The organism is Klebsiella sp. HMSC25G12, from assembly GCF_001807705.1.
In the GTDB taxonomy this organism is placed as follows: domain Bacteria; phylum Pseudomonadota; class Gammaproteobacteria; order Enterobacterales; family Enterobacteriaceae; genus Klebsiella; species Klebsiella variicola.
The window spans coordinates 1-115,343 of the sequence record NZ_KV789891.1; the positions used below are offsets into that span (position 1 = coordinate 1).

A 115,343-nucleotide genomic window follows, 5' to 3' on the forward strand; every position below is an offset into this window, starting at 1 on the left:
CCCGTTTTTCAGGATTTTTCTCTTCAACCGAAACGGCTGTTTGTGTGAAGTGATTCACATCCGCCGTGTCGATGGAGGCGCATTATAGGGAGCTCTCCGGGAATGACAAGCGGAAAAATACAATTTTATTTCAACCGCTCATCTTTTAAACGCAACGCTTATTTTTGCTGCTTTTTAATCGCCGCAGGCAGCTCTGTCAGGCTATTTAGCACCCAGTCAGCCGCTTTTTCCGCTTCTTCAGTCAGGGGCTTACCGGTACGTACCAGCACTTTAGTACCGACATCTGCCGCCGCAGCAGCCTGCATATCTTCCAGTTTGTCCCCTACCATATAGGAAGAAGCCATATCGATATGCAGATAATCGCGGGCGGAGATCAGCATCCCCGGATGCGGTTTACGACAATCACAAGTCTGACGGTACTCCTCCACCGCACCCTGCGGGTGATGCGGGCAATAGTAGATACCGTCCAGGTCGACGCCACGATCGGCCAGAGACCAGTCCATCCATTCGGTCAGCGTTTCAAACTGGGCTTCGGTAAATTTACCGCGTGCAATACCGGACTGGTTAGTGACCAGCACCAGCGCATAGCCCATCTCTTTTAGTTCGCGCATCGCGTCAATGACGCCATCGATAAATTCAAAATTGTCGATTTCGTGGACGTAGCCATGATCGACATTAATAGTGCCGTCACGGTCGAGAAAAATTGCGGGTACTGACTTTGCCACCGGTTTGCTCCTGAAAAAGGCTAGTGCCGTTAGTATCGCATGTTTCAGCATGCAAGAAAGTGCTCATTATAAAGAGTCAGATTGATTTAGACGTCTGGATGCCTTAACATCCATTTCATTGCCAGGCATCGCCTGGATACGGCAGAAGAAAATGCCACGGCAAACGGCTAAACGATAATAAATAACTGATGATTAAACTTTCCAATATCACCAAAGTGTTCCAGCAGGGGAATCGCAGCATTCAGGCGCTGAATAACGTCAGCCTGCATGTCCCTGCCGGACAAATTTATGGCGTCATCGGTGCCTCCGGCGCCGGTAAAAGTACGCTGATTCGCTGCGTCAACCTGCTGGAGCGCCCGACCGAGGGCAGCGTACAGGTTGACGGTCAGGAATTGACTGCACTGTCGGAAAAAGAGCTAACCCGTGCGCGCCGTCAGATTGGCATGATTTTCCAGCATTTTAACCTGCTGGCCTCCCGGACCGTTTTCGGCAACGTCGCGTTGCCCCTGGAACTGGATAACACCCCGCAGGCAGAAATCAAACGCCGTGTGACGGAGCTGCTGGATCTCGTCGGCCTGGGTGATAAGCACGACAGCTACCCGGCTAATCTCTCCGGTGGCCAGAAACAGCGCGTCGCTATTGCCCGCGCGCTGGCCAGCAACCCGAAGGTATTGCTGTGCGATGAAGCCACCAGCGCCCTCGACCCGGCCACCACCCGTTCCATTCTCGAACTGCTGAAAGACATTAACCGGCGTCTGGGACTGACCATTCTGCTGATCACCCACGAAATGGATGTGGTGAAACGCATCTGCGACTGCGTGGCGGTCATTAGCAACGGTCAACTGATAGAGCAGGATACGGTGAGCGAAGTCTTCTCCCATCCGAAGACGCCGCTGGCCCAGCAGTTTATTCAGTCCACGCTGCACCTCGATATTCCGGATGACTACCAGGCGCGCCTGAAATCTACTGCCACAGCGGATAGCGTGCCGATGCTGCGTATGGAATTTACCGGCCACTCCGTCGATGCGCCGCTGCTCTCTGAAACCGCGCGTCGCTTCAATGTGAATAACAACATTATCAGCGCGCAGATGGATTATGCCGGCGGGGTGAAGTTCGGCATCATGCTCACCGAAATGCACGGTACACAGGAAGACACTCAGGCGGCCATCGCCTGGCTGCAGGAACATCATGTAAAAGTAGAGGTATTGGGTTATGTCTGAGGCAATGATGTGGCTGCTGTTGCGCGGCGTATGGGAAACGCTGGCAATGACCTTTGTCTCCGGCTTCTTCGGTTTTGTCCTTGGTCTGCCGGTGGGCGTGCTGCTGTATGTGACCCGGCCGGGGCAAATCGTCGCCAATGCCAAACTGTACCGTACTCTGTCGGCGCTGGTGAACATTTTCCGTTCCATTCCGTTCATTATCCTGCTGGTCTGGATGATCCCGTTTACCCGCGTAATCGTCGGCACCTCGATCGGCCTGCAGGCGGCAATCGTTCCGCTGACGGTGGGCGCCGCGCCGTTTATCGCCCGCATGGTGGAGAACGCCCTGCTGGAGATCCCGACCGGGCTCATCGAAGCTTCCCGCGCGATGGGCGCCACACCGCTGCAGATCGTCCGCAAGGTTCTGCTGCCTGAAGCGCTGCCGGGGCTGGTCAACGCCGCCACCATCACGCTTATTACCCTGGTAGGCTACTCCGCCATGGGCGGCGCGGTGGGCGCCGGTGGTCTGGGGCAGATTGGTTATCAGTACGGTTATATCGGCTACAACGCAACGGTGATGAATACCGTACTGGTGTTACTGGTTATTCTGGTTTATTTAATTCAATTCTCTGGCGATCGTATCGTCCGGGCTGTGACTCATAAATAACGTTATTGGCAGACAACACTCATTCTTACAGGAAGGAAATAACATGGCCTTTAATTTCAAAACCTTTGCGGCAGTTGGCGCGTTAATCGGTTCTCTGGCGCTGGTGGGTTGCGGTCAGGATGAAAAAGATCCGAATCATATTAAAGTCGGCGTTATCGTCGGGGCGGAACAGCAGGTCGCTGAAGTTGCGCAGAAAGTGGCAAAAGAGAAGTATGGTCTCGATGTTGAGCTGGTGACCTTCAACGATTACGTGCTGCCAAACGAAGCGCTAAGCAAAGGCGATATCGACGTGAACGCCTTCCAGCATAAACCGTATCTCGACCAGCAGATTAAAGACCGTGGCTATAAGCTGGTCTCCGTTGGCAACACCTTCGTCTATCCGATCGCGGGTTACTCGAAGAAAATCAAATCGCTGGACGAACTGCAGCCGGGCTCGCAGATCGCCGTCCCGAACGATCCGACTAACCTCGGCCGTTCCCTGCTGCTGCTGCAGCAGGTGGGTCTGATCAAACTGAAAGACGGCGTGGGCCTGCTGCCGACCTCGCTGGATATCGTCGAAAACCCGAAAAACCTGAAAATTGTTGAACTGGAAGCGCCACAGCTGCCGCGTTCGCTGGACGACGCACAGATTGCGCTGGCCGTCATCAACACCACTTACGCCAGCCAGATTGGCCTGACCCCGGCGAAAGACGGTATCTTTGTTGAAGGCAAAGAGTCTCCTTACGTGAACCTGATTGTGGCGCGTGAAGACAATAAAGATGCTGAGAATGTGAAGAAATTCGTTCAGGCTTACCAGAGCGATGAAGTTTACGAAGCGGCGAACAAGATCTTTAACGGCGGCGCAGTGAAAGGCTGGTAATCTTTTCTCACCGTAATATCATTCAGGACGGGCTTCACGCCCGTCTTGTCATTTATGCAAGCACCTGATTCAATAACGCCCTGTTTTTTATTCATTGAGGAAATACTATGCGTGCTTTACCGGTCTGTTTGTTAGCACTCATGTTAAGCGGTTGTTCCATGCTAAGCAGATCCCCCGTTGAACCTGTTCAAAGCACTGCAACCCCCCCGGTTAAATCTGAGCCGAGCAAACCACGCGCAACCCGTCCGGCGCCGGTACGTATTTATACCGATGCGTCAGAGCTGGTGGGAAAACCGTTCCGCGATCTGGGTGAAGTGACTGGTGAGTCATGCCAGGCCTCAAATCAGGATTCTCCGCCGAACATCCCAACCGCCCGCAAGCGTCTGCAGGTGAATGCGGCACGCATGAAAGCCAATGCCGTCCTGCTTCACCGCTGCGAAGTGACCAGCGGCACGCCAGGCTGCTACCGTCAGGCGGTTTGTCTGGGCTCGGCGCTTAACGTTTCGGCACAATGAGTGCATTCCAGTTCGCGCAGATAGGCGTTATCCGCTCGCCGTATAAAGAGAAATTTGCCGTTCCTCGCCAGCCTGGTCTGGTGAAACACGGCGGCGGAGAACTGCATCTGGTTGCGCCCTACAACCAGGCCGACGCCGTGCGAGGCCTGGAAAACTTCAGCCATCTGTGGATCCTGTTTGTGTTTCATCAGACCATGGAAGGCGGTTGGCGTCCGACGGTGCGCCCTCCCCGACTGGGAGGCAATGCGCGGATGGGCGTCTTCGCCACCCGTTCGACGTTTCGCCCCAACCCCATCGGCATGTCGCTGGTTGAGCTGAAAGGCATTCGCTGTCAGAAGGATCAGGTGATCCTGGAACTCGGTAGCCTCGATCTCGTCGACGGGACGCCGGTGGTTGATATCAAACCGTATCTTCCTTTCGCCGAAGCCCTGCCGGATGCCAGCGCCAGCTATGCGCAACAGGCGCCGCTGGCGGGTATGAACGTCAGTTTTACACCGGAAACAGAAGCGCAGTTACTGACCCTGGAAAAACGCTACCCGCATATCAAAGCGTTTATCCGCGAAGTATTGGCGCAGGATCCGCGCCCGGCCTACCGTAAAGAGGAAGAAGCAGGAAAAAATTATGCCGTCTGGTTGCTGGATTTCAACGTCCGCTGGCGGGTGGTTGCCTCTGGTTTTGAAGTCTTTGCCCTCGAAGCGCGCTAATTTTATTTTTCCTCTCTTTTGGCATCTTTGCCACACTGGTAAACTAAACCACTTTTTTTGTTTCAGGCTGGGCAACCAGCCTGTTCCGCTCGTTTAACTGGAACCGTTACAACATGCGTACTAGCCAATATCTGCTCTCCACTCTGAAGGAGACACCTGCCGACGCCGAGGTAATCAGCCACCAGCTGATGCTGCGCGCCGGGATGATCCGCAAGCTGGCCTCCGGGTTATACACCTGGCTGCCGACCGGCGTGCGCGTCCTGAAAAAAGTCGAAAACATCGTGCGTGAAGAAATGAATAATGCCGGTGCGATCGAGGTGTTAATGCCGGTCGTTCAGCCCTCTGAACTGTGGCAGGAGAGCGGTCGCTGGGAGCAGTATGGCCCGGAACTGCTGCGCATTGCCGATCGTGGCGATCGCCCGTTCGTCCTCGGTCCAACCCACGAAGAGGTCATTACCGATCTGATCCGCAACGAGCTGAACTCCTATAAGCAGTTGCCGCTGAACTTCTATCAGATCCAGACCAAATTCCGCGACGAAGTGCGCCCGCGTTTCGGCGTGATGCGCTCCCGTGAATTCCTGATGAAAGATGCTTACTCTTTCCATACCTCTCAGGAATCGCTGCAGGAAACCTACGACGCGATGTATACCGCTTACAGCAAAATCTTCAGTCGTATGGGGCTGGATTTCCGTGCGGTACAGGCTGACACCGGTTCTATCGGCGGCAGCGCCTCTCATGAATTCCAGGTGCTGGCGCAGAGCGGCGAAGACGATGTGATCTTCTCCGACAGCTCCGACTACGCGGCAAACATCGAGTTTGCGGAAGCCGTTGCGCCAAAAGAGCCGCGCGCAGCCGCCACCCAAGAGATGACCCTGGTTGATACGCCGAACGCCAAAACCATCGCCGAGCTGGTTGAGCAGTTCGATCTGCCGATCGAAAAAACCGTGAAGACCCTGCTGGTGAAAGCGGTTGAAGGTAGCGCCTCCCCGCTGATTGCCCTGCTGGTGCGCGGCGATCACGAGCTGAACGAAGTGAAAGCGGAAAAACTGCCGCAGGTCGCCAGCCCGCTGACCTTCGCCACCGAAGAAGAGATCCGCGCTCTGGTGAAAGCGGGTCCGGGCTCCCTGGGTCCGGTGAACCTGCCGATCCCGGTGGTTATCGACCGTACCGTCGCGGTGATGAGCGATTTCGCCGCTGGCGCTAACATCGATGGCAAACACTACTTCGGCATCAACTGGGATCGTGACGTTGCCACGCCCGAAGTCGCCGATATTCGTAACGTCGTTGCCGGCGATCCGAGCCCGGACGGCAAAGGTACTCTGCTTATCAAGCGCGGTATCGAAGTGGGTCATATCTTCCAGCTGGGTACAAAGTACTCTCAGGCGATGAATGCCGCAGTTCAGGGCGAAGATGGCCGTAACCAGATCCTAACCATGGGCTGCTACGGTATCGGGGTGACCCGCGTGGTGGCCGCCGCCATTGAGCAAAACTTTGACGATCGCGGGATTATCTGGCCAGACGCCATCGCGCCGTTCCAGGTGGCAATTCTGCCGATGAATATGCACAAGTCCTATCGCGTGCAGGAGCTGGCGGAGAAGCTGTACGCCGAGCTGCGTGCGCACGGCATCGATGTGCTGATGGACGACCGTAAAGAGCGTCCGGGCGTGATGTTCGCCGATATGGAGCTGATCGGTATTCCGCACACCATCGTGCTGGGCGATCGGAACCTCGATAACGATGATATCGAATACAAGTATCGTCGCAATGGTGAGAAGCAGCTGATTAAAACCGGTGATATCGTGGAATATCTGGTTAAAGCGATAAAAGGCTAAGCAACCACCTCAGGGCCCTGAACGGATGTCAGGGCCTTTTTTTTTACAAGGAAAGTACCCATGACTGCACCTATCCTCAGCAGCGGATTGCTTACTTCCGCCCTGCTGCTGCTTACCGCCTGCACCATAGACGTCGGCCGCAGCGCCGCTTCCGCATCCGCTACCGAGGGCCGCTCCCCGCCATGGGCTGTCACTCTCCAGCGTCAAAGCTCGATTGCCGGCAGCGGGCTCCACGAAATTGACGAAAGCGATCTCCGTTCCGGCGACCTGCTCTTCTCGTCCAGCCTGGGTATCACTTCGCTTGGGATCCGCGCCTTCAGCGCCTCTTCCGTTAGCCACGTCGCACTGTATCTTGGCGAGGGTCAGATCGCGGAAGCCACCGGCGCTGGCGTACAGGTGATTTCTGTTCAGCAGGCGCTGGCGCATAGCGATAAACTCTTTGCCCTCAGGGTGCCCGACCTGACGCCGGACCAGGCAACGGCGATGAAAAATTTTGCCTGGCAGGTCAAAGACAGCGGGTATAACTATCGCGGCATTATTCAGTTTATCCCTTATATGGTCACCAAACCGCTCTGCTCGCTCAACCCTTTCTCGCGTAACTTTCGTCAGCAGTGCGTGAGCGGCCTGGCCAAAGCGCAACTGGGCGATGCGGCAAGCGCCGACAAGAAAGCATGGTTTTGCTCGGAGTTTGTCAGCGAGGCCTTCGTCAGAGCCGGGCATCCGCTGACCCTGGCGCAGGCGGCGTGGATAAGTCCTTCCGATCTGCTGCACATGCGGGAAGGAGACGTCGCCACGTTTAAACCCGAAACGCAGCTACAGTATGTCGGGCATCTGAAACTGGGCGTTTATCTTCAGGCCGGGAAGCTGGTGGGGCTGAATAAACCGAAGGACGATGCGGAGTAAAGAAAAGATTTGCGCTTTTCCGCCAGCCAGACCCACGCTCACTCTGTATATGACAGGGCGAAGAGCAGGAGCAAGTAGGGGTACTGTGTGGGATCATCCCCTGCCCATTTCCCGGGCAGGGGCCTGACAATCAATGGCTACAGTCTTTACCGGGAATAAATTTGCCGGCCTGGTCCGTCATCAGCGTCTTCATCATTTCGCCGGTGTCCGGGTTCGCCTCGAGGGTAAAGTGCCCCTCCACCACCAGCAGCACCGGTCGTGAATCATTGCCGCGGGCAGCGGCATAATCCCGCTCAAGCTGGGCATTGTTCGCCACCGCGACGCGTTTACCGGTCGCGCAATCGGTAAAGGTTGCCGCATCGGCCATATAGAAATACATGCCGCGCATCGCCATCGGGGTGGTCGGCAGGCTGGCCTTCACCGGCTCCAGGGTATAATTGAGGGGAGACTGAACGGGGCTCCCGTTGCGGTCAAGCATCTCCAGCTTGTCGCCCTTCGCGCGAAAATATGATTTCTCGCCTTTGCTGTCGGTCAGCACCAGTTTATCCGCTGTGCGAGCCCAGGTGCCATAAGAGGCAAAAGATGACGGTTCACGACGAGCGCCCTGGTAGTGCTCGTTCATCACCCAGGTACCGTCTTTTTCCAGGAACAGCGAGGTGTCGATACCTTCACAATCCGCGCATGGCAGCACCCCACGCCAGCTTTGCTGCATCGGTTTGAGCTCTTCCATCGCCGCTGGCTGTACGGTGTCAGTCTCGGCGCGATGGTTACAACCAAACAGCGCGAACAGCGAGCAGGCCGCTATCACGGAGAATACGATTTTCTTCACTTTGCTTTCCTTATCATCCATTTCACCCGTTCGCCGACGTCTTCACTGGCGAACTTTCCCACGCAGCGCCTTGACTGAGGACTTCTGTGCCTTGGAAGCAAGGCGTCGCTCTTTGGATGCCCGAGTCGGTCGCGTCTCCCGGCGACTTTTTTGCACTGCGGTTAATTCTTTTATGAGGGCCACCAGCCGGGCAATCGCCGCTTCACGGTTCATCTCCTGGCTGCGGTATTCCTGAGCCTTAATGATAACCACACCGTCAGCAGAAATTAAGTGGTGCCTGGCGGCGAGCAGGCGCTCTTTGTAAAACTCCGGCAGGCTTGAAGCTTTAATATCAAAGCGCAGATGGATTGCCGTCGACGCTTTGTTCACATGCTGGCCCCCGGCCCCCTGGGCACGAATACCTTCCAGCGTAACCTCGTTATCGGCAAGGGTCACGCTGCGGCTAATGGTAATCATGCCGGTGCTTGCCAGGCCGTCAAATGAATTTCCAGATTATTCCGAGCATCGGATAACCAGATACTACCGTCCTGCAGAGTGGCCTGCAGTGTCATGGTACGGTCGGCAAAGGCGCTAAGCTGCGCCAGTTGCGCGTCATCAAGATACCAGATGGTCAACTTCGGGTACGCCGCAAGCTTGTTCTGATTCTGCTGCCACCAGATTTCAGCGGCCCGGCTATTATAGGCAAACAGCGCCACCGCCTGCGCCCGTGAGCAGGCTTTCTTAATCCGCCGCTCATCCGGCAGACCCAGTTCGATCCACAGATCGACCCCGAGATGATCGTTAAGCAGCCACAGCTCCGGCTCGTCGTCCGATGACAGGCCGCGGGTAAACTGCAGCCGTTCATCGGCATATTTGATCCACGCCAGCAGGCGCAGCATCATGCGCTCCTGGGTTTCCGAGGGGTGCTGCGCCAGCGTCAGGTTAGCATCCAGAAACTGGTTGCGATCCAGATCGGCTACATTTACCGCAGCTTTATATATTGTCGCTTTCAGCGCCATGAATAAACTCCTGAAAAGAATGGCGGACATTGTAGCGAAACTGGCGGCAAAAGGCTGTCGTCAATCGCAGCAACCTGTTTCATCCTGCTGAAATTGCTTAAATGACTATGATATAGTTCCCTTGCTAAACAGAGTTTATCTTCGTAGGCTTAAACTTGCATCCCACGGTTGAGTCAGAACGCTGACAGGAGGGCATGTGGACCACTATTGTGAGTTAATACGCAAGCGGTATGCGGAAATAGCCAGCGGAGACTTAGGGTATATCCCGGATGCGCTGGGTTGCGTGTTGAAAGTATTGAATGAGATTGCGGCGGATGAGGCCCTTTCGGAGTCAGTCAGGGAAAAGGCCGCTTATGCGGCAGCAAACTTACTGGTGAGCGATTATGTCAATGAATGATACTTATCAACCCATTAACTGCGATGATTACGACAACCTGGAACTGGCTTGCCAGCATCACCTGGTGCTGACGCTGGCGCTGAAGGATGGCGAACAGCTGCAGGCAAAGGCCAGCGATCTAATCTCGCGTAAAAATATCGAGTATCTGGTGGTCGAACTCGCCGGCAACGTCCGCGAGCTGCGCCTGGATAAAATCGCCAGCTTCAGTCACCCGGAAATCGGCACCGTGGTGGTGAGCGAATCCTGAATCAAAACGGGCTTAACCGCCCGTTTTCCTCCATGACAGCCTGACCCCTTCCCCGTCCTTCACTTCACCTTCGGTGGTCACAAACAGATCGTCCGCTGCAGCGATCGGCGTTTCGCCGTAAAACAGCAGCGGCGTAGTGTCTCGTCGCCAGGGAGGAACGCCCAGCTCCTGCCAGATCTTCTTCAGCTTACGTCCGCCGTGGCGTCCGACGATATGCAGGTGGCCGCTGGCGCGAAAGCGGACAGTGACCGGCTCATCCGCAGACGGCGGGCGCAGCCTGCCGCCGGGCTGCAGCATCAGCTCGCCGAGACCGTCTGCCAGCCGCAGCGGCTGGCGCCAGTCGGGCCAGTGCTGGACACTTTCCGTCTGGCCCGGAAGATACTTCACCCAGTACAAACGCTGTTGAAAACGGCGGACGGTAAAATCCCCGAGCCGCAGACAAGGGCTGGCATCTTCCCGCGCCAGCGCCACCTCATGCCAGAGGCGCTCTGGCACCTCCCGGGCTGGCATCGGCGCCTGCTGCCCGGCGAGCCAGCGACGCAGCAGCGCCGCGCGACGGGGTGGGCTCATCGACGTCAGCGGCGTGATAGCCAGCGAGCCATCTTCGGCCACCAGCGACGCCAGCTCCGCCGCCAGCATTTCGTCCAGCAGTTGTTCCTGCTCGGCGCACAGGCTGGCGCTGCGGGCAACGGCCTCGCTAAAATGCGGCCAGCGCTCGCGCAGGACCGGGATCACCCGCAGGCGCAGAAAGTTGCGGTCATAGGTATCGTCCTGATTACTCTCATCTTCAATCCACGACAGCTGATGGGCGAGCGCCCACTGGCGTAGCGATTCGCGGGTTTCATTGAGGAGAGGACGCAGTAGTCGACTGTCGGCAAAGGCAGAGGATGGCGCCATCGCCGACAGACCAGTAGGACCGCTGCCGCGTTTTAACGCCAGCAGCAGCGTTTCGCACTGGTCATCCTGGTGCTGGGCGGTCACTAACACCTCGCCGGCATTGAGCGTATCCTGAAAGGCCTGATAGCGCGCCGCGCGGGCATGGGCCTCCACGCCGAGACCACCCCTGGCTAACGTCACATGATGCACCACCAGCGGCACCTGCCACTGCTGGCAAATCTGCCGACAATGCGCCACCCAGTCGTCTGCATGGGCGCTCAGGCCGTGGTGAACATGCACCGCCCGCAGCGTCAGCGAGGGATCCTGTTCCCGCAGCAGCACCAGCTGGTGCAGGAGAACCGTCGAATCCAGACCGCCGCTGAAGGCCACCAGCAGCTGGCGGTGGGGATGAAGCGTATGCGCAATATCAGCCGTCATATCCACGAACATACCGAGAAGTGATGGCCCGGCACGTTACCGGGCCAGAGTCGCGCTGGCAAGGTTTACTGCTGATATATTTCCAGCGGCAGGTCGTCCGGATCGCTAAAGAAGGTAAAGCGTTTGCCGGTAAAGGGATCGACGCGAATCGCTTCGCACTCGACGCCATGCGCCGTCAGATGCGCTACCGCGGCGTCGATATCATCCACGCTAAACGCCAGATGACGCAGCCCGCAGGCTTCGGGGCGACTGGGTCGGGCCGGGGGAAACGGGAACGAGAACAGCTCAATCACGTACTCGCCATTGAGCGCCAGATCGCCCTTCCAGGAGTCGCGCTCGGCGCGATAGAACTCACTTTGCAGCGTAAACCCCAGAATATCGCAATAGAACGCTTTACTGCGGGCGTAGTCAGTCGCAATGATGGCAATATGGTGAACCCGTTTCAAACCCAGCATGGTCAAACTCCTTCTGTTAAGCCAGCCACGTTACTCGTGCGCGCCGTTAACGCGCAAGCCTTTCGTCATTTTTTAAGACTCGTACCCGATACACGCCGTCCTCATCGCGCTTCGCCCCGTGAATATCAGTCTCAAAGCCCGGATAATGACGGCCGATGGAGCAGAGCATCAGCAGGAAATCGAGCACTGCCCGGCTCTCCTCCGTGATCATCTCTCCCGGCATCAGCAGCGGTACGCCCGGCGGATAAGGGAGGATCATGTTGGCCGAAATCCGGCCGACCAGGTTCTCCAGTTCAATGGTTTCCACCTCACCCTTAATCTGGCGCTGCCAGGCGTGATGCGGCGTCATTTTCATTTCCGGCAGGACGTCAAAGGCGCTGAGCATCAGCTGCGGCAACTGGTGCTGACGGATCAAGCGGTGGATCCCCTGCGCCAGATCCTGGATCCGCATGTTGCGGTAGAAGTCGGGATCTTCCGCGTACAGATCCGGCAACATATTTTTCACCCGCAGATTGAGATCGTAGGCGCGTTTGAACTCGGTCAGGCCGCGCAGCAGCCCCATCGCCCGGGTTTTATCAATACCGATGCTGAACAGGAACAGCAGGTTATAGGGGCCCGTTTTTTCCACCACCACGCCCCGCTCGTCGAGGAACTTCGCCACCAGCGCCGCCGGGATCCCCTCTTCATCCATATTCCCCTGCTCGTCCATGCCCGGCGTCAGAATGGTGACCTTCACCGGATCGAGATACATATGATCCGCATCGGCATCTTTGAAACCGTGCCAGTCTTCGCCAGGCGCCACCGGCCAGCACTCGGCTTTATCCACCGCTTCCGGCTGCCAGATATCAAAGAACCAGCCGTCCGACTCCTCGCGCAGTCGCTGCACCTCTTTGCGGAAATCCAGCGCCCGCTCAATGGAGCGCTGGATCAGGCGCTTACCGGAGTTACCGCGCAGCATCGCCGCCGCGGTCTCAATCGACGCGACGATGGGATAGCTCGGCGACGTCGAGGTATGCATCATAAAGGCTTCATTAAAGGTCTCTTCATCATAGTTGCCCTTAATGTGGATCAGCGAGGCCTGCGACAGCGCGGCCAGCATCTTATGCGTGGACTGCGTCTCGAAGATGACTTTTCCGGGGATCCGCTCACCGCTCATGCCGCTTTTCCCCTGATATATCGGATGGAAATGGGTATAGGGCACCCAGGCGGAATCGAAATGGATCGACGGGACGTCGAGCGTCTCCTTAAGCCAGGTGGTGTTATAGAGCAGACCATCGTAGGTGGAGTTGGTGATCACCGCATGCACGGGCCACTGCGCCCCGCCCGTGTCGCGCACTTTCTGCTGAATGCTGTCGCGGGTAAATTCGCGTCGGGGGATACCGCCGAGGATCCCCAACGCGTTGCGGGTCGGCTTCAGCCACAAGGGAACCACATCGCTCATCATCAGCAGGTGGGCCAGTGATTTGTGACAGTTACGGTCAATCAGCAGCGTGCTGCCGGCGGGCGCCGAGTACATACCGACAATTTTGTTGGACGTCGAGGTGCCATTGGTCACCATGTAGCTCTGTTCAGCGCCAAAGGCGCGGGCAATATACTCCTCCGCCTCCAGATGCGGGCCGGTATGATCCAGCAGGGAGCCCAGCTCGGTGACCGAAATCGAGACATCCGCCTTCAGCGTATTTCCGCCAAAGAAATCATAGAACAGGCAGCCCACCGGGCTTTTCTGATAGGCGCTACCGCCCATATGGCCCGGTGTACAAAAGGTATACTTCCCCTCCTGCACATAGTTAAACAGCGCGCGGGTAAACGGCGGGGTGATATTGTCCAGGTACTCGCGGGTATACTGCCCAATGCGGGTGGCGATCTCTTCGGAGAGTCCCAGCGCATATTCGAAGAACCACAGCGTCATACGCAGATCCTGACTGCTGACGTCCATCGTCGAGTGGGCATTAATAAAGGCGTACAGGGGCAGATATTCATTGAGCTGATTGATATCGCTGCACAGATCGACGCTGTATTCATCCCAGTCGAAGATCACCCCGCAGATGCGCGGGTTGTGCTCAATAAACTGCAGCAGGTCGGCGCTGTTTTGCGGCCAGATGGTCTGGAAGCCCTGGCGCTGCAGCGCCGCTTCCAGTTCTTTGATCGGCTCGTCTTTGTGGTAGACGCCGTGAGGCCCCATGATGGCGATGATATTCACGCTTTCCTCCTGGTATTCACCTAAGTCAAGCATCATAGCAATCCCCTGGGCGCATCGCACACAAAAAAAGGGCCGGAAAATCCGGCCTTTAGTGTTTTTCGCCAGCGGAAAACTTAGGCGTAACCGTAGCTCATCAGACGCTGATAGCGGCGGTTCAGCAGCTCTTCTTCGCTGAGCAGATCGAGATCGGCCAGGTCTGCCAGCAGCTGCGCTTTCAGGCTCGCTGCCATTGCTTCCGGGTTGCGGTGCGCGCCGCCCAACGGTTCCTGAACGATAGAATCAATCAGCTTCAGCTCTTTCAGACGCGGTGCGACGATACCCATCGCTTCCGCGGCCAGCGGTGCTTTATCCGCGCTTTTCCACAGAATGGACGCGCAGCCTTCCGGCGAAATCACCGAATAGGTGCTGTACTGCAGCATATTGACCTTGTCGCCCACGCCAATCGCCAGCGCGCCGCCGGAGCCGCCTTCGCCGATCACGGTGCAGATAACCGGCACGCTCAGACGCGACATCTCACGCAGGTTGCGGGCAATCGCTTCCGACTGGCCACGCTCTTCCGCGCCGACGCCCGGGTAGGCGCCAGGGGTGTCGATGAAGGTGATGATCGGCATTTTAAACCGCTCGGCCATTTCCATCAGGCGCAGCGCTTTGCGGTAGCCTTCCGGGGCCGGCATACCAAAGTTGCGACGGATCTTCTCTTTGGTTTCGCGACCTTTCTGGTGGCCGATGATCATCACCGGACGACCATCAAGACGCGCGATACCGCCGACAATCGCTTTATCGTCAGCGTAGGCGCGGTCACCGGCCAGTTCGTCAAATTCGTCGAACGCCAGGCGGACATAATCCAGGGTATAAGGACGGCGCGGGTGGCGCGCCAGTTGCGCAACCTGCCATGCACCGAGATCGGCGAAGATTTTGCGTGTCAGCTCTACGCTTTTCTCGCGCAGACGATGCACTTCTTCGTCGATGTTAATATCCAGTTTCTCATCCTGACGGCTTACCGCAGTCAGGGAATCGATTTTCGCTTCCAGCTCTGCAATCGGCTGTTCAAAATCTAGGAAATTCAGACTCATAGTATTCCTGTATTAGTCAAACTCCAGTTCCACCTGCTCCGAGCCGATAAGGCCACGCAGATCGTTAAGTAAACGATCGCTCGGAGAGACGCGCCATGTTGCGCCGAAACGCAACCGCGCGCGTGCATCCGCCCTCTGATAGTAGAGGTGCACTGGAATGGTTCCCGAACGGTGGGGTTCCAGAGACTGACGGAGTCGGTTTAAAAGCTGGTCATCAATTTGCCTGTCCGTCAGCGAGATAGCAAGCCCGCGAGCATATTTTTCCCGGGCTTCGTCAATGTCCATGACTTCGCGGGCGGTCATTTTAAGCCCCCCGCTAAAGTCATCAAAGCTGACCTGTCCGCTGACGATAAGTATGCGGTCTTTTTCCAGCAACTGCTGATATTTATCCAGCGCGTCGGTGAACAACATCACCTCCAGACGCCCGGAACGGTCATCCAGGGTACAGATGCCGATACGATTGCCGCGCTTGGTGACCATTACCCGCGCCGCAATCACCAGCCCCGCCGCCGTGGTCACTTTACCACGATCGGTCGGATGCATGTCTTTGAGCCGCACGCCGCCGACGTAGCGCTCAATCTCTTTCAGGTACTGGTTAATCGGGTGCCCGGTCAGGTATAGCCCCAGGGTTTCCCTTTCACCATCCAGCACCACCTGCTCAGGCCATGGCTGGCAGCTGGCGTAGGACTGTTCTATTTGTTCAGGCTCTTCCGCCAGTACGCCGAACATATCGGCCTGGCCAATAGCCTCCGCTTTCGCGTGCTGGTCGGCGGCTTTCAACGCATCGCCCAGCGAGTTCATCAGCGCCGCGCGATGCGGACCGAGACGATCGAACGCCCCGGACATAATCAGTTTTTCCAGCACCCGGCGGTTGAGCTTTTTAATATCGGTCCGCGCGCAGAGGTCGAACAGCTCGCGGAAATAACCGCCATTGTTGCGCGCCTCAATGATCGCTTCGATCGGCCCTTCGCCAACGCCTTTGATGGCGCCGATGCCGTAGACAATCTCGCCGTCGTCGTTAACGTGGAAATGGTACAGGCCGGAGTTAATATCCGGGGGCAAAATTTTCAGCCCCATGCGCCAGCACTCGTCCACCAGGCCAACGACCTTCTCGGTGTTGTCCATATCGGCGGTCATTACCGCCGCCATAAACTCAGCCGGATAGTGCGCCTTAAGCCACAGCGTCTGGTAGGAGACCAGCGCGTAGGCGGCGGAGTGCGACTTGTTAAATCCGTAACCGGCGAATTTCTCCACCAGGTCGAAGATTTTCATCGCCAGTTCGCCGTCAACGCCGTTTTTCTTCGCCCCATCTTCAAAGATAGAACGCTGCTTGGCCATCTCCTCCGGTTTTTTCTTACCCATCGCACGGCGCAGCATATCCGCGCCGCCGAGGGTATAACCGGAGAGCACCTGGGCAATCTGCATGACCTGTTCCTGATACAGGATAATGCCGTAGGTCGGCTCCAGCACCGGTTTCAGGCTCTCATGCTGCCACTGCACGTCCGGGTAGGAAATCTCTTCGCGGCCGTGCTTACGGTCGATAAAGTTATCTACCATCCCCGACTGCAGCGGACCCGGGCGGAACAGGGCCACCAGCGCGATCATATCTTCGAAGCAGTCAGGCTGCAGACGCTTAATCAGATCTTTCATGCCGCGCGATTCAAGCTGGAAGACCGCGGTGGTTTCCGAGCGCTGCAGCATGTCGAAGCTTTTCTTGTCATCCAACGGGATAGCGGCGATATCCAACGGCCCTTCGCCGTTTTTCGCCCGCCGCTTGTTGATCATCTCCAGCGCCCAGTTAATGATAGTGAGCGTACGCAGACCGAGGAAGTCGAATTTTACCAGCCCGGCGTATTCCACGTCGTTTTTGTCAAACTGGGTAACCGGATGCAGCCCCTGCTCATCGCAATACAGCGGCGCAAAGTCGGTAATTTTAGTGGGAGCGATAACCACCCCACCGGCGTGTTTACCGGCGTTTCGCGTCACCCCTTCCAGCTTACGCGCCATGTCGATCAGCGCTTTAACTTCTTCGTCCGCCTCATAGATTTCCGGCAGCTGCGGTTCGGCTTCAAACGCTTTCGCCAGCGTCATACCCGGATCGGGCGGCACCAGCTTGGAGATACGGTCGACAAAGCCGTACGGGTGACCCAGCACGCGGCCCACATCGCGGATGACCGCTTTCGCCGCCATGGTACCGAAGGTGATGATCTGCGATACCGCATCGCGGCCATACATGTCCGCCACGTGCTCAATAACCTGGTCGCGTTTCTCCATGCAGAAATCGACGTCGAAGTCGGGCATCGAGACACGTTCCGGGTTAAGGAAACGTTCGAACAGCAGGTCGAATTCCAGCGGATCAAGATCGGTGATCTTCAGCGCGTAGGCCACCAGCGAGCCGGCGCCGGAACCGCGGCCCGGGCCAACCGGCACGCCGTTATCCTTCGACCACTGGATAAACTCCATGACGATCAGGAAGTAGCCCGGGAACCCCATCTGGTTGATAACCTGCAGTTCAATATCCAGACGCTGGTCATACTCCGGGCGCTTTTCAGCACGGACGGCAGGATCCGGGAAGAGAAATTCCAGCCGCTCTTCCAGACCCTCTTTCGATTTCATGACCAGGAAATCCTCCGTGGTCATATCGCCGGTCGGGAACTGCGGCAGGAAATATTCGCCAAGCCGCACGGTGACGTTGCAGCGTTTGGCGATCTCGACGCTGTTCTCCAGCGCTTCCGGGATATCGGCGAACAGCTCGCACATCTCCTCCTCACTGCGCATATATTGCTGCGGCGAGTAGTTGCGCGGCCGTTTCGGGTCGTCGAGCGTAAAGCCATCGTGGATCGCGACGCGGATTTCATGGGCGTCGAAATCGCTGGTGTCGAGGAAGCGGACATCGTTGGTCGCCACCACCGGCAGGCCGCGTGCTTCCGCCAGCGCCACGGCGGCGTGGAGATAGGCCTCTTCATCCTGACGACCGGTGCGGATCAGCTCAAGAAAATAACGGTCCGGGAAATGCTCTTCATAGAACGCGACGCACTGTTCCACTAACGGCATATTGCCGCGGATCAGGCTAACGCCGACGTCGCCTTTACGGCCGCCGGAAAGCAGAATCAGCCCTTCCTGGTGTTCCACCAGCCAGTCGCGGTCAATCCACGGCCCCAGCGCGCCGTAGCCGCGCTGATAGGCGCGGGAAATGAGCAGCGTCAGGTTCTGGTAACCGGTGTTGTTCGCCGCCAGCACGGTCAGCTCGGTAAACTCATCGCCGAGCAGGTCGCACTGCACGTGAAAATCGGCGCCGACAATCGGCTTAATACCCGCGCCGTGTCCCGTCCCGTAGAACTTCACCAGCCCGCACAGGTTGGTGAAATCGGTGATCGCCAGCGCCGGCATGCCAAGCGAGGCCGCCTTCTTGACCAGTGGCCCGGTCTTTGCCAGCCCATCGATCATGGAATAGTCGCTGTGCACCCGCAGGTGTACGAAACGTGGTTCAGCCATCTTTAGATCCCGGTGACTTAGTTGGACGCCAGGCCCAGGGCACGCTTCACCGGACCAAAACTGCGCCGGTGATGCTCTGTTGCGCCGTGTTCCTGCAGCTTCTGCAGGTGAACAGCGGTGGGATAGCCTTTATGCTGGGCAAATCCGTAGTGGGGAAATGCGAGGTCCAGCGTGGCCATTTCGGCGTCACGAGTGACTTTTGCCAGAATAGACGCTGCGCTGATTTCTGCCACCCGGCTGTCGCCTTTCACCACCGCCAGAGAGGGCATCGGCAGCGACGGACAGCGGTTGCCATCGATCAGGACAAACTCAGGAACAATGCTCAGGCCGGCGACGGCGCGCTGCATCGCCAGCATAGTGGCATGCAGAATATTCAGCTCGTCGATTTCGTGCGGCTCGGCACGCCCCAGGCTCCAGCACAGCGCTTTCTCTTTAATCTCATCGCACAGCGCCAGGCGACGCTTTTCGCTGAGTTTTTTGGAATCATTCAAACCCACAATCGGCTTCGCCGGATCGAGGATCACCGCCGCGGTCACGACCGCGCCAACCAGCGGCCCGCGGCCAACTTCATCAACGCCGGCAACCAGATGGGTATGCGGATAGACGAACTCCATCATTGTTTTGCTAACTCCAGTACGGCGTCCGCGGCCTGCTCATCGGCGTTGCAGCGGATCTGCTGATGCAGCGCGCGGAACGTCTCATGCATCTCGTGGCTGGTTTTGCCATCGGCCAGCAGCGGCTGCAGGGCGGCGGCCAGCGCCTGCGGCTCGCACTCATCCTGCAGTAGCTCTTTGACCAGCTCGCGACCGGCCAGCAGATTCGGCAAGGAGACGTAGTCGGTTTTCACCAGACGCTTTGCCAGCCAGAAGGTGAACGGCTTCATGCGGTAGCCAACCACCATCGGGCACTTCGCCAGCATGCACTCCAGCGCCGCCGTCCCGGAGGCCAGCAGCGCGGCGTCGCTGGCGATCATCGCATCGCGCGCCTGACCGTCCAGCATATGCACGATCATATCCGGCGCCGTCTCAGCTTTGATTCGCTCAAACTGCTCCCGCCGTTTGGCATTGACCAGCGGCACCACCACCTGCAAATCGGGATAGGTGCCGCGTAACAACTGCGCGGTTTTCAGAAAGTCCGCGCTGAGCATTTCGACTTCCGCGCCGCGGCTGCCGGGCAGCAACGCCAGACAGCGCACATTGTGCGGGATCCCTAACCGGTCGCGCGCAGCGCCTTTGTCAGGATCCAGCGGCATCGCATCCGCCATGGTATGGCCGATAAAGCGGCAAGGGACGTTAAATTTGTCATAAAACGCTTTTTCGAAAGGCAGAAAAGCCAGCACCAGGTCGGTCGCTCTGCCGATTTTGAAAACGCGTTTTTGTCGCCAGGCCCAGACCGACGGGCTGACGTAGTGAATCGTTTTGATGCCCTGCTTTTTCAGATTCCCTTCGAGGGTAATATTGAAGTCAGGGGCGTCGATGCCGACGAAGACATCGGGGCGCAGCTCGCCAAAGCGGCGGGTAAGATCGGCGCGAATATGCAGGAGACGGCGTAAGCGACCGAGCACCTCAACAATGCCCATCACCGCCAGCTCTTCCATTTCGTACCAGGCTTCGCACCCTTCCGCCTGCATCAGCGGCCCCGCCACGCCGACAAAGCGCGCGTCAGGGATGCGCGCTTTGAGAGCCCGGATGAGGCCTGCACCAAGAATATCGCCGGAGGTTTCTCCGGCGACCAGGGCAATCGTCAGGGGACGCGGTTCAGCCATTAACGAATCAAGCCGCGAGTGGAACGGGCAAAGAAATCAACAAACGGCTGAACTTCAGGATGCTGAGTCGCCAGTTCGGCGATTTCCGGTTTGGCTTCGTCCAGCGTTTTGCCGCTGCGGTACAGCAGTTTATACGCGTTACGAATCGCGGTAATCGCCTCACGGCTAAAGCCGCGGCGTTTCAGCCCTTCGATGTTGACGCCAAACGGCGTCGCGTGGTTACCCTGGGCAATCACGAACGGCGGAACGTCCTGCGCCACGCCGGAGCATCCGCCTACCATGACGTGTGCGCCGATGATGCAGAACTGGTGTACTGCGGTCATGCCGCCGATGATGACGAAATCATCCAGAGATACGTGACCGGCCAAGGTTGCGTTATTGGCCAGAATGCAGCGATCGCCAAGCGTACAATCGTGCGCCACATGGGCGTTGATCATCAGCAGGTTATCGTTGCCCACCTTTGTTAATCCACCGCCCTGTACTGTGCCGCGATGAATGGTGACGCTTTCGCGGATGCGGTTGCGATCGCCAATTTCCACCCGGGTCGGTTCGCCAGCATATTTCAGATCCTGGTTAACTTCGCCGATGGAAGCGAACTGATAGATCTCATTGTCACGGCCGATTTTGGTATGGCCGTTAACGACGACATGAGACTTCAGTATGGTGCCTTCACCAATTTCGACGTTAGCGCCAACAATACAAAACGGACCAATGTGAACGTTAGCACCAATGACGGCGCCTTCTTCTACAATGGCGGTAGGATGAACAAAAGCGGTTTTATCAATCACGTATCAGGCCTCCCGGCTACGCGCACACATCATCGTCGCTTCGCAAACCACTTTACCGTCAACCAGCGCGACGCCTTTGAAACGGGTCAGGCCGCGGCGGGTTTTCTCGAAAGTGACTTCCATAATCATCTGATCGCCTGGTACTACCGGACGTTTGAAGCGCGCTTCGTCGATGCCTGCGAAATAATACAGCTCGCCTGGCTCCAGTTTTCCGACGCTTTTAAATGCCAGAATCCCGGTGGCCTGCGCCATCGCTTCCAGAATCAGCACGCCAGGCAAAATCGGCTTACCAGGGAAGTGCCCCTGGAAAAACGGCTCGTTTACAGAAACATTTTTTACTGCGCGCAGAAAACGACCTTCTTCAAAATCCAGCACGCGGTCTACCAGCAGGAACGGGTAACGGTGAGGCAGAAGTTCCAGAATCTCTTCAATGTGCAGAGTATGAGTGTCAGTAGTCAAAATACTCTTCCTGTCTAAATGTACTAAAAGGCAATAATAACACGGCCTGCGGCAATCTTTTAGCGAATGCAACAGGCCGGAAATGTCATGTGACCAAATGATGAATTAGTCTTGTTGATTAACCTTGCGCTCAATCGCTTTCAGGCGCTTGCTCATCTCGTCAATATTCATCACCAGCGCCGCAGTTTTACGCCACGCCTTGTTCGGCTGCAGCGGAATACCGGAGGAGTATACGCCAGGTTCAGAGATAGGACGCATCACCATCCCCATCCCCGTGACGGTGACTTTATCGCAGATTTCCATATGGCCGTTAATCACGCTGGCGCCGCCAATCATGCAGTAGCGGCCAATTTTCAGGCTGCCCGCCATGATAACGCCGCCGGCAACCGCGGTATTGTCGCCAATTACCACGTTATGCGCAATCTGACACTGATTATCAATGATAACGCCGTTACCGATAAGGGTATCGTCCAGCGCGCCGCGATCGATGGTGGTGCAGGCGCCAATCTCCACGCGATCGCCAATAATGACGCGACCCAGTTGCGGGATCTTGACCCAGTTACCGCGATCGTTAGCATAACCGAAGCCATCCGCGCCGATCACCGTGCTGGACTGGATCAGGCAATTCTCGCCGATCTCAATCTCATGGTAAATGGTCACATTGGCCCACAAACGCGAGCCGGCACCGATTTTCGTATTTTTCCCAACGAAGCAGCCTGCGCCGATCGCCACGTTATCGCCCAGTACAACACCGGATTCGATAACCGCGTTAGCGCCGATCGCCACGTTGTTACCCAGCTTCGCCGACGGATCGATGACCGCGCTCGGCGCGATATCCTGTGCCGGCTGCGGCGTGGTATCAAGAATTTGAGCCATGCGCGCGTAGGTCAGGTAGGGATTACGCACTACCAGCGCGGCGCTATGGGCAAAAGGCAAATCATCCTGCGTCATGACAACGGCAGAAGCCTGACAAGCGGCCAGGTGTTCACGGTACTTAGGGTTGACCATGAAAGTGATTTGGCCCGTTTTCGCGCTCTGCATGGACGCAACGCCGGTGATGACGATATCGCCATCACCGTGTAATTCTGCATCCAACTGCTGCGCGAGATCAGCCAGTCGAATTGAAGGCATTACTTATTTAACCTGTTTCAGCACATCAGCGGTGATGTCTTTTACATCGCTGCTGTTGTATGCAACGGCATTTGCGTCAACCACCAGATCGATGCTCTGATCTTTCGCTACGCTCTGTACAGCAGTCTGGATGCGGGTAACCAGTTTGCCACGCTCTTCGTTGGAACGACGTGCGCGATCCTGTTCAAACGCCTGCGCTTTCTGGGAGAAGGTCTGGCGCTGAGCCATCACGTCTTTTTCCAGTTTGGTACGATCGGCGCCCGGCTTCATGGACTGCAGACGCTGCATTTTAGACTGCAGGTCGCCTTCCATACGCTGCAGTTCGCTAGCGCGGCCTTTGAACTCGTTTTCCAGCGTGTTGGAAACGCCAGTTTTCTGGGCAACCTGTTGGAACAGGCTGTTCATGTTCACCAGGGCAATTTTATCTGCCGCCTGAGCGGAAGTTACCATTGCCAAACCCAGACCTGCAGCTAATAACCACTTTTTCACAATAAACTCCTTACCATCCCATGAGTACCCAGGGGTACCGTTATTTGCGTGGCGAGGCGATAACCGCGTTATCGCCTACAGTCAGCGCTATACTGCACTTGCATTCCGTTGCCGCCAACAATTACCAGGTTTTACCAATGTTAAACTGGAACTGTTCGGCTTTGTCTCCATCGTACTTTTTGAACGGTTGGGCGTAGGAGAAGACCAACGGCCCCAACGGCGACATCCACTGCACGGCAATACCCGCAGACATACGGATGTTGCTCGGATCACTGTAATCCGGGTAACCGCCATAGGCGTTCGAATCCCAGTGAGTATCCCATACGGTACCCATATCCCAGAAGACGGAAGTACGGACCGAGTTCGCATATTTGTCACTAATAAACGGCGTCGGGGTAATCAGCTCCAGGCTGGCCACCGCCATCGCGTTACCGCCCACCGCATCATCGGATTTACACGGCGCGGATTCGGTGCTCTTACAGTCATTGGTATAACCGCTATCGCCATCATGACGGCTGCTCGACGGGAAGTACACCGCCTTCGGACCAATGGTGTTCGACTGGAAGCCACGCACGGTGCTGGAACCACCGGCATAGAAGTTCTCATAGAACGGCATCTCTTTGCCGCCGATACCATCGCCATAGCCAAAGCGGGTACGACCCAGCACTACCCACTGGTGATCGTTGTCGATCGGCACATAGGTGGCGGTATCCAGCGTCGCTTTGTAGTATTCGTTGTCTGAGCCCGGAATGGTCACCTTACCGTTCAGGTTGACGCGCGAACCTTCCGTTGGGAAGAAGCCGCGGTCAAGCTTGTTATAGGTCCAACCGTAGTTGAAGGTGAAGTCATTCGCACTGAACGAGTTCCGGTCGTTGGTGTTGTCCGGATACTGGCCCATCGAGTTCAGGTAACGCCACATCGCCACCTGCGGCTGCATATTGGACAGGGAGTTATGAACATAACCGACCCCGGCGCGCAGCGTGTTGTATTCGTTGACCGGGAAGCCCAGCGTGACGTCTGTACCATAGCTTTTGTTGGTATAGTCAGACAGATCCGCATCGTTCGCATCAAAGTCATTATAGAAGATACGGCCGCCGAGGCTCACACCGTCAACGGTGAAGTACGGGTTGGTCACCGACAGTTCGGTATAGGTCTGGTAATCGTTTTTGGTGCCGTTGATCCCGACCGCATAACCGGTACCTAACCAGTTATCTTGCTGGACGCCCGCCTGGAAGCTGACGCCGCTTTCGGTACCGTAGCCGATACCGAAGTTGAAGCTACCGGTGTTACGCTCTTTCACCTTGTAGACAACGTCGACCTGGTCCGGGCTGCCCGGCACGCGTTGGGTATCGGTATCCACCGTTTCGAAGAAGCCTAAACGGTTGAGGCGGTCTTTACCCTGATCGACGAGATCGCTCCCCAGCCATGCGCCTTCCATCTGGCGCATTTCGCGGCGCAGGACGGCATCTTTGGAGGTGTCGTTGCCTTCGAAGCGAATTTTACGCACATAATAGCGGTTACCCGCATCGACGTTGACGTGCAGTTTGACGGTCTTATCGCTGTCGTTGATTTCCGGCTGCGACTGAACGCGCGGGTAAGCGTAACCATAACGACCCAACAGTTTCTTGATGTCGTTTTCCATCTTGGTTACTTTCGCGCCGTTGTACAGTTCGCCCGGCTCGACTTTGGTCAGCGCTTCGATTTCGGCCGAATGGCCCGCGAGATCGCCCGTTACCTGCACCCCGGAAAGCTTGTACTGATCGCCTTCGGTGATGTTGACGGTAATGTAGATCCCTTTCTTGTCCGGCGTCAGGCTAACCTGAGTAGAATCGATGTTGAAACGGGCATAACCGCGATCCAGATAGTAGCTGCGCAGGGTTTCAAGGTCGCCCGCCAGCTTCTGCTTCTGGTATTTACGGTCGCCGACCACGTTCCACCACGGTACCTCATCGCGCAGCTGGAAGTGGGAGATCAGTTCATCGGTCGAAAACGCATGGTTGCCGACGATATTGATCTGCTGAATTTTTGCGGAGACGCCTTCCTGGAAGACCAGCTTCAGATCGACACGGTTACGCGGCAGCGGCGTCACAACCGCTTTGACGCTGGCGCTGTATTTACCAACGCTGTAGTAGAAATCCTCCAGACCCTTCTCGATATCCGCGATGGTCGTGCGGTCAAGCGACTCGCCCACCCGAACGCCAGAGGCCTCAAGGTTCTGCTTGAGCATGTCATCTTTCACCGACTTATTGCCGGAGAAGGTGATGCTGGCGATCGTCGGACGCTCTTTCACCTGCACCAGCAGGGTATCACCATCGCGCAGGACGCGGACGTCCTCAAAGTTGCCAGTGGCAAACAGCGCGCGAATAGTGTTACTGATATCATCGTCGGTCACCGTATCGCCAGGACGCACTGGCATACTGAGGAGGGCCGCACCAACAGCGACACGCTGCAAGCCTTCGAAATGAATGTCCTTCACCACGAACCCTTCAGCACCGTATACAGTCGCGCTGCTAAACAGCAGCGACGCTATGAGCAACTTTTTCATCGCCATCGTTATTATGCGTTCTTCCTAACAAACTCTCTTATAACCGAGAGAAATCATTGAAAAGTGCAAGCCCCATTAACAGCACCAGCAGTATTGAGCCAATGCGATAACTAAAGTCTTGAACTCGCTCGGATACCGGCCCGCCCTTCAGCTTTTCGATCGCTAAAAACAGCAGATGTCCCCCATCCAGTACGGGCAGTGGGAACAGGTTGATGATTCCGAGGTTCACGCTAATCAGCGCAAGGAACATCAGATAATAAATCAACCCAAACTCCGCTGACATTCCAGCCCCCTGAGCGATAGAGATCGGCCCACTGAGGTTGTTCAGTTTGACATCACCGGTTATCAATTTACCCAGCATCCTGACCGTCAGTGACATCAGCTGCCAGGTTTTATCCGTGGCTTCAGCGATGGCGGCAAACGGTCCGTACTGACGTACTGTCTTGTATTCCTCAGGTAGCGGGATGACCTTTGGCACCACCCCTGCGAACCCTTCTGCCTTACCTTTTACCGTTTTCGCATCCGGCGTCAGGGTTAACGGCAGCGCACTCCCCTGCCGTTCAATCTCCAGCGCCAGCGCTTTGCCCGGATTATCTCGCACCAGATTAACAAACGTCATCCACTGCGTTAACGGTTGACCATCGACTTTAACGATCCGGTCGCCCGCTTGCAAACCCGCTTTCTGAGCTGCCGAGCCCGTCTGGACCTCCGCCAGCACCGTATCAATCTGCGCGCTGCGCGGCTGGATCCCCAGCGAGGTCACGGGATCTTGCTTGTCTGGCTCAAACGCCCAGTGCCGCAGATCGACGATTTTATCCTGGCGCTGATTGGTCCCGAAAGGGGCGACGGTAAGTATTGTTTGCGGGTTGCCGATTTTGGCGACCAGCTGCATACGCACCGCATCCCAATCAGGCGTTTCGATACCATCTATCGCTTTAAGTTCCGTTCCTTTTGCAATTTGTGCTTGCGCGGCAACCGAATTGGGCGTTATTTCACCCACCACCGGTCGCACGCCAGGAACGCCGATAATAAAGACCAGCCAGTAAGCAAAGATAGCGAAAATGAAGTTAGCGATGGGGCCGGCGGCAATCACCGCCGCACGCTGGCCGACGGTTTTATTGTTGAAGGCGTAGTGGCGCATCTCCGGCGCCACCGCCTCGACGCGCTCGTCCAGCATCTTGACGTAGCCGCCCAGCGGGATCAGGGCAATCACGAACTCCGTGCCCTGCTTATCCATCCGCCGCCACAGCGCTTTGCCAAAGCCGATAGAAAAACGCTCAACCCGGATGCCGCAGCGGCGCGCCACCCAAAAATGGCCAAACTCATGCACCGTAATCAGTACGCCAAGCGCAATGATAAAAGCTGCCAGATTCCAGAGCACGCTCAGCATATAACCTTCCGTCAAATCGTCCTGAAGACCAACAGTAGCAGACAGGCGAAGACCGGTACCGCCGCCGTCAGGCTGTCGATACGATCGAGAATACCGCCGTGTCCGGGAATCAAGTGCCCGCTATCCTTAATGCCGGCCTCGCGCTTAAACATACTTTCCGTCAGATCGCCCAGCACGGAAGCCAGGGCCGCCACCACGGAACAGACCAGCAGCACCGTCGGCGTGACGTCAAGATGCGCCCACACCCCGTAAGCCCAGGAGATCACGGCCGCCGTCAGCAAACCGCCAAAAAAACCCTGCCAGGTTTTTCCCGGTGAAACCTTCGGCGCCAGCTTATGCTTGCCGAACATTTTGCCAAACATGTAGGCGCCAGAGTCGGCTCCCCAGACCAGGATCATGACGTACAGCAGCCACACCGCACCGCTGTAGTGATTATCGGTATAGTGCCAGGCGCGCAGCGCCAGCATGCCCCAGAAAAACGGAACAATGGTCAATATGCCGAAGATAAGGCGCAGCACTTTGGAATGGCGCCAGAATGCCGCCGACGCCGGGTACGATAACACCAGCAACAGCGCGACGATCCACCAGGCGAATGAGGCCCATAGTGAACCTTCCACCATCGGTTGATGAACGTCATAATGGTATTCAGGCAGCAGAAAAAGCATGGCAGCCAGCAGAAGGCCGCACAGCACCGCCAGCCAGACCCGCTGCGACGTTGAGGTGAAACCGCTCAGTTGCCCCCACTCCCACGCGGCGAGCATGCAGACCACGAGGGTCACGATAGCAAATCCCATCGGCGGCAATAAGAACAGCGCCGCAATGACGACGGGAATTAAGACGAAAGCAGATATCAGGCGATACTTCAGCAAAAGTGACCCCCATCAGGCATGACTGCCACCCGGCTCAGTGCCGCCGAAACGACGCTCTCGATTAACAAAGGCATGGAGTGCACCTTCAAAGTCCTGTTCAGCAAAATCGGGCCAAAGAACATCCGTAAAGTAAAGTTCGGCATAGGCAATTTGCCAAATCAAAAAGTTACTTATTCGGTGCTCTCCCCCGGTCCTAATAACTAAATCAACGGGAGCCAGTTCATGCATGCAGACCTGCTGACTCAGCATTTCTTCCGTGATCTCTTCAGGCAGCAGCGTCCCGTCCTGTACTTGTTTCGCCAGCAGACGAACGCCCTGGGTAATATCCCAGCGACCGCCGTAATTTGCCGCAATGTTCAGCGTTAAGCCGGTATTGTTTGCGGTCAACGCTTCCGCTTTGCGGATGCGTTCCTGCAGGCGCGCATTGAAGCGCGTGGTGTCGCCAATGACCCGCAAACGCACATTGTGTCGGTGCAGACTTTTGACTTCGCTATCCAGCGCCCAGACGAACAGTTCCATCAGCGCGCTGACTTCCTGGGCTGGACGGTTCCAGTTTTCGCTGCTGAACGCGTATAACGTTAACGCCTCAATTCCATTATTCGCCGCGAAGGAGACCGCGCGACGCACGGATTTCGCACCGGCCTTGTGCCCGAAAGCGCGAATTTTACCTTGCCGTTTCGCCCAACGGCCGTTGCCATCCATAATAATGGCGACATGACGGCAGCCATGAGTTGGCGATATTTCGCTGACAGTTTGATTAGCAGACAACATCACGCGTTTTAAGTCCATAATAAGGATTAACTAGCCACCAAACAGAGGCCACCGGGCCGCGCTGGATACGCATTTTTATCCGATGCCGGGGCTGCAGCCAATCGCAGAGAACAACCAAAAGCTTTACGCAAAAAAGCCGTGTTTTGCCACGGCCACCGTAATCTTTAACAACAAAATGCAACGATCGGGTGGCGCAGACTATATCACCGAAGCCTTTCGCCCACAAATACCACCGCGTTACGCCTGCGCGCCCAAACGATTAAGCTGCTGGTGAGCTACCGCACGAGCGTCAGCGTCGATAACCAGAACATCATCAATGCTTTGCGGCTCCTGCAGGTTCATCTTATCCAGCACCGCCAGATTCACCGCCGCAATATCGGTAAAGCGGATATCGCCATGCAGAAACGCGGCAACCGACTCTTCATTGGCCGCATTCAGCGCCGTGGTGGCCGCCTGGCCGACGTCAAACGCGTCCATCGCCAGCTTCAGGCAGGGATAGCGGGCGTAGTCCGGCGCGGAGAAGCTCAGGTTGCTCAGCTGGCAGAAGTCCAGTGGTTTGACCCCGGAGCTCAGGCGCTGTGGCCAGCCCATGGTATGGGCAATCGGCGTGCGCATATCCGGCTCCCCAAGCTGGGCCAGCACGCTGCCGTCCTGATAGCGAACCATCGAGTGGATCACCGACTGCGGGTGGATCAGCACTTCCATCTGCTGCGCCGAAGCATTGAACAGCCAGCGCGCTTCAATATATTCCAGACCTTTGTTCATCATCGTGGCTGAATCGACGGAGATCTTACGTCCCATCGACCAGTTGGGATGGCGGCAGGCCTGATCCGGGGTCATCGCCGATAGTTCAGCCACGTCCGTCTCGCGGAAAGGCCCCCCGGAGCCGGTTAACAGAATGGACGAGACGCCATTCCGGGTGAGGTCAGCGTATCCCAGATGCTGTTGAATTGTCTCCGGCATACTCTGAAAAATCGCGTTATGTTCGCTATCGACCGGCAGCAATCGCGCCCCCGACCGCTGAACGGCCTCCATGAACAAGCGACCGCAGGTCACCAGCGATTCTTTATTCGCCAACAACACGGTTTTCCCGGCGCGGATCGCCGCAAGCGTCGGTACCAGCCCCGCCGCGCCGACGATTGCCGCCATCACCTGATCGACCTCATCCAGCGCCGCGACCTCAGCCGCCGCCTGCTGGCCGCTCAGCACCTCGGTACGGCAGCCATGCTCATACAGACGGATGCGCAACCGCTCAGCGCTTTGCGCATCATCCATCACGGCGTAACGCGGAGTAAATTCCAGGCATTGTTCAACCATGCGGTCAACGTTTTTCCCCGCGACCAGCGCGGCGACGGAAAAGCAACCAGGGTTATGGCGTACCACGTCCAGCGTGCTACAGCCAATGGAGCCGGTCGAACCGAGAACGGTTAATTGCTTCATGAGACGTCCAGAAGAAAGGAAACAGAATAAAAAGCAAAACGCCGCCAGCAAGCCCCTACGCAACAACTATCGGGGATAAGGCGGCGGCATCAGGCCTTCAACTTAGCGCTAAAGGCTACAAGGCCAGCCGGCTCAACGCAATCCCGAGAATTGAGCGTACAGTCTTCTGTACGGCGTTTCAGATTTTACTCAGGCCAGGAAGTATCGGCCCGAGCAACAGCAGAGCATCAGAACTGCATCAGTTCCGCTTCTTTATCTGCCAGCGCCGCGTCAACTTTCTTGATGGCGGCGTCAGTCATTTTCTGCACGTCGTCCTGAGAACGGCGATCGTCATCTTCGCTGATCTCTTTCTCTTTCAGCAGCGCTTTAACTTTGTCGTTCGCGTCACGGCGAACGTTACGCACGGCGACACGCGCCTGCTCAGCTTCGCCACGGACGATCTTGGTCAGATCTTTACGACGCTCTTCGGTCAGCGGCGGCAGCGGAACACGAATATCGCTGCCGGCGGAGCTTGGGTTCAGACCGAGGTCAGACGCCATGATCGCTTTTTCAACGGCCGCAGACATAGAACGGTCAAAGACGTTGATTTTCAGGGTACGGGAGTCTTCGACGGTGACGCTGGCCAGCTGGCGCAGCGGAGTCGGCGTACCGTAATATTCAACAACAATCCCGTCCAGCAGGCTCGGAGAAGCACGACCCGTGCGAATTTTGCTGATTTGGTTTTTGAATGCTTCGACGCATTTTTCCATGCGGATTTCAGCATCTTTTCTGATATCGCTAATCACGTTACGAATCCTTGAAAGCTTGTCTCAGTCAGACCAGACGGGACACCCGTCGGAAAATGAGCTAAGTATAGTCAGATTTAATGAAAATCACCGGGCAATATCCCCGCGAAAGTAAAGCGGAATATTACCCGGATTTGGCGCTGACGGGAATTATTCCGTGATCAATGTGCCTTCTTTTTCGCCCATGACCACGCGACGCAGGGCGCCGGGTTTGTTCATGTTGAAGACGCGAATCGGCAATTTGTGGTCACGCGCCAGGGTGAAGGCCGCCAGATCCATCACTTTCAGCTCTTTATCCAGCACTTCGCTGTAGGTCAGCTGATCGTACATGGTGGCAGAAGGATCTTTTGCCGGATCCGCGGTAAACACACCGTCAACCTTGGTCGCTTTCAGCACCACGTCGGCTTCAATTTCAATACCACGCAGGCAGGCTGCGGAATCGGTGGTAAAGAACGGGTTGCCGGTGCCTGCGGAGAGGATCACCACGCGGTTGTTGCGCAGCAGGCTGATCGCCTCTGCCCAGCTGTAGTTGTCGCACACGCCGTTCAGCGGGATGGCGGACATCAGACGAGCGTTCACATAGGCGCGGTGGAGCGCATCACGCATTGCCAGGCCGTTCATGACCGTTGCCAGCATGCCCATGTGGTCGCCCACAACGCGGTTCATACCCGCTTTCGCCAGACCAGCACCACGGAACAGGTTACCACCACCAATTACTACGCCAACCTGAATACCCAGCTCGACCAGCTCTTTGATCTCCTGAGCCATGCGGTCAAGTATGCTTGCATCAATACCGAAGCCTTCTGAGCCCTGCAGCGCTTCGCCACTTAATTTCAGCAGAATACGTTTGTAGACGGGTTTTGCATTGGTAGCCATGTTTCTTTCCTGAGACTGTCAACGAATGAGATATGAGAATTCTGGCGACATTGTATGTCGCATTTCAGCGCGGTCACTATACGCAGTTGGCTGAATTTACAAAATGGGCGCAAAAAGAAGCCGCCCTCAGGCGGCTCCTTGTAAAAATTAAGACTGCTTGGACATCGCAGCAACTTCTGCTGCAAAGTCAGTCTCAACTTTCTCGATGCCTTCGCCCACTTCAAAGCGGATGAAGCCAGTCACGTCAGCGTTGTGCTCTTTCAGCAGTTGGCCAACAGATTTGCTCGGCTCCATAACGAAAGGCTGACCCGTCAGAGAAACTTCGCCGGTGAATTTCTTCATGCGGCCTTCAACCATTTTCTCTGCGATTTCTTTCGGCTTACCGGACTGCATCGCGATGTCCAGCTGTACCTGGTACTCTTTTTCTACGACTTCAGCAGACACGTCTTCCGGCTTAACGAATTCCGGCTTGCTTGCTGCAACGTGCATTGCCAGCTGCTTAACCAGCTCTTCGTCAGCGCCTTTAGCGGCAACCAGAACACCGATGCGCGCACCGTGCTGGTAGCTACCCAGAACGTCGCCTTCCAGAACAGCGATACGACGGATGTTGATGTTCTCACCGATTTTAGCAACCAGCGCAACGCGTTCTTCTTCGAACTGCGCTTTCAGAACTTCAACGTCGGAGATTTTACCCGCAACAGCAGCGTCCAGTACTTTGTCAGCAAATGCCTGGAAACCACCATCTTTAGCAACGAAGTCAGTCTGGCAGTTAACTTCCAGAATGTAACCGTAGTTGCCTTCGATTTTGGTTTTGATCACGCCGTCAGCAGCCACGTTGCCTGCTTTCTTCGCCGCTTTGATCGCGCCGGATTTACGCATGTTTTCGATTGCCAGCTCGATGTCGCCATTCGCTTCAGTCAGCGCTTTTTTGCAATCCATCATGCCTGCGCCAGTACGTTCGCGCAGTTCTTTTACCAGGGAAGCGGTAATTTCAGCCATTCTAAAATCCTCGGGAGATGTGGATACTGCCCGGCCAACGGCCAAACAGCGTAAATTGAAAAAAGGGGCCTGTAATGGGCCCCTATTCATACACGGTACTAATAAGGGCTTAAACCTTATTATTCAGCTTCTACGAAGCTTTCTTCCGCCTGAGAAGCCAGGTCCTGAGAGCGACCTTCACGAACGGTAGCAGCAACAGCGCCCAGGTACAGGCTTACTGCGCGGATTGCATCGTCGTTACCCGGGATAACGAAGTCTACGCCGTCCGGATCAGAGTTGGTATCAACGATAGCAAATACCGGGATACCCAGGTTGTTTGCTTCTTTGATAGCGATGTGCTCGTGGTCAGCGTCGATAACGAACAGTGCGTCCGGCAGGCCGCCCATGTCTTTGATACCGCCCAGGCTGTTTTCCAGCTTGTCCAGCTCACGAGTGCGCATCAGCGCTTCTTTCTTGGTCAGCTTGTCGAAAGTACCGTCCTGGGACTGAGTTTCCAGGTCTTTCAGACGTTTGATGGACTGACGAACGGTTTTCCAGTTAGTCAGCATACCGCCCAGCCAGCGATGGTTCACGAAGAACTGGTCGCAGCTGTTAGCAGCTTCTTTTACCGCTTCGCTTGCAGCGCGCTTAGTACCCACGAACAGGATCTTGCCTTTACGGGCAGAGATTTTGTTCAGCTCAGCCAGAGCTTCGTTGAACATCGGTACCGTTTTCTCAAGGTTGATGATGTGAACTTTGTTACGCGCGCCGAAGATGAAAGGCTTCATTTTCGGGTTCCAGTAACGGGTCTGGTGACCAAAGTGAACACCAGCCTTGAGCATGTCGCGCATGGAAACAGTTGCCATGTTTAAAACCTCTATAGATTAAATTGGGGTTATGCCTCCACGTATCCCATATTACCGACCCCAAAGGGCACCCCGGAATATGTGTCGATACGTGTGTGTTATTTACACAATATGAGTATGTCGCTTACGCCCATCCTTGTGTATCTGAGATGGAACGGAAGTCCGGCGCGCTTTATACCACAAAATCCGCCCAGACACCAACTCTTGTTGACGCCACGTGCTGTTAATGATTCTCAATTTGGCACCAGCCTGCCCGGACTGTTACCATTGGCAGGACTTACTCTATTATTGTCGAAAATATCGACACTGCTGGACATACTCCATGGCTATCTCTATCAAGACATCTGAAGACATTGAAAAAATGCGCGTTGCCGGCCGCCTGGCCGCTGAAGTGCTGGAAATGATCGAACCCTGGGTTAAACCTGGCGTCAGCACCGGCGAACTGGACCGCATCTGTAACGACTATATCGTTAACGAGCAGAAGGCCATTTCCGCCTGCCTCGGCTATCACGGCTATCCGAAGTCCGTCTGCATTTCGGTCAACGAAGTGGTTTGCCACGGTATCCCTGACGACGGCAAACTGCTGAAAGATGGCGATATCGTTAACATCGACGTGACGGTCATTAAAGATGATTTCCATGGCGACACCTCCAAAATGTTTATCGTCGGTAAACCGACGATTCTCGGTGAGCGCCTGTGCCGCATCACTCAGGAAAGCCTGTATCTGGCGCTGAAAATGGTGAAGCCGGGGATCAACCTGCGCGCGATCGGCGCGGCGATCCAGAAATACGTTGAAGCCGAAGGTTTTTCCGTGGTGCGCGAATACTGTGGCCACGGTATCGGCCGCGGCTTCCATGAAGAGCCGCAGGTGCTGCACTACGACTCACCGGAGACCAACGTTGTGCTCAAACCCGGCATGACCTTCACCATCGAGCCGATGGTCAACGCGGGTAAAAAAGAGATCCGCAGCATGAAAGACGGCTGGACGGTGAAAACTAAAGACCGGAGCTTGTCTGCGCAGTACGAGCATACTATTGTGGTGACAGACAACGGCTGCGAAATTCTGACGCTACGCAAGGATGACACCATCCCGGCGATAATCTCGCACGATGAATGATGAAAAGCCGGCGCCCGCCGGCTTTTTTATTAGATAGTTTTTTCTTATGGTGACGCGATGAGCAACTCATTACCTGACACAGCCTCCCCTCTTCTGCCCGTCCCGCCGGAACATCCGGTGAGCTGGCCGCAGGGCGATCTGAACTGTGCTGCAATTAAGGCGCACATCGATACCTTCCAGCACTGGCTGGGCGAGGCGTTTGACTCCGGCATCGCCGCGGAGCAGCTCATTGCGGCGCGCACCGAATTTATCGACCAGCTGCTGCAGCGGTTGTGGATCGCCTACGGTTTTGAATCCGTCTGCGATCTGGCGCTGGTGGCCGTCGGCGGCTATGGCCGCGGCGAGCTGCACCCGCTCTCTGACGTCGACCTGCTGATCCTCAGCCGCAAAAAACTGCCTGACGACCAGGCGCAAAAGGTCGGCGAACTGCTGACGCTACTGTGGGACGTCAAGCTGGAGGTGGGCCACAGCGTGCGCACCCTCGAAGAGTGTCTGCTCGAAGGACTTTCGGATCTCACCGTCGCCACTAACTTGATTGAATCGCGCCTGCTGATCGGCGACGTCGCGCTGTTCCTTGAACTGCAAAAACATATTTTTAGCGACGGCTTCTGGCCATCGGAAAAGTTCTTCGCCGCCAAGGTGGAAGAGCAGAACGTCCGTCATCAACGCTATCACGGCACCAGCTATAACCTGGAGCCGGACGTGAAAAGCAGCCCCGGCGGCCTGCGGGATATCCATACGCTACAGTGGGTGGCTCGCCGTCATTTTGGCGCCACCTCGATGGATGAGATGGTCGGCTTCGGCTTTCTGACCGAAGCCGAGCGCAATGAGCTCAACGAGTGTCTGCATCAGCTGTGGCGCATCCGTTTCGCGCTGCATCTCGAGCTCACTCGCTATGACAACCGTCTGCTTTTCGACCGCCAGCTCAGCGTCGCCCGCCGGCTTGGCTATGAAGGCGACGGCAACCAGCCGATTGAGCATATGATGAAGGACTTCTTCCGCGTCACCCGCCGGGTGAGCGAGCTGAACCAGATGCTGCTTCAGCTGTTTGAAGAGGCTATTCTCGCCCTGACCGAGGATGAAAAACCGCGCCCGATAGACGATGACTTCCAGCTGCGCGGCACCCTTATCGATCTGCGTGACGACACGCTGTTTATTCGCGAACCGCAGGCCATTCTGCGCATGTTTTATATGATGGTACGCAACAGCACCATCACCGGCATCTACTCCACGACGTTGCGCCATCTGCGCCATGCCCGGCGCCATCTGACCCAGCCGCTGTGCTATATCCCGGAGGCGCGCACGCTCTTTCTCAGCATGCTGCGCCATCAGGGGGCGGTCAGCCGCGGACTGCTGCCGATGCATCGCCATAGCGTGCTGTGGGCCTATATGCCGCAGTGGTCACATATCGTCGGCCAGATGCAGTTCGATCTGTTTCACGCCTACACCGTCGATGAACACACCATCCGCGTGATGCTGAAGCTGGAGAGCTTTGCCAAAGAAGAAACCCGCAGCCGCCACCCGCTGTGCGTGGAGCTATGGCCGCGCTTAACGCACCCGGAGCTGATTTTAATCGCCGCCCTGTTCCACGACATTGCGAAAGGGCGTGGCGGCGACCACTCGATCCTCGGCGCGCAGGATGTGCTGAAGTTTGCCGAGCTGCACGGACTGAACTCTCGCGAAACGCAGTTGGTCGCCTGGCTGGTGCGTCACCATCTGCTGATGTCGGTCACCGCCCAGCGGCGCGACATTCAGGATCCGGAGGTGATTAAGCAGTTCGCCGAGGAAGTGCAAACGGAAAATCGCCTGCGCTATCTGGTGTGCCTGACCGTCGCCGACATCTGCGCCACCAACGAAACGCTGTGGAACAGCTGGAAGCAGAGCCTGCTGCGCGAACTCTATTTCGCCACCGAGAAACAGCTGCGTCGGGGCATGCAAAGCACCCCGGATATGCGCGAACGGGTGCGTCATCATCAGCTGCAGGCGCTGGCCCTGCTGCGGATGGACAATATTAATGAAGAGGCGCTGCATCAGATCTGGAACCGCTGCCGCGCCAACTATTTCGTGCGGCATACGCCGACGCAGCTCGCCTGGCACGCCCGCAACCTGCTGCGTCACGATCTGAATAAGCCGATGATTCTGCTGAGTTCGCAGGCCACCCGCGGCGGTACGGAGATTTTTATCTGGAGCCCGGATCGCCCTTATCTGTTTGCCGCGGTGTGCGGCGAACTGGACCGCCGCAACCTCAGCGTCCACGACGCGCAGATCTTCACCACCCGCGACGGCATGGCGATGGATACCTTTATTGTCCTCGAACCCGACGGCAGCCCGCTTTCAGCTGACCGCCACGACGCGATTCGCCACGGTCTTGAACAGACGATAACTCAGCGCAGTTGGGAACCCCCGGCCCCGCGTCGTCAGGCGGCAAAACTGCGTCACTTCTCTGTGCCGACAGAGGTGAATTTCCTGCCGACCCATACCGATCGAAAATCGTTTCTCGAGCTGATTGCGCTCGATCAGCCAGGGCTGCTCGCCCGCGTCGGCCAGGTGTTCGCCGACCTCGGTATTTCGCTTCACGGGGCGCGAATTACGACAATTGGTGAGCGAGTAGAAGATTTATTTATAATCGCCACCGCCGACCGGCGTGGCCTTAATAATGAGCTACAACAAGAAGTGCAACAACGGTTGACAGAGGCCCTCAATCCAAACGATAAAGGGTGACGTATTTTTTTTAGTGAATGGAAAGAAACAATGCAGCAGTTACAGAACGTTATTGAGTCCGCCTTCGAGCGTCGCGCCGACATCACGCCGGCCAATGTGGATACCGTGACCCGCGAAGCGGTAAACCAGGTTATCGCCCTTCTGGATTCCGGCGCGCTGCGCGTCGCTGAGAAGATCGATGGTCAGTGGGTGACGCATCAATGGCTGAAGAAAGCGGTACTGCTCTCTTTCCGTATTAACGATAACCAGGTTATCGATGGTGCGGAAAGCCGCTACTTCGATAAAGTACCGATGAAATTCGCTGACTATGACGAAGCGCGTTTCCAGAAAGAAGGTTTCCGCGTGGTGCCGCCGGCAGCGGTACGTCAGGGCGCATTCATCGCCCGCAACACCGTGCTGATGCCGTCCTACGTTAACATCGGCGCCTACGTTGACGAAGGCACCATGGTTGATACCTGGGCTACCGTCGGCTCCTGCGCGCAGATCGGTAAAAACGTTCACCTGTCCGGCGGCGTCGGCATCGGTGGCGTACTGGAGCCGCTGCAGGCGAACCCGACCATCATCGAAGACAACTGCTTCATCGGCGCGCGCTCTGAAGTGGTTGAAGGGGTGATTGTCGAAGAAGGCTCCGTCATCTCCATGGGCGTTTACCTGGGTCAGAGCACCAAAATCTACGATCGCGAAACCGGTGAAGTCTTCTACGGCCGCGTACCGGCTGGCTCGGTAGTCGTGTCAGGCAACCTGCCGTCGAAGGATGGTAAATACAGCCTGTACTGCGCGGTGATCGTTAAGAAAGTCGATGCCAAAACCCGCGGCAAAGTCGGCATTAACGAACTGCTGCGCACCATCGACTAAAGCAAATAAAAAGCGGGAGATATCCCGCTTTTTTTATATTTGATGCTGGCGAAAATGGATTTTTTCGTTAATTATTCAATGGTTATGATGCTATCAAAGGTACCGTTATGTACGATAATCTGAAAAGTCTTGGCATTACCAACCCTGATGAGATCGATCGCTATAGCCTGCGGCAGGAAGCTAACAACGACATCCTGAAAATCTATTTTCAGAAAGACAAAGGCGAATTCTTCGCCAAGAGCGTGAAGTTTAAATACCCGCGTCAGCGCAAAACCGTTGTCGCCGACGGCGTCGGCCAGGGCTACAAAGAAGTCCAGGAGATCAGCCCCAATCTGCGCTACGTCATCGACGAACTGGATCAGATCTGCCAGCGCGATCGCACTGAAATCGATCTCAAGCGTAAAATCCTCGACGATTTACGCCATCTGGAAAGCGTGGTCACCAATAAGATCAGCGAAATCGAAGCCGATCTGGAAAAACTTACCCGTAAGTGACAGCGTTCCCGGCGGCGCACCGCCTGACCGGGCAACCAATATAATCTGCCGCTTACGCCATGCATCCTCCAGGCCGGGTAAGGCGAACCGCCTCCCGGCATTTTTATCTCGACGCCCTATCGTTGCTCATCCAGCTGCAGGGCTATATAGAGCAGCAGCCGATCGTCAAAGCTGCCGAGATCCAGACCGGTCAGCTCCGAGATACGGTTCAACCGATACTCCAGGGTATTGCGATGAATAAACAGCGCCTTTGATGTCGCCAGCGGCTGCACGTTATGGCGAAACCACGCCTGCAGCGTACGCCGCAGCAAACCGTTGTTATCCATAGCCTTCAGACGCGCCAGCGGACGGGCCAGTTCATTGGCCTGCCAGCCGCCGCGCAGGCTGTCTAGCAGCACCGGCAGCATCAGATCCTGATAGAAATAGCTGCGGCTCTCCGGCATTCGTTGCTTACCCACCATCATGGTCGTCCGTGCGGTACGGTAAGAGCGGGCGATACTCCCGGGGCCGGTGAAGAAGTTGCCCAGCGCCACGCGAAAGCGGAGCTGACCATTCTCTTTCATCCTGGCGATAAGCTGCTCGACGCGGCGGACGTGATCGTCGGCGTCCCAGCGGCCAAAGCTGTTCAGCGCTGGTTTCAGCACCACCATTTCCGTGAGTGACACAATGGCCACCAGATTATTGCGATCAGGGGTGGTCAGCGCGTTCTGCAACTGCTGCAGTTCCGCCATCGCGCTATCCACGCCGAGCTGGCCGCTGTCCACCTCAATCATCGCCACCACCCGCGGCTGATTGAGATCGATACCTAACCGCTGAGCCCATTCGTTCAGCGCCGGGGTATGCTCTTCCGCCTGAATCAGGTTCATCACCAGCTCTTCGCGCAGGCGGCTGTCCTGCGCAAGGAGATGCATCAGCCGCGACTGCTCCAGCATCATCTCTGCCGTCATGCACACCAGCTCGCCATATTTCCGCAGCGACTCCGGCTCGCCGGTCAGGCCGATCACCCCGACGATTTCACCTTCGAGGCGTAGCGGCAGGTTGATCCCCTGACGCACGCCGTGCAGATGGCGAGCGACCGCATCGTCGATATCCACCACCCGCCCCTGAGAAAGCACCAGCAGCGCGCCTTCGTGCAATTCACCAATTCTTTCCCGATCGCCGCTGCCGATAATCCGCCCGCGGGCATCCATCACGTTGATGTTGGTATCGATGATGCGCATCGTGCGCGCCACAATATCCTGCGCCATTTTGGTATCAAGATGCCAGCCAGCCATGTAATCCTCCCCTATGCAGGGCACCAGCATAAAAGAGTCTCCGTCCTGCTGCATTGTGCATATGCCCGAAGGCGGGGCGAGATATGTGGAGTTGTGGAAGTGGTCACAGAACGAAAAAAAGCCCCTGCCCTCGGCGAGGGAAGGGGCTGTGGCGCTTGCGCTGACGATTACTGCAACAGCAGGTAGATAGAGGCGTCGCCGCGCTGAATGTTCAGCGCCAGCACGGACGGTTTGGCGTCGAAGATTTTCCGCAGATCGGCGATGTTTTTCACCGGCTGCTGATTCGCCCCGACAATGATATCGCCTTTCTTGAGGCCAATCTGCGCCGCCGGGGTGCCGGCTTTCACATTGTTGACCACCACGCCCTTATCCTGACCCTTGTTACTCATTTCCGCCCCTTCAATCCCGTTGAAGATGGTGCTGGAATCCACCTGGGTCTGGTTGCTCTGCTGCAGTTCGACGGTAACGGTGACCGGTTTGCCGTCGCGGAGCAGGCCAAGCTCAACTTTGCTGCCGATAGGCATGGTGCCGACCTGAGCACGTAGCGCGGCGAAGCTGCTGATCGCCTTGCCATTGAGGGTGGTGATCACGTCGCCGGCTTTAATGCCCGCTTTGGCGGCTGCCGAACCTGGCATCACCTGGCTGACAAAGGCGCCGCGCTGGGCGTCGACTTTCATCGCTTTCGCCAGTTCAGAGTTCAGTTCGGTGCCCATGATGCCCAGCTCACCGCGTTTCACCTGGCCATATTTCACCATCTGCTCGGTCAGGTTTTTCACCATGTTGCTCGGGATAGCAAAACCGATACCGATGTTGCCGCCGTCCGGCGCCAGGATGGCGGTGTTAATGCCGATCAGCTCACCGTTGAGGTTCACCAGCGCGCCGCCGGAGTTCCCGCGGTTAATCGCCGCATCGGTCTGGATAAAGTTTTCGTAGTTTTCCACGTTCAGGCCGCTACGGCCCAGCGCGGAGACAATCCCGGAGGTCACGGTTTCGCCCAGACCAAACGGGTTACCGATAGCCACGGTGTAGTCGCCGACGCGCAGCGCATCAGAATCAGCCAGCTTAATCGCCGTCAGGTTTTTCGGATCCTGAATCTGAATCAGCGCGATATCGGAGCGCGGATCTTTGCCCACGACTTTGGCATCAAACTTACGGCCATCGCTCAGTTGAACCTTAATCGTGGTGGCGTTGTCCACAACGTGGTTGTTGGTCACCACATACCCTTTGGCCGCATCAATGATGACGCCGGAGCCCAGCGCCATAAATTTCTGCTGCTGGCCGCCGTCAGGCTGACCGCCCTGTCCACCGCCCTGGCAAAACGGTGAACTCTGGAAAGGCGAACCATCCTGGCAGAACGGCGAGTTATCGCCAAAGAACTGCTGGAAGTTACGCGGCATCCGTGGGGTATTAACAGTGGTGCTACCTTCAACGTTAATGCTCACCACCGATGGCATCACCTTCTCCAGCATCGGGGCCAGGCTTGGCATCTGCTGTGCATTAGTGGCCGAAGATGCCGTTTCTGCCGCGCTCGCAGAGAGCGGGGACAACGCCAGACCTAAACTCAGAGCCAGTGCACTCATTGCTAACGTGGTTTTTTTCATCAGTTTCAATCTCAATATCAGATAACGAAAGTTGCTGTGTACGTGACTATCAGAGTCATTTTATAGCGCTAAGTTCCGGAATTAAGTTTCTGGAAAAAGTAAAAATTTATTGTCCATCTTTACAAAACTCCAGCCTATTCCACCGCCATCAGTCGCCGATATTCATCCCACGCATACAAATCCGTCATTCCGCTGATATAATCCTGGATCAGACGGCAGCGATAATAGTATTCCATCAGCGCAAATTCGGGCGCCGTGCGCACCAGCTTATTTACTGCTTCAACATAGGCCAGCCGGTGACGGGTTGAAAGTTTCTGATACAGCCGGGAGGCAATGGGTAACCGCCGTACCCGCTCCTGCGCCACTAATTCGCTGAAATCCTCCAGAGATAATTTCAGCAGCGGCTGATAGATATCCAGCAGGCCGCTAATCACCCGGTAGCCCTGCAATTCCAGCTGCTCGACATCCGGATGGCTAAAGACCTGTTTCATCGCTACATTTTTATAGAGTTCCAGCAGCTGGCTGCAATCGCTATCGTCCTCAAGCAGCGCATGATTAAAGTCGCCAGTGAAGATGGCCGGCAGGTTATCAATAAATCGGCGCGCCGCGTAGGGCACCAGCTTATTCAGCGTGTTTACCCGCAAATACATAAAAAACTGATCTTCCGCGCTCTGTCGCAGGTAATTAGCTCGCGATTTTTCCCAGGCATTTTCCACTACCTGAGAGAATAACGATCCTTTTTCATGGTTGCCCCAGGCGTCGTAAAGATGCTGATAAAGCTGCTCGGCGCTGAAAATACGTTTTTCAACCGCGTCCTCGAGATCCGCGACGCAATATGAGATGTCATCCGCGGCCTCCATAATCCAGGTTAATGGGAATCGATTGTAAGGTGCCAGATCCAGTTCTTTACGCAGGCGCGCGACATACTCTTCTTCGGCTAAATAATAGCCAGGCTTCTTCATTAAATAACTGTGACTGGCTGGCGTCGCCTCGAACCACCACGCCGGTCGGGTATATTTCAGGATACAGCCCACCTGCGCCCAGGTCAGATTCATCCGCATCAGCGTGTGGACCAGACGAATCCCCTGCGCGTTGCCCTCAAAGCTGCAGAGTTCCTGGCGCACTTTACGCCGCAGCGCATTCAGCGCCGTTTCCCCTTCGTGCAGGCGTAACGCCTGCACCTCGCAGCGATCGTCGGTCAACGGCTGGCCGAGCGCATCGCCGGGGGCCAGGCGCTGGCGAAACCAGTCGTTAATCGCCGCCTCGCCAAAGTGGCCAAACGGCGGGTTGCCAATGTCGTGCATCAGGCAGGCCATTTCAACCACGCTCTCGAATGGCCCGGTCAGCTCTTCCAGGCCATACTCTTCCAGTAGCTTCTGCTCTTTCAGCCTGCTCAGCACTTCTTTGGCGATATAGCGCCCCACCTGCTGCACCTCCAGCGAGTGGGTCAGGCGAGTACGGACCGCCGCGTTGCGCTCCAGCGGGAAGACCTGGGTTTTTTGCTGTAGGCGGCGGATGGCCGGCGAGTTGACGATCCGCCCGCGATCGCTTTCGAAGATCCGCAGGATGTCGCGCTCCGTCTCCACCCGCGGCGGCGAACGGAAGCGTCGACGCCAGTTTATCTTGTTGCGAAAATCAATCTTTGCCATAGCCTCTCCCGCGCGAGCAATACGCTTCCCCTTAAGCGCATGATAGACTATGCAACTAAACCTGACACATCGCGAGTAAATCTATGAAAATTGGCATTATTGGCGCTATGGAAGAGGAAGTTACCCTCCTGCGCGACAAAATCGAAAACCGCCAGACTATCACTATTGGCGGGAGCGAAATCTATACCGGCCAACTTCACGGCGTTGACGTCGCTCTGCTGAAGTCTGGTATCGGGAAAGTGGCGGCGGCGACGGGCGCGACCCTGCTGCTGGAGCGCTGCCAGCCTGACGTGATCATTAATACCGGTTCTGCCGGCGGCCTCGCGCCGACGCTGAAGGTCGGCGATATCGTCGTCTCCGATGAAGCGCGCTACCACGATGCCGACGTCACCGCCTTCGGTTATGAGTATGGCCAACTGCCTGGCTGCCCGGCGGGCTTTAAAGCGGACGATAAGCTGGTGGCCGCCGCCGAAGACTGCATTAAAGCGTTAGATCTCAATGCCGTTCGCGGCCTGATCGTCAGCGGCGATGCCTTCATTAACGGCTCCGTCGCACTGGCGAAGATCCGCCATAATTTCCCGCAGGCAATCGCCGTGGAAATGGAAGCGACCGCCATCGCTCACGTCTGCCATAACTTCAAGGTTCCCTTCGTGGTGGTTCGCGCCATCTCCGACGTGGCCGACCAGCAGTCCCACCTCAGCTTTGAGGAGTTCCTTGCGGTCGCCGCCAGACAGTCCACCCTGATGGTGGAGAATCTGGTACAGAACCTGGCACGTGGCTAAGTCGCTATCCTTCGCGCTTGCCGCGCTGCTGTTACTTGCCCCGGCGTGGCTACTGGCCGCGCCGCGGGTGGTCACCCTCTCCCCCGCCAATACCGAACTGGCCTTTGCCGCCGGGATCACGCCGGTCGGCGTCAGCAGCTATTCCGATTATCCGCCGCAGGCCAAAACCATAGAACAGGTTGCCAGCTGGCAGGGGATGAACCTGGAGCGCATCGTGGCGCTAAAGCCAGAAGTGGTGCTGGCCTGGCGCGGGGGCAATGCCGAACGCCAGGTTAACCAGCTGCAGTCGCTGGGTATTCATGTCCTCTGGGTGCAGACCTCGACGATAGAAGAGATCATCGCCACCCTGCGTCAGCTGGCGCAGTGGAGCCCGCAGCCGGAAAAAGCGCAGCAGGCGGCGCAGGCGATGCAGCAGGAATACGATACGCTGAAAGCGCGCTATGCCAATGCGCCGAAGAAACGCGTCTTCCTGCAGTTCGGATCCGCGCCGCTATTCACCAGTGGTCCCGGTTCGATTCAGGATCAGGTGCTGGGGCTGTGCGGCGGCGAGAATATCTTTGCCACCAGCCGTGTTCCCTGGCCGCAGGTGAGCCGCGAACAGGTGCTGGCCCGCCAGCCGCAGGCGATCGTGGTGACCGGCGACGCCAGCCGCATTGCCGAAGCGCAGCGCTTTTGGCAACATCAGCTCACCATTTCGTTGATTGCGTTACACAGCGACTGGTTTGAACGCGCAAGCCCACGTATTATCCTCGCCGCCAAACAACTTTGTGCGGCGCTTGACCAGGTAAAATAATCATCCGGCACACCGGATGTTCAGTGGGAATCAACGATGCTTGTCTATTGGCTGGATATTATTGGCACGGCTGTCTTCGCGATCTCCGGCGTTCTGCTGGCGGGAAAATTACGCATGGACCCATTCGGCGTGCTGGTGTTAGGCGTGGTGACGGCGGTGGGCGGCGGAACCATCCGCGACATGGCGCTGGCGAATGGCCCGGTATTCTGGGTCAAAGATCCCACCGATCTGGTGGTGGCGATGGTCACCAGCATGCTGACCATCCTGCTGGTCCGCCAGCCGCGTCGGCTGCCGAAATGGATACTGCCCGTTCTTGATGCCGTCGGTCTGGCGGTGTTTGTCGGCATCGGCGTCAATAAAGCCTTTCTCGCCGGCAGTGGTCCGCTGGTGGCGGTCTGCATGGGGGTGGTCACCGGCGTCGGCGGCGGGATTATCCGTGACGTGCTGGCGCGCGAAATTCCCATGATTCTGCGCACCGAGATCTACGCCACCGCCTGTATTGTCGGCGGCATTGTCCACGCTACAGCGCACGACACCTTTCATCTCCCGCTGGAGAATTCGGCGATGATGGGCATGGTGGTGACACTGGTGATCCGTCTGGCGGCGATCCGCTGGCACCTGAAGCTGCCGACGTTTGCCCTGGACGATAACGGGCGGTAGTAAAAGCAAAACGGTAACCTTAAGGTTACCGTTTTTCGCGTTGGCTCCCTCTCGCTGGAGGAGAAGGCGCCCGGTCGCACTCGCTTTAAACGCTGAATGAGGAACCGCAGCCGCAGGTGCTTTTCGCGTTCGGGTTGGTCACGATGAAACGCGAACCTTCCAGACCCTCGGTATAGTCGACGGCGCCGCCGACCAGATACTGCAGGCTCATTGGGTCAACCACCAGGCCGACGCCCTGTTTCTCGATGGTCATATCGCCTTCGTTCACCTGATCGTCAAAGGTGAAGCCATACTGGAAACCGCTGCAACCGCCGCCGGTGATATACACGCGCAGTTTCAGGTTCGGATTATCTTCATCCGCAATCAGGTGTTTTACTTTGTTGGCTGCGGCTTCGGTAAACTCCAGCGGCAACGCTACGTCATCACTCATTTTTTGCTCCCATTGATACTTCTGGCCGGTTAAAGAATAACCGGACCTTTTGAGCCATTATCTAATACCCTGGTAAATCGTTCAAGTATTCTCCCGCGGTGCCTGCTGCGCTTTTGCCGCCTGCTCGGCCTCCTGCTTCGCCAGAGTACGTTGCAGAATGGTCGAATACAAAGGCTTACCGCCGAGGAATTGCGCCAGTAGTGTTGCGCCAAGGCAGGTAATAATCATTGGCAAAATGAGCTGATAGTTATCCGTCATCTCCAGCACCAGCACAATCCCGGTGAGCGGCGCGCGCACCGAGGCGGCCAGCAGCGCCCCCATCCCGGCGATGGCGAAGGTGCCGGCATCGAGATGGTAGGCCGGAAACAGCGGAATAGCCGCCATGCCGAACGCCGTGCCCAGCAAGGTGCCCAGCGCCAGCATCGGCGCGAAGATCCCCCCCGGCGCGCCGGAAGAGAAGCAGATCAGCGTGGTCACCACGCGGGCAATAAAGATAAACAGCAGCAAACCGACAGAGAAATTACCGGCGGCGGCGATGGGGATCAGGTTAAAGCCACCGCCCACCGCGGAGGGCTGCATCAGCCCCAGCAGGCCGCAGATCCCGCCGATGACCCCGCCCATCAATACCCATTTTTTGATATTGCCACCGTGGATGCGCTGGAAGATATCCTGGGTGCGCAGCACCAGGAAGTTAAACAGCGGACCAAAGCAACCAAAGAGCATGCCCAGCACCAGATACAGCCACAGGGTATTCACCGGGGCGTTGCTCAGCTTGCCTACCTCAATGATCGCCGCTTCGCCATTGAAAATACGAAACACAATGCTCGACATGATCACGCCGGTAAATACCGCTTTAATGGAGATCAGGTTGTAGCGAAACTGCGGGCGCATCTCTTCGATGATAAACAGAATACCGGCCAGCGGCGCATTAAAGGCCGCCGAGAGCCCCGACGCCGCACCGGTCGCCAGCAGCGTGTGCCGCGCCTCCGGACTGCGCATGCGGAAGATATCCAGCACCATGCGTCCAATGTTGCCGCCAAGCTGCACCATCGGCCCTTCGCGTCCCAGCACCATTCCGGCGCCCAGGGTCCCCATGCCGCCGATGAATTTCACCGGCAGCACGCGCCACCAGCGCACCGGCCGCAGCTCCTCCAGCGCCCCTTCGATTTCCGGGATCCCGGAGCCGCCCGCCTCCGGCGCAAAGCGGCGCACGAGGAAATAACCGACCATTGCCAGCAGCGCCGACAAGATAAACGCCAGCGGCCAGACCAGATACCAATGATCGGCCACCTGCGCCAGCGCGCCGATCCGCTGGTTCTGCACCCAGTTCACGCTCTTTTCAAACGCCACGCCCACCAGACCGGCCAGCGTGCCAACCACCGCCGCCATCAACAGGACCGCCAGCGGCGTTTTATCGCGCTGAATCAAACGGCGCACCGCATCGCCGCGACGCACCCGCACGAACTGATGTGCTTCAAAAGAGGGAGTTTCTGCTTTCATGCCATTATCAATTATTGGTAATACAAATGAAGAGAGAGGCATTTTAGCCGTCCCGGCGCGCTGCGTCGTCAAAAAAATGCCCTTGCGGCACATTGTTTCAATTGGGCAAAACTTTCATAACCATCCTGGAATAACTTAGAATAGCCGATAAAACATTTTTCACGAACCAGGACCCTGGCCATGAGCAAATCTGAAAATCTATACCATGCTGCGCGCGAACTGATCCCCGGCGGCGTTAACTCGCCGGTGCGCGCCTTCACCGGCGTCGGCGGCACGCCGCTGTTTATCGAACGCGCGGATGGCGCCTATCTTTATGACGTGGACGGGAAGGCCTATATCGATTATGTCGGCTCCTGGGGTCCGATGGTGCTGGGCCACAACCACCCGGCTATCCGCAATGCGGTGATCGAAGCGGCGTCCCGCGGCCTGAGCTTTGGCGCGCCGACCGAAATGGAAGTGAAAATGGCGGCGCTGGTGACCGAGCTGGTCCCGACCATGGATATGGTGCGGATGGTAAACTCCGGCACCGAAGCGACCATGAGCGCGATTCGCCTGGCCCGCGGCTTCACCGGCCGCGATAAGATCATTAAGTTCGAAGGCTGCTATCACGGCCATGCCGACTGTCTGCTGGTGAAAGCCGGTTCCGGCGCGCTGACCCTCGGCCAGCCAAATTCGCCGGGCGTGCCTGCCGATTTCGCCAAACATACCCTGACCTGCACCTATAACGACCTCGCCTCGGTACGCGCGGCGTTCGAGCAATATCCACAGGATATCGCCTGCATCATCGTCGAGCCGGTCGCCGGGAATATGAACTGCATTCCGCCGCAGCCGGAGTTCCTGCCGGGCCTGCGCGCGTTGTGCGACGAATTTGGCGCCCTGCTGATCATCGACGAAGTGATGACCGGCTTCCGCGTGGCGCTGGCGGGCGCCCAGGCTTATTACGGCGTGGAGCCGGATCTGACCTGTCTCGGGAAAATCATCGGCGGCGGGATGCCGGTGGGCGCCTTCGGCGGCCGCCGCGAAGTGATGGACGCGCTGGCGCCGACCGGCCCGGTGTACCAGGCTGGTACGCTCTCCGGTAACCCGATCGCCATGGCCGCTGGATTCGCCTGCTTAAGCGAAGTGGCGCAGCCGGGCGTGCATGAAACCCTGACCGAGCTGACCAACCAGCTGGCGGATGGCCTGCTGAACGCGGCGCGCGAAACCGGGATCCCGCTGGTGGTCAATAACGTCGGCGGCATGTTCGGCATCTTCTTTACCGATGCCGAAACCGTCACCTGCTATCAGGACGTGGTGAAGTGCGATGTCGAACGCTTCAAGCGCTTCTTCCACCTGATGCTGGAGGAAGGTGTGTACCTGGCGCCGTCGGCGTTTGAAGCCGGCTTTATGTCCGTCGCTCACAGCGAAGAGGACATTAACAACACCATCGACGCCGCCCGTCGGGTGTTTGCCAAACTGTAAGGTACTTGAACGCCTGGTGGCGCAGGGATTTTCCCGGAGGCGGCGCATTGCGCCTTATCCGGGCTACCAAATTGCACAGCGCTGTAGCCCCGGTAAGCGATAGCGCCACCGGGGAGTTTCCCGGAGGCGGCGCGCTGCGCCTTGTCCGGGCTACCAAATTGCACAGCGCTGTAGCCCCGGTAAGCGCTAGCGCCACCGGGGATATTGAGGCCATCCAGGATCGTTAGCGGCTCTGCTTTCTCAGCAAATAGATAAAGTACGGCGCGCCGATAAAGGTCGACAACAGCCCCGCCGGGATCTGGTAGGGGAACATGATCATCCGCCCGCACCAGTCGGCGAACACCAGCAGCATCCCGCCCGTCAGCCCGGAAATCACCATATGCGGCATCGTCCGGCGGAATCCCAGCATCCTCGCAATATGCGGCGCCATCAGGCCAACGAAACTTAACGGCCCAATGGTGAGCGTCGCCGTCGCCGTCAGGCTCGCCGCCAGCAGCAGCAACCCGATACGCGATGGCGTCAGCGCCATCCCCACCGCCCGCGCCGCCTCGCCGCCCAGCGGCAAAATGGTCAGCCAGCGGCGGCAGAGCGGCGCCAGCGCCAGCAGCGCCAGCATCACCACGCCACTACGCAGCACCATCTCCGGCGTCGCGCTATAGGTCGAACCGGACATCCACGTCAGGATCTGCGCCATGCGCGGATCGCCGCTGGCCTGCAGCATCATCAACAGCATGGTGAAGGCGGTACTCAGCGCCATCCCCGCCAGCAGCATCCGGTGCGGCGAGAAACCGCCGCGCCCGGCGGCGATCAGAATAACCAGCAGCGTTGCCGCCGCGCCAAGGCTGCCGGCAGGCAGCAGCCAGACAAAGGCGTTGCCCGGCACGAAGAACAGCATCAATACCACACCGAACGCCGCGCCAGAGCTGATGCCCAGTACTTCCGGGCTGGCCATCGGGTTGCCGGTCAGGCGTTGAATGATGCAGCCCGCGACCGCCAGCATCACCCCGGCGAACAGCGCCGAGAGCACACGTGGCCAGCGCCAGGGCATCAGTTGCGCCAGCAGATCGCCGCTGGCCCACTGCCAGCCATGGGCATCGCGACCAAAGGTCAGCGCGGCGGTTATCGCCAACAGCAGCAGCGCTAAGCCGCCCAGCGCGAACCACGGCACGTGGCGGCGCTCGATCAACGCTTTATCGCCGCCGTTCATCACCGGGGCGCTGATGCTGCGCAGCCGCGGCAGCAGCCACAGCAATAAAGGCGCGCCAATCAGCGCAGTGACTGACCCGGTCGAGACTTCCCGCCAGACCCGGCTGAGCCAGAGAATAATTTGATCGGAAAGCCACAGGATCAACGCGCCAATTAGCGCCGCCAGCAGCAATCGCGGCAGCAGGCGGCGGGCGCCGAGCATTTTCGCCAGCAGCGGCGCGAACAGACCGATAAAGCCGATAATGCCGACCGCGTTAACCAGCAGCGCGCTGATGGCAATCGCCAGCGTCAGCACGCCAAGCCGCGCCAGAGACAGCGCCAGCCCAAGGTTGCGCGCCACGCCATCATCGAGTCCCATCAGGGTTAACGGGCGTAGCAATAACAGCGTCAACAACGCGCCGCCGAGCAGCTGCGGCCACAGGCGTTGCACCACGCTCCAGTCGGTCTGCGTCAGGGTGCCGGTACTCCACAGGAACATGCTTTGCAGCTGATCGTGATGGAAAATCACCATCAGCTGATTGACCGCGCCGCAATAGAGACTCACTACCAGGCCGGCCAGGATCAGCGTCACCGGCGACAGACGTTTGCCCCACGAGACGCCAAACACCAGCGCCCCCACCAGACAAGCCCCAGCCAGCGCCGCAAACTGCGAGGCCAGCACGCCAGGGATGGCCCATAGCGTCGTCACCGTCATTCCCAGCTGTGCGCCGGTGGCGACGCCGAGCGTGGTTGGCTCCGCCAGCGGGTTACGCAGCACCTGCTGGAACAGCACGCCGACCAGCCCCAGCCCGGCGCCGACCAGCAGCGATATCGCCAGCCTCGGCAGCAGGCTGTAATGGAACAGCATCTGGGCGATATTATCGATATCCGGCTGCCACAGCGCCTGACGCCATTGCGCGTAAGGTAAAGCGACATTGAGGTTGACGATGCTCAGCGCGAAAGCGGCAACCAGCAGCCCGGTCAGCAGGAAAATGGCTAACGGCGAGAGACGCGCGTTCATACCGCCGCCCTCCCCTGCGCATCGGCCAGCACGCGGGCGAAATGCATCGCCGACAGCGTCGCGCCATAGAACCATACCGCCGGAAGGCGCTGGAAACGCCCGGCGCGCACGAAAGGCATCGCCTGCCACAGCGGGGTCGCCATCAGCTGGGCCATCTCCCGATCGTTGCCATGATCGAAACAGATCACATCGGCCTCTTTAAATTCCGCCAGCCGATCGATGCCTACGGTGATACTGCCCCAGAATGCCGCTTCGCCGCGCCAGGCGTTTTGAATGCCAAAGCGGTCAAGCACCTCCTGGAACAGGCAGTTCTCACCAAATACCAGCACGTGGCGGGCATCGAGCAGCGAAATCATCAGCAGTGGGCGATCGCCACGCCGGGCAAATCGCGGACGCAGGTTCTCCATCAGCGCGTCGAACTCCGCCAGATGGCGCTTCGCCTGCTGTTGTTTACCCAGCAGGTCGGCCATTTCCAGTAGCGAACGCTGGGCCATCGCCAGCGGCCGTTTGCCGTCGCTGAAGGTGAAACCACGGCCAGGCGCGATACGCGCCAGCTTTTCTGGCGACGGGCCATAGCCTGCCGACCAGACGATAAACGACGGTTTCATCTGCGTCAGCAGCTCAAGATTGGGTTCGGTGCGCAGGCCGACATCGATTACCGACGCGGGCAGCGCGGGTTCGTTCACCCACAGGCGATAGTTGGGAATGTCGGCCACGCCGTAGGGCGTGACGCCAAGCGCCAGCAGCAGTTCGGCCGGCAGCCACTCCAGCGCGACGACGCGCTGCGGGTCAATGTTCGCCGCCTGCGCGCCGCGCATCTGCCACAGCAGCGGCGAGAGCGCCATCGCGGTCAGCAGGCGGCGTCGGGTTATCAGAGTTGGGTTCATCATCAATAGACAAAACTTACCGGCGCCGCGCCCGCCGGGTGCGGCAGGATCCCCATCGGGATGCCGTAGATTTGTTCCAGCGTGTCGCTGCGCATCAGTTCTGCTGGCGTCCCCTGGGCGATCATTTCCCCACCGCGCAGCGCGACCAGATAATCGCAGTAGCGGGCAGCCATATTGATATCATGCAGGACTGCGATCACCGTCAGGCCACGCTGCTGGCTGAGACGATGCACCAGCGCGAGCACATCGACCTGATGGGCGATATCCAGCGCCGAGGTCGGTTCATCAAGCAGCAGACAGCGGCTATCCTGCGCCACCAGCATGGCGATCCACGCCCGCTGACGCTCGCCGCCGGAGAGACTGTCCACCAGCCGCTGCGCCAAAGGCTTCAGCCCCACCAGCGCGATCGCCTCTTCCACCTTTTCGCGATCCGCCACGCCGAAGCGCCCCAGCGCGCCATGCCACGGGTAGCGACCTATCGCCACCAGCTCGCGAACTGTCATCCCTTCCGCCGCCGGCAGCTGCTGCGGCAGATAGGCCACTTTGCGGGCAAACGCCTTGCTACTCCAGCTCTCCAGCGGCTGGCCGTCCAGCAGCACCTCGCCCGCGGAAGGCGGCTGATGGCGGCCGAGCATTTTCAGTAATGTGGATTTGCCGGAACCGTTATGGCCTATCAGGCCAGTCACTTTTCCTGCCGGGAAGGTTAACGAAAGGGGGTAAAGCAGCGTGCGACCCGGTACGCGAAAGGTCACGCCATTTAACGCAAAGGTGGTCTCAGAGTGAGGAGTCTGTTCCTGCATAGCAACAACCTGATGTTGGGCGCGGCGAACCGCGCCCGTGAGTAGTTAGAAGCGGAAGGTTGCGGTCGCGACAACCTGACGTCCCGCACCCCAGTAGCAGGCGTATTCGCTATAGCAGCTGGAGACATATTCGCGGTCAAACAGGTTGTTGACGTTGACGCCGACCGAAGAGCCCGGCAGGCCAAAGCGCGCCAGATCGTATTTGACCGTCGCATCCATCAGCGCATAACCGGCCACATTGAAGGCATCATTTTTGTTACCGGTGCTGGTGTCAGTTTTGTAATAGCTGACCGTAGAACCGATATAGCGCGCCCCGGCGCCGACCGTCAGACCGCTGAGCGCGGTTTCGTGGAAGGTGTAATCCGCCCACAGCGACGCCATGTTACGCGGCACTTCCGCCGGACGCTTGCCGTTGAACACCGTATCGTGAGTGTATTCCGCATCGGTATAGCTGTAGGCCGCGGTGACGTTGATATTGGCGTTCACCGCCGCTTTCGCCTCCAGCTCAAGGCCGCGGGAGCGGATCTCGCCGGTCTGGATGCTGAACGCCTGGTTAGCCGGATCCGCCGTCAGGTTCTTATCTTTGGTCAGCTGATAGACCGCGGCGGTGACCACCACTGGCATATCTTTCGGCACATATTTCACGCCAGCTTCATACTGCTTGCCACGCGACGGATCGAACGGCTGGCCGTTAAGCCCGGAGCCCGATACCGGCTCGAAGGATTCGCTGTAGCTGAAGTACGGAGAGATGCCGTTATCAAACAGGTAATTGATACCGCCGCGCCAGGTGAACTGCTGGTCGTGATTCTCCGCCAGGCTGTTGCTGGAGCGAGTTAACGTTGAGGTGGTGGCGTAATCGTAACGGCCGCCCAGGGTCATGACCCACTTATCCCACTCCATCTGATCCTGCGCGTACAGGCCCGTCTGCTCCATTCGGTTGAGGACCGCGTACGGGAAAGTGACCTGAATATTCGGGTTGCCGTATTGCGGGTTGCTCATGCTGATAGGATCCGCCGTCCCGTAGTCGGCATCCACATCGTTGCGCATTCGTGAGTAATCCACGCCGGTCAGCAGCGTATGGCTGACCGCGCCGGTGGCGAAAGCAGACTGCAGCTGGGTATCGACGGTAAAGGTGTTCAGGTGCTCATCAGAACGCACATAGGCGCGATTCATGTAGCCCGGGGCGACATAGCCATTCCCGTACACCGAGCGATACAAGGTATCGACTTCGGCATAGCGCAGGTTCTGCCGCACGGTAAAGGTGTCATCAAACTGATGGGAGAAGCTATAACCCACCATCTTCTGGCGGCGCGAGATCTTATTATCCGCCTCGCCTTCGTTGAAATCGGTCGGCAGCTTGTGCGCCTTCCCGTTGGCATCGTAATACGGCACCACGGTGCCTTCGCGCGGCAGCCAGCCGTAGTAGCCCGCATCCGGGTCATTCTGGAAGTTGCTCAGGAAGGTGAAGTCGGTTTTATCGTCCGGGCGCCAGCTAAAGGACGGCGCCACCGCATAGCGTGTAGACTTCGCCATCTGCTGCTGGGTATCCTGGCTGCGGCCCAGGCCGGTCAGGCGATAGGACCAGACGCCGGCATCATCAATGGCGTCGCTGAAGTCAAACCCGGTCTGCCACAGGTTGTCGGTGCCCATCTTGAACTGCACTTCTTTCAGCGGCTCAGTGGTCGGGCGTTTGCTGACCATGCTGACGATACCGCCAGGGTTGCTGTTGCCGTACAGCACCGAGGTTGGCCCGCGCATCACTTCCACGCGCTCGAGGAAATACGGGTCCATGGAGACTTCAGAGTAGTTATTTCCCTGCAGCTTCATGCCGTCCAGATACTGGTTGGTATTGACGGTCGTCGAGGTAGTGAAACCGCGGATGGTGACCACATCATAGGTGGTCGAGCTACCGCGGGTGGAGAAGACGCTCGGCGTATAGGAGAGCGCCTCTTTTACCGTGGTCGGCTGGCGCATCTCCATCTCCTGGCGCGTGACCACCGAGACAGACTGCGGCGTTTTTTCGATCGGGGTATCGGTTTTCGTCGCCGTGGCAGAGCGTTTTGCCGCGATGGTCGGCGCCGGTCCCCAGGCGCTTTCCTGGGCGGCAGGTGCCGCAACGACGGTGATAGTCTCTTCTTGTTTCGGTTGTTCCGCAGCCTGTGCATAGACAGACATGCCGCTAACCGCCGTGGCTACTACGACTGCGATTTTACGCAGCGAGTGATTTGGCTGAGCAGTTTTTGGACGCGCCATGGGTATATCTCTGATGAAAGTGAATGATAACGTAAACGATAATTATTATTATGACGGGCGATATAATAGGCGAAACGCCGAAGGCAAGGCAAGCGATATGCCAGCCTGGCGAGACCGAAGGCCGAATTAATAACCAGATAGTTATTATGGAGTTAAAGAGGCGTTAACTTTTTTACAGGTATAAAAAAACCCCTTAATACTTTCGTATTAAGGGGTCGGGTTGTGCGGCCAAAATCAGTTACTGCCGAACATATCCTTGATCCAGCCCGCGACGCCGTCGCTCTTCTCCTGCTGCTTCGGCTGTTGCTGCTGTTGCTGTTGCTGTTGCTGTTGCTGCTGCGGCTGCTGTTGCCCGGACTGATTAAACGGGTTGTTCGCTTCCTGCTGCTGCAACTGCTGCTGCTGCATCATCTCTCCCTGGCGGCACAGCGCATCCGGCTGCGTCGTCCAGACCGGCAGCGAACGGACGCCACCGCTGCAGACGAGGTTGCCGTTGCTGTCCACGCCCATGTCGACCACGTCTTCCGGCGCCGTCAACGCCAGCGGCGTCGGCGTCTGGTTCGCCAGATAGCGCTGGTAAATCGACATCGCGCCGCTGGCGCCGTACAGTTTGGTCGGCTGGTTGTTGTCGCGGCCCACCCAGGTGATGGTCACCTGGCTACCGTCGATGCCGGCGAACCAGGTATCGACGTTATTGTTGGTGGTCCCGGTTTTCCCCGCCAGATGCAGGCCCGGATACTTCGCGCCCAGCTGACGCCCCGTGCCGCGCTGCACCACCTGCTGCATGGTCCACAGCGTCATGTAGGCCGCCTGGGCAGGCACGGCGCGTTCCGCCTGCGGGTAGCTCTGGTAAAGCACCGTGCCATCTTCCGCAATCACTGACCGCAGGGCGGACAGCGGCGCACGGTTGCCGCCGCTGGCAATCGTCTGGAAGGCCTGCGCCACTTCAATCGGCGTCAGGTTCAGCGCACCCAGCAGCATCGCCGGCACCGCGTTGAGCTGATTCTTCGGCGCCCCCAGTTTAGTCCAGGTATCGACGACCGCCGGCAAGCCCAGCGCCATCCCGAGGTTAACCGTCGGGACGTTCATCGAGCGGGTCAAGGCATCCACCAGCATCACCTGGCCGCTGAAGCGACGATCGTCGTTCTGCGGGGACCACGTCTGGCCGTTGGACAGGCGAATGGTCACCGGCGCATCGGCGATCCAGGTGTTCAGGCGATACTGGTTCGGCTGGCTCAGCGCGGTCAGATAGGTCGCCGGCTTGGCCAGAGAACCAATCGACCGGCGGGCCTGCATCGCGCGGTTGTAGCCGGCGAACTGCGGCTCCGCGCCGCCGACCATCGCCCGCACTTCACCGGTAAAGCGGTCCACCACCACCATGGCGGTTTCCAGATCTGCCAGCTTGCGCTGTTTCTTCAGTACCGGGATCCCTTCAGTAGCCGCTTTTTCCGCCGCATCCTGCGCCACCGAGTCGAAGGTGGTGAAGATCTTCACGCCGGAGAGATCTTTCACTTTATCGCCCAGCTTCGCCTGCAGCTCCTGACGAACCATCTGCATAAAGGCCGGCTGCGGTGAAATCACCCCGCCGCGCGGCTGCACGCCCAGCGGACGCGCGCTCAGCATATCGTACAGCTCCTGGTCGATAACCTGCTGCTGCTGCAGCAGACGCAGCACCAGATTGCGTCGCTCAAGGGCCAGTTTCGGGTTGCGCCACGGGTTATACACCGACGCCCCTTTCACCATCCCCACCAGTAGCGCCTGCTGATCGAGGCTCAGCTCTTCCACCGGACGGCCAAAGTAGTACAGGCTGGCCAGCGGGAAGCCGCGAATTTCATTATCGCCGCTCTGGCCGAGGTACACCTCGTTCATATACAGCTCAAGGATGCGATCCTTGCTGTAACGGGCATCGACGATCAGCGCCATATACGCTTCGTTGGCTTTACGCCAGTAGGAGCGCTCGCTGGAGAGGAACAGGTTTTTCACCAGCTGCTGGGTCAGGGTACTCGCCCCCTGCACCGTACGACCTGCCGTCAGGTTCGCCAGCACCGCGCGGCCGATGGAATACAGGCTGATACCATCGTGCTCGTAGAAGTGGCGGTCTTCGGTCGCCAGCAGCGTATCCACCAGCAGATCCGGGAAGCCACTGCGCTTCACGAACAGGCGCTGCTCACCGTTCGGCGACTGCAGCATGGTAATAAGACGCGGATCGAGACGGAAGAAACCGAACTGGCGGTTATTATCCATATTCTCGATGGTCTCCAGATGGTCGCCATCGAAGGTCAGACGCGCGCGCACCTGCCCTTCTTTACTGTCCGGGAAATCGAACGGACGACGGATCATCTCGATGCTGTTGGCCTGCACGGTGTATTCGCCCGGGCGCGTCATCGCGCTGACCTGACGATACTGGGTGGCGTTCAGCAGACGCACCATCTCGTTTTTGCTGATCTGCATGTCCGGCTCAAGGTTCACCATCCGGCCATAAACCGCGGCCGGCAGCTCCCAGACTTTACCGTCAATGCGGCTGCGGATTTTCTGATCGAGGTAGACGCCATAGGCGGCAATCAGCACCGCGAAGACAATCCCCAGCTTGACCAGCAGCCACAGCCAGCGGCGCTTACGACGAGGTTTGCCACCGTTGCCTTTTCCTTTTCTCGGCACCGGTTTCTCATCCTCATAATCATCGTCATCATACTCATCGTCGTAGTCCTCTTCCCGGACCCGGCGACGGGTAACTTTTTGTTTTGTCGGACGTGAGGGTCTCCCCTTACGTCCGATAGGCTCGCGGTCATCTCCCGCCATGCTTTTTCTCCGCAACGTTCAGGCGCAAGGGCCTGATTCTCAATACTTCCCCTGCACAGAGGAAGAAGAAATCTCTCAAATTAACGTCCAGGCTGCTTATCCTTCGGACGACAACCTGCTGGCAGGCAGGACATGCCGCCAGCCTTTCATGAGGTTGGTTTGCTTCGTTTTACATGATATTAACAATAAAAATTCACCATAAAATCATTATGTTAAACGCATCATCAGCAGAAATGGTCAGAACATAGCACGTAATGTTCAGGGCATACAGGATAGCACTAAAATGCGACATTCTTAACCAGCATTTTACCTCCTGCGCACGTAACAAGATGGGAAAGAGTATGTTTTTTAATAACATAAAAAATGACGCTCGCCCTGATGCCAAATGCGGCGGCATCGCCTCACACCGAAAATATATTTCCCGGACGACAACATTTATTATTGAGAGAAGTAAAGGGAATTAATCGAGTTTCTTCCAATAAAAATGAGAGCCTGTTAACATTTATGCAGAATAATATTTTATGATGACACCAGGAAAATCTTTGTTAAACTAGCGGCCAGTGATTCATTATTTTGATTACTTTACTATGCGCATTCCGCTTATATTTTCGCTTTGCGTGGTCGCCGTGCTCTCTGGCTGCCAACAGAAACCCGCCTCAACGCTCAGCCCGGCCATCAGCAGCCAGGCGCAGCTGGAGCAGCTCTCGTCGGTAGCAGCCGGGACGCGCTATCTCAAGAATAAATGTAATCGTAGCGATCTGCCCGCCGATGAAACGATATATCGGGCAGCGGTGAATGTCGGCAAAGCGCGCGGGTGGGGAAATATTGACGTGGCGACGTTAAGCCAAAATAGCGACCGGCTTTATCAACAACTTTTGCAGGACAGCACTCCGGAAGCCACACAGTGTAGTCAATTTAATCGCCAGCTCGCTCCCTTTATTGCCAGCTTGCGCAGCGACTAAACAAAATATTCTCAACGCGCATTTTATTGCGCGTAGCCCTTATTCCCCTTTCGGCTCCTCGTCAATTTTCCCGCCTGGCCAGTCATCCAGCGCCGCCAGGGTAAATGTTGTGCCGTTGAAGCTAAAGATCGTCACATCCTGCTGGATCTGCTCCACCACCAGATTGGGCAGCGGGGAATCACCCTCCGACCACGCTTTGCCGTTTAACACAATGCTGCGCTTTTCCGGTAGCGAGGCATAGACATGGGCGCTATAGCGCAGGGGCGGCAGCGTATCGCTGTCCATTACCGGCGCCGCAGGCGCGCTGGGTTTTACCGCCGACGGCGGGTTTTTTGGCGCGGTCTCCCCGGCGGCGGTTAACGGCAAAAGCGCCGCATGAGCCACCGGCAGAGGCAGCGTTTGCGGCGGTGACGGATGGCGCCACTGCTCGCCGCCAAACCAGCCGAGCGCGATAAATAATCCGGCGTACAGCGGGATAATCCAGCCGGGGATCTGCACCATCCGGCCGCGGCTTACCGGCGCGTCTGCCTGCGCGGTGGACGGCTGAGGCGCCGTCAGCGGCGAGATGCCTCTTTCACTATCATCACGAACAATCACAACCGTCTCCTGTTCCCTCACGGTGCAGAGAAGGCGCCCTTACGGGCGCCCCAGACTGCTGACAAAGTGCATTCTTCAGAGATTGCCCGGCGGCGCTACGCTAGTGCGGGCCGACAGACAACTGCATAACTGTTTGATATTGCCGTCTTTCGTAGGCCGGGTAAGGCGAAAGCCGCCACCCGGCAGAAAGGCGAGCACAATAACGAAACAGGTTTGTCATCAGCCAGAGGCGCCCTTACGGGCGCCCCACGTTATGTTATTTACTGCTCACCGGCAGGCCAGCGCCCTGCGATTCCCCCTGTGGCAGCTCGAGGACCGCTACCGACCAGGCCGGCAGCGTGACCGAGCCGTCAGCGGCAACCTGCACGCCGCTCGCCAGCGAACGGTCGCCTGCCGCCTGCTGGATGGCGCTCAGCTGCAGCGATGTGCCGGCGAAGTCCTGCAGCGTCCGGCTTTCCGGTGCGGCGTTGATCGCCACCACGATGCCGTCGACACGGCTGTCCAGACTGGCGCCAGCCTGCATCCCATCATCGATGGTCATCACCAGCAGACCCGTCTGCTGATCGGCGCCGGTATTGCGGAAGTCCACGCGCTTCATCACCGTCGCGCCGTCACCGAGGGTAAACAGCGGAGAGGATTTACGCAGCGCGGTCAGCTCCTGATAAAACGCGGTCATCTGCTTGAGCTCCGTTTCACCCGGGGTCGCCACCGCGTCTTTTACCCGGGCGATGATGTCATAGTTGCTGCCATCATCGCTGCTGCGCGGCATACCGACGTTGTAGTTGTTGTCCTGCAGGGAGTAATCCACGCGGTTAAACCAGTCACCGGAATCATACGAATCGCGGGTAAAGGATTTAGAGCGCAGCAGCTCCGAGCCCTGCTGGTCAAAGGCGATCCCCTGGCCGAGCATCACCGTCGCCAGCGACACCGCCTGCATCCGGACGCGGGTATCGAGATCCGCCTCCTGAGCAGCTTTATAGCTGATCATGTCCCACAGCGTTTGGTTGTCGTGTTTTGACACATAATTCACGACTTCCGTCGGGTCAGCCGCATAGCCGCCAGGCGCGCCGTTATAGTCAATCTCGCTGCCTTTCTTCACCGCGCCGTCTTTGTCGATCAGCACGAAGTCCGCGAGGTTACCGGCCATGCCCAGACGGGTCAGATCGGCGAGGTGGCGCGCCTGATCGTCGGTCATGCTGGTCAGCTCATTCGGCAGAACGCCGGCGCCGCTGCCCACCCCCTGATTCTGGCGCAATGCATCGCCGGAATCGAACGGCCCGCCGCCGCGCACGGCGTCACGCAGACGATCGGAGAACGTGCCGATCCCGGTGCCTTTCAGATTGATTTGCGAGGCAATTTCAAAGCGATCGCTCTGGTTGGAATCCCAGCCTTCACCAAAGAAATAAATGTCCGGGTTCAGCGCTTTAATGCGCTCCCAGGCCGAGAGGATCTGCGCTTTCGGATGATAGCCCATCAGGTCGAAGCGGAAGCCATCGATCTTATAATCGGTGGTCCATACCGCCAGTGAATCGGCGATAAGCTTGGCGAACATCCGGTGCTCTGGCGCCGAGTCGGAGCAACAGGTGGCCGATTCCACGCTGCCGGTGGTTTCATTCAGGCGCTGATAGTACCAGGGGACGATCTTATCCAGCACCGAGGTGCGGTCGGTCGGGCCGGCGGCGTTGGTGTGGTTGTACACCACGTCCATAATGACGTTCATTCCCAGATCCTGCTTGATCGCCTGAATCATGGTGCGGAACTCTTTAATGCGCGCCGTGCCTTCCGGATCGGTGGCGTAGGATCCTTCCGGCACCGTGTAGTGGAACGGATCGTAGCCCCAGTTATAGGAGTCGGTCTGCGCCACCAGCGTATTCAACGCCTGCACCTGCGGGTTATCCTTGCTGTCGTTCTGCTTCAGTTGGGTCAGCACCTCTTCGACCGTCGAACCGCTGTCGCAATAGCCCGCGAACTCGCTGCTCTTCACCGCGCTGTTGATCTCGCACAGGCGACTGAACGGCTGCTGAATATCGGCGACTTTGTCGCTGAACTCATTGACCGTCGCCAGATCGAAGACCGGCAGCAGCTCAATATGGGTCACTCCCGAGGCCGACAGCTGTTTCAGATGCTGGACCATATTGCTCTCCTGGGCGGTGAGCGCCAGATACTTACCGCGCAGTTCGGCGGGAACGGTTTGATCCCAGGCAGAGAGATCGCGAATATGCGACTCGTGGATCGTCATTTTCGCCAGGTCGGCTTTGGTTTTCTGCGCGTGCGGCATCGTCAGCCCGTCCCAGCCTTCCGGCTTCAGCGCGCTGTCGTTGAGATCGACCACCTGGCTGTACTCCGAGTTGGTCGACAAACTATGGGCGTAGGGATCGGTCACTTCGTACTGCTCGACTTTACGCGACTGCGGGAGGTAGACGGTCATCGCGTAGCGGTAGAACGCGCCCTTCAGGTCGCTCCCGCCCTGCCAGGACCAGGCGCCGGAGGCGCTGTCGCGGGTCATCGGATGGCTGGCCACCACCTTCTTGTCGGCGCTGTAGACCACCAGCTCAACCTGCTGCGCCGTGGGCGCCCAGACGCGGAAGGTCACGCCGCTATCAGTTAGCTGGGCGCCATAGCTCAGCGCCTCGGCGGCAGCGGCATAGGTATCGTCCAGCACGCCGGCGGTCTGCACCTGGGTGGCGGAGCTCAGGATCCCGTCGCTTTCGGCGGATATCGCCACCGTCTCGCCCTGCAGCAATTCATCGACGTTGACATCATCCGGCAGCTTAAAGGCAGGATAGCTGGCGAGATGCGGGAAGCGCATACTCACCTGCTGGCTGACAGTAGTGGGGGTCAGCTTGACATATTTATCGGTAAATTCGCCGTTACTGTCGGCGGCCACCTTACTGCTGTGGCTGTAATAGAGGCGCACAATGGGTTTATTTTCGCCGCCCGGCCACAGCAGGGTGGTTTTATCGACCCAGTGCGCATCGGCCAGCGCCACGCCAAAGGCGGCGCGGAAGGCGTCGGCGCGGGAGTCATAGACCGCGCTGTTGCCAGCGATGACCGATACCGTGCGATCGGTGAAATCACCAAAAGAGACGCGCAGGTCGCTGTCGATAAGCTTATTGGTGCCATCGCGGACGATAACGTTGATACATCCGCTCTCTTTAGTCAGCGGGATCACCCAGTAAGGGCCATATTTGTCGCTGCCGGTCGGCGTAGTGCTGACATCATTCCAGTCCGCCACCGGCGCGCTCAGCGCATCACAGGTTTCGTTATTCCATAGATAGAGGTTTTTAGTCGCATAGTCGGCCGGCGTGCTGCTGGTGATGCCGGCGATATCGACAAGGTGAATGACAGCCTGGTTGGCGGAAGCCTGCGCCGCTTCGCCAGGGACGGCAACGTCCGGTAAGCGGACGACCACATCCTGCGGGTCGGGCGTACCGGGCGTGCCTGGGTTGCCAGGATTGCCTGGTGAACCCGGTGAGCCAGAGGGTGAAGAGGAAGAGCTGTTATCACAGCCACTCAATAATACTAACGATCCAAGAAATAGGGCATGACAGGTATATCTGAGCATTCGATAGTCCCTAATATGCTTATTAAATTATAAAAGGTAAGAAAGGATGAATATCTTTACAGCGCGCTAATTAGATATTTTTGCTTTCCGGGGCGCAATCATCCCCCACAAATGAGAGGGGGGCGTAGGAAGCCGGGGGAGTAAATCAATAAAGGGAATGACGACCCGAAACCGCAAACTGATTATGATTCGCCACGCTTATCGCCACTCTCCGGCAATAAATAATTCAAAAGCCAATAATCACCTACCTGTTTCGGTAGGGTATTACGCCAACGTGCAGAAAAATAAATTAGCAAAGGAATTAAAATGCCAGTTTCTGTGATGGGGTTAACAAATATAAATAAAGGGATAATTAAATTATTACCACAAATTGTGACGCTCATCATATTAATAACCGCTATCCCCCAGCTGGCGAAATTAACCTGGCGCGTGGTATTCCCTGTGAGTCCTGAGGATATTTCCGCCCTGCCATTAACCGCTTCTCCAATGGCGGAGTCGGAATTAAAAACCGAACGGCCTGTATTTACCCTGTTTGGTCTGGCGGCAAAAAACAACCCCGCGCCAACGGATGCAACCCACCTCAATCAGGTGCCGGTTTCCAGCCTGAAACTACGCCTTACGGGTCTGCTCGCCAGCAGTAACCCGGCACGATCCATCGCCATTATAGAAAAAGGAAATCAGCAGGTTAGCCTTAGTTCCGGCGATACTATCCCGGGGTACGATGCGCGGATCGTCGCCATTCTTCCCGACCGGATCATCGTTAACTATCAGGGACGCAAAGAGGCCATTTTGTTATTTAACGATACCCGCGCGCCGTCGTCATCGCCCGCTACAGCGGCCACTCCGCCTCTTGTGAAGCAACTCCGCGAACAGCCGCAAAATATCCTCACTTATTTATCTATTTCGCCGGTGCTCAGTGGCGACAAACTGCAGGGCTATCGCCTTAATCCAGGCAAAGACGCCTCGCTATTTCGTCAATCCGGCCTGCAGGAAAATGATTTAGCCATTGCCCTAAATGGCATTGATTTACGCGATCAGGCGCAAGCACAGCAGGCGCTGCAACACCTGAATGAACAGACCGAAATAACGCTGACCGTTGAGCGAGAAGGTCAACGACACGATATCGCTTTCGCGCTGGGGGATGAATAATTGCCAACCATAAAACGACTGCGGAAAATGCTGACTGTGCTGCTGATATTAACGCCGCTGCTATTTCGTCCGGCCATCGCAGAAGAATTTTCCGCCAGCTTTAAAGGCACCGATATCCAGGAATTTATCAATACCGTCAGCAAAAACCTGAATAAAACGGTGATTATCGATCCCAGCGTGCGCGGCACCATTACCGTACGCAGTTACGATATGCTCAATGAAGAGCAATATTATCAATTCTTCCTTAGCGTGCTGGATGTGTATGGCTTCGCCGTGATCAATATGAATAACGGCGTACTGAAGGTGGTGCGGGCTAAAGATGCGAAAACCTCGGCCGTCCCGGTCGCCAGCGAGGCAGCACCGGGCGAAGGCGATGAAGTGGTCACCCGGGTGGTGCCCCTGACCAACGTCGCCGCCCGCGATCTCGCCCCGCTGCTTCGCCAGCTGAACGATAACGCCGGCGCCGGCAGCGTGGTCCATTATGAGCCCTCCAACGTATTGCTGATGACCGGCCGCGCAGCGGTCATCAAACGCCTGCTGACCATTGTCGAGCGCGTCGACAACGCCGGGGATCGCAGCGTGGTGACCGTTCCCCTCTCCTGGGCCTCCGCCGCGGAGGTGGTCAAACTGGTTACCGAGCTCAATAAAGACAGCAGTAAGTCGGCGCTGCCGGGCTCGATGGTGGCGAACGTGGTGGCCGATGAGCGCACCAACGCGGTACTGGTCAGCGGCGAGCCGAACTCGCGCCAGCGCATTATCGCCATGATCAAACAGCTCGACCGCCAGCAGGCGGTGCAGGGCAACACCAAAGTGATCTACCTGAAGTACGCCAAAGCCGCCGATCTGGTGGAGGTCCTCACCGGGATCAGCAGCTCACTGCAGAACGATAAGCAAAGCGCCAAACCGGTGGCCGCGATCGACAAAAATATCATTATCAAAGCCCACGGCCAGACCAACGCCCTGATCGTCACCGCGGCGCCGGACGTGATGAACGATCTTGAGCGAGTAATCGCCCAGCTCGATATCCGCCGCCCGCAGGTGCTGGTGGAGGCGATTATCGCCGAAGTGCAGGATGCCGACGGCCTCAACCTCGGTATCCAGTGGGCCAATAAAAATGCCGGCATGACCCAGTTCACCAACAGCGGGCTGCCGATCTCCACGGTTATCGCTGGCGCCAACCAATACAACAAAGACGGTACCGTCAGCAGCTCGCTGGCCAGCGCTCTGGGCTCGTTTAACGGTATCGCCGCCGGCTTCTATCAGGGGAACTGGGCGATGCTGCTCACCGCCCTCTCCAGCAGTACCAAGAACGATATTCTGGCCACCCCCAGCATCGTCACCCTCGACAACATGCAAGCCACCTTTAACGTCGGCCAGGAAGTTCCGGTATTAACCGGCTCGCAAACCACTTCCGGCGACAACATCTTTAATACCGTCGAGCGCAAAACCGTCGGCATTAAGCTGAAGGTGAAACCGCAGATTAACGAAGGCGATGCCGTGCTGCTGGAGATTGAGCAGGAGGTATCGAGCGTCGCCGACTCGGCCTCCAGCACCAGTAGCGATCTCGGCGCGACCTTCAATACCAGGACGGTGAATAACGCCGTGCTGGTCGGCAGCGGTGAAACGGTGGTGGTTGGCGGGCTGCTGGATAAAAGCGTCACCGATACCGCCGACAAAGTGCCGCTGCTCGGCGACATCCCGGTGATCGGCGCCCTGTTCCGCTCCGAGAGCAAGAAAGTGTCGAAACGCAACCTGATGCTGTTTATCCGTCCGACCATCATTCGCGATCGTGATGAGTACCGTCAGGCCTCTTCCGGCCAGTACACCGCATTCGACAATGCGCAAACCAAACAGCGGGGCAAAGACAGCAGCGAAGCGACACTCAGTAATGACCTGCTGCACATCTATCCAAAGCAGGAGACCCAGGCCTTCCGCCAGGTCAGCGCCGCCATTGACGCCTTTAACCTCGGAGGCCGCCCATGACGCCAGCCGCCGAACGCCGTCCGCTGCTGCCCTTTGCCTGGGCCCGCGCGCATCATCTTGTGCTGCTCAGCGACGGCGAACGCTGCGAAGCGCTGTGCCGCTCCGATACCGCCGCCCGGGCGCTGCTGGAAGCGCGTCGCCTGGCGGACGGACCGATGAGCGTCAGCCGTCTGGCGCCGGACGCGTTCGAGAAAGTGCTGGTGCTCAGCTATCAGCGCGACTCGGCGGAAGCGCACCGCATGATGGCCGATATCGGCAATGAGCTCGACCTCTATACCCTCGCCGAAGAGCTACCGGACAGCGACGATCTGCTCGACAGCGAGGACGACGCGCCGATCATCCGCCTGATCAACGCCATGCTCACCGAGGCCATCAAAGAGAAAGCCTCGGATATTCATATCGAAACCTATGAGCGCCATCTGCAGATCCGCTTTCGCGTCGACGGCGTGCTGCGCGAAATTCTGCGCCCGCAGCGGCGGCTGGCCGCGCTGTTAATTTCGCGTATCAAGGTGATGGCCAGCCTGGATATTGCTGAAAAACGGATCCCTCAGGATGGGCGGATGGCGCTGCGCATCGGCGGGCGGGCGATCGACGTGCGCGTCTCCACCCTGCCCTCCAGCCACGGCGAACGCGTCGTCCTGCGCCTGCTGGACAAAAACAGCGTCAACCTGGATCTGCTGACGCTGGGCATGCCCCCCGCTCTGCTCGATCGGGTCGACGCGCTGATCGCCCGGCCACACGGCATTATTCTGGTCACCGGGCCGACCGGGTCGGGGAAAAGCACTACCCTGTATGCCGCCCTCAGCCGCCTCGACGCCCACGAACGCAATATCATGACCATTGAAGATCCGGTGGAGTATGAGCTGGAGGGCATCGGCCAGACTCAGGTCAACGCCAAAGTCGATATGACTTTCGCCCGCGGCCTGCGCGCCATACTGCGCCAGGATCCGGATGTGGTACTGGTGGGGGAAATCCGCGATGGCGAAACCGCCCAGATCGCCGTCCAGGCCTCGCTGACCGGACACCTGGTGCTGTCGACCCTGCACACCAACAGCGCGCTGGGCGCCATTTCCCGTCTGCAGGATATGGGCGTGGAGCCTTTTTTACTCTCCACGTCGCTGCTGGCGGTGATGTCGCAGCGGCTGGTGCGCCAACTGTGCCCGCACTGTCGTCAGCCCACGCAGGCGGATGCCGACACCGCCCGGCAGATGGCGGTCCCGGTCGGCGCGCGGCTGTGGCAGCCCAAAGGCTGTCCGGAGTGTAATTTCATCGGCTATCGCGGGCGCACCGGTATTCATGAACTGCTGCTGGTTGACGACCGCGTCCGCGCCGCCATCCACCGCGGCGAGAATGAGATCACCCTGATCCAGCAGCTGGGGCCAGCCTGGCAAACCCTGCGCCATGCCGGACGCGACAAAGCGCTGGCGGGGATCACCAGCTGGGAAGAGGTGATGCGGGTCACCGAACAGCAAACGACGGAAAGCGTCTGAGATGGCCCTGTTTCGCTATCAGGCACTGGACCCGCAGGGCAAAACCCGCCGCGGCGTTCAGCAGGCCGACTCCGCCCGCCACGCCCGCCAGCTGCTGCGGGACAACGGCTGGCTGGCGCTGGAAGTGACCGCCGCCGACCCGGCGCGCCGGCTGTGGCGCGGCGGATCCCTCACCCGGCGCACCAGCGCCGGTGATTTAGCCCTGCTCACCCGCCAGCTGGCCACCCTGGTTGCCGCCGGGATCCCGCTGGAAAAAGCGCTCGATGCCGTCGCCCAGCAGTGCGAAAAGGCGCCGCTAAGAACGTTAATGGCCGGGGTGCGCAGCAAAGTACTCGAAGGCCATTCGCTGGCGGAGGCGATGCGCGGCTATCCCGCCTGCTTCGATGGACTGTTCTGCGCCATGGTGGCGGCTGGCGAAACCTCCGGCCATCTCGACGGCGTGCTGAACCGGCTGGCGGACTATACCGAGCAGCGCCAGCAGCTTCGCGCCCGCCTGCAGCAGGCAATGATCTATCCCATCGTGCTAACGCTGGTCGCCATCAGCGTGATCGCCATTCTGCTCTCCACTGTGGTCCCAAAAGTCGTTGAGCAGTTTGTTCATCTGAAACAGGCCCTGCCGTTCTCCACCCGGCTGCTGATGAGCCTGAGCGATATCGTGCGCAGCGCGGGGCCCTGGCTGGTGCTGCTGTCGCTACTGGCGCTGCTGACGCTGCGTTATCTGCTGCGCCAGCCCGGCCGGCGGCTCGCCTGGGACCGGATGCTGCTGCGCCTGCCGGTCATCGGCCGCGTGGCGCGCAGCGTGAACAGCGCACGCTACGCCCGCACCTTAAGCATTCTCAATGCCAGCGCGGTGCCGCTGCTGCTGTCGATGCGCATCAGCGCCGGCGTCCTCAGCAACGCCTGGGCGCGCAGCCAGCTGGCGGCGGCCAGCGAATCGGTACGCGAAGGCGTCAGTCTGCATCGGGCGCTGGAATCCACCGCCCTGTTCCCGCCGATGATGCGCTACATGATCGCCAGCGGCGAGCAGAGCGGCGAGTTGACCGCGATGCTGGAGCGCGCGGCGGAGAACCAGGACCGGGAGCTGAGCGCGCAGATCCAGATGGCCCTCAGTCTGTTTGAACCCCTGCTGGTGGTCACCATGGCCGGCATGGTGCTGTTTATCGTGCTGGCTATCCTGCAGCCGATCCTGCAACTGAACACCCTTATGAGTATGTAACTGTATTAATGGAGAAAACTATGCAACGGCAACGCGGTTTCACGTTACTGGAAATTATGGTGGTGATCGTCATTCTCGGTATTCTCGCCAGCCTGGTGGTGCCTAACCTGATGGGCAACAAGGAGAAAGCGGACCGCCAGAAAGTCGTCAGCGATCTGGTGGCGCTCGAGGGGGCGCTGGATATGTATAAACTGGACAACAGCCGCTACCCCAACACCGAGCAGGGACTGCAGGCGCTGGTGACCGCCCCGGCCGCCGAGCCGCACGCCCGCAACTACCCGGAAGGCGGCTATATCCGCCGCCTGCCGCAGGACCCGTGGGGAAATGAGTATCAGCTGTTAAGCCCGGGTCAGCATGGCGCCATCGACGTCTTCAGCGTCGGCCCGGACGGGATGCCCGACACCAATGACGACATCGGCAACTGGACCCTCGGGAAGAAATAGTGTCTCAGCGCGGTTTCACGCTCCTTGAGATGATGCTGGTCCTGCTGCTGATTGGCGTCAGCGCCAGCATGGTGCTGCTGGCGTTTCCCTCCGCCCGCACCCAGGAGGCTACGCAGATCCTGGCGCGCTTTCAGGCGCAGCTGGATTTTGTCCGCGAGCGCGGGCAGCAAACCGGTCAGCTCTTCGGGATCGTCATCCACCCTGACCGCTGGCAGTTTATGCGCCTGCAGCCTGCCGACGAAGACGCTCCGGCGGCGGCTGATGACCGCTGGGGCAACGCGCAGTGGCTGCCGCTGCAGGCCGGACGCGTCACCACGGCGGAAACCCTCCCCCGGACCAGGCTGACGCTGCGCTTTCCCGACGGCCAGGCGTGGACGCCAGGCGAGCAGCCCGACGTGCTGATCTTCCCAGGCGGCGAAGTCACACCGTTTCAGCTGCGGATTGACGCCGCGACGGGCATCACCATCGACGCCCAGGGTGACAGCCAGCCGCTGGCGGCGCGGGAGCAGCCATGAAACGCCAGGCCGGGATGACGCTTATCGAAGTGATGGTCGCGCTGGTGATTTTCGCCCTCGCCGGTCTGGCGGTGATGCAGTCCACCCTGCAGCAGACGCGCCAGCTTGGGCGTATGGAAGAGAAAATCCTCGCCAGCTGGCTGGCAGATAATCAGCTGGTGCAGCTGCGGCTGGAGAAACGCTGGCCCGCCCTCAGCTGGTCCGAAACCACCGTGGAAGCCGCCGGAACGCGCTGGTTTGTCCGCTGGCAAGGGGTGGAAACCGCGCTGCCGCAGCTGCGGGCGCTGGACGTGGAGGTCCGGCGGCAAAAAAGCGATCCCGCGCCGCTGGCGACCCTGCGCACCTGGGTGACGCCGCCATGATAACGAAAATGCGCGGTTTCACCCTGATTGAAACGCTGCTGGCGCTGGCTATCCTCGCCGTCCTTAGCGCCGCCGCCGTGATGGTACTGCAGAACGTCATCCGCGCCGATGGCCTGACCCGCGAGAAGAGCCAGCAGATCGCCGCCCTCCAGCGCGCCTTTCGCCAGATCGCCGACGATGTCACGCACATCATTCCCCGTCGCGCCAGAAACAGCGACACGCTTTTCTTCGCCGGACGTTTCCAGTTGCAGAGCGACGACTGGGGGCTGGCCTTCAGCCGCAGCGGCTGGCCGAACCCGCTGGGGATCCTCCCGCGTTCGGAGATCCAGAACGTCAGCTACCGTCTGCGCCAGCAACAGCTTGAGCGACTGAGCTTCGATCTGCAGGATCCGCTGACCGGCAGCCAGCCGACGGTTCGGGTGGTATTGCGCGAGGTGACGGCGTTTCGCCTGCGCTTCTACGCCGACGGACGCTGGCAGGAGACCTGGGATCGCTCGCAGACGCTGCCGCAGGGGCTGGAGATCACCCTGACGCTGGCGAACAGCGGGGAGATCACCCGCCTGTTTTTACTCACCCCGGGAGGCAGCCAGTGAAAAATCGGCAACGCGGCGTCGCGCTCCTGATGGTGCTGTTCATCCTCGCCCTGATGATGATCCTCGCCAGCGCCATGACCGAACGCACCGCGGTCATGTATCAGCATACCGCCGTGACCCTCGATAATCTGCAGGCCAGATGGTACGCCCTGGCGGCGGAAAACATGGCCGCCGCGCTGCTGCAACGCGACGCGCTGGACTCGCCCAGTCAAACGAACCTGGCGCAAAGCTGGGCGCAGGAGGGGCGCCGCTTTACCCTCGACGATGGTGAAATCCGCGCCACGATCCGCGACGGGCGCGCCTGCTTTAACCTCAATGCCATCAACCATCGCGCGGATGAAACCAGCGGCGGAACGCCCTACCCGACCGACGTCTTCGTCCGGCTGTTGGCGCTGCTCGGCGAATCGCCGCTGCGCGCCAGCCAGATCGCCGCCGCCCTTGGCGACTGGACGGACAGCGACGGCCAGCCGCGGCTGAACGGAGCAGAGGATGAGGTCTACATGGCGCAAACCCCGGGCTATCTCGCCGCCAACCAGCCGATGCAGGATGTCAGCGAGCTGCGCCTGCTGGCGGGTATGGACGCCGCCCTCTATCAGCGCTTGCTCCCCTTCGTCTGCGTCCAGCCGGATGACGCGCTGCAGGTCAATGTCAACACCCTGCGGCCCTCCCAGGCCGCTCTGCTGGTGGCCCTCTTTCCCGGCGAGCTGACGCTGCAGGAGGCGCAACAACTGCTGCACAACCGCCCGCGAACCGGATGGAGCAGCGTCGCTGCGTTTCTCGCGCAGCCGACGCTGCAGAAAACCGATACCACGCTTGCCCGCCCCTGGCTGACGGTGCACAGCACGCGCTTTATCGCCGCCTTTAGCGTGGTGACCGGCAATCTTCGCTTTCAGCTGCACAGCGTCCTGCAACAGGAGGGGCGCACGTTTACCGTCGTCCAGCGGCGATATGGACTTTCTATGGTGGTCGATGAATAAGTTTAACGCTTCTCCCCAGGCCATGCTGATCGTGCGCTTCGCCCCCGGGCTGGCGCCGCTGCACTGGCAACTCTTCGCCCCCGGCGAGCCACACCACGAGGCCAGCGGCCGGTGGCCGGCTGAGGACGCCAGCCCTTTCCCGGCGCTGGCGGCGCACTACCCCGCCTGGGTGCTGATCCCGGCCAGCGACTGCGCGTTTCACTCGCTCACCCTGCCGGCGGGCTTGCGTAAACCGCCGCTGCAGGTCGCCCCATTCCTGCTGGAAGAGCAGCTGGCCGACGATGTCGAAGCCACCCATTTTGCCTTGCTCCACCGCCAGCAGGCGCAGTGCGAGATCGTCGCCGTACAGCGGCAAAAAATGCGCGACTGGCTGGCCCGCTGCGAGTCGCTCTCCCTTCGGCCCCTGGCGTTGACGCCCGACGTGCTGGCCCTGCCCTGGCATCCGCCAGCGTGGAGCGCGGTGCAGGTGGACGAGCAGTGGCTGATCCGCCACCAGCCGTGGGGCGGCATGGCGGCGGAAAACGTCTGGCTGACGGAGCTGCTGCAGAGCGAGGCGGAAGAACCAGTCATCGACAGCTATTCACCGCCGCCCGCGGCGCCGGGCGTCTGGCGGGCGCAACCTGCGCAGACATTGCTGACCCTTGCCGCACGCTATCCGGCAACGCAGAAGCTCAGTCTGCTGCAGGGGGAGTTTGCCGTCCGTCGGCGGCGGCCTGCACAGGCGACCTGGCGTTCGGCGCAATATGCCGCACTGGCTCTGGCGTTACTGGTGGGGACAAACAGCGTGCTGGACCATCTCGATCTGGCGCGTCAGGCCGAGGCGGCGCAGCAGGCCAGCCGGGCTTTCTATCACCGCTGGTTTCCGACGGAGAAAAAGGTGATTAATCCGCGACTGCAGATGCAGCAACACCTGCAAACCCTCGCCCGTCAGGCGCAGCATGCCCCCCTCGTCGATCGCCTCAGCGCGCTGCAAAACATCCTCAGCGACACGCCGGGGATCCGCCTGCGGACGCTGAGCTGGGATGCCGCGGGCAACCGTCTGCAGCTGGATATCGCCGCGGTCTCTTCCCGGGCGCTGGAGCAGTTCACCCAGCGGGCGCAGCCGCGGTTTCGCGTCCGGCCAGGTGACATGACCACGAAACCGGATGGCATTGAGGGACAACTGACGCTGGAGGAAAACAATGGCTAATCTGCTTATCTGGTGGCGGCAGCGCACGCCGTCCGAGCAACGCCTGCTGCTCGGACTCGCGGGGCTGCTGGTGGTATGCGCCCTCTGGTACGGATTGTGGCAGCCCTGGCGAGCCCGTGAGGCGCAGTGGCGACAAACCCTGATGAAAGAGCAGGCCAGCCTGCGCTGGATGACGCAGCAGAGCCCGCGCCTGCAGCAGCTCAGCCAGCAGCCCACGCCGACGGCAAAAGAGGCGCTCACCGCCCTGGTGATGCGCGAGGCGGCGAGCCACGGGCTGGCCGTCGCCCGCCTGCAGCCGCAGGGAAAACGTCTGCAGGTCACCCTCCAGCCCTGCACCTTCCAGGCGCTGATGGCGTGGCTCGACGCCCCGGCGATGCGTGGCGTCAACGCGGTCTCCCTGTCCGTGACCGGGCAGCCGTCGCGGCCCGGCTGGGTTATGGTCAACCATCTGCTGCTGGAGCGCGACGATGAAAGCTAAAGGGATCGCGGGCGGACTGCTGCTGGTCCTCTATCTGTTGTGGCTCACCGCTACCGCCCCGGCGCGCCTGCTGGTCCCGATGCTGCCGCCCGGCGTACAGGTGGGCAGCCTCAGCGGCAGCGTCTGGCGCGGCGCGGCGCAACCGGTCTACTGGCATGGCGAACGGCTTGAACGACTGGCGTGGTCGCTGACCCTGGCTGGCTGGCAGGTCTCTCTCAGCGATCCCCGCGGTATGGAGGGTCAGGCCGGGCTGTGGGGCCTGCGCGATCTGCGCCTGCAGGAGGGGCGGCTCACAGCCCCCGCCAGCCTGCTCAGCCGCTGGCTGATGTCGACCATGCCCGTCAGCGCCGAGGGAGAGGTCACTTTCAGCCTGGCCGAAGCGCACTTCAGCGAGGGGCGCTGCCGACAAATCACCGCCGGAGGCGCGCAGTGGCGTCAGGCCCGACTGCACTCCCCGGTCGGCAGCCTGGAGCTGGCCCAGGTTAATGGCACCTTCCGCTGTACGGCGGACGGCGCCGTGGCGCTGACCCTCCGCCAGGATTCTCATCAGCTGAGCCTCAGCGGCCAGGGGACCCTGTCGCCCGATGGCCGCTATCTGTTTCGCGGTACGCTACAGCCCCGGCAGGGAATGCCGCCGCTGTTGGCGCTGCTGGTGACGCGCCCCGCCTCTAAAAACGAGCCGGGTCGCACACCGTGGCAGATTCAGGGAAAATGGTTACCCCAGGAGCAAAAATGACGACATTAACGGCATTATCGCTGCACTTTCCCCTTGTCTGGTATGGCTTCCTGCTGCTGTTCGGCCTGGCGCTGGGCAGCTTTTACAACGTGGTGATCTATCGTCTGCCGCGCATGTTGACCCAGACCGCGGACGACGAGCGGATAACACTCAGCACCCCGGGCTCCTCCTGCCCGCAGTGCCGCCAGCCGATCGCCTGGCGGGACAATATCCCGCTGCTCAGTTTCCTCTGGCTGAGCCGTCGCGCCCGCTGCTGTCAGGCGCCCATCGCGTGGAGCTATCCGCTGACCGAGCTGGCCACCGGCCTGCTGTTTATCCTCGCCGGGGCGCTGCTCGCGCCGGGCCTGCCGCTGGCGGGCGGCCTGCTGCTGCTCTCGTTCCTGCTGATGCTGGCGCGGATTGACGCCCGGACCCAGCTGTTGCCCGACCGTCTGACGCTGCCCCTGCTGTGGGCCGGGCTGCTGTTCAATCTTAACGAGGTGTACATTGCCCTGCCGGACGCGGTCGCCGGGGCGATGGCCGGTTATCTGGCGCTGTGGTCGGTCTACTGGCTGTTCCGCCTGCTGACCGGGAAAGAGGCGCTGGGCTATGGCGATTTTAAGCTGCTGGCGGCGCTGGGCGCCTGGTGCGGCTGGCAGGTTCTGCCGCAGGTGCTGTTGCTCGCCTCGGCCTGCGGGCTGGTGTGGACCCTGCTGCAGCGCCTGTGGACCCGGCAGTCGCTGCAGCAGCCGCTGGCCTTCGGCCCCTGGCTGGCGCTGGCCGGAGGGGGCATTTTTCTCTGGCAGCAGATGGTCTAGCGGTTACTGCCCGCCTGGCCGGGCAGGATACCGCCCGGCCAGACGGCTACGAATATTTTTTGCTGCGCCGGGTCGGGGCGGTGTTGGCCGGATCGTCCGGCCAGACGTGTTTCGGGTAGCGTCCCTTCATCTCTTTTTGCACCTCGCGGTAGCTTCCCTGCCAGAAGGCGCTCAGATCGCGGGTGATCTGCAGCGGACGCTGGGCGGGCGACAGCAGCTCCAGCACCAGCGGCACCCGCCCCTCGGCGATAACCGGCGTCGTGGCCTCGCCGAACATCTCCTGCATACGTACCGCCAGCGCTGGCGGGTTCTCCGCATGGTAACGGATCGCCAGACGGCTGCCGGTCGGCACGGTATAGTGCGTCGGCAGCTCGCGATCCAGCTTCTGGCGCAGCGGCCACGGCAGCCAGTCCTGTAGCGCCTGACGCAGATCCAGTGCCTTCAGCGCCCGCAGCGAGTGAACGCCGTTCATCTGCGGCAGCAGCCATGCCTCCAGCGAGGCCAACAGCGAAGCGTCATCCACCGCGGGCCACGCCTCTTCCGGCAACCACTGCGCCGCACACTGCAGCCGCAGTCGCAGCTGCTCAGCCTCTGGCGTCCAGTTGAGCACACCGAGGCCTTTCTCACGAATACCGTTGAGCATCGCCTGATGCAGCTCCGCCTCAGAGGGCTTCGCCAGCGGCTGGGTCTTGATCACCAACTGGCCTATCACCGTCCGCCGCCAGGCTTTCAGCGTCCCCTGCGCTTCATCCCACTCCACCGTGTCGGAACGCTGCGCCAGCTCGGGACGGGCGGCGATCAGCTCGCCGATATCCACTGGCAGAGCCAACAGCATGCGGGCATCCGGCGAGGCGCTGCCCTGCAGCAGCAGCGGAGCGATCAGCCACTCATGGCGGCCCAGCGCGTCGTCGGCGTCCAGCATCGCGCCCATGCCGTTCGCCAGCTGGTAGCGCCCCTCCTGACCGCGGCGTCGGGCGATGCGATCGGCGAAGGCCGACGCCAGCAACCCCGCCATTCCTTCGGCATCGGGCTGGCCGCCGCGGCGGGCCAGACGCTTCATCAGCTGCTGCGCCCGCTGCTGCCAGTTGGTCTGCTGACGGGAAAAGACGGCGCCCAAATCCACCAGCCCGCCGCGCGGAGGCTCCTCAAGGATCGCCGCCAGCCTGGCCGCCGTCGCCGCCTCGTCATCGGTCTGCGCGGCGGCCAGCATCGCCGCCAGCCGGGGCTCGTTGCCGAGGGTCGCCATTTTGCGGCCAAACGCCGACAGCCGCTCGCCGTCCAGCGCCGAGAGCGCCGCCAGCAGGCGGCGCGCGGCGGCCAGGTTCACCGCGGGCGGCTGATCCAGCCAGGCCAGCGCGGCCGGATCGTGGCAGCCCCACTGCAGCAGCTCCAGCAGTAGCGCCGACAGATCGCTGTGCAGGATCTCCGGTTCGCTCTGCGCCGCCGCCCGTTCCGCCTGTTCTTTGCCGAGCAAATGCAGGCAGATCCCCGGAGAGAGACGACCGGCGCGTCCGGCACGCTGCGTCATCGATGCCTGGCTGATGCGCTGCGTCACCAGCCGGGTCAGGCCGGTGCGCGGGTCAAAGCGGGCGACCCGCTCCTGGGCGCTGTCGACCACCAGGCGGATCCCCTCGATGGTCAGACTGGTCTCGGCGATATTGGTGGCCAGCACCACTTTGCGCTTCCCGGCCGGCGCCGGGAGGATCGCTTTGCGCTGCTCGCTTAGGGGCAGCGCGCCGTACAGCGGGCAGAGGATGACATTCTCCGCCACGCGCTCCGTCAGCTGTTCCTGAACGCGCTGGATCTCACCGACGCCGGGCAGAAACAGCAGCATCGATCCCTGCTCGTGTCGCAACAGCTCCGCTGCCGCCACCGCCACCGCCTCATCAAAGCGCTGGTGCGTGGGAAGCGGGTTGAAACGGCGCTCCACCGGATAAGCGCGTCCCTCCGAGACCACCACTGGCGCCTCAGGCAGCAGACGCTGCAGGCGATCGTTATCGAGGGTCGCCGACATGATCAGCAGCTTGAGATCGTCACGCAATCCCTGCTGGACGTCGAGCAGCAAGGCCAGCGCCAGATCCGCCTGCAGGCTACGCTCGTGAAACTCATCGAGGATCACCAGCCCCACGCCCGCCAGCTCCGGATCGCGCTGGATCATGCGCGTCAGGATCCCCTCCGTAACCACCTCCAGGCGGGTCTGCGGCCCGACGCAGGTTTCGGCGCGCATGCGGTAACCCACGGTCTCCCCCGGCTTTTCGCCAAGCAGTTCAGCCAGCCGCTGCGCGACATTACGCGCCGCCAGGCGCCTCGGCTCCAGCAGGATAATGCGTCCCGCGATGTTGCCCTCGGCGAGGATCTGCAGCGGCAGCCAGGTCGATTTCCCGGCGCCGGTCGGCGCGTTGAGCAAAACCTGCGGCGCGTGCTGCAGGGCGGATAACAGTTCTGGGAGGACGGCGGCAACCGGCAATGAGGACACAAAAGGCTCCGGGGGTTAACATTCAGGGGCTCGCATTGTAGCATCCCCCTAATTCATTACCGAGTCTCTATCATGTCTGAGCCGAAAAGGCTGTTTTTTGCGCTTGAACTGCCGTCTGCCGTCCAGAAACAGATCGTCCAGTGGCGGGCAAGCCACTTCCCCGAGGATGCCGGCAGGCCCGTCGCGGCGGATAACCTCCATCTGACGCTGGCGTTTCTCGGCGAGGTGAGCGCGGAAAAACAGCGGGCGCTGGCCGCCCTCGCTGGCCGGCTGCGCCAGCCGGGCTTTACCCTGACACTGGACGATGCCGGACAGTGGCTGCGCTCGCGGGTGGTCTGGCTCGGGACCCGTCAGCCGCCGCGCGGCCTGCTGCAGCTCGCCAGTATGCTGCGCGCTCAGGCGGCGCGCAGCGGCTGCTATCAGAGCCCGCAGCCGTTTCATCCGCATATTACCCTGTGGCGCGATGCCCGCCAGGCGGTGCCGATCCCGGCTCCCGGCTTTCACTGGTCGTTTCCGGTGAACGAGTTCGTGCTTTATGAGTCCAGCTTCGGCCGGGGGCGCACGCGCTACACGGCGCTGGAACGTTATCCGTTTCATAAGGAAAGTTGATGCAGTTTGATCCGCCGTTACAGCCCGCTATTTTGCTTAAACGTTACAAACGATTTCTTGCTGACGTGATTACCCCCGATGGCCGTGAGCTGACGCTTCACTGCCCCAATACCGGCGCAATGACCGGTTGCGCCGCCCCGGGCGACACCGTCTGGTATTCCACTTCTGACAATGCGAAGCGCAAATATGCCCACACCTGGGAATTAACTGAAACGCAGCAGGGCGCGGTTATTTGCGTCAATACGCTGCGCGCGAATTCGCTGGCAAAAGAGGCGATTTCCGCCGGAATAATCCCTGAGCTTTCCGGCTATAACCAGCTGAAAAGCGAAGTGAAATATGGCGAAGAGAATAGCCGTATCGATATTATGTTACAGGCAGATGACCGACAAAACTGCTATATTGAAGTGAAATCGGTTACGTTGGCGGAGAAAGAATACGGTTATTTTCCCGATGCGGTGACCACGCGCGGTCAGAAGCACCTGCGGGAGCTGATGGCCGTCGCGGCAAATGGCGACCGTGCGGTGATTTTATTTGCCGTTTTGCATTCGGCAATTGACCGTTTCTCTCCCGCGCATCATATTGATGCCAGATACGCACAGCTGTTAACAGAAGCCCGCGACAAGGGGGTGGAAATTCTCGCCTGGAAGGCGGAACTTTCTACGACGAAGATGACTCTGAATAAGCCGATTGCCGTGGTGTTAAACCCCGGGAAATAAGTGGCTAAATAGTGTTCGGGTCGCAAGCGCGAATACGCTTTTCTTCACAGGGTTGTCAAGTGTAACGTTTAGATAATTGCTATCCGGAAAAGCATCTGCTATTTATAGCGGCCTGATTTTCCCCCACATGGGGATCGATAGTGCGTGTTAAGGAGAAGCAACATGCAAGAAGGGCAAAACCGTAAAACATCGTCCCTGAGTATTCTCGCCATCGCTGGGGTGGAGCCGTACCAAGAGAAACCGGGCGAAGAGTATATGAACGAAGCCCAGCTGGCGCACTTCAAGCGTATTCTTGAAGCATGGCGTAATCAACTCAGGGATGAAGTGGATCGCACCGTAACGCACATGCAGGATGAAGCTGCCAACTTCCCGGATCCGGTAGACCGTGCCGCCCAGGAAGAAGAGTTCAGCCTGGAACTGCGTAACCGCGACCGCGAACGTAAACTGATCAAAAAGATCGAGAAAACGCTGAAAAAAGTTGAAGATGAAGACTTCGGCTACTGCGAATCCTGCGGCGTGGAGATCGGCATTCGCCGTCTGGAAGCGCGTCCGACTGCGGATCTGTGCATTGACTGCAAAACCCTGGCGGAAATTCGCGAAAAACAGATGGCGGGCTAATCCCCTGCTGCCTCACTCTCTGGCGGGAGTCTCTCCCGCCTGGTTCTGTTGTCCGTAACATGACTGACTCACGCTATATTGGGCGCTTTGCTCCCTCCCCCTCCGGTGAACTCCACTTCGGCTCTTTGATTGCCGCGCTCGGCAGCTACCTGCAAGCCCGCGCGAACCAGGGTATCTGGCGCGTTCGTATTGAAGATATCGACCCGCCGCGCGAAGTCCCCGGGGCCGCCGACACCATTCTGCGCCAGCTTGACCACTACGGTCTGCACTGGGACGGCGACGTGCTCTGGCAGTCGCAACGACATGAAGCTTACCGCGAGGCGCTGGCCTGGCTGGGTGAACAAGGGCTGAGCTATTACTGCACCTGCACCCGCGCGCGGATCCATGCCGTAGGCGGGATCTACGATGGTCACTGCCGCGACCTCGGGCTGGGGGCGGAAAACGCCGCGCTGCGCCTGCGCCAGACCCGTCCGGTGCTGCAGTTCACCGATCGCCTGCGCGGCACGCTGGTCGCCAACGAGCCGCTGGCGCGCGAGGATTTTATTATCCACCGTCGCGACGGCCTGTTTGCCTACAATCTGGCGGTGGTGGTTGATGACCACTTTCAGGGGATCACCGAGATCGTCCGCGGCGCTGACCTGATTGAGCCGACGGTCCGGCAGATTTCACTGTATCAGCATTTTGGCTGGCAGGCGCCGGACTACCTCCATCTGCCGCTGGCCCTCAATGCTGACGGGAATAAACTCTCTAAACAAAACCACGCACCGGCGCTGCCGGAAGGCGATCCGCGCCCCGAAATTGTCCGGGCGCTCCGGTTTCTTAATCAGGACATCGCCCAGGACTGGCAAGCCCTGAGCATGGACGATTTACTCAGTCAGGCCGTCGCCAACTGGCAGCCCGCAAAAATCGAGCATTCTCAAATGGCTCCCGCTGAGCTATGATTAGCCGCTATTTTTATACTGTACAGTTGATCTGAAGTCCGTCTGACACTACGAGGTGCACCATTTTTACCCGAGTCGCTAATTTTTGCCGTAAGGTGCTAAGCCGTGAGGAGCGCGAGGCAGAAGCCGCCGTCGAACCCATGCCTATGACGGTGATCCCGCGTGAGCAGCATGCTATTTCCCGCAAAGATATCAGTGAAAACGCCCTCAAGGTCATGTACCGCCTCAACAAGGCAGGCTACGAATCCTGGCTGGTCGGCGGCGGTGTCCGCGACCTGCTGCTTGGCAAAAAGCCGAAAGATTTTGACGTCACCACCAACGCCACACCGGATCAGGTGCGCAAGCTGTTCCGCAACTGCCGTCTGGTCGGGCGACGTTTCCGCCTGGCGCACGTCATGTTCGGGCCGGAAATCATTGAAGTGGCCACCTTCCGCGGCCACCACGAAGGGCACACCACCGATCGCGTGACCTCCCAGCAGGGCCAGAATGGCATGCTGCTGCGGGATAACATCTTCGGCTCGATCGAAGAGGATGCCCAGCGTCGCGACTTCACCATCAATAGCCTTTATTACAGCGTGGCTGACTTTACCGTTCGCGACTACGTCGGCGGCATGAAGGATCTGCAGGACGGCGTGATCCGCCTGATCGGCAATCCGGAAACCCGCTATCGCGAAGATCCGGTACGCATGCTGCGCGCGGTGCGCTTTGCCGCCAAGCTGGATATGCGTATCAGCCCGGAAACGGCTGAACCACTGCCGCGCCTGGCCACCCTGCTCCACGACGTGCCGCCGGCACGCCTGTTCGAAGAGGTGCTTAAGCTGCTGCAGGCCGGGTATGGCTACCAGACCTACATGCTGCTGCGCGAATACAACCTGTTCCAGCCGCTGTTCCCGACCATCACCCGCTACTTTACCGAGCGCGGCGACAGCCCGATGGAGCGGATCATCAGCCAGGTGCTGAAGAACACCGATAACCGCATTCATAACGACATGCGCGTCAATCCGGCCTTCCTCTTCGCGGTGATGTTCTGGTATCCGCTGCTGGAGACGGCGCAAAAAATCGCCCAGGAGAGCGGCCTGGCGTACTACGACGCCTTCGCTCTGGCGATGAACGATGTCCTGGACGAAGCCTGCCGTACGCTGGCGATCCCTAAACGCATCACTACCCTTATTCGTGATATCTGGCAGCTGCAGCTGCGCATGTCCCGTCGCCAGGGCAAACGCGCCTGGAAACTGATGGAGCATCCGAAATTCCGTGCCGCCTACGATCTGCTGGAGCTGCGCGCCGGGGCGGAAAACAACAGCGAACTGCAGCGTCTGACCAAATGGTGGGGCGAATTCCAGGTCGCCGCGCCGCCGGAACAAAAAGACATGCTCAACGACCTCGGGGACGATCCGGCGCCACGCCGTCGCCACCGTCGTCCGCGCAAACGCGCGCCGCGTCAGGGTAACGCATGACCCTGGTCTATATCGCGCTTGGCAGTAACCTTGCTTCTCCGCTGGAGCAGGTGCAGGCAGCCATCCGCGCGCTGGGCGATATTCCGCACAGCCGCGTGGTGAACGTCTCTTCGTTCTACCGCACGCCGCCGCTGGGCCCGCAGGATCAGCCGGACTATCTCAACGCCGCCGTCGCGCTGGAAACCACCCTGGCGCCCGATGCGCTGCTCGATCACACTCAGCGCATCGAGCTGCAGCAGGGTCGGGTGCGCAAAGCTGAACGCTGGGGACCGCGCACGCTCGACCTCGACATCATGCTGTTTGGCGATGAGGTCATCAATAGCCCGCGCCTGACCGTTCCGCACTATGATATGAAAAACCGCGGCTTTATGCTCTGGCCGCTGTTCGAGATCGCTCCGGATCTCCATTTTCCTGACGGCCCTGCGCTGCGCGCCGTGCTGGATGATCTGGGCGCGGAAAAACCCGCGAGCTGGTAATCCCCTCTCCTTTTTTAGCATTTGCGGCGATCGTCGTAATCGGTTGCCCAAAATCATTGCCCCTCTGAATGCTGCTGTTAGAATGCCGGTTAATATGACTTTCATCATCAGGAAATGTTATGAAACCGACCACCATTGCCCTGCTGCAGAAATGCAAACAGGAAAAGAAGCGCTTTGCCACCATTACCGCCTACGACCATAGCTTCGCGAAGCTGTTCGCCGATGAAGGCATTAATGTGCTGCTGGTGGGCGATTCCCTGGGAATGACGGTACAGGGTCACGACTCCACCCTGCCGGTCACCGTGGAAGATATCGCCTATCACACCCGCGCCGTCCGCCGCGGTGCGCCGAACAGCCTGCTGCTTGCCGACCTGCCGTTCATGGCCTACGCCACCCCCGAACAGACCTTCGAAAATGCGGCCATCGTGATGCGCGCTGGCGCCAATATGGTCAAACTCGAAGGCGGCGCCTGGCTGGCCGATACCGTGAAGATGCTGGCGGAACGCGCGGTGCCGGTTTGCGGCCACCTCGGCCTCACGCCGCAGTCGGTAAACGTATTCGGCGGGTATAAAGTGCAGGGGCGCGGCGATGCAGCGCAGACCCTGTTTGACGACGCATTAGCGCTGGAAGCGGCTGGCGCGCAGCTGCTGGTGCTGGAGTGCGTCCCGGTAGAACTGGCGAAACGCATTACCGACGCCCTGACCATTCCAGTGATCGGCATCGGCGCGGGCAACGTCACCGACGGGCAGATCCTGGTGATGCATGACGCATTCGGGATCACCGGCGGCCACATCCCTAAATTCGCCAAGAATTTCCTTGCCGAAGCGGGCGACATCCGCGCCGCGGTACGGCAGTATATTGCCGAAGTTGAATCCGGGGTCTATCCGGGCGAAGAACACAGTTTCCATTAAGGAGTCTTGTTGTGCTGATTATTGAATCCGTGCTGCTGCTGCGTCAGCATATCCGCCGTCTGCGTCAGGAAGGTAAGCGTATCGCGCTGGTTCCGACGATGGGCAACCTGCATGATGGTCATATGAAGCTGGTTGATGAGGCTAAAGCCAGCGCGGACGTGGTGGTGGTCAGTATTTTCGTCAATCCGATGCAGTTTGACCGCGCCGACGACCTGGCGCGCTATCCGCGTACCCTGCAGGATGATTGCGAAAAGCTGAACAAGCGCCATGTCGACTTTGTCTTCGCGCCGACGCCGGCGGAAGTCTACCCGCAGGGCACCGAAGGCCAGACCTACGTCGACGTCCCAGGCCTGTCCACTATGCTGGAAGGCGCCAGCCGCCCGGGCCACTTCCGCGGCGTGTCGACCATCGTCAGTAAGCTGTTCAATCTGGTTCAGCCGGACGTCGCCTGCTTCGGCGAGAAAGACTTTCAGCAGCTGGCGCTGATCCGCAAGATGGTCGCCGACATGGGCTACGATATCGAGATTATCGGCGTGCCGATCGTCCGCGCGAAAGATGGCCTGGCGCTGAGCTCGCGTAACGGCTACCTGACCGCCGACCAGCGCAAAATCGCTCCCGGCCTCTACAAGGTGCTGAGCGCGGTGGCGGAAAAACTGGTCGCCGGCGATCGCCAGCTCGATGAGATCATCGCTATCGCTGAACAGGAGCTGAATGAAAAAGGCTTCCGCGCCGACGACATTCAGATCCGCGATGCCGACACCCTGCTTGAGCTGACGGATGCCAGCCAGCGCGCGGTGATCCTGATGGCCGCCTGGCTGGGTCAGGCCCGCCTGATCGACAACCAGATCGTCACGCTCGGTCAGTAGACAGCGGGTAAAAATCGGGCAATACTTGCCCGGGCTTTTCTCAGGGCGGACGACCTGTCCGCTCTGCTACATTAAGGTTGAAGGGTAGAAGTTATGATGCGTAATATGCTGCAGGGCAAGCTCCACCGCGTAAAAGTCACGCAGGCTGACCTGCACTATGAAGGTTCATGCGCCATTGACCAGGATTTCCTGGATGCGGCCGGTATTCTGGAGAATGAAACCATTCACCTCTGGAACGTCACCAACGGCAACCGTTTCTCCACCTACGCCATTGCCGCCGAGCGGGGCTCCAGAATCATCTCCGTCAACGGCGCCGCCGCGCACTGCGCCAGCGTCGGCGATATCCTGATCATCGCCAGCTTCGTCACCATGTCGGACGAAGAGGCGCGCCGCTGGCAGCCCAACATCGCCTACTTCGAAGGCGACAATGAAATGAAGCGCCAGGCGAAAGCCATTCCGGTGCAGGTCGCCTGATGACCGCGGCGCTGCGCTCAGGCACAGCGCCGGTATTACCCCTGCGGCTGGTTACTGATCAGCCGCGACATCGTCTCCAGCGAATCCGTGCGTAAGATATATAACCGCTTTAGCAGAAACGGATTGTCCCCCGGCTTCACCTTCCCACGCACCGTCGTCACCGCCATATGAAACCCGGCGTCATTCGCCGCCTGCACCGCCGTGGCGTTATAGCCGCCGAAGGGATAGGAAAGGTAGAGAACATGCGGATTAAACTGGCTGAGCGCCCGGCGCGAGCGGGCGAAATCAAACAGAATATTATGGTAATTGCGGCTGAATAAAATCGGCCGGCGGCCGGCGTCAACCCGATGCAGGAAGTGGGTATGCGACTGAATATCAAAAACATCCTGGATCTGCCGGAGCTCAGAAATACTCATGAACTGCAGCGATTTCGGATCCCATTTCTGCGGATGGCGCTTAATACGCGAGGAGATAATAAACGCGGTGGCATGAAAACCGTACTGCTTTAGTACCGGATAGGCGTAACGGTTTACCGATTTCAGGCCGTCATCGAAGGTGATGACCACTGCCCGCGCCGGAAGGTTGATTTTATTACGCACATAGCCTTCCAGCTGATACAGGGTCAGCGTGGTATAGCCCTGATCGCGCAGCCAGGTCATCTGGTTGTTGAAGGCGCGTACCGAGGTCGTGGTCGAGGTATGGCGGAAACGGGTGTTCTCTTCGTCGCGCAGAATGTGATGATAGGTCAGTACGGGAATACCATTATCTTCCTGTGCATCCAGACTGCTGACCCACGCCAGCCGGTCGCCAATGCGGATCTGAAACCAGGTCTGATTGAGCCGGTCTTTTAGCTTGCTGAGGATCGGATAGCGCAGGTTAGTGGCCAGCGTACCAAACGGCACGCTGCTCACGGCGGGTGTGTTGTAGAGCGGCGTATCTTTCCAGGTGAGCAAACTCTGGTTACTCAACGGTTTATTGAGATCCCCCAGTCGGTCCTCCACTCGCTGCTTACCCTGTACCGGCTCGAGGTGGCCTTTATCAATAAACCCGGTGCCGAAGCCGAAGCGAAATTCATAATAGTCAGCCGCCGTCGGGACGACCGCGAGGATCTGCCCGGCACGCACATTGCCGACGCTGACCACATGATTCCCCACCTGCGCCCAGATGACCGCATCTTCGGTGGTCTGCATATAGTGTACAGGCTTGCCCTGCTGGCTAAGCAGACTGGCGGAAGCGCTGAGCGAGGTCAGTAAAAGAAGCAGCGTAAAAAATCGGGCAAGCATGCGCATCGAACCGGTAAACCATCAACGGCAGTTATTGTAACAAAAGCAGCATCTGTCACGCTGTTTAATTTCCGAAGGTATCATGGCGCAAGCGGAACGGGGGATTCTTCTGCTGCTGATGCCACAGGCTGCTCACCATCGGCCCGCCCGCGCTGACGATGGCCTGGCGAAACGCCTCGCTGCTTAACGTGTTCCGCAGCAGATACATTCGCTCAAGTAATGAATAGCTGACGCCGGAGATCACTTCGCAGTGGGTATGTTTGTGGCTCATCAGCGCCGCGGCCCGATAAGGCGCCGCGCCGGTTCTGTCGGTCAGGAAAATGACCCCGTCCCCGGAGTCGGTGGCATGCAGCGCATCGCACATCATCCGGCTCAACATATTACTGCTGAGATTGCGCCAGTAATTGACCGCCCGGCACTGGGCCAGCGGACCAAATTTTCGTTCAAGACGATCCAGCATCTCCTGCGCCAGCTCATCGTGGCAGGTAATGACCCAACCAAGCATGCTTCCCTCCTTAGCCAGCCAACAATGTAGCAAGGGGAGGATGACGTATCGGTGATGGCGGTCAAAGATAAGCGGTTAGCGCTTCGCGTATTGGCATCAGGAAGCGCTAACCGTGATGAACATCAGCTGCGCAGGCCGCGGCCGCGCTGGATTAACGACCAGCAAAGCAGATAGAAGGCGACGATGAAGACCACCAGCACCGCAAAGGTGGTCACCAGCGGCACATCGTTGATACCCAGGAAGCCGAAGCGGAAACCGCTGATCATGTAGACGATGGGATTCAGATGCGACAGCCCCTGCCAGAACGGCGGCAGCAGGGTCAGCGAGTAGAACACCCCGCCGAGGTAGGTCAGCGGCGTCAGCACAAAGGTCGGGATCAGGCTAATGTCGTCAAAGGTCTTGGCAAACACCGCGTTCAACAGGCCCGCCAGCGAGAACAGCACCGCGGTGAGGATCAGCGTCAGGGCGACAAACAGCCAGGAGTGAACCTGGAACGGCACAAAGAACAGTGATACCGCCGTCACCAGGATCCCCACGCACAGTCCGCGCGCCACGCCGCCGCCAACGTAGCCAGCGATGATCACATGCGTCGGCACCGGCGCCACCAGCAGCTCTTCAATATTGCGCTGAAACTTGGCGCTGAAGAACGACGAGGCGACATTGGCATAAGCGTTGGTGATCACCGCCATCATGATCAGGCCCGGCACGATAAACTGCATATAGGTAAAGCCGTGCATCTCGCCGATGCGCGACCCGATCAGGTTGCCGAAAATCACGAAGTACAGGGTCATGGTGATCACCGGCGGCACCAGCGTCTGGATCCAGATGCGCATAAAACGGTGGATCTCTTTGGTCCAGATGCTTTTCAGCGCGACCCAATAAAGCTGCATCATGCTGACTCTCCTTTTCGCTCATGCACCAGCGTGACAAACAGCTCTTCCAGACGGTTAGCTTTGTTACGCATACTCAGTACCTGCACCCCCTGGGCGCTCAGTTGGGCAAAGACGCTGTTAATCCCCTGCTCGCGCAGAACCTCGACTTCCAGCGTCGAGGTATCGACCAGTTGATACTGGTAGCCTTCGAGCTTCGGTACCGGGCTTTTTGGCGCGAGGTCAAGAATAAAGGTCTCTGACTTCAGCTTCGACAGCAGCGCTTTCATCGAGGTGTTTTCCACCAGCGCGCCGTGCTGGATGATGCCGATGTTGCGGCATAGCATTTCGGCCTCTTCGAGATAGTGGGTGGTCAGGATAATGGTGGTTCCGCGATCGTTCAGATCCTTAAGAAAGCCCCACATTGAGCGACGCAGTTCAATATCGACGCCAGCGGTCGGTTCGTCGAGGATCAGCAGCTTCGGCTCATGCATTAGCGCGCGGGCGATCATCAGGCGACGCTTCATCCCGCCGGAGAGCATCCGCGCGCGTTCGTTGCGTTTTTCCCACAGATCGAGCTGTTTTAGGTATTTTTCGCTGCGGGCGACAGCTTCTTTGCGTTCCACGCCGTAGTAGCCCGCCTGGTTAACGACAATCTGCTGCACGGTCTCGAACGGATTGAAGTTAAACTCCTGCGGCACCAGGCCAAGCTGGCGCTTGGCGTTGACGACGTCTTTTTCCAGATCGTAGCCAAAGACATTGACCTGACCGGAGGTTTTATTCACCAGCGAACTGATGATGCCGATAGTCGTGGATTTTCCGGCCCCGTTCGGCCCCAGCAGGGCATAGAAATCGCCTGCTTCAACCTGCAGGTCGATTCCCCGCAGCGCCTGAACCCCGCCGGGGTAGGTTTTTTTGAGCTGTTTTAATTCCAGAGCAATGGTCATTAAATATCTCTTCTCGTGTCGTGACACGTCATTAACCCGCCTGACTCACGTTTGCGTTCTACTGGCGCTGGCGCCGCCAACGCATCGGTAGCCTGACGTATCACGGGTTAAGATGGTTTTAAAAAAGGTGAGCTTACCCTATATTAGCGCAACGCACTTACTTGGTTACAGGCCGTTAACGTCCATGAATGATATAGATACACTCATCAGCAATAATGCACTATGGTCAAAAATGCTGGTGGAAGAGGACCCCGGCTTTTTTGAGAAACTGTCGCAGACGCAGAAACCGCGCTTCCTTTGGATTGGCTGCTCTGACAGCCGCGTTCCCGCTGAGCGACTTACCGGCCTGGAACCTGGCGAACTGTTTGTCCATCGTAACGTCGCTAACCTGGTGATCCACACCGACCTGAACTGCCTGTCGGTGGTGCAGTATGCCGTCGATGTCCTCGAAGTCGAGCACATTATTATTTGCGGCCACTACGGCTGCGGCGGCGTGCAGGCGGCGGTGGAAAACCCGGAGCTGGGGCTTATCGACAACTGGCTCCTGCATATCCGCGATATCTGGTTCAAGCACAGCTCACTGCTAGGTGAAATGCCGGAGGAGCGCCGTCTGGATACCCTTTGCGAACTCAACGTGATGGAGCAGGTGTACAACCTGGGACATTCGACGATTATGCAATCGGCGTGGAAGCGCGGACAGAAGGTCACCATCCACGGCTGGGCATATGGCATTCACGACGGGCTGCTGCGCGATCTGGATGTCACCGCCGTGAGCCGGGAAACCCTCGAACAGCGCTATCGCCACGGCATCTCCAACCTCAAGATCAAGCACATCAACCACAAATAGCCTTCAGGCTTAGCCCCCCTGGAGAGCGCGGCGCGCGCTGTCCAGGGGGGATATCTCTTACTCGTCCAGCAGGGTAACTTTGCCAATATACGGCAGATGACGGTAGCGCTGGGCGTAGTCGATACCGTAGCCCACCACGAACTCGTCCGGAATGGCGAAACCGACGAACTCAACCGGGACATTCACTTCACGACGGCTTGGTTTATCCAGCAGCGTACAAATGGCCAGCGATTTCGGCTCGCGCAGGCTGAGGATCTCACGCACTTTAGACAGGGTATTGCCGGAATCGATGATGTCTTCCACGATCAGTACATCTTTACCACGGATGTCTTCATCCAGATCTTTGAGGATTTTCACATCACGGGTGGTGGACATGCCGCTGCCGTAGCTGGAGGCGGTCATAAAATCGACTTCATGCGGCACCTGCACTTCACGGCACAGGTCGGCCATGAACATAAATGAGCCGCGAAGCAGCCCCACCAGCACCATTTCGCTGCCGCTGTCCTGATAATGTTCGTTGATTTGACGACCCAGTTCCGCGATGCGCGCTTTGATCTCGGATTCCGGGATCATCACTTCTACAGTATGTTTCATAAGACTAACCATTTGATTCTAAATATAAATCATCAAAGCCGCTGCTTTCGCCCCGACGATGACCGGCAAGCCATCCAGTATACCAGCAAAAAGAAATCTTCGGTGCAGGGATTAATAAAGCCATATTTGTGATTCCGATCACACTTGTTAAAACCTATAATTAATTGCAGTTAAAAAATTAACAAACACATGAGTAACTTTCTATGGCTGAAACAAAGTCTCAACAATCAAGGCTCCTGGTGACGCTGACTGCGCTATTTGCAGCGTTCTGCGGCCTCTATCTTTTAATCGGCGGAGCATGGCTGGTCGTGCTTGGCGGCTCCTGGTACTACCCTATCGCCGGTCTGGTGATGCTGGGCGTGACCGTGATGCTGCTGCGCGGCAAACGCGCTGCGCTGTGGCTGTACGCTGCGCTGCTGCTGGCGACCATGATCTGGGGCGTCTGGGAAGTCGGCTTCGACTTCTGGGCGCTGACGCCGCGTAGCGATATCCTCGTCTTCTTTGGCATCTGGCTGATCCTGCCCTTTGTCTGGCGTCGTCTGCCGGTGCCTTCCGCTGGCGCCGTTGGCGCGCTGGTCGTCGCCCTGCTGATCAGCGGCGGCATGCTGACCTGGGCTGGTTTTAACGACCCGCAGGAAGTCAACGGCACCCTGAGCGCCGACGCCACCCCGGCCGCGCCGATCTCCAACGTTGCCGACGGCGACTGGCCGGCCTATGGCCGCAACCAGGAAGGCCAGCGCTTCTCTCCGCTGAAGCAGATTAACGCCGACAACGTGAAGAACCTGAAGGAAGCCTGGGTATTCCGCACCGGCGACCTGAAGCAACCGAACGACCCGGGTGAAATCACCAACGAAGTGACGCCGATTAAAGTCGGCGACACGCTCTTCCTGTGTACCGCCCACCAGCGTCTGTTCGCGCTGGACGCGGCCACCGGTAAAGAGAAGTGGCATTTTGACCCGCAGCTGAACGCCGATCCGTCGTTCCAGCACGTCACCTGCCGCGGCGTCTCTTATCACGAAGCCAAAGCGGATAACGCGCCTGCCGACGTCGTCGCCGACTGTCCGCGCCGTATTATCCTGCCGGTGAACGATGGCCGCCTGTTCGCGGTGAACGCCGACAACGGTAAGCTGTGCGAAACCTTTGCCAATAAAGGTATTCTCAACCTGCAGACCAACATGCCGGTCACCACGCCGGGTATGTATGAACCCACTTCTCCGCCGATTATCACCGATAAAACCATCGTGATAGCCGGCGCGGTCACAGATAACTTCTCAACCCGCGAGCCGTCTGGCGTGATCCGCGGCTTTGATGTGAATACCGGTAAACTCTTGTGGGCCTTCGATCCGGGTGCGAAAGATCCGAACGCCATCCCGAGCGATGAACATCACTTCACGCTCAACTCACCGAACTCCTGGGCGCCTGCCGCCTACGACGCTAAGCTGGATCTGGTCTATCTACCGATGGGCGTGACCACCCCGGATATCTGGGGCGGCAACCGCACGCCGGAGCAAGAGCGTTACGCCAGCTCGATTGTGGCGCTGAACGCCACCACCGGTAAGCTGGCCTGGAGCTACCAGACCGTCCACCACGATCTGTGGGATATGGATATGCCCTCCCAGCCGACGCTGGCTGACATTGAGGTTAATGGTAAAACCGTACCGGTCGTCTATGCCCCGGCGAAAACCGGCAACATCTTCGTACTGGATCGCCGTAATGGCGAGCTGGTGGTCCCGGCCCCGGAAAAACCGGTTCCGCAGGGCGCTGCCAAAGGGGATTACGTCGCCAAAACCCAGCCGTTCTCCGATCTGAGCTTCCGTCCGAAGAAAGATCTGACCGGGGCGGACATGTGGGGCGCCACTATGTTCGACCAGCTGGTGTGTCGCGTGATCTTCCACCAGATGCGCTATGAAGGTATCTTCACCCCGCCATCTGAGCAGGGCACTCTCGTCTTCCCGGGTAACCTGGGGATGTTTGAATGGGGCGGTATCTCCGTCGATCCGAACCGTCAGGTGGCTATTGCCAACCCGATGGCGCTGCCGTTCGTCTCTAAACTGATCCCACGCGGCCCGGGCAACCCGATGGAGCCGCCGAAAGATGCGAAAGGCTCTGGCACCGAGTCCGGCGTGCAGCCACAGTACGGTGTCCCGTACGGCGTCACCCTGAATCCGTTCCTGTCGCCGTTCGGTCTGCCGTGCAAACAACCGGCCTGGGGCTATATCTCCGCGCTGGATCTGAAAACCAACGAAGTGGTATGGAAAAAACGTATCGGTACTCCGCAGGACAGCCTGCCGTTCCCGATGCCGGTTAAGCTGCCGTTCACCATGGGGATGCCGATGCTTGGCGGTCCGATCTCCACGGCCGGTAACGTCCTGTTCATCGGCGCGACCGCAGATAACTACCTGCGCGCGTACAATATGAGCAACGGCGAGAAGCTGTGGGAAGCCCGTCTGCCAGCCGGCGGTCAGGCCACCCCAATGACCTACGAAGTGAATGGCAAACAGTATGTTGTCATCTCTGCCGGCGGTCACGGCTCATTCGGTACCAAAATGGGCGATTACATCGTCGCCTATGCGCTCCCGGATGACGCCAAATAAAACGCAAAACGGCAACGAAAGTTGCCGTTTTTTTTGTGTTTATCCCTTCTCCCCATGGAAGATGGCAGCAGGCCGCCGAGCCCTAAACCGTGAATCCCAACATCATCCCGGTGTCTTCATGCTCCAGCAGGTGGCAGTGGGCCATATAGGCAAACTCCTTCGGCGCCGGATGATCAAACTTCACCAACACTTCACTGACGTCACCTTCCACGCGGACGGTATCTTTCCAGCCGCTGCGGTGCGCGGCTGGCGGCTTGCCGTTCTCGCTGAGGATACGGAACTGGGTGCCGTGGATATGGAACGGATGCAGCATCATGTCGCCCTTACCCGATATCACCCAGCGCTCATACTGGCCTCTGGCCGCGGCAAACATCGGCACATTCATGTCGAAGGCTTTGCCGTTGATGCGGTTGGCGTTATGGAAATCAAACCCCTTGCCTGACGACATGCCATGATCCCGACCAGCCTCGTGGTTCATATTGCTCATATTGCCGTGGTGCATATTGCTCATGTCGCCCATGCCGCCATGTCCCATCATGCCGTGGTCCATTCCCGCCATCGCCTGGTCGCCATACTTCTCCATCAGCGCCTGCATGCCCATCCTGTCGAGCATCGGATCCATCGACAGCTGGAGCTGACGCTGCGTCAGCCCCGTCAGGGACGGTAGCGCCGGCAGCGTGGCCAGCGTATCCAGCAGTTTGCCGGAGGCGGGAATGACCAGCGGCTGAACGCGCAGCACCGGCTGTGGTTTATCAAAAGGCGCAATGGCCATGCCCATCTGGCTCACCGGCAGGGTCACCAGATCGAAAGGTTTACCGTCGCTGGTGTCCACCAGCACCTCAAAGCGTTCCCCCATCAACACCGGCAATTCATCGACCTTCACCGGCTCGGCCAACAGACCGCCGTCACTGGCCACCACGTACAGCGGACGCTTATCGCTGGTGGCAAAATTGAGGGAACGGGCATTACAGCCGTTTAGCAAGCGCAGACGTAGCCAGCCCCGCGGGGCGGCATGTTCGGGATAGAGAGCGCCATTGGTCAGCAGCGTATCGCCAAACCAGCCGACAGCGGCGCTCATCACATCCAGCTGGTAGTCGATCTCGCCGGCGGCGGTGAACTTCTTGTCCTGGACAATCACCGGCACATCATCGATTCCCCATTGCTTAGGCAGCAGCAGGCGTCCGCTCTCTTCATCCTCGATCAGCACCAGGCCGGCCAGCCCCATCGCCACCTGCCGGCCGGTGGTCCCATGTTGATGCGGATGAAACCAGCAGGTGGCCGCCCGCTGCGTCGGCGTGAAGCTCACCGTACGGGTGGCGCCCGGGGCGATAACCCCCTGCGGTCCGCCGTCGACCTCGCCCGGGACCTCCAGGCCATGCCAGTGCAGCGTGGTCTCTTCCGCCAGCTGGTTGGTAATGTCAACCGTAATGGTCTTCCCCTGCGTCAACTGTAGCGCAGGACCCAGCAGTGAACCGTTATAGCCCCAGGTGGTGGCGTGCAGAGCGCCAAACTGTGTTTTGCCCGCCTGGATCGTCAGGGCGATACGGTTGCGCGCATCGGCCGTTAACAGCGTCGGTATCGGCAGAGCCGGGCGACTGGCCGCAAAAACCGCACGGCTCCATAGCGGTAATGCGCTGGCCACGCTAACCGCGGCGGTCAGTTTGAGGAAGTCTCGACGTTGCATATTCACATCCTTTTTATTCTGCGGGCGAATATTTGAGCTTAAACCCTACCGTAACGGGAAGGTCAAGCAGAAGAGTAAGAATAAAGATCGGCGCTGTGTAAAGAAGTATGCTAATTTGAAGCGTCGGTGATCTAATGGTAGAAAAAATGAAGACGCTTTTCAGAACAATGGTACTCGGCAGCCTGCTTGCTCTCTCCGCCAACAGCTACGCGCTCAGCGAATCAGAAGCAGAAGATATGGCTGATTTAACCGCGGTTTTTGTGTTTCTGAAAAACGACTGTGGCTACCAGAACCTGCCCAATACACAGATCCGACGCGCGCTGGTGTTCTTTGCCCAACAGAACCAGTGGGACCTGAGCAACTACGACAGCTACAACATGAAAGCGCTTGGCGAGGATAGCTACCGCGATCTCAGCGGTATTAACATCCCGACGGCGAAAAAATGCAAAGCGCTGGCCCGCGATTCGCTCAGCCTGTTGGCTTACGTCAAATAATGACCGGCGCGGACGGTCACGCTCCGCGCCTTTGCCGTTTCATTTGTCACATTTAAATATTTATATCTATATTTATTATTGTATATAAACAAACATTATTTAATTGCAAACCTATCAATTCGCCAAATAAATTAAACCCCTAATAATGATGAATGACTAAAAAACTAATAAAATATCATTAGTCATATATTGCAAAATAAAAAGCACCCTTCTAGAATCCGGTGAAAATATCCCTACTTCATGGACTGAAATTGTGAATATCTCGCCGACTCTCCGTATTATCCCGCTCGCCGCACTTTTATTAGTGGGCTGTAGCAATACCTCTTCTCGCCAGCAGGTAAAACCGATCACCACGCCGCTCACATCACAGCAGCAGGCTGAGCAGGAGCGAGCGACCAGCGAACAGGAGCGTATTGAGTCCTGCCGAAAGGCGCTGGATTCACTTAAAGAGGTGAACCCACAGCAGGCAACTAAACTCAGCAATGAGTTCAATGCCCTGGTGCGTTCGGCATCGCAATACAACAATGTGCGCGATAAAGTGGCCGATCCCACCCGACTGGGCATTGACTCCATGTATCAGTTTAAATCCATCAAACTGTGTTCCGATATCCAGAAAACGCTGATCGATACCCTGGTACAGCGTGGTGAAAACAAACTGCCATGAACAAACCCGCCACGCTGACCCATAAAGCACCACTGCTGATGCTCGTCGCGGCGCTGGCGCTTTCAACCTCATTCTACGCCGGTGCTACGCCGGCTTTTCTCGATTACGCCCAGCAGCAAACTCAGCAAGCTCAAGCTCAAGCGCAAGAAGAGAAAAGCTCTGCGGCCACAGCAAAGCAAGCGTCAGACGCTCGCCAGAACGCGGACAATAAAAAAACGACGGCCAATAACGCACAGTTGCAAAAAAGAATCGCCAGCCAACAGGCAACGATTGCGCAAAAAGATAAAATTATCCAACAATTAAAAAAACAGCTTACCGCCACACCAGCCACGGATACATCCATTGCGAATGAGCAAGCGGCGTTAAATAATAAAATAAAGCAATTACAGCTCGCCTTAACCGCCGCCACGGCGGAAAATGAGACGTTAATTAAAAAGGAAGTCGTTGCCCGGAATAATACTCTGCAACAGAGCCAGGCTGCCGCACTTAAGCAGATCCAACAATTAACGTCGCAGCTTCAGAGCGTCGAAGCGGAAAATAAACGGCTCAGCACCAGCCTCACCACGCTGAATACAGATAAACAAACGCTGACCTCCCGGCTGGCCGCCGCGGAAAAAGCACAGCAGACCGCACTCGGCCAGCTCACCGCCCTCGACACAGACAAGCAGACACTCACCGCCCGGCTGATGGCTGCGGAAAAAGAGAAACAGGCCGCCCTCGACCAGGCCAAAGCCCATAACGCCGACAAACAGCCGCTGGCCACCCGACTGGCCGTGGTGGAAAAAGAGAAGCTGGCTGCCCTCGAGCAGGTTAAAGCGCTGACCACCGATAAGCAGTCGCTGACTATCCGGCTCGCCGCTGCGGAGAAGGCACAGCAGGCCGCCCTCGACCAGGCCAAAACACTGAACGCTGATAAACAGCCGCTGGCCAGCCGACTGGCCGCGGCGGAAAAAGAGAAGCTGTCCGCCCTCGACCAGGTCAAAGCGCTGACCACCGATAAGCAGTCGCTGACTATCCGGCTCGACGCCGCGGAGAAAACACAGCAGGCCGCTCTCGACCAGGTCAAGGCGCTAAACGCCGACAAGCAGTCGTTAACCGCCCGGTTGGCCGCCGCGGAAAAAGCGCCAACAACCCGCCCTGACACCGCTGCAGCGCCAAAAAATGAGCCGCCGGAAATGGCGGCGGTTGTTGCAGCCTACCGCCTGCAGGCGGATAAAGACAACGCCCAGCTACGGATGAAAGAAGATGAAATCCAACTGCTGAGAACACAGCTTTCTGTACAGTCTAAAACGCGCAGCGGCGAGAGCGCCGCCGCCAAACTCAGCGCATCGGGAGAACAGCAGGCTTATGCGATCGGCGCCTCGATGGGAGCAGAAGCCCTTAACGTTCTCACCACCCGTCGCACTCAGGGAATTACCGTCGACGCCGGGCTGGTGCTGCGGGGTATCGAAGATGCTTTTAGCGGCCAGCTTCGTCTCGGAGAACAGGAGCGTAACAAGGCGCTGTTTGACGTCTCGCAGCAGGTTTTCCAGAACCTGAATAAAATCGAGCAGAAAAACATCAGTGCCGGTAAGAAATATCAGCAGGCGTTTGCGCGCAAAAAAGATGTGGTCTTCAAAGATGGCGTCTACAGTCGCGTCGATTATCCGGGCAAAGGAAAAATAAGCGGTAACGATCTGGTCACCGTAGTAATCAAAGAGATGCTGACGGACGGGACAGTGATCAACGATATGGAAGCGAAAGATCAGGCGCTCACCCAGAAGCTGGATGCCTATCCCCCGGTGTTTCGCGGCCCGCTGCAACGCCTGCAGAACCATGGCTCCTTGACGCTGGTCGTCCCGCCCGAAAAAGCCTATGGCAGTAAAGGATTACCGCCGAAAATCCCGCCAGGCGCCACCATGGTTTATTCCGTGCGGATAGTAGATAGCCAACCCGCACCGGCGAAATAACCCTCCCCCCACCGCTCTCCCCGGGCGGTGGCGGTTATTCCTGCCGCATTGCTGCAATAACCGCCGTGCATCCTCATCTATAGTTGTCTATGATGTTGCACTCGTTTTACGGGTGTAACAGATGTTAACGAAGGAGGAGCCTCACCGTGGCCGATAATCCACTGTGGCATGAAACGCTGCATGACCATTTTGGTCAGTACTTTAGCGTTGATAACGTGCTGTACCACGAAAAAACCGATCATCAGGATTTGATCATCTTCGACAACCGCGCCTTTGGCCGGGTGATGGCGCTGGATGGCGTCGTGCAAACCACCGAACGCGATGAGTTTATTTATCACGAAATGATGACCCACGTGCCGCTGCTGGCCCACGGCAACGCGAAGCATGTCCTGATCATCGGCGGCGGCGACGGCGCGATGCTGCGCGAAGTCTCTCGTCACCGTAGCATCGAAACCATCACCATGGTGGAAATCGATGCCGGGGTGGTCTCATTCTGCCGTCAGTACCTGCCCAACCATAGCGCCGGGGCCTACGACGATCCGCGCTTCACGCTGGTGATTGATGATGGCGTCAATTTTGTTAACCAGACGACGCAAACGTTTGACGTGATCATTTCGGACTGTACCGACCCTATCGGTCCGGGCGAAAGCCTGTTCACCTCGGCTTTTTATGAAGGCTGCAAACGCTGCCTGAACCCGGGGGGCGTGTTCGTTGCGCAAAACGGCGTTTGTTTCCTGCAGCAGGACGAAGCGGTCGGTAGCCATCGCAAACTGAGCCACTATTTTCGCGACGTCAGCTTCTACCAGGCGGCCATCCCAACCTATTACGGCGGGATCATGACTTTTGCCTGGGCGAGCGACAACGAGGCGTTGCGCCATCTCTCCAGCGAAATCATTCAGGCGCGCTTTCACAAAGCCAACCTGACCTGCCGTTACTACAATCCGGCAATCCATACGGCGGCCTTCGCCTTACCACAATATCTGCATGATGCTTTGTCCGCACCGTGACGCGAAGTAAGGGGGTGAACTAAATTGAAAAAATTGAAGCTGCATGGCTTTAACAACCTGACCAAAAGCCTGAGTTTTTGTATCTACGATATCTGTTACGCCAAAACGGCAGAGGAGCGTGACGGCTACATCGCTTATATCGACGAACTCTATAATGCCAATCGCCTGACGGAGATCCTGACAGAAACCTGTTCTATTATTGGCGCCAATATCCTGAATATCGCCCGCCAGGATTATGAACCCCAGGGCGCCAGCGTGACCATTCTGGTCAGCGAAGAGCCTGTCGATCCCAAGCTTATCGACCAGACCGAACATCCAGGTCCGTTACCGGAAACCGTGGTCGCCCATCTCGATAAGAGCCATATCTGCGTGCATACCTACCCGGAGAGCCATCCGGAAGGTGGACTGTGCACCTTCCGCGCCGATATTGAAGTCTCTACCTGCGGGGTCATTTCTCCGCTTAAAGCGCTGAACTATCTGATCCACCAGCTGGAATCGGACATTGTGACCATTGACTACCGCGTGCGCGGCTTTACCCGCGATATCAATGGGATGAAGCATTTTATCGATCATGAAATCAATTCGATTCAGAACTTTATGTCCGATGACATTAAGTCGTTGTATGACATGGTCGATGTGAACGTCTATCAGGAAAATATCTTCCATACCAAAATGTTGCTCAAGGAGTTCGACCTTAAGCACTACATGTTCCATACCCGACCGGAAGAATTGACCGCCGAAGAGCGCAAGGTCATTACCGACCTGCTGTGGAAAGAGATGCGCGAGATTTACTACGGCCGCAATATTCCTGCCGTGTAATATTGGAAATGCCCGGCGGCGCTTGTGCTTGCCGGGCCTGGGATTCTGCGTCGCCTGGTCGCCCGGGTAAGGCACCAGCCGCTACCCGGGGATTTCCCCTGCTCACGCTACGCTTAGCAGGGCTACGCTCTTGCGCCACCCGACATAAAAGGCGTCATTAACGCTGCTGCATAAATTCACGATAAGCGGCAACAACCTGCAGGAAATCCTCCACGCCGCAGAGAGAGAGACTTTCTTCGTCGTAGTAGCTCATCCCCTCCTCGATTTCGTCGCCGGAAAACTCCAGCTGATTGGCGCGGATCATCACCTCTTCGCCATCCAGCCACAGCGTATATTCATGGCCAGCCCGCTGCCAGGAACGTTCACTGCCCTTCACGGTGCGTGCAGCCTGCTCTACTTCATCAAGCAGGGCAAGATTGTCTTTCACCTCTTCGTTGAACCAGTGGCCGATCGCCTCGTGATCCATCGACATTCGCACCTTTACCACTCCGGTAATATCGCGCAGAAATTCGTAGTCCATAGTCTTTTCCTCTGCAAGGGCAATGCGTCACCGCTGCACTGTACCCATGCAGTAATTATCGCAGCAGACAGAAAGAAAAAAAGCGTAACGGGCAGGAGGTTTGGAAATAAAAATGCCCGGTGATGCAATGTTCACCGGGCATTGGGGAGTTTATCGCCAAACGGTCAGCCGGGCTGACCGAATGGTTTTACACCGCGGTCTGGAAGATCACGCCGTCAGCTTTTTCAGTGTACTGATCCAGCTGGTTGAAGTTCAGATAACGGTAGGTATCTTCCGCTGTCTTATCCACCTGCGCCACGAAGGTCTGGTACTCTTCCGGCGTCGGCAATTTGCCGAGCAGAGAAGCCACCGCTGCCAGCTCGGCAGAGGCCAGATAGACGTTAGCGCCGGTACCTAAACGGTTCGGGAAGTTACGGGTGGAGGTGGAGACCACCGTCGCACCGTCGGCCACGCGAGCCTGGTTACCCATACACAGGGAACAGCCAGGGATTTCGATACGCGCCCCGCTCTTACCAAACACGCTGTAGTAGCCTTCTTCGGTCAGCTGCGCGGCGTCCATACGGGTTGGCGGCGCCACCCACAGGCGAGTCGGCAGCTGGCCTTTGTGGCTGTCCAGCAGCTTACCGGCGGCACGGAAGTGGCCGATGTTGGTCATGCAGGAACCGATGAACACTTCGTCGATCTTCTCGCCCTGCACGTCAGACAGCAGACGGGCATCGTCCGGATCGTTCGGCGCGCACAGGATTGGCTCTTTGATATCCGCCAGATCGATGTCGATCACTGCCGCGTATTCCGCGTCAGCGTCGGCTTCCAGCAGCTGCGGATCCGCCAGCCATTTTTCCATGCCCTGGATACGGCGTTCCAGCGTACGGCGGTCGCCGTAGCCTTCGGCGATCATCCACTTCAGCAGGACGATGTTGGAGTTCAGGTACTCAACGATCGGCTCTTTGTTCAGCTTGATGGTGCAACCGGCAGCAGAACGCTCAGCGGACGCATCGGTCAGTTCAAATGCCTGCTCGACTTTCAGATCCGGCAGACCTTCGATCTCGAGGATGCGACCAGAGAAGATGTTTTTCTTACCTTTCTTCTCAACGGTCAGCAGGCCCTGCTTGATGGCATACAGTGGGATGGCATGAACCAGGTCGCGCAGGGTGATACCCGGCTGCATTTTCCCTTTGAAGCGCACCAGCACCGATTCCGGCATATCCAACGGCATCACGCCGGTCGCAGCGGCGAAGGCCACCAGACCAGAGCCCGCCGGGAAGGAGATACCGATTGGGAAACGGGTATGGGAGTCGCCGCCGGTACCCACGGTATCCGGCAGCAGCATGCGGTTCAGCCAGGAGTGGATAACGCCATCGCCCGGACGTAGAGAAACACCGCCGCGGTTCATGATGAAGTCCGGCAGGGTATGGTGCGTGGTCACGTCAACCGGCTTCGGATAGGCTGCGGTGTGGCAGAAGGACTGCATCACCAGGTCAGCGGAGAAGCCCAGGCACGCCAGGTCTTTCAGTTCATCACGGGTCATTGGACCGGTGGTGTCCTGAGAACCGACGGAGGTCATTTTCGGCTCGCAGTAGGCGCCCGGACGGATACCGGCAACGCCGCAGGCGCGGCCAACCATTTTCTGCGCCAGAGAGAAGCCGCGGGTGCTTTCCGCCACGTCTTTCGCCTGCCGGAAGACGTCGCTGTGCGGCAGCCCCAGCGCTTCGCGCGCTTTGGTGGTCAAGCCGCGGCCGATGATCAGCGGAATACGGCCACCGGCGCGCACTTCGTCGATCAGCACATCGGTCTTCAGCTCGAAGCTGGCCAGCAGTTCGTTGGTTTCGTGGTTACGCACTTCACCTTTGAACGGGTAAACGTCAATCACGTCGCCCATGTTCAGGTTTGACACATCAACTTCGATAGGCAGCGCACCCGCATCTTCCATGGTGTTGAAGAAGATTGGCGCGATTTTGCCGCCCAGGCACAGACCGCCGCCGCGCTTGTTCGGCACGTTCGGAATATCGTCGCCCATAAACCACAGCACCGAGTTGGTCGCGGATTTACGCGAGGAACCCGTACCGACCACGTCGCCGACGTAGGCCAGCGGATAGCCTTTCTGCTGCAGGGCTTCGATTTGTTTAATCGGGCCGACGACGCCCGGCTGGTCCGGATCAATTCCTTCGCGGGCGTTTTTCAGCATCGCCAGCGCATGCAGTGGGATATCCGGGCGCGACCAGGCATCCGGCGCCGGAGACAGGTCATCGGTATTGGTTTCGCCGGTGACCTTGAAGACGGTAACGGTGATTTTCTCTGCCAGCTGCGGGCGGTTCAGGAACCACTCAGCGTCAGCCCAGGATTGCATGACCCGTTTAGCATGCTCGTTACCTGCTTTTGCTTTCTCTTCTACGTCGTAGAAGTTATCGAACATCAGCAGAGTATGAGACAGCGCTTTCGCGGCAATCGGCGCCAGTTTCGCGTCGTCCAGCGCATCGATCAGCGGATGAATGTTGTAACCACCCTGCATGGTGCCCAGCAGTTCAACGGCTTTTTCAGGGGTTACCAGAGGGGAGGTCGCTTCGCCTTTGGCGATCGCGGCAAGGAATCCAGCTTTAACATAGGCGGCTTCGTCGACGCCCGGCGGTACACGGTTAATCAGCAGGTCTAACAGGAATTCTTCTTCTCCCGCAGGCGGGTTTTTCAGCAGTTCTACCAGCGCGGCCATTTGGGTTGCATCTAAGGGTTTGGCAACAATCCCCATGGCGGCACGCTCAGCTACGTGCTTACGGTATTCTTCTAGCACGACGGTTCTCCTCGCTTCTCATTGTCATAATGCGGCCTACACGTCTTCAATCAATCTGCTTCGGAATTGGCAGTTTGCCGCCTTGACGCATCTTGAAGGATTTAGTGGCTGGGCGATTTTCTTCACGCTCCTGTGAGACAGCAGTTTGTAGGGTAAATGCCCGATACCGCGTCGGCAGCATAGCAGGATTTTTGAAAGGTGTTAATCTGTTTACAAAAAAGCAACATTAAAATTTAGCTGAATCGTTAAGGGCAGGATATTGCAGGCTTTCTGTTCAAATCCCGCGACAAAAATTCCTTTCCGCGTACAACTCCCCGGGCCGATCCCAACAATAATCAATAAAAAGCCATACCGCTTACTTATACTCAGCAAACGCGCCGTTTTCGCCGATACTTTAGCGAGATGGGTTACTTTTTGGGTCAGGAGCTTCTATGTCACTGCCGTTCAAACCCCATATCATCGCCCTGCTCTGTAGCGCTGGCTTACTCGCGGCGGCGGGAACACTCTATGTGCAAAGCCGTACTCCAGAGAAGGTCACTGAGGCGGCGGCGCAGCCTGCACCGGCACCAACGCCAACCTCACCTCCTGCCGCAGCGCAGCCGGTGACCACCACCTACACCCAGGCGCAAATTGATCAGTGGGTCGCGCCCATCGCGCTCTACCCGGACAGTCTGCTGTCGCAGGTGTTGATGGCCTCCACTTATCCCGACAACGTCATGCAGGCGGTACAGTGGTCCCAGGATAACCCCGCGATGAAAGGGGATGCGGCGGTTCAGGCGGTTGCCAGTCAGCCGTGGGATCCCAGCGTCAAATCCCTTGTCGCTTTCCCTGCCCTGCTGGCGATGATGGGCGAAAATCCGCCGTGGGTGGAGAACCTCGGCAATGCGTTTTTGGCCCAGCCGCATGATGTGATGGACTCGGTGCAGCGCCTGCGCACTATTGCCCAGCAGACCGGGACACTGAAATCCACGCCACAGCAGAAAGTGATTGTCACCCCTGCCGCACCGGTTTCCGCCAGCAGCACGGCAGCAACGTCCACCACCCACTCGGCGGCGCCTGCGCCCACGCAGGTTATTAAAATAGAACCGACCAATCCGCAGGTGGTCTATGTTCCCAGCTATAACCCCTCCACCGTCTATGGTACCTGGCCAAACAGCGCCTATCCGCCGGTCTACCTGCCGCCGCCTCCCGGGGAGCAGTTTACCGATAGCTTCGTCAAAGGCTTCGGTTACAGCCTGGGCGTGGCCACTACCTGGGCGCTGTTTAGCAGCATCGACTGGGATGATGATGACCACCACCATCACGATGACGACTATCACCACGGCGATTACTCGCATAATGGCGATAACATCAATATTAATGTAAATAATTTCAATCATATAACGGGAGAAAACCTGCCGGGCAACCACGTTAACTGGCAGCATAATCCTGCCTATCGCAGTCACACACCGTATCCCGATAATACGGTTGCTCAACGCTTCCATCAGACCAACGTTTCCGGCGGACTGAGCGCTACCCAACATGCGCCAGTCGATCGCGAAGCGCAGCGCCAGGCAGCGATGACCCAGCTGCAGCATAACGTACCGGCGGCGACAGCGGGCAACCTGGCGGCAAACAACGCCTCACGCGATGCCCAGCGTCAGGCAGCTTCGGCGCAATTGAAACAAGCCACCCAGCGCAGCAACTATCGCGGTTACGACAGCACACCAACCTCGACCCAGCAGCAGCGTCGCGAGGCGGCGAAAACGCAGTTGAAAAATCCCACGCCGCAACAACAGCAGCGTCGGGAAACCGTTAAGAGCCGCGAGCAGAACCTGACACCTCAGCAGCAACAGCATCGGCAGCAGATCCAGTCCGCCACGCCCGCGCAGCGTCAGCAGCAGGTTAGTCATTTACGCGCCAGCGCTCTTAGCGGCAACGAAAGCCGCGCCCCCTCCTGGCAAGCGCAGCAGGAACGGGGACTGCAAAGTCGGCAGTTTTCCGCTGTAAACCGCGAGGAGCGTGGCGGCGCCAGAGAACGTCTTTCCGAATACCATGAACTGCGCCGCCGCTGAGGATGAGCAGAATGAGAAACCTATTACCTATTGCCCTGTTCACATTGATACTGTCACCGTTAGCCGCCTTCGCCCAGCAGCAGTTTTCTACACCGGAACAGGCCGCGAGCGCGCTGGCTGAGGCGCTCAGCCAGCAAAATGAAGCGGCGCTGAGCAAGGTGCTCGGCGATAACTGGCAGCAATTTTTACCTACCGATGGGATCGACCCCAGCGCCGTCGACCGTTTTCAGCGCGACTGGCAGGTAAAACATGTCATCGTGCAGCAGGGTGATAACGCCTGGCTCGACGTCGGCAGCGAGGCATGGCGGTTGCCGGTGCCTATCGTAAAAACGTCTCAGGGCTGGCGCTTTGATATGGCCGCAGGCGAAGAGGAGATCCTCACCCGCGCCATCGGTCGCAATGAACTGTCAGCGATAGCCGCCATGCACGCTTACGTTGACGCCCAGCAGGATTACTACCAGCTTAATCACCGCTGGGCGCAGAAAATCATCAGCAGTGAAGGCAAAAAAGATGGGTTGTACTGGCCGACGTCGCCGGGTGAGACGCCCAGCCCGCTGGGGCCGGCATTCAGCCCGACGGAGCCCGGCGCCGGTTATCATGGCTATCGTTTCCGCATTATCGCAGGCCGCGATGACCAGGATGCGGCCTTGCTTGCCTGGCCTGTGGAATGGGGTGAAACCGGAGTGATGAGCTTTATGATCGATCTGCACGATACCGTTTATCAGGCTAATCTCGGCGAAGAGAGCGCCGCAAAAGCGCAGGCCATCACGCGCTTTGCCCCCGATGCTGACGCCGGCTGGCAGGTTGTCAAACCATAAAAAAACGCCAGGTTGCCCTCAAGCAACCTGGCGTTTCTATTCGCTTAGCCCTGATGGGGCATCAGAGACGGATCGCCAGCAAAAGTCGGCTTTGTGCTGGATAATGCCGCTTCATCAGCGCTGATGCTTCCGGAGTTCGCCGCCCATACCCCCTCATTCGTCTTCGTCACCTGCTGATGCTGGGCATTCAGATCCTGCCCCATCGCCGCGATATGGGTCGTTTCCGTGCCACCGCTGTTGTCCGCCCAGGGGATGGTGGCGTCAGCCGCGCAGGCCACACCGGATAGGCACGTTGCAGCGACCAGCGCTGCGGTTAAAAAGCGTTTCATCTCACACCTCAACTATATCGTTAACTGCCTATAAGTTTATGGCGTGATTATTTTCAAAGTATGTATGAGGTGTAGCGGTTTATGAACGGAGACATAGTTCTAAACATCAGGCATAAAAAAAGCGGCTCCGGGAGCCGCTTATGCTTTTAGCCTGAAAGAAAAAGTTACTTTTTCTTCGCTTTGGCGTTTGGCAGATCGGTGATGCTGCCTTCGAAGACTTCTGCCGCCAGGCCAACAGACTCGTGCAGAGTCGGGTGAGCATGGATGGTCAGCGCGATGTCTTCAGCGTCGCAGCCCATTTCGATAGCCAGGCCGATCTCACCCAGCAGCTCGCCGCCGTTGGTGCCGACAATCGCGCCGCCGATAACACGGTGGGTCTCTTTGTCGAAGATCAGTTTGGTCATACCGTCTGCGCAGTCGGAAGCGATAGCACGGCCGGAAGCAGCCCACGGGAAGGTGGCGGTTTCGTAGCTGATGCCTTTCTCTTTCGCTTCTTTCTCAGTCAGACCAACCCATGCCACTTCTGGCTCAGTGTAGGCGATGGACGGGATCACTTTCGGATCGAAGTAGTGTTTCAGGCCGGAGATAACTTCTGCGGCAACGTGACCTTCGTGTACGCCTTTGTGCGCCAGCATCGGCTGACCGACGATATCGCCGATAGCAAAGATGTGCGGCACGTTGGTGCGCATTTGTTTGTCAACGCGGATGAAGCCACGATCGTCCACTTCCACGCCCGCTTTACCTGCGTCGAGGTTTTTGCCGTTCGGTACGCGACCGATAGCGACCAGCACGGCGTCGTAACGCTGCGCTTCAGCCGGCGCTTTTTTGCCTTCCATGGAAACGTAAATACCGTCTTCTTTCGCTTCAACGGCAGTCACTTTGGTTTCCAGCATCAGGTTGAATTTCTTGCTGATGCGTTTAGTGAAGACTTTCACCACGTCTTTATCGGCCGCCGGGATAACCTGGTCGAACATTTCAACCACGTCAATCTCTGAACCCAGCGCATGGTATACGGTACCCATTTCCAGACCGATGATACCGCCACCCATGACCAGCATGCGTTTCGGTACAGATTTCAGCTCCAGGGCGTCGGTGGAGTCCCATACGCGCGGATCTTCATGCGGGATAAACGGCAGCTGAATCGGACGGGAGCCCGCCGCGATGATGGCGTTGTCGAAGTTGATCACGGTTTTACCGTTTTCGCCTTCCACTTCCAGGGTGTTGGCGCCGGTAAATTTACCCAGACCGTTAACCACTTTCACTTTACGGCCTTTAGCCATGCCAGCCAGGCCGCCGGTCAGCTGAGTGATAACTTTTTCTTTCCAGGTGCGGATCTTGTCAATGTCGGTTTTCGGTTCGCCGAAAACGATGCCGTGTTCGGCCAGCGCTTTCGCTTCTTCGATAACTTTTGCCACGTGCAGCAGCGCTTTAGACGGGATACAACCCACGTTCAGGCAAACGCCACCGAGGGTGCTGTAACGTTCTACGATGACGGTTTCCAGACCTAAATCAGCGCAACGGAAGGCTGCAGAGTAACCTGCGGGGCCTGCCCCAAGTACCACGACCTGAGTTTTGATTTCAGTACTCATCATGACCTCTGTAATTTATATCCGGCGGGTCTGACGCTATTATTCTTACGCCCAAGTCCACCGGGACGTTCTATCCGCGTGTATTTTACAAAATTGTTAACAATTTTTAAACAACAAACGGCAAACGATTTTGTCCTTTGTTGCTGATAATCCCCAACAGCCTGAGGTTATCAGAAAAAAGCCGGCCGTCAGGCCGGCTTTTTCGATTACATCACCAGACGGCGAATGTCGCTCAAGGTGTTGTTAATGATGGTAATGAAGCGGGCACCATCAGCACCGTCGATGACGCGGTGGTCGAAGGACAGAGAGATCGGCATCATCAGACGCGGAACGAACTCTTTACCATTCCATACCGGCTCCATCGCGGACTTAGACACGCCCAGGATGGCCACTTCCGGCGCGTTAACAATCGGCGCGAAGTGGGTAGTGCCCAGGCCGCCGATGCTGGAGATGGTGAAGCAACCGCCCTGCATTTCGCCAGCCGTCAGCTTGCCATCGCGCGCTTTCTTCGAGATGGTGGTCAGTTCACGAGACAGCTCGGTGATGCTCTTCTTATTCACGTCTTTGAAGACCGGAACCACCAGACCGTTCGGGGTATCAACCGCCACACCGATGTTGATGTATTTCTTCAGCGTCAGGCGCTGACCATCTTCGGACAGCGAGCTGTTGAAGCGCGGCATCTGCTCAAGCGCAGCGGCAACGGCTTTCATGATGAAGACCACTGGGGTGAATTTCACGTCCAGTTTACGCTTCTCAGCTTCGGCGTTCTGCTGCTTACGGAACGCTTCCAGATCGGTGATATCGGTTTTGTCGAAGTGGGTAACGTGCGGGATCATCACCCAGTTACGGCTCAGGTTAGCCCCAGAGATTTTCTGGATACGACCCAGTTCCACTTCTTCGATTTCACCAAACTTGCTGAAGTCAACCTTCGGCCATGGCAGCATGCCCGGGATACCGCCGCCAGCGGCAGCCGCCGGTGCGGATTCAGCGCGTTTAACCGCGTCTTTCACATAAGCCTGAACGTCTTCGCGCAGGATACGACCTTTACGGCCGGTGCCTTTCACTTTTGCCAGGTTAACGCCGAACTCGCGCGCCAGGCGGCGAATCAGCGGCGTCGCGTGAACGTAAGCATCGTTTTCAGCGAATTCAGTTTTGCCTTCTGCTTTCGCAGCCGGTGCAGCGGCAGGCTTAGCGGCCTGAGCCGGTGCAGCAGCCGGTGCCGGAGCAGCAGCCTGAGCCGGCGCGGCGGCAGGCGCAGCGCCTTCCACTTCGAAGACCATGATCAGGGAACCGGTTTTGACTTTATCGCCGGTGCTGATTTTGATCTCTTTGACGGTACCTGCGAATGGCGCCGGCACTTCCATAGACGCTTTGTCGCCTTCGACGGTGATCAGGGACTGCTCAGCAGCCACTTTATCGCCGACTTTGACCATCACTTCGGTGACTTCAACTTCGTCGCCGCCGATGTCCGGTACGTTAACGTCTTTCGCACCGCCAGCCGCAGCTGGAGCAGCCGCCGCCGGAGCAGCAGCCTGAGCAGGTGCGGCGGCAGGCGCAGCGCCCGCCACTTCGAAGATCATGATCAGGGAGCCGGTGGACACTTTGTCACCGGTGTTGATTTTGATCTCTTTCACGGTACCCGCGAACGGCGCCGGCACTTCCATAGAGGCTTTATCGCCTTCTACGGTGATCAGGGATTGCTCAGCGGCGATGGTGTCGCCCACTTTAACCATGATCTCAGTAACTTCAACTTCATCGCCGCCGATATCCGGGACGTGAACTTCTTTCGCTGCCGCGGCAGCTGCTGGCGCAGCCGCAGCCGGAGCGGCTTCTTTCTTCTCTTCCTGCGCAGGTGCAGCGGCTGCTGCACCCTCGGCGGAATCGAAAATCATAATCAGTTTGCCAGTCTCGGTTTTGTCGCCGACGGAGACTTTAATCTCTTTCACGACGCCAGCCTGCGGAGACGGGACTTCCATAGAGGCTTTATCGCCTTCTACGGTGATCAGCGACTGTTCAGCTTCTACTTTGTCGCCCACTTTGACCAGGATCTCGGTGATTTCAACTTCATCAGCCCCGATGTCCGGTACTTTGATTTCGATAGCCATTATTCTTTTACCTCTTACGCCAGACGCGGGTTAACTTTTTCTGCATCGATGTCGAATTTCGCGATAGCGTCAGCCACCACTTTCTTATCGATTTCACCACGTTTAGCCAGTTCGCCCAGCGCTGCAACGACCACATAGGAAGCATCGACTTCGAAGTGGTGACGCAGGTTTTCACGGCTGTCGGAACGACCGAAGCCATCGGTACCCAGTACGCGGTAATCATCAGCCGGTACATAAGTACGAACCTGCTCAGCGAACAGTTTCATATAGTCAGTGGATGCCACGGCCGGAGCGTCGTTCATTACCTGAGCGATATACGGCACGCGCGGGGTTTCCAGCGGGTGCAGCATGTTCCAGCGTTCGCAATCCTGGCCATCACGCGCCAGTTCGGTGAAGGAGGTGACGCTATACACGTCAGAGCCCACGCCGTAGTCTTTCGCCAGGATCTGCGCTGCTTCACGAACGTGACGCAGGATAGAACCGGAGCCCAGCAGCTGAACTTTACCTTTGCTACCTTCAATGGTTTCGAGTTTGTAGATACCTTTACGGATACCTTCCTCGGCGCCTTCCGGCATGGCCGGCATGTGGTAGTTTTCGTTCAGCGTAGTGATGTAGTAGTAAACGTTCTCTTGTTTCTCACCGTACATACGCTCCAGGCCATCATGCATGATGACCGCCACTTCGTATGCATAGGACGGATCGTAAGAGATACAGTTCGGGATAGTCAGCGACTGAATATGGCTGTGGCCATCTTCGTGCTGCAGACCTTCGCCGTTCAGCGTTGTACGACCGGAAGTACCACCGATCAGGAAGCCGCGAGCCTGCTGGTCGCCTGCCTGCCAGCACAGGTCGCCGATACGCTGGAACCCGAACATCGAGTAGTAGATGTAGAACGGGATCATCGGCAGGTTGTTGGTGCTGTAAGAAGTCGCCGCAGCCAGCCAGGATGCGCCTGCGCCCAGCTCGTTGATCCCTTCCTGCAGGATCTGGCCTTTCTCGTCTTCTTTGTAGTAAGCAACCTGCTCACGGTCCTGCGGGGTGTACTGCTGGCCGTTCGGGCTGTAAATACCGATCTGACGGAACAGACCTTCCATACCGAAAGTACGCGCTTCGTCGGCGATAATCGGCACGAGGCGGTCTTTGATGGATTTGTTCTTCAGCATCACGTTCAGGGCACGAACAAATGCGATAGTGGTAGAGATCTCTTTATTCTGCTCTTCCAGCAGCGGAGCGAAATCTTCCAGCGTCGGCAGCTCCAGCTTCTCAGAGAAGTTCGGCTGACGGCTCGGCAGATAGCCGTGCAGTTTCTGGCGCTGAGCGTGCAGATAGGTGTGCTCTTCGGAACCTTCCGGGAAGGTGACGTACGGCAGTTTTTCGAGATCGGCATCGGCAACCGGCACGTTGAAACGATCGCGGACGTAACGTACGCCGTCCATGTTCATTTTCTTAACCTGGTGGGCGATGTTCTTACCTTCAGCGGTGTCACCCATGCCGTAACCTTTAATGGTATGGGCGAGGATTACGGTCGCTTTGCCTTTGGTTTTCTGCGCTTTTTTCAGTGCAGCGTAAACTTTCTTCGGATCGTGGCCGCCGCGGTTCAGGGCCCAAATCTGCTCGTCAGTCCAGTCGGCAACCAGCGCCGCGGTCTCCGGATATTTACCGAAGAAGTGCTCGCGCACATATGCACCGTCTTTGGATTTGAAGGTCTGGTAATCGCCGTCAACGGTTTCTTCCATCAGCTGGATCAGCTTACCGCTGGTGTCTTTACGCAGCAGCTCATCCCAACGACCGCCCCAGATAACCTTGATAACGTTCCAGCCTGCGCCCGCGAAGATGCCTTCCAGTTCGTTGATGATTTTGCCGTTACCCGTTACCGGGCCATCAAGACGCTGCAGGTTACAGTTGATAACGAAGACCAGGTTGTCCAGCTTCTCGCGGGTGGCGATGGTGATCGCACCTTTAGATTCCGGCTCGTCCATCTCACCGTCGCCCAGGAAAGCATAAACGGTTTGTTTGGAGGTGTCTTTCAGACCACGGTGTTCCAGATATTTCAGGAATTTAGCCTGATAAATTGCCCCGATTGGGCCCAGACCCATAGAAACGGTCGGGAACTGCCAGAATTCCGGCATCAGTTTCGGGTGCGGATAAGAGGACAGACCTTTACCGTGAACTTCCTGACGGAAATTGTTCATCTGCTCTTCAGTCAGACGACCTTCCAGGAAAGCACGCGCATACACGCCCGGAGAGATGTGGCCCTGGAAGTACACCAGATCGCCGCCATCCTGCTCGTTGCGTGCGCGGAAGAAGTGGTTGAAGCACACTTCGTAGAAGGTTGCGGAAGACTGGAAGGAAGCCATGTGGCCGCCCAGTTCGAGATCTTTTTTCGATGCGCGCAGAACGGTCATGATCGCGTTCCAGCGGATCGCAGAACGGATACGACGTTCCAGATCCAGATTCCCCGGGTATTCCGGTTCATCTTCAACGGCAATAGTGTTGACGTAACCGCCGGTCGATGCGCCAGCAGCCACTTTCACCCCGCCTTTGCGGGCTTCAGAAAGGAGTTGGTCAATAAGATACTGAGCACGCTCAACACCTTCTTCACGGATGACCGATTCGATCGCCTGTAGCCAGTCGCGAGTTTCGATCGGATCCACGTCATTTGGTAAACGTTCTGACATGGGGGGTATTCCTTATCTATCTAATCGTTGATTAATCTGGAACCTGTCCCATTGAACTCTTCGTTCTTCACCTTTGAACAACCAAAAATTCAATAAGACAGGTTCTGCGTTTAGTTGCCGCGCTCTAAAAATGGCGCTTAAGAACCGGAGTTCTCGTCCTTTCGTTGCTGTAAACGACGCAGTGAGCGCTCTCTACGACTCTGCTCACGGCTACGGTCCAGCAAAATTTCCTCAATGAACGCCAGGTGACGGTGCGACGCCTCACGCGCCTGCTCCGGCTCCCCGGCCATTATCGCCTCGAAAATGCGAGTACGATGGTTGCTGACCAACGGGAGCATTTCCCGGCGGGCATACAGCAATTCAAAGTTCTGACGAACGTTTTGTGCCAGCATCGGCTCCATACACCTTAGCAGATGGAGCAAAACCACATTGTGTGCCGCCTCGGTGACGGCGATTTGATACTGGACGACGGCGCCGGACTCAGCGTCCAGATCGCCCGACTGCTGCGCCCGTTCAATGGCCTGATGCAGCTCGCGGATACGATCGCGATCTTCATCATTGCTGCGCAGCGCCGCGTAATAAGCCGCGATGCCTTCCAGCGCGTGACGGGTCTCAAGCAGATCGAATTGGGATTCAGGGTGATCGGACAGCAGCTCGACCAGCGGATCGCTGAAGCTCTGCCACAGGCGGCTCTGAACAAACGTTCCACCTCCCTGACGACGAAGCAACAAGCCCTTGGCTTCGAGGCGTTGAATCGCCTCACGCAGCGAGGGGCGGGAAACGTCGAACTGCTTAGCCAGTTCGCGTTCGGGCGGAAGTTTTTCACCGGGGCGCAAGGTCCCCTCAAGGATCAGAAACTCCAGCTGCTGCTCTATCACATCGGATAATTTTGGTTGGCGGATTTTGCTGTAGGCCATATTCCCTGTCTCTGCCATTAGCCCGGAGTCAATTGGTCTTACCAATTTAAAGTTCGTAGCGCTAAAGTAACAAAGTATTCACCTTCTGTCCATACAGGTTTTGATTGAAATCAGTAAACCGCGGACATTTTAACAACCTTACAGAAATAACATTTCAGAAATGTAACCTTGCACAAATGTTACGTTTACTCACAAAGGGGTAGCGTTAACTTTATGGAAACGAAAAATTACGCTATCTGAACCGATTCAACTGCGCCATAGATGAATAAAAAATCAAATTAACAGAATAAATAACCAATCATGGGTAATGCGATGGAATAATACTGAATGTGTCTATTGATGTCTTTTTAGACACATCGTCATCATCCCTTCATAAAGCAGGTGCATTCGGTCGCGCTTAACACTATTCTCCCTCAGACGAAAGGCCTTTTTTTGAATTACCACACCGCCTTCCGTAAACAAAACAATACAGAAACGGAAGTCGCTAAATACACAAACACAACAATATGTGCGCGCCATCACTCAGGTAAAAAGTGGGCCACTTCGCCCAAATTTTCGCTGGCTATGCTTTCTGGCAGGGACAGCAGAGAAGCAGCAACCTGACGGATGACGTACACAAAAAATAACCACACACGAGGTTTCATATGGAAGGTCAACAGCACGGCGATCGGCTGAAGCGCGGCCTGAAAAACCGCCACATTCAGCTTATCGCGCTGGGCGGGGCTATCGGCACCGGCCTGTTTCTGGGAAGCGCGTCCGTCATTCAGTCCGCCGGCCCGGGTATCATTCTTGGTTACGCTATCGCCGGCTTTATCGCCTTTCTGATCATGCGTCAGTTGGGTGAGATGGTGGTGGAAGAGCCGGTAGCAGGTTCGTTTAGCCACTTCGCATATAAATACTGGGGCGGCTTTGCCGGCTTCGCTTCCGGCTGGAACTACTGGGTGCTGTATGTCCTGGTGGCCATGGCGGAACTCACCGCCGTCGGCAAATATATCCAGTTCTGGTGGCCGGAAATCCCGACCTGGGCCTCTGCGGCGGTCTTCTTCATCGCTATCAACGCCATTAACCTGACCAACGTGAAAGTGTTCGGGGAAATGGAGTTCTGGTTCGCGATTATCAAAGTGGTCGCCGTGGTGGCGATGATTCTGTTCGGCGGCTGGCTGCTGTTCAGCGGCAACGGCGGCCCGCAGGCGACGGTACGTAACCTGTGGGATCAGGGTGGCTTCCTGCCGCACGGCTTTACCGGACTGGTAATGATGATGGCGATCATCATGTTCTCCTTCGGCGGTCTGGAGCTGGTGGGGATCACCGCGGCGGAAGCGGATAATCCGGAGCAAAGCATTCCGAAAGCCACCAACCAGGTTATCTACCGTATCCTGATCTTCTATGTTGGCTCGCTGGCGGTGCTGCTCTCCCTGCTGCCGTGGACCCGCGTGACCGCGGACACCAGCCCATTCGTCCTGATTTTCCATGAGCTTGGCGATACGCTGGTGGCAAATGCCCTTAACGTCGTGGTGCTGACGGCGGCTCTGTCGGTTTATAACAGCTGCGTCTACTGCAACAGCCGTATGCTGTTCGGCCTTGCCCAGCAGGGTAACGCGCCGAAAGCGCTACTCAGCGTCGACAAACGCGGCGTGCCGGTGAATACCATCCTCGTCTCGGCCCTGGTGACCGCGCTGTGCGTACTGATAAACTACCTGGCGCCGGAATCCGCCTTCGGCCTGTTGATGGCGCTGGTGGTCTCGGCCCTGGTTATCAACTGGGCGATGATCAGCCTGGCGCATATGAAATTCCGTCGCGCCAAACAGCAGCAGGGGGTCACCACTCGCTTCCCTGCCCTCTTCTACCCGCTGGGTAACTGGGTGTGCCTGCTGTTTATGGCGGCAGTGCTGGTGATTATGCTGATGACCCCGGGGATGGCGATTTCCGTTTGGCTGATCCCGGTATGGATTGCGGTGCTGGGCGTGGGCTATCTGTTTAAACAGAAAGCCGCCGCCACCATAAAAGCACAATAATACATCTCATAAATATTTCTCTTTGCTCTGCGCCCCTCCCTGAATAACGGGCGCAGAGCATTGTTATCTGCTTCACACTTTCCCCTCCATAGCTGATATATCCATATCGTTAACGAGTTCCTGCAACGTATTTCCCTCGATAGCAGCCAATAATTCTCTCCATACTGCAACGGAGAGACCGCACATGGCAGACAATAGACTATCAATAAAGGAAAAGATTGGTTACGGGATGGGTGATGCCGGATGCAATATCATATTTGGCGCCATCATGCTGTTTGTTAACTATTTTTATACCGATATCTTCGGCCTGGCGCCGGCGCTGGTCGGCGTACTGCTGTTGTCGGTGCGCGTCATCGATGCGGTGACCGATCCGATTATGGGCGCCCTTGCCGACCGTACCCGCAGTAAATATGGCCGCTTTCGTCCATGGCTACTGTGGATTGCCTTCCCCTACGCCCTGTTCAGCGTGCTGATGTTCACTACTCCTGAGTGGACCTATAACAGCAAAGTTATCTATGCGTTCGTGACCTACTTTCTGCTGTCGGTGACCTATACCGCGATTAACATCCCCTACTGCTCGCTGGGAACGGTGATGACCGCTGATCCGAAAGAACGCGTTGCCTGCCAGTCCTATCGTTTTGTTATGGTGGGTATCGCCACGCTGCTGCTGTCATTGACGCTGCTGCCAATGGCCGACTGGTTCGGCGGCGCCGATAAAGCGAAGGGCTACCAGATGGCGATGACCGTGCTGGCCTTTATCGGCATGTGTATGTTCCTGTTCTGCTTCGCTACCGTGCGTGAACGCATACACCCGGCGGTGCAGACGAATGATGAA

The 115,343-nt window shown here is 58.0% G+C and carries 103 protein-coding genes (1 of these 103 running past the window's edge); 52 read left to right on the forward strand and 51 right to left on the reverse strand.

The window, feature by feature from the left end; genetic code table 11:
• Positions 1-158: 158 nt before the first annotated feature.
• Positions 159-725, reverse strand: a complete 567-nt coding sequence (gene gmhB, locus HMPREF3096_RS13370) for a D-glycero-beta-D-manno-heptose 1,7-bisphosphate 7-phosphatase (protein WP_032731650.1) — start codon at positions 723-725, stop codon at positions 159-161.
• A 188-nt stretch (positions 726-913) separates the two neighbouring features.
• Here gmhB and metN point away from each other — a divergent pair, with 188 nt between their 5' ends.
• The 7 genes from metN to HMPREF3096_RS13405 all read left to right on the forward strand — a co-directional run bounded on the left by metN (position 914) and on the right by HMPREF3096_RS13405 (position 7,404).
• Positions 914-1,945: a methionine ABC transporter ATP-binding protein MetN gene (gene metN / locus HMPREF3096_RS13375; RefSeq protein WP_023297090.1), complete on the forward strand. Its 1,032-nt coding sequence runs from the start codon at positions 914-916 to the stop codon at positions 1,943-1,945.
• A complete protein-coding gene (locus HMPREF3096_RS13380) occupies positions 1,938-2,591 on the forward strand; it encodes a methionine ABC transporter permease MetI (protein ID WP_004204478.1) in 654 nt (217 codons plus the stop codon). Before metN ends, HMPREF3096_RS13380 begins: the two co-directional genes overlap by 8 nt.
• 43 nt (positions 2,592-2,634) lie before the next feature.
• The gene (gene metQ / locus HMPREF3096_RS13385; RefSeq protein ID WP_008807336.1) at positions 2,635-3,450 is read left to right on the forward strand and encodes a methionine ABC transporter substrate-binding lipoprotein MetQ; all 816 of its coding nucleotides are present in this window, start codon (positions 2,635-2,637) and stop codon (positions 3,448-3,450) included.
• A 107-nt stretch (positions 3,451-3,557) separates the two neighbouring features.
• Complete coding sequence (gene rcsF, locus HMPREF3096_RS13390) at positions 3,558-3,965, forward strand: Rcs stress response system protein RcsF (protein WP_008807337.1); 408 nt, start codon at positions 3,558-3,560, stop codon at positions 3,963-3,965.
• Positions 3,962-4,669, forward strand: coding sequence for a tRNA (N6-threonylcarbamoyladenosine(37)-N6)-methyltransferase TrmO (gene tsaA / locus HMPREF3096_RS13395; RefSeq protein ID WP_022065554.1), 708 nt, complete (start codon positions 3,962-3,964; stop codon positions 4,667-4,669). Before rcsF ends, tsaA begins: the two co-directional genes overlap by 4 nt.
• Positions 4,670-4,782: 113 nt before the next feature.
• Positions 4,783-6,501: a proline--tRNA ligase gene (proS, locus tag HMPREF3096_RS13400; RefSeq protein ID WP_012542803.1), complete on the forward strand. Its 1,719-nt coding sequence runs from the start codon at positions 4,783-4,785 to the stop codon at positions 6,499-6,501.
• A 60-nt stretch (positions 6,502-6,561) separates the two neighbouring features.
• On the forward strand, positions 6,562-7,404 hold the full coding sequence (locus tag HMPREF3096_RS13405) for a YaeF family permuted papain-like enzyme (protein WP_023297089.1): 843 nt from the start codon (positions 6,562-6,564) through the stop codon (positions 7,402-7,404).
• 130 nt (positions 7,405-7,534) lie between these two features.
• Here the strand turns inward: HMPREF3096_RS13405 and nlpE are convergent, their stop codons facing one another.
• Genes nlpE through HMPREF3096_RS13420 form a run of 3 tightly spaced genes read right to left on the reverse strand, consistent with a single transcriptional unit; the run spans position 7,535 to position 9,231 of the window.
• The gene (gene nlpE / locus HMPREF3096_RS13410; protein ID WP_012542804.1) at positions 7,535-8,233 is read right to left on the reverse strand and encodes an envelope stress response activation lipoprotein NlpE; all 699 of its coding nucleotides are present in this window, start codon (positions 8,231-8,233) and stop codon (positions 7,535-7,537) included.
• A gap of 42 nt (positions 8,234-8,275) precedes the next feature.
• The gene (arfB, locus tag HMPREF3096_RS13415; protein ID WP_008807342.1) at positions 8,276-8,689 is read right to left on the reverse strand and encodes an alternative ribosome rescue aminoacyl-tRNA hydrolase ArfB; all 414 of its coding nucleotides are present in this window, start codon (positions 8,687-8,689) and stop codon (positions 8,276-8,278) included.
• Positions 8,686-9,231, reverse strand: coding sequence for a YaeQ family protein (locus HMPREF3096_RS13420; RefSeq protein ID WP_008807343.1), 546 nt, complete (start codon positions 9,229-9,231; stop codon positions 8,686-8,688). The genes arfB and HMPREF3096_RS13420 overlap by 4 nt, the downstream gene beginning before the upstream one ends.
• A 196-nt stretch (positions 9,232-9,427) precedes the next feature.
• Here HMPREF3096_RS13420 and HMPREF3096_RS13425 point away from each other — a divergent pair, with 196 nt between their 5' ends.
• Both HMPREF3096_RS13425 and rof read left to right on the forward strand, forming a co-directional pair.
• Positions 9,428-9,628 carry a YaeP family protein gene (locus tag HMPREF3096_RS13425; protein WP_002889429.1) on the forward strand — a complete coding sequence of 67 codons (201 nt, stop codon included), beginning with the start codon at positions 9,428-9,430 and terminating at the stop codon, positions 9,626-9,628.
• Positions 9,615-9,875, forward strand: a complete 261-nt coding sequence (gene rof, locus HMPREF3096_RS13430) for a Rho-binding antiterminator (protein WP_002889424.1) — start codon at positions 9,615-9,617, stop codon at positions 9,873-9,875. The genes HMPREF3096_RS13425 and rof overlap by 14 nt, the downstream gene beginning before the upstream one ends.
• Before the next feature lie 12 nt (positions 9,876-9,887).
• On the opposite strand, the gene tilS is transcribed toward rof, so the two are convergent.
• The 20 genes from tilS to rpsB form a co-directional block, all read right to left on the reverse strand.
• A complete protein-coding gene (gene tilS / locus HMPREF3096_RS13435) occupies positions 9,888-11,201 on the reverse strand; it encodes a tRNA lysidine(34) synthetase TilS (RefSeq protein WP_008807344.1) in 1,314 nt (437 codons plus the stop codon).
• A gap of 53 nt (positions 11,202-11,254) precedes the next feature.
• Positions 11,255-11,644 carry a VOC family protein gene (locus tag HMPREF3096_RS13440; protein WP_002889387.1) on the reverse strand — a complete coding sequence of 130 codons (390 nt, stop codon included), beginning with the start codon at positions 11,642-11,644 and terminating at the stop codon, positions 11,255-11,257.
• Positions 11,645-11,690: 46 nt separating this feature from the next.
• On the reverse strand, positions 11,691-13,844 hold the full coding sequence (locus HMPREF3096_RS13445) for a lysine decarboxylase LdcC (RefSeq protein ID WP_004204462.1): 2,154 nt from the start codon (positions 13,842-13,844) through the stop codon (positions 11,691-11,693).
• Between the two features lie 113 nt (positions 13,845-13,957).
• Positions 13,958-14,917, reverse strand: a complete 960-nt coding sequence (gene accA / locus HMPREF3096_RS13450) for an acetyl-CoA carboxylase carboxyl transferase subunit alpha (protein ID WP_008807345.1) — start codon at positions 14,915-14,917, stop codon at positions 13,958-13,960.
• Positions 14,918-14,929: 12 nt separating this feature from the next.
• Positions 14,930-18,412 carry a DNA polymerase III subunit alpha gene (gene dnaE / locus HMPREF3096_RS13455; protein WP_008807346.1) on the reverse strand — a complete coding sequence of 1,161 codons (3,483 nt, stop codon included), beginning with the start codon at positions 18,410-18,412 and terminating at the stop codon, positions 14,930-14,932.
• A gap of 17 nt (positions 18,413-18,429) precedes the next feature.
• Positions 18,430-19,029, reverse strand: coding sequence for a ribonuclease HII (gene rnhB / locus HMPREF3096_RS13460; protein ID WP_012542806.1), 600 nt, complete (start codon positions 19,027-19,029; stop codon positions 18,430-18,432).
• Positions 19,026-20,177, reverse strand: a complete 1,152-nt coding sequence (gene lpxB, locus HMPREF3096_RS13465) for a lipid-A-disaccharide synthase (RefSeq protein WP_022065547.1) — start codon at positions 20,175-20,177, stop codon at positions 19,026-19,028. The genes rnhB and lpxB overlap by 4 nt, the downstream gene beginning before the upstream one ends.
• Positions 20,177-20,965 carry an acyl-ACP--UDP-N-acetylglucosamine O-acyltransferase gene (gene lpxA / locus HMPREF3096_RS13470; RefSeq protein WP_032731649.1) on the reverse strand — a complete coding sequence of 263 codons (789 nt, stop codon included), beginning with the start codon at positions 20,963-20,965 and terminating at the stop codon, positions 20,177-20,179. Before lpxA ends, lpxB begins: the two co-directional genes overlap by 1 nt.
• A 3-nt stretch (positions 20,966-20,968) precedes the next feature.
• Positions 20,969-21,424, reverse strand: coding sequence for a 3-hydroxyacyl-ACP dehydratase FabZ (gene fabZ, locus HMPREF3096_RS13475; RefSeq protein WP_004145858.1), 456 nt, complete (start codon positions 21,422-21,424; stop codon positions 20,969-20,971).
• Positions 21,425-21,529: 105 nt separating this feature from the next.
• A complete protein-coding gene (gene lpxD, locus HMPREF3096_RS13480; protein ID WP_022065546.1) occupies positions 21,530-22,555 on the reverse strand; it encodes a UDP-3-O-(3-hydroxymyristoyl)glucosamine N-acyltransferase in 1,026 nt (341 codons plus the stop codon).
• 3 nt (positions 22,556-22,558) lie between these two features.
• A complete protein-coding gene (gene skp, locus HMPREF3096_RS13485) occupies positions 22,559-23,044 on the reverse strand; it encodes a molecular chaperone Skp (protein ID WP_002889325.1) in 486 nt (161 codons plus the stop codon).
• Positions 23,045-23,165: 121 nt separating this feature from the next.
• On the reverse strand, positions 23,166-25,595 hold the full coding sequence (gene bamA / locus HMPREF3096_RS13490; RefSeq protein ID WP_008807351.1) for an outer membrane protein assembly factor BamA: 2,430 nt from the start codon (positions 25,593-25,595) through the stop codon (positions 23,166-23,168).
• 31 nt (positions 25,596-25,626) lie between these two features.
• The gene (gene rseP / locus HMPREF3096_RS13495; protein WP_008807352.1) at positions 25,627-26,979 is read right to left on the reverse strand and encodes a sigma E protease regulator RseP; all 1,353 of its coding nucleotides are present in this window, start codon (positions 26,977-26,979) and stop codon (positions 25,627-25,629) included.
• Between the two features lie 11 nt (positions 26,980-26,990).
• Complete coding sequence (gene cdsA, locus HMPREF3096_RS13500) at positions 26,991-27,848, reverse strand: phosphatidate cytidylyltransferase (protein ID WP_008807353.1); 858 nt, start codon at positions 27,846-27,848, stop codon at positions 26,991-26,993.
• A 12-nt stretch (positions 27,849-27,860) separates the two neighbouring features.
• Complete coding sequence (gene ispU / locus HMPREF3096_RS13505) at positions 27,861-28,619, reverse strand: (2E,6E)-farnesyl-diphosphate-specific ditrans,polycis-undecaprenyl-diphosphate synthase (RefSeq protein ID WP_012968905.1); 759 nt, start codon at positions 28,617-28,619, stop codon at positions 27,861-27,863.
• Between the two features lie 237 nt (positions 28,620-28,856).
• Positions 28,857-30,059, reverse strand: a complete 1,203-nt coding sequence (gene ispC, locus HMPREF3096_RS13510) for a 1-deoxy-D-xylulose-5-phosphate reductoisomerase (protein WP_032731648.1) — start codon at positions 30,057-30,059, stop codon at positions 28,857-28,859.
• A 227-nt stretch (positions 30,060-30,286) separates the two neighbouring features.
• A complete protein-coding gene (frr, locus tag HMPREF3096_RS13515) occupies positions 30,287-30,844 on the reverse strand; it encodes a ribosome recycling factor (RefSeq protein WP_002889308.1) in 558 nt (185 codons plus the stop codon).
• Between the two features lie 150 nt (positions 30,845-30,994).
• On the reverse strand, positions 30,995-31,720 hold the full coding sequence (gene pyrH, locus HMPREF3096_RS13520) for a UMP kinase (protein WP_004098747.1): 726 nt from the start codon (positions 31,718-31,720) through the stop codon (positions 30,995-30,997).
• 147 nt (positions 31,721-31,867) lie between these two features.
• Positions 31,868-32,719: a translation elongation factor Ts gene (gene tsf, locus HMPREF3096_RS13525; RefSeq protein WP_004151930.1), complete on the reverse strand. Its 852-nt coding sequence runs from the start codon at positions 32,717-32,719 to the stop codon at positions 31,868-31,870.
• A 119-nt stretch (positions 32,720-32,838) separates the two neighbouring features.
• Positions 32,839-33,564, reverse strand: coding sequence for a 30S ribosomal protein S2 (rpsB, locus tag HMPREF3096_RS13530; RefSeq protein WP_008807356.1), 726 nt, complete (start codon positions 33,562-33,564; stop codon positions 32,839-32,841).
• Positions 33,565-33,886: 322 nt separating this feature from the next.
• Between rpsB and map the strand changes: the two genes are divergently transcribed.
• The 4 genes from map (at position 33,887) to HMPREF3096_RS13550 (ending at position 38,751) form a co-directional block, all read left to right on the forward strand.
• Positions 33,887-34,681 carry a type I methionyl aminopeptidase gene (map, locus tag HMPREF3096_RS13535; protein ID WP_032731647.1) on the forward strand — a complete coding sequence of 265 codons (795 nt, stop codon included), beginning with the start codon at positions 33,887-33,889 and terminating at the stop codon, positions 34,679-34,681.
• A 57-nt stretch (positions 34,682-34,738) separates the two neighbouring features.
• On the forward strand, positions 34,739-37,402 hold the full coding sequence (glnD, locus tag HMPREF3096_RS13540; protein ID WP_012542810.1) for a bifunctional uridylyltransferase/uridylyl-removing protein GlnD: 2,664 nt from the start codon (positions 34,739-34,741) through the stop codon (positions 37,400-37,402).
• Between the two features lie 30 nt (positions 37,403-37,432).
• A complete protein-coding gene (gene dapD / locus HMPREF3096_RS13545; RefSeq protein ID WP_002889295.1) occupies positions 37,433-38,257 on the forward strand; it encodes a 2,3,4,5-tetrahydropyridine-2,6-dicarboxylate N-succinyltransferase in 825 nt (274 codons plus the stop codon).
• Between the two features lie 107 nt (positions 38,258-38,364).
• Positions 38,365-38,751, forward strand: coding sequence for a DUF3461 family protein (locus HMPREF3096_RS13550; RefSeq protein WP_002889292.1), 387 nt, complete (start codon positions 38,365-38,367; stop codon positions 38,749-38,751).
• A gap of 116 nt (positions 38,752-38,867) precedes the next feature.
• On the opposite strand, the gene cdaR is transcribed toward HMPREF3096_RS13550, so the two are convergent.
• The 3 genes from cdaR to dgt form a co-directional block, all read right to left on the reverse strand.
• Complete coding sequence (cdaR, locus tag HMPREF3096_RS13555; protein WP_002889289.1) at positions 38,868-40,025, reverse strand: DNA-binding transcriptional regulator CdaR; 1,158 nt, start codon at positions 40,023-40,025, stop codon at positions 38,868-38,870.
• 167 nt (positions 40,026-40,192) lie between these two features.
• Positions 40,193-41,626: a serine endoprotease DegP gene (gene degP / locus HMPREF3096_RS13560; RefSeq protein WP_008807359.1), complete on the reverse strand. Its 1,434-nt coding sequence runs from the start codon at positions 41,624-41,626 to the stop codon at positions 40,193-40,195.
• A 134-nt stretch (positions 41,627-41,760) separates the two neighbouring features.
• Positions 41,761-43,275 carry a dGTPase gene (dgt, locus tag HMPREF3096_RS13565; RefSeq protein WP_032731645.1) on the reverse strand — a complete coding sequence of 505 codons (1,515 nt, stop codon included), beginning with the start codon at positions 43,273-43,275 and terminating at the stop codon, positions 41,761-41,763.
• A gap of 83 nt (positions 43,276-43,358) precedes the next feature.
• On the opposite strand from dgt, the gene mtnN reads away from it, so the two are divergent.
• Genes mtnN through HMPREF3096_RS13580 form a run of 3 tightly spaced genes read left to right on the forward strand, consistent with a single transcriptional unit; the run spans position 43,359 to position 45,510 of the window.
• Entirely contained in the window at positions 43,359-44,057 is a 699-nt protein-coding gene (gene mtnN, locus HMPREF3096_RS13570) for a 5'-methylthioadenosine/S-adenosylhomocysteine nucleosidase (protein WP_008807361.1), read from the forward strand.
• On the forward strand, positions 44,050-44,850 hold the full coding sequence (gene btuF / locus HMPREF3096_RS13575; RefSeq protein WP_032731642.1) for a vitamin B12 ABC transporter substrate-binding protein BtuF: 801 nt from the start codon (positions 44,050-44,052) through the stop codon (positions 44,848-44,850). Before mtnN ends, btuF begins: the two co-directional genes overlap by 8 nt.
• A gap of 36 nt (positions 44,851-44,886) precedes the next feature.
• Positions 44,887-45,510, forward strand: a complete 624-nt coding sequence (locus HMPREF3096_RS13580; protein WP_002889277.1) for a TRIC cation channel family protein — start codon at positions 44,887-44,889, stop codon at positions 45,508-45,510.
• A gap of 85 nt (positions 45,511-45,595) precedes the next feature.
• Here the strand turns inward: HMPREF3096_RS13580 and erpA are convergent, their stop codons facing one another.
• Positions 45,596-45,940: an iron-sulfur cluster insertion protein ErpA gene (gene erpA / locus HMPREF3096_RS13585; RefSeq protein WP_008807363.1), complete on the reverse strand. Its 345-nt coding sequence runs from the start codon at positions 45,938-45,940 to the stop codon at positions 45,596-45,598.
• 81 nt (positions 45,941-46,021) lie between these two features.
• On the reverse strand, positions 46,022-47,440 hold the full coding sequence (gene clcA / locus HMPREF3096_RS13590; RefSeq protein ID WP_008807364.1) for a H(+)/Cl(-) exchange transporter ClcA: 1,419 nt from the start codon (positions 47,438-47,440) through the stop codon (positions 46,022-46,024).
• 180 nt (positions 47,441-47,620) lie between these two features.
• On the opposite strand from clcA, the gene hemL reads away from it, so the two are divergent.
• A complete protein-coding gene (hemL, locus tag HMPREF3096_RS13595; protein ID WP_032731640.1) occupies positions 47,621-48,901 on the forward strand; it encodes a glutamate-1-semialdehyde 2,1-aminomutase in 1,281 nt (426 codons plus the stop codon).
• Positions 48,902-49,124: 223 nt separating this feature from the next.
• On the opposite strand, the gene fhuB is transcribed toward hemL, so the two are convergent.
• The 5 genes from fhuB to mrcB all read right to left on the reverse strand — a co-directional run bounded on the left by fhuB (position 49,125) and on the right by mrcB (position 57,846).
• Entirely contained in the window at positions 49,125-51,107 is a 1,983-nt protein-coding gene (gene fhuB / locus HMPREF3096_RS13605; protein WP_032731637.1) for a Fe(3+)-hydroxamate ABC transporter permease FhuB, read from the reverse strand.
• The gene (fhuD, locus tag HMPREF3096_RS13610) at positions 51,104-51,997 is read right to left on the reverse strand and encodes a Fe(3+)-hydroxamate ABC transporter substrate-binding protein FhuD (protein ID WP_032731635.1); all 894 of its coding nucleotides are present in this window, start codon (positions 51,995-51,997) and stop codon (positions 51,104-51,106) included. Before fhuD ends, fhuB begins: the two co-directional genes overlap by 4 nt.
• Positions 51,997-52,794, reverse strand: coding sequence for a Fe3+-hydroxamate ABC transporter ATP-binding protein FhuC (gene fhuC, locus HMPREF3096_RS13615; protein WP_032731634.1), 798 nt, complete (start codon positions 52,792-52,794; stop codon positions 51,997-51,999). Before fhuC ends, fhuD begins: the two co-directional genes overlap by 1 nt.
• Positions 52,795-52,839: 45 nt before the next feature.
• Positions 52,840-55,047 carry a ferrichrome porin FhuA gene (gene fhuA / locus HMPREF3096_RS13620; RefSeq protein WP_022065534.1) on the reverse strand — a complete coding sequence of 736 codons (2,208 nt, stop codon included), beginning with the start codon at positions 55,045-55,047 and terminating at the stop codon, positions 52,840-52,842.
• A 234-nt stretch (positions 55,048-55,281) separates the two neighbouring features.
• Positions 55,282-57,846 carry a bifunctional glycosyl transferase/transpeptidase gene (gene mrcB / locus HMPREF3096_RS13625; protein ID WP_022065533.1) on the reverse strand — a complete coding sequence of 855 codons (2,565 nt, stop codon included), beginning with the start codon at positions 57,844-57,846 and terminating at the stop codon, positions 55,282-55,284.
• A 587-nt stretch (positions 57,847-58,433) separates the two neighbouring features.
• On the opposite strand from mrcB, the gene gspS reads away from it, so the two are divergent.
• The gene (gspS, locus tag HMPREF3096_RS13630; protein WP_012968915.1) at positions 58,434-58,808 is read left to right on the forward strand and encodes a type II secretion system pilot lipoprotein GspS; all 375 of its coding nucleotides are present in this window, start codon (positions 58,434-58,436) and stop codon (positions 58,806-58,808) included.
• A 39-nt stretch (positions 58,809-58,847) separates the two neighbouring features.
• On the opposite strand, the gene gspB is transcribed toward gspS, so the two are convergent.
• Together gspB and pulA are read right to left on the reverse strand one after the other, a co-directional pair.
• Entirely contained in the window at positions 58,848-59,405 is a 558-nt protein-coding gene (gene gspB / locus HMPREF3096_RS13635) for a type II secretion system assembly factor GspB (protein WP_022065532.1), read from the reverse strand.
• A 256-nt stretch (positions 59,406-59,661) separates the two neighbouring features.
• Complete coding sequence (pulA, locus tag HMPREF3096_RS13640; RefSeq protein ID WP_070544507.1) at positions 59,662-62,970, reverse strand: pullulanase-type alpha-1,6-glucosidase; 3,309 nt, start codon at positions 62,968-62,970, stop codon at positions 59,662-59,664.
• A gap of 184 nt (positions 62,971-63,154) precedes the next feature.
• On the opposite strand from pulA, the gene HMPREF3096_RS30905 reads away from it, so the two are divergent.
• Genes HMPREF3096_RS30905 through HMPREF3096_RS13705 form a run of 14 tightly spaced genes read left to right on the forward strand, consistent with a single transcriptional unit; the run spans position 63,155 to position 74,898 of the window.
• A complete protein-coding gene (locus tag HMPREF3096_RS30905) occupies positions 63,155-63,292 on the forward strand; it encodes a hypothetical protein (protein WP_004219434.1) in 138 nt (45 codons plus the stop codon).
• Positions 63,277-64,119 (forward strand): type II secretion system protein GspC, encoded by an 843-nt coding sequence (gspC, locus tag HMPREF3096_RS13645; RefSeq protein WP_008807374.1) that lies wholly within the window; start codon positions 63,277-63,279, stop codon positions 64,117-64,119. The genes HMPREF3096_RS30905 and gspC overlap by 16 nt, the downstream gene beginning before the upstream one ends.
• A gap of 9 nt (positions 64,120-64,128) precedes the next feature.
• Positions 64,129-66,102 carry a GspD family T2SS secretin variant PulD gene (pulD, locus tag HMPREF3096_RS13650; RefSeq protein ID WP_162493344.1) on the forward strand — a complete coding sequence of 658 codons (1,974 nt, stop codon included), beginning with the start codon at positions 64,129-64,131 and terminating at the stop codon, positions 66,100-66,102.
• Positions 66,099-67,592 carry a type II secretion system ATPase GspE gene (gene gspE / locus HMPREF3096_RS13655; RefSeq protein ID WP_012542822.1) on the forward strand — a complete coding sequence of 498 codons (1,494 nt, stop codon included), beginning with the start codon at positions 66,099-66,101 and terminating at the stop codon, positions 67,590-67,592. The genes pulD and gspE overlap by 4 nt, the downstream gene beginning before the upstream one ends.
• Before the next feature lies 1 nt (position 67,593).
• The gene (gspF, locus tag HMPREF3096_RS13660) at positions 67,594-68,808 is read left to right on the forward strand and encodes a type II secretion system inner membrane protein GspF (RefSeq protein ID WP_012542823.1); all 1,215 of its coding nucleotides are present in this window, start codon (positions 67,594-67,596) and stop codon (positions 68,806-68,808) included.
• A gap of 20 nt (positions 68,809-68,828) precedes the next feature.
• Positions 68,829-69,251 (forward strand): type II secretion system major pseudopilin GspG, encoded by a 423-nt coding sequence (gene gspG, locus HMPREF3096_RS13665; protein ID WP_002889054.1) that lies wholly within the window; start codon positions 68,829-68,831, stop codon positions 69,249-69,251.
• A complete protein-coding gene (gene gspH / locus HMPREF3096_RS13670; RefSeq protein WP_008807378.1) occupies positions 69,251-69,766 on the forward strand; it encodes a type II secretion system minor pseudopilin GspH in 516 nt (171 codons plus the stop codon). The genes gspG and gspH overlap by 1 nt, the downstream gene beginning before the upstream one ends.
• Positions 69,763-70,128, forward strand: a complete 366-nt coding sequence (gene gspI, locus HMPREF3096_RS13675) for a type II secretion system minor pseudopilin GspI (RefSeq protein ID WP_004894160.1) — start codon at positions 69,763-69,765, stop codon at positions 70,126-70,128. The genes gspH and gspI overlap by 4 nt, the downstream gene beginning before the upstream one ends.
• Complete coding sequence (gspJ, locus tag HMPREF3096_RS13680) at positions 70,125-70,721, forward strand: type II secretion system minor pseudopilin GspJ (protein ID WP_032731630.1); 597 nt, start codon at positions 70,125-70,127, stop codon at positions 70,719-70,721. Before gspI ends, gspJ begins: the two co-directional genes overlap by 4 nt.
• Positions 70,718-71,698, forward strand: a complete 981-nt coding sequence (gene gspK, locus HMPREF3096_RS13685) for a type II secretion system minor pseudopilin GspK (protein WP_012542824.1) — start codon at positions 70,718-70,720, stop codon at positions 71,696-71,698. Before gspJ ends, gspK begins: the two co-directional genes overlap by 4 nt.
• Positions 71,691-72,887 (forward strand): type II secretion system protein GspL, encoded by a 1,197-nt coding sequence (gene gspL, locus HMPREF3096_RS13690; RefSeq protein ID WP_032731629.1) that lies wholly within the window; start codon positions 71,691-71,693, stop codon positions 72,885-72,887. Before gspK ends, gspL begins: the two co-directional genes overlap by 8 nt.
• A complete protein-coding gene (locus tag HMPREF3096_RS13695) occupies positions 72,880-73,365 on the forward strand; it encodes a type II secretion system protein M (RefSeq protein WP_012968921.1) in 486 nt (161 codons plus the stop codon). Before gspL ends, HMPREF3096_RS13695 begins: the two co-directional genes overlap by 8 nt.
• A complete protein-coding gene (locus HMPREF3096_RS13700) occupies positions 73,355-74,101 on the forward strand; it encodes a type II secretion system protein N (RefSeq protein WP_032731628.1) in 747 nt (248 codons plus the stop codon). Before HMPREF3096_RS13695 ends, HMPREF3096_RS13700 begins: the two co-directional genes overlap by 11 nt.
• Complete coding sequence (locus HMPREF3096_RS13705) at positions 74,098-74,898, forward strand: prepilin peptidase (protein ID WP_032731627.1); 801 nt, start codon at positions 74,098-74,100, stop codon at positions 74,896-74,898. The genes HMPREF3096_RS13700 and HMPREF3096_RS13705 overlap by 4 nt, the downstream gene beginning before the upstream one ends.
• 46 nt (positions 74,899-74,944) lie before the next feature.
• Here HMPREF3096_RS13705 and hrpB read toward each other — a convergent pair whose 3' ends face one another.
• Positions 74,945-77,374, reverse strand: a complete 2,430-nt coding sequence (hrpB, locus tag HMPREF3096_RS13710) for an ATP-dependent helicase HrpB (RefSeq protein ID WP_032731626.1) — start codon at positions 77,372-77,374, stop codon at positions 74,945-74,947.
• 72 nt (positions 77,375-77,446) lie between these two features.
• Between hrpB and thpR the strand changes: the two genes are divergently transcribed.
• The 9 genes from thpR (at position 77,447) to panD (ending at position 84,442) form a co-directional block, all read left to right on the forward strand.
• Positions 77,447-77,983: an RNA 2',3'-cyclic phosphodiesterase gene (gene thpR, locus HMPREF3096_RS13715; protein ID WP_008807387.1), complete on the forward strand. Its 537-nt coding sequence runs from the start codon at positions 77,447-77,449 to the stop codon at positions 77,981-77,983.
• On the forward strand, positions 77,983-78,699 hold the full coding sequence (gene sfsA, locus HMPREF3096_RS13720; RefSeq protein WP_022066362.1) for a DNA/RNA nuclease SfsA: 717 nt from the start codon (positions 77,983-77,985) through the stop codon (positions 78,697-78,699). Before thpR ends, sfsA begins: the two co-directional genes overlap by 1 nt.
• Positions 78,700-78,861: 162 nt before the next feature.
• On the forward strand, positions 78,862-79,317 hold the full coding sequence (gene dksA / locus HMPREF3096_RS13725; RefSeq protein WP_007749299.1) for an RNA polymerase-binding protein DksA: 456 nt from the start codon (positions 78,862-78,864) through the stop codon (positions 79,315-79,317).
• Between the two features lie 59 nt (positions 79,318-79,376).
• Complete coding sequence (gene gluQRS / locus HMPREF3096_RS13730; protein ID WP_008807390.1) at positions 79,377-80,258, forward strand: tRNA glutamyl-Q(34) synthetase GluQRS; 882 nt, start codon at positions 79,377-79,379, stop codon at positions 80,256-80,258.
• A gap of 62 nt (positions 80,259-80,320) precedes the next feature.
• Positions 80,321-81,715, forward strand: coding sequence for a polynucleotide adenylyltransferase PcnB (pcnB, locus tag HMPREF3096_RS13735; RefSeq protein ID WP_071582539.1), 1,395 nt, complete (start codon positions 80,321-80,323; stop codon positions 81,713-81,715).
• Positions 81,712-82,191 carry a 2-amino-4-hydroxy-6-hydroxymethyldihydropteridine diphosphokinase gene (gene folK / locus HMPREF3096_RS13740; RefSeq protein ID WP_012542831.1) on the forward strand — a complete coding sequence of 160 codons (480 nt, stop codon included), beginning with the start codon at positions 81,712-81,714 and terminating at the stop codon, positions 82,189-82,191. Before pcnB ends, folK begins: the two co-directional genes overlap by 4 nt.
• Before the next feature lie 119 nt (positions 82,192-82,310).
• Entirely contained in the window at positions 82,311-83,102 is a 792-nt protein-coding gene (gene panB, locus HMPREF3096_RS13745; RefSeq protein WP_012542832.1) for a 3-methyl-2-oxobutanoate hydroxymethyltransferase, read from the forward strand.
• A gap of 11 nt (positions 83,103-83,113) precedes the next feature.
• Entirely contained in the window at positions 83,114-83,968 is an 855-nt protein-coding gene (gene panC / locus HMPREF3096_RS13750; protein ID WP_022066363.1) for a pantoate--beta-alanine ligase, read from the forward strand.
• A gap of 93 nt (positions 83,969-84,061) precedes the next feature.
• Complete coding sequence (gene panD, locus HMPREF3096_RS13755; protein WP_004204397.1) at positions 84,062-84,442, forward strand: aspartate 1-decarboxylase; 381 nt, start codon at positions 84,062-84,064, stop codon at positions 84,440-84,442.
• 35 nt (positions 84,443-84,477) lie between these two features.
• Here the strand turns inward: panD and HMPREF3096_RS13760 are convergent, their stop codons facing one another.
• The 4 genes from HMPREF3096_RS13760 to HMPREF3096_RS13775 form a co-directional block, all read right to left on the reverse strand.
• Positions 84,478-85,731 (reverse strand): polysaccharide deacetylase family protein, encoded by a 1,254-nt coding sequence (locus HMPREF3096_RS13760; protein WP_032731625.1) that lies wholly within the window; start codon positions 85,729-85,731, stop codon positions 84,478-84,480.
• Positions 85,732-85,789: 58 nt separating this feature from the next.
• On the reverse strand, positions 85,790-86,230 hold the full coding sequence (locus HMPREF3096_RS13765; RefSeq protein ID WP_008807397.1) for a PTS sugar transporter subunit IIA: 441 nt from the start codon (positions 86,228-86,230) through the stop codon (positions 85,790-85,792).
• Positions 86,231-86,352: 122 nt separating this feature from the next.
• Positions 86,353-87,123 carry an ABC transporter permease gene (locus HMPREF3096_RS13770; protein ID WP_008807398.1) on the reverse strand — a complete coding sequence of 257 codons (771 nt, stop codon included), beginning with the start codon at positions 87,121-87,123 and terminating at the stop codon, positions 86,353-86,355.
• Positions 87,120-88,046: an ABC transporter ATP-binding protein gene (locus HMPREF3096_RS13775; protein ID WP_008807399.1), complete on the reverse strand. Its 927-nt coding sequence runs from the start codon at positions 88,044-88,046 to the stop codon at positions 87,120-87,122. Before HMPREF3096_RS13775 ends, HMPREF3096_RS13770 begins: the two co-directional genes overlap by 4 nt.
• A 184-nt stretch (positions 88,047-88,230) precedes the next feature.
• Between HMPREF3096_RS13775 and can the strand changes: the two genes are divergently transcribed.
• The gene (can, locus tag HMPREF3096_RS13780) at positions 88,231-88,893 is read left to right on the forward strand and encodes a carbonate dehydratase (protein ID WP_004204385.1); all 663 of its coding nucleotides are present in this window, start codon (positions 88,231-88,233) and stop codon (positions 88,891-88,893) included.
• Between the two features lie 57 nt (positions 88,894-88,950).
• On the opposite strand, the gene hpt is transcribed toward can, so the two are convergent.
• On the reverse strand, positions 88,951-89,487 hold the full coding sequence (gene hpt / locus HMPREF3096_RS13785) for a hypoxanthine phosphoribosyltransferase (protein ID WP_004204384.1): 537 nt from the start codon (positions 89,485-89,487) through the stop codon (positions 88,951-88,953).
• 4 nt (positions 89,488-89,491) lie between these two features.
• On the reverse strand, positions 89,492-89,611 hold the full coding sequence (locus tag HMPREF3096_RS30910) for a hypothetical protein (protein WP_012542835.1): 120 nt from the start codon (positions 89,609-89,611) through the stop codon (positions 89,492-89,494).
• 79 nt (positions 89,612-89,690) lie between these two features.
• Here HMPREF3096_RS30910 and HMPREF3096_RS13790 point away from each other — a divergent pair, with 79 nt between their 5' ends.
• Positions 89,691-92,081: a glucose/quinate/shikimate family membrane-bound PQQ-dependent dehydrogenase gene (locus HMPREF3096_RS13790; RefSeq protein ID WP_008807401.1), complete on the forward strand. Its 2,391-nt coding sequence runs from the start codon at positions 89,691-89,693 to the stop codon at positions 92,079-92,081.
• An 82-nt stretch (positions 92,082-92,163) separates the two neighbouring features.
• Here the strand turns inward: HMPREF3096_RS13790 and cueO are convergent, their stop codons facing one another.
• On the reverse strand, positions 92,164-93,765 hold the full coding sequence (cueO, locus tag HMPREF3096_RS13795) for a multicopper oxidase CueO (protein WP_032731623.1): 1,602 nt from the start codon (positions 93,763-93,765) through the stop codon (positions 92,164-92,166).
• Positions 93,766-93,911: 146 nt separating this feature from the next.
• Between cueO and HMPREF3096_RS13800 the strand changes: the two genes are divergently transcribed.
• The 5 genes from HMPREF3096_RS13800 to speD all read left to right on the forward strand — a co-directional run bounded on the left by HMPREF3096_RS13800 (position 93,912) and on the right by speD (position 98,698).
• Positions 93,912-94,259: a YacC family pilotin-like protein gene (locus HMPREF3096_RS13800; RefSeq protein WP_002888808.1), complete on the forward strand. Its 348-nt coding sequence runs from the start codon at positions 93,912-93,914 to the stop codon at positions 94,257-94,259.
• 253 nt (positions 94,260-94,512) lie between these two features.
• Positions 94,513-94,923, forward strand: coding sequence for a hypothetical protein (locus HMPREF3096_RS13805; RefSeq protein WP_032731622.1), 411 nt, complete (start codon positions 94,513-94,515; stop codon positions 94,921-94,923).
• A gap of 686 nt (positions 94,924-95,609) precedes the next feature.
• Positions 95,610-96,872: an FKBP-type peptidyl-prolyl cis-trans isomerase gene (locus tag HMPREF3096_RS30915; RefSeq protein WP_162822784.1), complete on the forward strand. Its 1,263-nt coding sequence runs from the start codon at positions 95,610-95,612 to the stop codon at positions 96,870-96,872.
• 146 nt (positions 96,873-97,018) lie between these two features.
• Positions 97,019-97,879, forward strand: a complete 861-nt coding sequence (gene speE / locus HMPREF3096_RS13815; RefSeq protein ID WP_008807405.1) for a polyamine aminopropyltransferase — start codon at positions 97,019-97,021, stop codon at positions 97,877-97,879.
• 24 nt (positions 97,880-97,903) lie between these two features.
• Complete coding sequence (gene speD, locus HMPREF3096_RS13820) at positions 97,904-98,698, forward strand: adenosylmethionine decarboxylase (RefSeq protein ID WP_008807406.1); 795 nt, start codon at positions 97,904-97,906, stop codon at positions 98,696-98,698.
• A 157-nt stretch (positions 98,699-98,855) separates the two neighbouring features.
• Here speD and yacL read toward each other — a convergent pair whose 3' ends face one another.
• Positions 98,856-99,218 (reverse strand): protein YacL, encoded by a 363-nt coding sequence (gene yacL, locus HMPREF3096_RS13825; RefSeq protein WP_004204373.1) that lies wholly within the window; start codon positions 99,216-99,218, stop codon positions 98,856-98,858.
• A 187-nt stretch (positions 99,219-99,405) separates the two neighbouring features.
• Entirely contained in the window at positions 99,406-102,003 is a 2,598-nt protein-coding gene (gene acnB / locus HMPREF3096_RS13830; RefSeq protein ID WP_008807407.1) for a bifunctional aconitate hydratase 2/2-methylisocitrate dehydratase, read from the reverse strand.
• Between the two features lie 431 nt (positions 102,004-102,434).
• Between acnB and HMPREF3096_RS13835 the strand changes: the two genes are divergently transcribed.
• A complete protein-coding gene (locus tag HMPREF3096_RS13835; protein WP_032731620.1) occupies positions 102,435-104,057 on the forward strand; it encodes a DUF3300 domain-containing protein in 1,623 nt (540 codons plus the stop codon).
• Between the two features lie 11 nt (positions 104,058-104,068).
• Positions 104,069-104,875: a DUF2950 family protein gene (locus tag HMPREF3096_RS13840; RefSeq protein WP_012542842.1), complete on the forward strand. Its 807-nt coding sequence runs from the start codon at positions 104,069-104,071 to the stop codon at positions 104,873-104,875.
• Between the two features lie 44 nt (positions 104,876-104,919).
• Here the strand turns inward: HMPREF3096_RS13840 and HMPREF3096_RS13845 are convergent, their stop codons facing one another.
• The 5 genes from HMPREF3096_RS13845 to pdhR all read right to left on the reverse strand — a co-directional run bounded on the left by HMPREF3096_RS13845 (position 104,920) and on the right by pdhR (position 112,493).
• Complete coding sequence (locus tag HMPREF3096_RS13845; protein WP_008807410.1) at positions 104,920-105,204, reverse strand: hypothetical protein; 285 nt, start codon at positions 105,202-105,204, stop codon at positions 104,920-104,922.
• Positions 105,205-105,368: 164 nt separating this feature from the next.
• Entirely contained in the window at positions 105,369-106,793 is a 1,425-nt protein-coding gene (gene lpdA, locus HMPREF3096_RS13850; RefSeq protein ID WP_002888731.1) for a dihydrolipoyl dehydrogenase, read from the reverse strand.
• A 206-nt stretch (positions 106,794-106,999) separates the two neighbouring features.
• On the reverse strand, positions 107,000-108,898 hold the full coding sequence (aceF, locus tag HMPREF3096_RS13855) for a pyruvate dehydrogenase complex dihydrolipoyllysine-residue acetyltransferase (RefSeq protein ID WP_032731619.1): 1,899 nt from the start codon (positions 108,896-108,898) through the stop codon (positions 107,000-107,002).
• 14 nt (positions 108,899-108,912) lie between these two features.
• On the reverse strand, positions 108,913-111,576 hold the full coding sequence (gene aceE / locus HMPREF3096_RS13860; protein ID WP_032731618.1) for a pyruvate dehydrogenase (acetyl-transferring), homodimeric type: 2,664 nt from the start codon (positions 111,574-111,576) through the stop codon (positions 108,913-108,915).
• A gap of 137 nt (positions 111,577-111,713) precedes the next feature.
• The gene (gene pdhR / locus HMPREF3096_RS13865) at positions 111,714-112,493 is read right to left on the reverse strand and encodes a pyruvate dehydrogenase complex transcriptional repressor PdhR (protein WP_002888699.1); all 780 of its coding nucleotides are present in this window, start codon (positions 112,491-112,493) and stop codon (positions 111,714-111,716) included.
• Between the two features lie 644 nt (positions 112,494-113,137).
• On the opposite strand from pdhR, the gene aroP reads away from it, so the two are divergent.
• Together aroP and HMPREF3096_RS13875 are read left to right on the forward strand one after the other, a co-directional pair.
• The gene (aroP, locus tag HMPREF3096_RS13870; protein WP_008807413.1) at positions 113,138-114,508 is read left to right on the forward strand and encodes an aromatic amino acid transporter AroP; all 1,371 of its coding nucleotides are present in this window, start codon (positions 113,138-113,140) and stop codon (positions 114,506-114,508) included.
• Between the two features lie 184 nt (positions 114,509-114,692).
• A protein-coding gene (locus HMPREF3096_RS13875; RefSeq protein ID WP_008807414.1) for a glycoside-pentoside-hexuronide (GPH):cation symporter crosses the window boundary here: on the forward strand, positions 114,693-115,343 show its start. Its footprint extends 756 nt past the window's final position; only the first 651 of its 1,407 coding nucleotides appear in the window; its start codon is at positions 114,693-114,695; the stop codon falls past the right edge of the window.

Coding starts and splice junctions, on each gene's coding strand:
- metN (WP_023297090.1), top strand. CDS start 914: ATGATTAAACTTTCCAATATCACCAAAGTGTTCCAGCAGGGGAATCGC.
- HMPREF3096_RS13380 (WP_004204478.1), top strand. CDS start 1,938: ATGTCTGAGGCAATGATGTGGCTGCTGTTGCGCGGCGTATGGGAAACG.
- metQ (WP_008807336.1), top strand. CDS start 2,635: ATGGCCTTTAATTTCAAAACCTTTGCGGCAGTTGGCGCGTTAATCGGT.
- rcsF (WP_008807337.1), top strand. CDS start 3,558: ATGCGTGCTTTACCGGTCTGTTTGTTAGCACTCATGTTAAGCGGTTGT.
- tsaA (WP_022065554.1), top strand. CDS start 3,962: ATGAGTGCATTCCAGTTCGCGCAGATAGGCGTTATCCGCTCGCCGTAT.
- proS (WP_012542803.1), top strand. CDS start 4,783: ATGCGTACTAGCCAATATCTGCTCTCCACTCTGAAGGAGACACCTGCC.
- HMPREF3096_RS13405 (WP_023297089.1), top strand. CDS start 6,562: ATGACTGCACCTATCCTCAGCAGCGGATTGCTTACTTCCGCCCTGCTG.
- arfB (WP_008807342.1), bottom strand. CDS start 8,689: ATGATTACCATTAGCCGCAGCGTGACCCTTGCCGATAACGAGGTTACG.
- HMPREF3096_RS13420 (WP_008807343.1), bottom strand. CDS start 9,231: ATGGCGCTGAAAGCGACAATATATAAAGCTGCGGTAAATGTAGCCGAT.
- rof (WP_002889424.1), top strand. CDS start 9,615: ATGTCAATGAATGATACTTATCAACCCATTAACTGCGATGATTACGAC.
- tilS (WP_008807344.1), bottom strand. CDS start 11,201: ATGTTCGTGGATATGACGGCTGATATTGCGCATACGCTTCATCCCCAC.
- HMPREF3096_RS13440 (WP_002889387.1), bottom strand. CDS start 11,644: ATGCTGGGTTTGAAACGGGTTCACCATATTGCCATCATTGCGACTGAC.
- accA (WP_008807345.1), bottom strand. CDS start 14,917: ATGAGTCTGAATTTCCTAGATTTTGAACAGCCGATTGCAGAGCTGGAA.
- dnaE (WP_008807346.1), bottom strand. CDS start 18,412: ATGGCTGAACCACGTTTCGTACACCTGCGGGTGCACAGCGACTATTCC.
- rnhB (WP_012542806.1), bottom strand. CDS start 19,029: ATGATGGAGTTCGTCTATCCGCATACCCATCTGGTTGCCGGCGTTGAT.
- lpxB (WP_022065547.1), bottom strand. CDS start 20,177: ATGGCTGAACCGCGTCCCCTGACGATTGCCCTGGTCGCCGGAGAAACC.
- lpxD (WP_022065546.1), bottom strand. CDS start 22,555: ATGCCTTCAATTCGACTGGCTGATCTCGCGCAGCAGTTGGATGCAGAA.
- bamA (WP_008807351.1), bottom strand. CDS start 25,595: ATGGCGATGAAAAAGTTGCTCATAGCGTCGCTGCTGTTTAGCAGCGCG.
- rseP (WP_008807352.1), bottom strand. CDS start 26,979: ATGCTGAGCGTGCTCTGGAATCTGGCAGCTTTTATCATTGCGCTTGGC.
- ispU (WP_012968905.1), bottom strand. CDS start 28,619: ATGTTGTCTGCTAATCAAACTGTCAGCGAAATATCGCCAACTCATGGC.
- ispC (WP_032731648.1), bottom strand. CDS start 30,059: ATGAAGCAATTAACCGTTCTCGGTTCGACCGGCTCCATTGGCTGTAGC.
- pyrH (WP_004098747.1), bottom strand. CDS start 31,720: ATGGCTACCAATGCAAAACCCGTCTACAAACGTATTCTGCTGAAATTA.
- tsf (WP_004151930.1), bottom strand. CDS start 32,719: ATGGCTGAAATTACCGCTTCCCTGGTAAAAGAACTGCGCGAACGTACT.
- rpsB (WP_008807356.1), bottom strand. CDS start 33,564: ATGGCAACTGTTTCCATGCGCGACATGCTCAAGGCTGGTGTTCACTTT.
- map (WP_032731647.1), top strand. CDS start 33,887: ATGGCTATCTCTATCAAGACATCTGAAGACATTGAAAAAATGCGCGTT.
- glnD (WP_012542810.1), top strand. CDS start 34,739: ATGAGCAACTCATTACCTGACACAGCCTCCCCTCTTCTGCCCGTCCCG.
- dapD (WP_002889295.1), top strand. CDS start 37,433: ATGCAGCAGTTACAGAACGTTATTGAGTCCGCCTTCGAGCGTCGCGCC.
- HMPREF3096_RS13550 (WP_002889292.1), top strand. CDS start 38,365: ATGTACGATAATCTGAAAAGTCTTGGCATTACCAACCCTGATGAGATC.
- cdaR (WP_002889289.1), bottom strand. CDS start 40,025: ATGGCTGGCTGGCATCTTGATACCAAAATGGCGCAGGATATTGTGGCG.
- degP (WP_008807359.1), bottom strand. CDS start 41,626: ATGAAAAAAACCACGTTAGCAATGAGTGCACTGGCTCTGAGTTTAGGT.
- dgt (WP_032731645.1), bottom strand. CDS start 43,275: ATGGCAAAGATTGATTTTCGCAACAAGATAAACTGGCGTCGACGCTTC.
- mtnN (WP_008807361.1), top strand. CDS start 43,359: ATGAAAATTGGCATTATTGGCGCTATGGAAGAGGAAGTTACCCTCCTG.
- HMPREF3096_RS13580 (WP_002889277.1), top strand. CDS start 44,887: ATGCTTGTCTATTGGCTGGATATTATTGGCACGGCTGTCTTCGCGATC.
- erpA (WP_008807363.1), bottom strand. CDS start 45,940: ATGAGTGATGACGTAGCGTTGCCGCTGGAGTTTACCGAAGCCGCAGCC.
- clcA (WP_008807364.1), bottom strand. CDS start 47,440: ATGAAAGCAGAAACTCCCTCTTTTGAAGCACATCAGTTCGTGCGGGTG.
- hemL (WP_032731640.1), top strand. CDS start 47,621: ATGAGCAAATCTGAAAATCTATACCATGCTGCGCGCGAACTGATCCCC.
- fhuB (WP_032731637.1), bottom strand. CDS start 51,107: ATGAACGCGCGTCTCTCGCCGTTAGCCATTTTCCTGCTGACCGGGCTG.
- fhuD (WP_032731635.1), bottom strand. CDS start 51,997: ATGATGAACCCAACTCTGATAACCCGACGCCGCCTGCTGACCGCGATG.
- fhuC (WP_032731634.1), bottom strand. CDS start 52,794: ATGCAGGAACAGACTCCTCACTCTGAGACCACCTTTGCGTTAAATGGC.
- fhuA (WP_022065534.1), bottom strand. CDS start 55,047: ATGGCGCGTCCAAAAACTGCTCAGCCAAATCACTCGCTGCGTAAAATC.
- mrcB (WP_022065533.1), bottom strand. CDS start 57,846: ATGGCGGGAGATGACCGCGAGCCTATCGGACGTAAGGGGAGACCCTCA.
- gspS (WP_012968915.1), top strand. CDS start 58,434: ATGCGCATTCCGCTTATATTTTCGCTTTGCGTGGTCGCCGTGCTCTCT.
- pulA (WP_070544507.1), bottom strand. CDS start 62,970: ATGCTCAGATATACCTGTCATGCCCTATTTCTTGGATCGTTAGTATTA.
- HMPREF3096_RS30905 (WP_004219434.1), top strand. CDS start 63,155: ATGATTCGCCACGCTTATCGCCACTCTCCGGCAATAAATAATTCAAAA.
- gspC (WP_008807374.1), top strand. CDS start 63,277: ATGCCAGTTTCTGTGATGGGGTTAACAAATATAAATAAAGGGATAATT.
- gspE (WP_012542822.1), top strand. CDS start 66,099: ATGACGCCAGCCGCCGAACGCCGTCCGCTGCTGCCCTTTGCCTGGGCC.
- gspF (WP_012542823.1), top strand. CDS start 67,594: ATGGCCCTGTTTCGCTATCAGGCACTGGACCCGCAGGGCAAAACCCGC.
- gspG (WP_002889054.1), top strand. CDS start 68,829: ATGCAACGGCAACGCGGTTTCACGTTACTGGAAATTATGGTGGTGATC.
- gspI (WP_004894160.1), top strand. CDS start 69,763: ATGAAACGCCAGGCCGGGATGACGCTTATCGAAGTGATGGTCGCGCTG.
- gspJ (WP_032731630.1), top strand. CDS start 70,125: ATGATAACGAAAATGCGCGGTTTCACCCTGATTGAAACGCTGCTGGCG.
- gspL (WP_032731629.1), top strand. CDS start 71,691: ATGAATAAGTTTAACGCTTCTCCCCAGGCCATGCTGATCGTGCGCTTC.
- HMPREF3096_RS13695 (WP_012968921.1), top strand. CDS start 72,880: ATGGCTAATCTGCTTATCTGGTGGCGGCAGCGCACGCCGTCCGAGCAA.
- HMPREF3096_RS13700 (WP_032731628.1), top strand. CDS start 73,355: ATGAAAGCTAAAGGGATCGCGGGCGGACTGCTGCTGGTCCTCTATCTG.
- HMPREF3096_RS13705 (WP_032731627.1), top strand. CDS start 74,098: ATGACGACATTAACGGCATTATCGCTGCACTTTCCCCTTGTCTGGTAT.
- thpR (WP_008807387.1), top strand. CDS start 77,447: ATGTCTGAGCCGAAAAGGCTGTTTTTTGCGCTTGAACTGCCGTCTGCC.
- sfsA (WP_022066362.1), top strand. CDS start 77,983: ATGCAGTTTGATCCGCCGTTACAGCCCGCTATTTTGCTTAAACGTTAC.
- dksA (WP_007749299.1), top strand. CDS start 78,862: ATGCAAGAAGGGCAAAACCGTAAAACATCGTCCCTGAGTATTCTCGCC.
- gluQRS (WP_008807390.1), top strand. CDS start 79,377: ATGACTGACTCACGCTATATTGGGCGCTTTGCTCCCTCCCCCTCCGGT.
- folK (WP_012542831.1), top strand. CDS start 81,712: ATGACCCTGGTCTATATCGCGCTTGGCAGTAACCTTGCTTCTCCGCTG.
- panB (WP_012542832.1), top strand. CDS start 82,311: ATGAAACCGACCACCATTGCCCTGCTGCAGAAATGCAAACAGGAAAAG.
- panD (WP_004204397.1), top strand. CDS start 84,062: ATGATGCGTAATATGCTGCAGGGCAAGCTCCACCGCGTAAAAGTCACG.
- HMPREF3096_RS13760 (WP_032731625.1), bottom strand. CDS start 85,731: ATGCGCATGCTTGCCCGATTTTTTACGCTGCTTCTTTTACTGACCTCG.
- HMPREF3096_RS13765 (WP_008807397.1), bottom strand. CDS start 86,230: ATGCTTGGTTGGGTCATTACCTGCCACGATGAGCTGGCGCAGGAGATG.
- HMPREF3096_RS13770 (WP_008807398.1), bottom strand. CDS start 87,123: ATGATGCAGCTTTATTGGGTCGCGCTGAAAAGCATCTGGACCAAAGAG.
- HMPREF3096_RS13775 (WP_008807399.1), bottom strand. CDS start 88,046: ATGACCATTGCTCTGGAATTAAAACAGCTCAAAAAAACCTACCCCGGC.
- can (WP_004204385.1), top strand. CDS start 88,231: ATGAATGATATAGATACACTCATCAGCAATAATGCACTATGGTCAAAA.
- hpt (WP_004204384.1), bottom strand. CDS start 89,487: ATGAAACATACTGTAGAAGTGATGATCCCGGAATCCGAGATCAAAGCG.
- HMPREF3096_RS30910 (WP_012542835.1), bottom strand. CDS start 89,611: ATGGCTTTATTAATCCCTGCACCGAAGATTTCTTTTTGCTGGTATACT.
- HMPREF3096_RS13790 (WP_008807401.1), top strand. CDS start 89,691: ATGGCTGAAACAAAGTCTCAACAATCAAGGCTCCTGGTGACGCTGACT.
- cueO (WP_032731623.1), bottom strand. CDS start 93,765: ATGCAACGTCGAGACTTCCTCAAACTGACCGCCGCGGTTAGCGTGGCC.
- HMPREF3096_RS13800 (WP_002888808.1), top strand. CDS start 93,912: ATGAAGACGCTTTTCAGAACAATGGTACTCGGCAGCCTGCTTGCTCTC.
- HMPREF3096_RS30915 (WP_162822784.1), top strand. CDS start 95,610: ATGGCTGCGGAAAAAGAGAAACAGGCCGCCCTCGACCAGGCCAAAGCC.
- yacL (WP_004204373.1), bottom strand. CDS start 99,218: ATGGACTACGAATTTCTGCGCGATATTACCGGAGTGGTAAAGGTGCGA.
- HMPREF3096_RS13835 (WP_032731620.1), top strand. CDS start 102,435: ATGTCACTGCCGTTCAAACCCCATATCATCGCCCTGCTCTGTAGCGCT.
- HMPREF3096_RS13840 (WP_012542842.1), top strand. CDS start 104,069: ATGAGAAACCTATTACCTATTGCCCTGTTCACATTGATACTGTCACCG.
- HMPREF3096_RS13845 (WP_008807410.1), bottom strand. CDS start 105,204: ATGAAACGCTTTTTAACCGCAGCGCTGGTCGCTGCAACGTGCCTATCC.
- lpdA (WP_002888731.1), bottom strand. CDS start 106,793: ATGAGTACTGAAATCAAAACTCAGGTCGTGGTACTTGGGGCAGGCCCC.
- aceF (WP_032731619.1), bottom strand. CDS start 108,898: ATGGCTATCGAAATCAAAGTACCGGACATCGGGGCTGATGAAGTTGAA.
- aceE (WP_032731618.1), bottom strand. CDS start 111,576: ATGTCAGAACGTTTACCAAATGACGTGGATCCGATCGAAACTCGCGAC.
- pdhR (WP_002888699.1), bottom strand. CDS start 112,493: ATGGCCTACAGCAAAATCCGCCAACCAAAATTATCCGATGTGATAGAG.
- aroP (WP_008807413.1), top strand. CDS start 113,138: ATGGAAGGTCAACAGCACGGCGATCGGCTGAAGCGCGGCCTGAAAAAC.